The 112875-nt window shown below is 60.3% G+C and carries 113 protein-coding genes, 1 tRNA gene and 2 pseudogenes (2 of these 116 running past the window's edge); 60 read left to right on the top strand and 56 right to left on the bottom strand.

From position 1 onward, the window contains the following. The 3 genes in view from def (MHM97_RS12045) to def (MHM97_RS12035) are tightly spaced (each overlapping or abutting the next) and all read right to left on the bottom strand, a layout consistent with a single transcriptional unit that may run on beyond the window. A protein-coding gene (def, locus tag MHM97_RS12045; protein WP_239322599.1) for a peptide deformylase crosses the window boundary here: on the bottom strand, window positions 1-395 show its 5' portion. Its footprint begins 103 nt before the window's first position; 395 of the gene's 498 nt are visible here — the first part of the coding sequence; its start codon is at window positions 393-395; its stop codon lies beyond the left edge, outside the window. Then, window positions 392-901, bottom strand: a complete 510-nt coding sequence (gene def / locus MHM97_RS12040; RefSeq protein ID WP_239322598.1) for a peptide deformylase — start codon at window positions 899-901, stop codon at window positions 392-394. The genes def (MHM97_RS12045) and def (MHM97_RS12040) overlap by 4 nt, the downstream gene beginning before the upstream one ends. Then, a complete protein-coding gene (gene def, locus MHM97_RS12035) occupies window positions 898-1422 on the bottom strand; it encodes a peptide deformylase (RefSeq protein WP_239322597.1) in 525 nt (174 codons plus the stop codon). Before def (MHM97_RS12035) ends, def (MHM97_RS12040) begins: the two co-directional genes overlap by 4 nt. 162 nt (window positions 1423-1584) lie before the next feature. On the opposite strand from def (MHM97_RS12035), the gene MHM97_RS12030 reads away from it, so the two are divergent. Next, entirely contained in the window at window positions 1585-2757 is a 1173-nt protein-coding gene (locus tag MHM97_RS12030) for a MalY/PatB family protein (RefSeq protein ID WP_239322596.1), read from the top strand. Between the two features lie 459 nt (window positions 2758-3216). On the opposite strand, the gene MHM97_RS12025 is transcribed toward MHM97_RS12030, so the two are convergent. Then, window positions 3217-3582: a hypothetical protein gene (locus tag MHM97_RS12025; protein ID WP_239322595.1), complete on the bottom strand. Its 366-nt coding sequence runs from the start codon at window positions 3580-3582 to the stop codon at window positions 3217-3219. Window positions 3583-3846: 264 nt separating this feature from the next. On the opposite strand from MHM97_RS12025, the gene MHM97_RS12020 reads away from it, so the two are divergent. From MHM97_RS12020 to MHM97_RS12005, 4 genes are all read left to right on the top strand, one after another. Then, on the top strand, window positions 3847-4821 hold the full coding sequence (locus MHM97_RS12020; protein WP_239322594.1) for a glutathione S-transferase family protein: 975 nt from the start codon (window positions 3847-3849) through the stop codon (window positions 4819-4821). A gap of 104 nt (window positions 4822-4925) precedes the next feature. Next, complete coding sequence (locus MHM97_RS12015; RefSeq protein ID WP_239322593.1) at window positions 4926-5924, top strand: threonine-phosphate decarboxylase; 999 nt, start codon at window positions 4926-4928, stop codon at window positions 5922-5924. Continuing rightward, window positions 5921-6832 (top strand): adenosylcobinamide-phosphate synthase CbiB, encoded by a 912-nt coding sequence (cbiB, locus tag MHM97_RS12010; protein WP_239322592.1) that lies wholly within the window; start codon window positions 5921-5923, stop codon window positions 6830-6832. Before MHM97_RS12015 ends, cbiB begins: the two co-directional genes overlap by 4 nt. Before the next feature lie 43 nt (window positions 6833-6875). Next, the gene (locus MHM97_RS12005; RefSeq protein ID WP_239322591.1) at window positions 6876-8072 is read left to right on the top strand and encodes a lytic murein transglycosylase; all 1197 of its coding nucleotides are present in this window, start codon (window positions 6876-6878) and stop codon (window positions 8070-8072) included. Here the strand turns inward: MHM97_RS12005 and MHM97_RS12000 are convergent, their stop codons facing one another. Further along, the gene (locus MHM97_RS12000) at window positions 8073-11528 is read right to left on the bottom strand and encodes a chromosome segregation SMC family protein (RefSeq protein WP_239322590.1); all 3456 of its coding nucleotides are present in this window, start codon (window positions 11526-11528) and stop codon (window positions 8073-8075) included. A 129-nt stretch (window positions 11529-11657) separates the two neighbouring features. Then, window positions 11658-12872, bottom strand: coding sequence for an aminotransferase-like domain-containing protein (locus tag MHM97_RS11995; RefSeq protein WP_239322589.1), 1215 nt, complete (start codon window positions 12870-12872; stop codon window positions 11658-11660). 153 nt (window positions 12873-13025) lie between these two features. On the opposite strand from MHM97_RS11995, the gene MHM97_RS11990 reads away from it, so the two are divergent. After that, window positions 13026-13793: a FadR/GntR family transcriptional regulator gene (locus tag MHM97_RS11990; protein ID WP_239322588.1), complete on the top strand. Its 768-nt coding sequence runs from the start codon at window positions 13026-13028 to the stop codon at window positions 13791-13793. A 6-nt stretch (window positions 13794-13799) separates the two neighbouring features. On the opposite strand, the gene MHM97_RS11985 is transcribed toward MHM97_RS11990, so the two are convergent. The 7 genes from MHM97_RS11985 to MHM97_RS11955 all read right to left on the bottom strand — a co-directional run bounded on the left by MHM97_RS11985 (window position 13800) and on the right by MHM97_RS11955 (window position 18541). Then, on the bottom strand, window positions 13800-14624 hold the full coding sequence (locus tag MHM97_RS11985; RefSeq protein ID WP_239322587.1) for a phosphate ABC transporter ATP-binding protein: 825 nt from the start codon (window positions 14622-14624) through the stop codon (window positions 13800-13802). Window positions 14625-14784: 160 nt separating this feature from the next. Further along, window positions 14785-15342, bottom strand: coding sequence for a F0F1 ATP synthase subunit B (locus tag MHM97_RS11980; protein ID WP_239322586.1), 558 nt, complete (start codon window positions 15340-15342; stop codon window positions 14785-14787). A gap of 4 nt (window positions 15343-15346) precedes the next feature. Next, entirely contained in the window at window positions 15347-15892 is a 546-nt protein-coding gene (locus MHM97_RS11975; protein ID WP_239322585.1) for a F0F1 ATP synthase subunit B', read from the bottom strand. A gap of 86 nt (window positions 15893-15978) precedes the next feature. Then, window positions 15979-16203 carry a F0F1 ATP synthase subunit C gene (locus MHM97_RS11970; protein ID WP_005636439.1) on the bottom strand — a complete coding sequence of 75 codons (225 nt, stop codon included), beginning with the start codon at window positions 16201-16203 and terminating at the stop codon, window positions 15979-15981. Window positions 16204-16259: 56 nt separating this feature from the next. Further along, the gene (locus MHM97_RS11965) at window positions 16260-17063 is read right to left on the bottom strand and encodes a F0F1 ATP synthase subunit A (protein WP_239322584.1); all 804 of its coding nucleotides are present in this window, start codon (window positions 17061-17063) and stop codon (window positions 16260-16262) included. A 39-nt stretch (window positions 17064-17102) separates the two neighbouring features. Beyond that, window positions 17103-17444, bottom strand: coding sequence for an AtpZ/AtpI family protein (locus MHM97_RS11960; RefSeq protein ID WP_239322583.1), 342 nt, complete (start codon window positions 17442-17444; stop codon window positions 17103-17105). A gap of 209 nt (window positions 17445-17653) precedes the next feature. Further along, window positions 17654-18541 (bottom strand): DMT family transporter, encoded by an 888-nt coding sequence (locus MHM97_RS11955; RefSeq protein ID WP_239322582.1) that lies wholly within the window; start codon window positions 18539-18541, stop codon window positions 17654-17656. A gap of 87 nt (window positions 18542-18628) precedes the next feature. On the opposite strand from MHM97_RS11955, the gene MHM97_RS11950 reads away from it, so the two are divergent. Then, window positions 18629-18958, top strand: a complete 330-nt coding sequence (locus tag MHM97_RS11950) for an ArsR/SmtB family transcription factor (RefSeq protein ID WP_005636424.1) — start codon at window positions 18629-18631, stop codon at window positions 18956-18958. Between the two features lie 39 nt (window positions 18959-18997). Here the strand turns inward: MHM97_RS11950 and MHM97_RS11945 are convergent, their stop codons facing one another. Together MHM97_RS11945 and MHM97_RS11940 are read right to left on the bottom strand one after the other, a co-directional pair. Beyond that, a complete protein-coding gene (locus tag MHM97_RS11945) occupies window positions 18998-19918 on the bottom strand; it encodes a DMT family transporter (protein ID WP_239322581.1) in 921 nt (306 codons plus the stop codon). Further along, the gene (locus MHM97_RS11940) at window positions 19918-20796 is read right to left on the bottom strand and encodes a LysR family transcriptional regulator (RefSeq protein ID WP_239322580.1); all 879 of its coding nucleotides are present in this window, start codon (window positions 20794-20796) and stop codon (window positions 19918-19920) included. Before MHM97_RS11940 ends, MHM97_RS11945 begins: the two co-directional genes overlap by 1 nt. A 140-nt stretch (window positions 20797-20936) precedes the next feature. Here MHM97_RS11940 and MHM97_RS11935 point away from each other — a divergent pair, with 140 nt between their 5' ends. Next, a complete protein-coding gene (locus tag MHM97_RS11935) occupies window positions 20937-21518 on the top strand; it encodes an FMN-dependent NADH-azoreductase (RefSeq protein WP_239322579.1) in 582 nt (193 codons plus the stop codon). 162 nt (window positions 21519-21680) lie between these two features. On the opposite strand, the gene MHM97_RS11930 is transcribed toward MHM97_RS11935, so the two are convergent. Then, window positions 21681-22208, bottom strand: coding sequence for a prolyl-tRNA synthetase associated domain-containing protein (locus tag MHM97_RS11930; RefSeq protein WP_239322578.1), 528 nt, complete (start codon window positions 22206-22208; stop codon window positions 21681-21683). A 99-nt stretch (window positions 22209-22307) separates the two neighbouring features. Then, window positions 22308-23012 (bottom strand): hypothetical protein, encoded by a 705-nt coding sequence (locus MHM97_RS11925; RefSeq protein ID WP_239322577.1) that lies wholly within the window; start codon window positions 23010-23012, stop codon window positions 22308-22310. 458 nt (window positions 23013-23470) lie between these two features. Here MHM97_RS11925 and ffh point away from each other — a divergent pair, with 458 nt between their 5' ends. From ffh to rimM, 8 genes are read left to right on the top strand one after another with little or no spacing between them, the layout of a single operon-like run. After that, window positions 23471-25009 carry a signal recognition particle protein gene (ffh, locus tag MHM97_RS11920; protein ID WP_239322576.1) on the top strand — a complete coding sequence of 513 codons (1539 nt, stop codon included), beginning with the start codon at window positions 23471-23473 and terminating at the stop codon, window positions 25007-25009. Between the two features lie 9 nt (window positions 25010-25018). After that, window positions 25019-25549 (top strand): GNAT family N-acetyltransferase, encoded by a 531-nt coding sequence (locus tag MHM97_RS11915; protein ID WP_239322575.1) that lies wholly within the window; start codon window positions 25019-25021, stop codon window positions 25547-25549. Next, on the top strand, window positions 25546-26151 hold the full coding sequence (locus MHM97_RS11910) for a GNAT family N-acetyltransferase (RefSeq protein WP_239322574.1): 606 nt from the start codon (window positions 25546-25548) through the stop codon (window positions 26149-26151). The genes MHM97_RS11915 and MHM97_RS11910 overlap by 4 nt, the downstream gene beginning before the upstream one ends. Continuing rightward, window positions 26144-26452 carry a chorismate mutase gene (locus MHM97_RS11905; protein ID WP_239322573.1) on the top strand — a complete coding sequence of 103 codons (309 nt, stop codon included), beginning with the start codon at window positions 26144-26146 and terminating at the stop codon, window positions 26450-26452. The genes MHM97_RS11910 and MHM97_RS11905 overlap by 8 nt, the downstream gene beginning before the upstream one ends. 58 nt (window positions 26453-26510) lie before the next feature. Beyond that, window positions 26511-26879 (top strand): 30S ribosomal protein S16, encoded by a 369-nt coding sequence (gene rpsP / locus MHM97_RS11900; protein WP_239322572.1) that lies wholly within the window; start codon window positions 26511-26513, stop codon window positions 26877-26879. A 4-nt stretch (window positions 26880-26883) separates the two neighbouring features. Beyond that, window positions 26884-27537 carry a 5,6-dimethylbenzimidazole synthase gene (gene bluB, locus MHM97_RS11895; protein ID WP_239322571.1) on the top strand — a complete coding sequence of 218 codons (654 nt, stop codon included), beginning with the start codon at window positions 26884-26886 and terminating at the stop codon, window positions 27535-27537. Window positions 27538-27543: 6 nt separating this feature from the next. Next, a complete protein-coding gene (locus tag MHM97_RS11890; protein WP_239322570.1) occupies window positions 27544-27693 on the top strand; it encodes a hypothetical protein in 150 nt (49 codons plus the stop codon). A gap of 1 nt (window position 27694) precedes the next feature. Next, complete coding sequence (gene rimM / locus MHM97_RS11885) at window positions 27695-28210, top strand: ribosome maturation factor RimM (protein ID WP_239322569.1); 516 nt, start codon at window positions 27695-27697, stop codon at window positions 28208-28210. Window positions 28211-28242: 32 nt separating this feature from the next. Here rimM and MHM97_RS11880 read toward each other — a convergent pair whose 3' ends face one another. Further along, window positions 28243-29286, bottom strand: coding sequence for an aminoglycoside phosphotransferase family protein (locus tag MHM97_RS11880; protein ID WP_239322568.1), 1044 nt, complete (start codon window positions 29284-29286; stop codon window positions 28243-28245). A gap of 54 nt (window positions 29287-29340) precedes the next feature. Here MHM97_RS11880 and trmD point away from each other — a divergent pair, with 54 nt between their 5' ends. Then, on the top strand, window positions 29341-30144 hold the full coding sequence (trmD, locus tag MHM97_RS11875; RefSeq protein ID WP_239322567.1) for a tRNA (guanosine(37)-N1)-methyltransferase TrmD: 804 nt from the start codon (window positions 29341-29343) through the stop codon (window positions 30142-30144). Window positions 30145-30223: 79 nt separating this feature from the next. Next, entirely contained in the window at window positions 30224-30556 is a 333-nt protein-coding gene (locus MHM97_RS11870) for a YegP family protein (protein ID WP_239322566.1), read from the top strand. A 37-nt stretch (window positions 30557-30593) separates the two neighbouring features. Here MHM97_RS11870 and MHM97_RS11865 read toward each other — a convergent pair whose 3' ends face one another. Continuing rightward, window positions 30594-31037, bottom strand: a complete 444-nt coding sequence (locus MHM97_RS11865; protein ID WP_239322565.1) for a helix-turn-helix domain-containing protein — start codon at window positions 31035-31037, stop codon at window positions 30594-30596. Between the two features lie 67 nt (window positions 31038-31104). On the opposite strand from MHM97_RS11865, the gene MHM97_RS11860 reads away from it, so the two are divergent. From MHM97_RS11860 to MHM97_RS11845, 4 genes are all read left to right on the top strand, one after another. Continuing rightward, window positions 31105-32313: an MFS transporter gene (locus tag MHM97_RS11860; RefSeq protein ID WP_239322564.1), complete on the top strand. Its 1209-nt coding sequence runs from the start codon at window positions 31105-31107 to the stop codon at window positions 32311-32313. Window positions 32314-32615: 302 nt separating this feature from the next. Continuing rightward, entirely contained in the window at window positions 32616-32987 is a 372-nt protein-coding gene (gene rplS, locus MHM97_RS11855) for a 50S ribosomal protein L19 (protein WP_239322563.1), read from the top strand. A gap of 11 nt (window positions 32988-32998) precedes the next feature. Then, window positions 32999-33220: a 50S ribosomal protein L31 gene (rpmE, locus tag MHM97_RS11850; protein ID WP_239322562.1), complete on the top strand. Its 222-nt coding sequence runs from the start codon at window positions 32999-33001 to the stop codon at window positions 33218-33220. A gap of 242 nt (window positions 33221-33462) precedes the next feature. Then, complete coding sequence (locus MHM97_RS11845) at window positions 33463-34272, top strand: division plane positioning ATPase MipZ (protein WP_239322561.1); 810 nt, start codon at window positions 33463-33465, stop codon at window positions 34270-34272. A 199-nt stretch (window positions 34273-34471) separates the two neighbouring features. Here the strand turns inward: MHM97_RS11845 and MHM97_RS11840 are convergent, their stop codons facing one another. Both MHM97_RS11840 and MHM97_RS11835 read right to left on the bottom strand, forming a co-directional pair. Further along, a complete protein-coding gene (locus MHM97_RS11840) occupies window positions 34472-35719 on the bottom strand; it encodes an adenylate/guanylate cyclase domain-containing protein (RefSeq protein WP_239322560.1) in 1248 nt (415 codons plus the stop codon). Then, complete coding sequence (locus tag MHM97_RS11835) at window positions 35716-36174, bottom strand: MarR family winged helix-turn-helix transcriptional regulator (RefSeq protein ID WP_225263511.1); 459 nt, start codon at window positions 36172-36174, stop codon at window positions 35716-35718. The genes MHM97_RS11840 and MHM97_RS11835 overlap by 4 nt, the downstream gene beginning before the upstream one ends. A 76-nt stretch (window positions 36175-36250) precedes the next feature. Between MHM97_RS11835 and hmgA the strand changes: the two genes are divergently transcribed. The 6 genes from hmgA (at window position 36251) to maiA (ending at window position 42583) form a co-directional block, all read left to right on the top strand. Further along, entirely contained in the window at window positions 36251-37606 is a 1356-nt protein-coding gene (hmgA, locus tag MHM97_RS11830; RefSeq protein WP_110362748.1) for a homogentisate 1,2-dioxygenase, read from the top strand. Window positions 37607-37721: 115 nt separating this feature from the next. Then, complete coding sequence (gene fahA / locus MHM97_RS11825; protein WP_005634507.1) at window positions 37722-38978, top strand: fumarylacetoacetase; 1257 nt, start codon at window positions 37722-37724, stop codon at window positions 38976-38978. Window positions 38979-39060: 82 nt separating this feature from the next. After that, complete coding sequence (locus tag MHM97_RS11820; protein ID WP_065326306.1) at window positions 39061-40011, top strand: MBL fold metallo-hydrolase; 951 nt, start codon at window positions 39061-39063, stop codon at window positions 40009-40011. Window positions 40012-40135: 124 nt separating this feature from the next. Further along, window positions 40136-41743, top strand: a complete 1608-nt coding sequence (locus tag MHM97_RS11815) for an FAD-dependent oxidoreductase (protein ID WP_239322559.1) — start codon at window positions 40136-40138, stop codon at window positions 41741-41743. Between the two features lie 5 nt (window positions 41744-41748). Beyond that, window positions 41749-41955 (top strand): DUF2783 domain-containing protein, encoded by a 207-nt coding sequence (locus MHM97_RS11810; RefSeq protein WP_005631765.1) that lies wholly within the window; start codon window positions 41749-41751, stop codon window positions 41953-41955. Then, on the top strand, window positions 41948-42583 hold the full coding sequence (gene maiA, locus MHM97_RS11805) for a maleylacetoacetate isomerase (RefSeq protein WP_239322558.1): 636 nt from the start codon (window positions 41948-41950) through the stop codon (window positions 42581-42583). The genes MHM97_RS11810 and maiA overlap by 8 nt, the downstream gene beginning before the upstream one ends. Window positions 42584-42633: 50 nt before the next feature. Here the strand turns inward: maiA and MHM97_RS11800 are convergent, their stop codons facing one another. The 7 genes from MHM97_RS11800 to MHM97_RS11770 are packed head-to-tail and all read right to left on the bottom strand — an operon-like array spanning window position 42634 to window position 49065. After that, complete coding sequence (locus MHM97_RS11800) at window positions 42634-42927, bottom strand: amphi-Trp domain-containing protein (RefSeq protein ID WP_239322557.1); 294 nt, start codon at window positions 42925-42927, stop codon at window positions 42634-42636. A gap of 38 nt (window positions 42928-42965) precedes the next feature. Next, on the bottom strand, window positions 42966-44306 hold the full coding sequence (locus MHM97_RS11795) for a metallophosphoesterase (protein WP_239322556.1): 1341 nt from the start codon (window positions 44304-44306) through the stop codon (window positions 42966-42968). 11 nt (window positions 44307-44317) lie between these two features. Then, window positions 44318-45016 (bottom strand): histidine phosphatase family protein, encoded by a 699-nt coding sequence (locus tag MHM97_RS11790; RefSeq protein WP_239322555.1) that lies wholly within the window; start codon window positions 45014-45016, stop codon window positions 44318-44320. Continuing rightward, the gene (locus MHM97_RS11785; protein ID WP_239322554.1) at window positions 45009-46097 is read right to left on the bottom strand and encodes an HprK-related kinase B; all 1089 of its coding nucleotides are present in this window, start codon (window positions 46095-46097) and stop codon (window positions 45009-45011) included. Before MHM97_RS11785 ends, MHM97_RS11790 begins: the two co-directional genes overlap by 8 nt. After that, window positions 46094-46981 (bottom strand): GAK system ATP-grasp enzyme, encoded by an 888-nt coding sequence (locus tag MHM97_RS11780; protein ID WP_239322553.1) that lies wholly within the window; start codon window positions 46979-46981, stop codon window positions 46094-46096. The genes MHM97_RS11785 and MHM97_RS11780 overlap by 4 nt, the downstream gene beginning before the upstream one ends. After that, entirely contained in the window at window positions 46974-48608 is a 1635-nt protein-coding gene (locus tag MHM97_RS11775; protein WP_239322552.1) for an aminoglycoside phosphotransferase family protein, read from the bottom strand. Before MHM97_RS11775 ends, MHM97_RS11780 begins: the two co-directional genes overlap by 8 nt. Then, a complete protein-coding gene (locus MHM97_RS11770) occupies window positions 48595-49065 on the bottom strand; it encodes an NUDIX domain-containing protein (RefSeq protein WP_239322551.1) in 471 nt (156 codons plus the stop codon). The genes MHM97_RS11775 and MHM97_RS11770 overlap by 14 nt, the downstream gene beginning before the upstream one ends. Before the next feature lie 66 nt (window positions 49066-49131). On the opposite strand from MHM97_RS11770, the gene MHM97_RS11765 reads away from it, so the two are divergent. Continuing rightward, the gene (locus MHM97_RS11765; protein WP_239322550.1) at window positions 49132-50313 is read left to right on the top strand and encodes a GAK system CofD-like protein; all 1182 of its coding nucleotides are present in this window, start codon (window positions 49132-49134) and stop codon (window positions 50311-50313) included. 187 nt (window positions 50314-50500) lie between these two features. Further along, the gene (locus MHM97_RS11760) at window positions 50501-50923 is read left to right on the top strand and encodes a hypothetical protein (RefSeq protein ID WP_239322549.1); all 423 of its coding nucleotides are present in this window, start codon (window positions 50501-50503) and stop codon (window positions 50921-50923) included. Window positions 50924-50993: 70 nt separating this feature from the next. Here the strand turns inward: MHM97_RS11760 and MHM97_RS11755 are convergent, their stop codons facing one another. Further along, window positions 50994-53210, bottom strand: coding sequence for a transglycosylase domain-containing protein (locus MHM97_RS11755; RefSeq protein WP_239322548.1), 2217 nt, complete (start codon window positions 53208-53210; stop codon window positions 50994-50996). Window positions 53211-53498: 288 nt separating this feature from the next. Here MHM97_RS11755 and MHM97_RS11750 point away from each other — a divergent pair, with 288 nt between their 5' ends. Together MHM97_RS11750 and amt are read left to right on the top strand one after the other, a co-directional pair. After that, window positions 53499-53837 carry a P-II family nitrogen regulator gene (locus MHM97_RS11750; RefSeq protein WP_239322547.1) on the top strand — a complete coding sequence of 113 codons (339 nt, stop codon included), beginning with the start codon at window positions 53499-53501 and terminating at the stop codon, window positions 53835-53837. Window positions 53838-53867: 30 nt separating this feature from the next. After that, window positions 53868-55187, top strand: coding sequence for an ammonium transporter (gene amt, locus MHM97_RS11745; RefSeq protein WP_239322546.1), 1320 nt, complete (start codon window positions 53868-53870; stop codon window positions 55185-55187). Window positions 55188-55339: 152 nt separating this feature from the next. Here the strand turns inward: amt and MHM97_RS11740 are convergent, their stop codons facing one another. The 4 genes from MHM97_RS11740 to MHM97_RS11725 all read right to left on the bottom strand — a co-directional run bounded on the left by MHM97_RS11740 (window position 55340) and on the right by MHM97_RS11725 (window position 59028). Next, a complete protein-coding gene (locus tag MHM97_RS11740) occupies window positions 55340-56524 on the bottom strand; it encodes an amino acid aminotransferase (protein ID WP_239322545.1) in 1185 nt (394 codons plus the stop codon). Next, entirely contained in the window at window positions 56524-57375 is an 852-nt protein-coding gene (gene sseA, locus MHM97_RS11735; protein WP_239322544.1) for a 3-mercaptopyruvate sulfurtransferase, read from the bottom strand. Before sseA ends, MHM97_RS11740 begins: the two co-directional genes overlap by 1 nt. 131 nt (window positions 57376-57506) lie before the next feature. Further along, on the bottom strand, window positions 57507-58007 hold the full coding sequence (locus MHM97_RS11730; RefSeq protein WP_239322543.1) for a hypothetical protein: 501 nt from the start codon (window positions 58005-58007) through the stop codon (window positions 57507-57509). 253 nt (window positions 58008-58260) lie between these two features. Then, complete coding sequence (locus MHM97_RS11725) at window positions 58261-59028, bottom strand: DUF1013 domain-containing protein (RefSeq protein ID WP_239322542.1); 768 nt, start codon at window positions 59026-59028, stop codon at window positions 58261-58263. 174 nt (window positions 59029-59202) lie between these two features. Here MHM97_RS11725 and MHM97_RS11720 point away from each other — a divergent pair, with 174 nt between their 5' ends. Beyond that, window positions 59203-59847 (top strand): ribonuclease T2, encoded by a 645-nt coding sequence (locus MHM97_RS11720; RefSeq protein ID WP_239322541.1) that lies wholly within the window; start codon window positions 59203-59205, stop codon window positions 59845-59847. A 222-nt stretch (window positions 59848-60069) separates the two neighbouring features. After that, window positions 60070-60936 carry a DUF2189 domain-containing protein gene (locus tag MHM97_RS11715; protein ID WP_239322540.1) on the top strand — a complete coding sequence of 289 codons (867 nt, stop codon included), beginning with the start codon at window positions 60070-60072 and terminating at the stop codon, window positions 60934-60936. Between the two features lie 48 nt (window positions 60937-60984). Here MHM97_RS11715 and MHM97_RS11710 read toward each other — a convergent pair whose 3' ends face one another. Both MHM97_RS11710 and MHM97_RS11705 read right to left on the bottom strand, forming a co-directional pair. Further along, the gene (locus MHM97_RS11710; RefSeq protein ID WP_239322539.1) at window positions 60985-61989 is read right to left on the bottom strand and encodes an NAD(P)H-quinone oxidoreductase; all 1005 of its coding nucleotides are present in this window, start codon (window positions 61987-61989) and stop codon (window positions 60985-60987) included. 154 nt (window positions 61990-62143) lie between these two features. Next, on the bottom strand, window positions 62144-62848 hold the full coding sequence (locus tag MHM97_RS11705; RefSeq protein ID WP_239322538.1) for a COQ9 family protein: 705 nt from the start codon (window positions 62846-62848) through the stop codon (window positions 62144-62146). Between the two features lie 117 nt (window positions 62849-62965). Here MHM97_RS11705 and rpsU point away from each other — a divergent pair, with 117 nt between their 5' ends. After that, window positions 62966-63172, top strand: coding sequence for a 30S ribosomal protein S21 (rpsU, locus tag MHM97_RS11700; protein ID WP_005614280.1), 207 nt, complete (start codon window positions 62966-62968; stop codon window positions 63170-63172). A 177-nt stretch (window positions 63173-63349) separates the two neighbouring features. Here rpsU and ppk2 read toward each other — a convergent pair whose 3' ends face one another. Together ppk2 and MHM97_RS11690 are read right to left on the bottom strand one after the other, a co-directional pair. Continuing rightward, window positions 63350-64267, bottom strand: coding sequence for a polyphosphate kinase 2 (gene ppk2, locus MHM97_RS11695; RefSeq protein WP_239322537.1), 918 nt, complete (start codon window positions 64265-64267; stop codon window positions 63350-63352). 218 nt (window positions 64268-64485) lie between these two features. Next, complete coding sequence (locus tag MHM97_RS11690) at window positions 64486-64947, bottom strand: Lrp/AsnC family transcriptional regulator (protein ID WP_239322536.1); 462 nt, start codon at window positions 64945-64947, stop codon at window positions 64486-64488. 139 nt (window positions 64948-65086) lie between these two features. Between MHM97_RS11690 and ald the strand changes: the two genes are divergently transcribed. Both ald and MHM97_RS11680 read left to right on the top strand, forming a co-directional pair. Further along, entirely contained in the window at window positions 65087-66211 is a 1125-nt protein-coding gene (gene ald / locus MHM97_RS11685; protein ID WP_239322535.1) for an alanine dehydrogenase, read from the top strand. 252 nt (window positions 66212-66463) lie between these two features. Continuing rightward, on the top strand, window positions 66464-67270 hold the full coding sequence (locus MHM97_RS11680) for a mechanosensitive ion channel family protein (RefSeq protein WP_239322534.1): 807 nt from the start codon (window positions 66464-66466) through the stop codon (window positions 67268-67270). Window positions 67271-67298: 28 nt separating this feature from the next. Here the strand turns inward: MHM97_RS11680 and MHM97_RS11675 are convergent, their stop codons facing one another. The 5 genes from MHM97_RS11675 to MHM97_RS11655 all read right to left on the bottom strand — a co-directional run bounded on the left by MHM97_RS11675 (window position 67299) and on the right by MHM97_RS11655 (window position 70409). Then, window positions 67299-67868, bottom strand: coding sequence for a hypothetical protein (locus MHM97_RS11675; protein ID WP_239322533.1), 570 nt, complete (start codon window positions 67866-67868; stop codon window positions 67299-67301). 149 nt (window positions 67869-68017) lie between these two features. Continuing rightward, window positions 68018-68641 carry a hypothetical protein gene (locus tag MHM97_RS11670; RefSeq protein ID WP_239322532.1) on the bottom strand — a complete coding sequence of 208 codons (624 nt, stop codon included), beginning with the start codon at window positions 68639-68641 and terminating at the stop codon, window positions 68018-68020. A gap of 37 nt (window positions 68642-68678) precedes the next feature. Further along, window positions 68679-69242 (bottom strand): GNAT family N-acetyltransferase, encoded by a 564-nt coding sequence (locus MHM97_RS11665; RefSeq protein WP_239322531.1) that lies wholly within the window; start codon window positions 69240-69242, stop codon window positions 68679-68681. Next, complete coding sequence (locus tag MHM97_RS11660; protein ID WP_239322530.1) at window positions 69239-69688, bottom strand: YtoQ family protein; 450 nt, start codon at window positions 69686-69688, stop codon at window positions 69239-69241. The genes MHM97_RS11665 and MHM97_RS11660 overlap by 4 nt, the downstream gene beginning before the upstream one ends. An 82-nt stretch (window positions 69689-69770) precedes the next feature. After that, window positions 69771-70409: a class I SAM-dependent methyltransferase gene (locus MHM97_RS11655; protein ID WP_370645719.1), complete on the bottom strand. Its 639-nt coding sequence runs from the start codon at window positions 70407-70409 to the stop codon at window positions 69771-69773. A gap of 84 nt (window positions 70410-70493) precedes the next feature. Between MHM97_RS11655 and MHM97_RS11650 the strand changes: the two genes are divergently transcribed. Further along, window positions 70494-71384 carry a LysR family transcriptional regulator gene (locus MHM97_RS11650; protein WP_239322529.1) on the top strand — a complete coding sequence of 297 codons (891 nt, stop codon included), beginning with the start codon at window positions 70494-70496 and terminating at the stop codon, window positions 71382-71384. A gap of 82 nt (window positions 71385-71466) precedes the next feature. On the opposite strand, the gene pheT is transcribed toward MHM97_RS11650, so the two are convergent. The 3 genes from pheT to MHM97_RS11635 all read right to left on the bottom strand — a co-directional run bounded on the left by pheT (window position 71467) and on the right by MHM97_RS11635 (window position 75455). Beyond that, window positions 71467-73863, bottom strand: coding sequence for a phenylalanine--tRNA ligase subunit beta (pheT, locus tag MHM97_RS11645; RefSeq protein ID WP_239322528.1), 2397 nt, complete (start codon window positions 73861-73863; stop codon window positions 71467-71469). Between the two features lie 195 nt (window positions 73864-74058). Next, window positions 74059-74721 (bottom strand): GntR family transcriptional regulator, encoded by a 663-nt coding sequence (locus MHM97_RS11640; protein ID WP_305037469.1) that lies wholly within the window; start codon window positions 74719-74721, stop codon window positions 74059-74061. Between the two features lie 32 nt (window positions 74722-74753). After that, window positions 74754-75455, bottom strand: a complete 702-nt coding sequence (locus tag MHM97_RS11635; protein WP_239322527.1) for a M48 family metallopeptidase — start codon at window positions 75453-75455, stop codon at window positions 74754-74756. A 109-nt stretch (window positions 75456-75564) separates the two neighbouring features. On the opposite strand from MHM97_RS11635, the gene MHM97_RS11630 reads away from it, so the two are divergent. The 7 genes from MHM97_RS11630 (at window position 75565) to MHM97_RS11600 (ending at window position 83905) form a co-directional block, all read left to right on the top strand. Continuing rightward, complete coding sequence (locus MHM97_RS11630; protein ID WP_239322526.1) at window positions 75565-75891, top strand: TIGR02300 family protein; 327 nt, start codon at window positions 75565-75567, stop codon at window positions 75889-75891. Between the two features lie 544 nt (window positions 75892-76435). Continuing rightward, window positions 76436-76511: transfer RNA gene (locus MHM97_RS11625), tRNA-Ala, on the top strand. Between the two features lie 168 nt (window positions 76512-76679). Further along, a complete protein-coding gene (locus MHM97_RS11620) occupies window positions 76680-77381 on the top strand; it encodes an AAA family ATPase (RefSeq protein WP_239322525.1) in 702 nt (233 codons plus the stop codon). Window positions 77382-77691: 310 nt separating this feature from the next. Further along, window positions 77692-78759 (top strand): toprim domain-containing protein, encoded by a 1068-nt coding sequence (locus MHM97_RS11615; RefSeq protein WP_239322524.1) that lies wholly within the window; start codon window positions 77692-77694, stop codon window positions 78757-78759. Next, window positions 78756-82010 (top strand): RNA-directed DNA polymerase, encoded by a 3255-nt coding sequence (locus MHM97_RS11610; RefSeq protein WP_239322523.1) that lies wholly within the window; start codon window positions 78756-78758, stop codon window positions 82008-82010. Before MHM97_RS11615 ends, MHM97_RS11610 begins: the two co-directional genes overlap by 4 nt. Beyond that, a complete protein-coding gene (locus MHM97_RS11605; RefSeq protein WP_239322522.1) occupies window positions 82011-82922 on the top strand; it encodes a hypothetical protein in 912 nt (303 codons plus the stop codon). A gap of 89 nt (window positions 82923-83011) precedes the next feature. Continuing rightward, on the top strand, window positions 83012-83905 hold the full coding sequence (locus MHM97_RS11600; RefSeq protein WP_239322521.1) for a 3'-5' exonuclease: 894 nt from the start codon (window positions 83012-83014) through the stop codon (window positions 83903-83905). Between the two features lie 42 nt (window positions 83906-83947). Here MHM97_RS11600 and MHM97_RS11595 read toward each other — a convergent pair whose 3' ends face one another. Both MHM97_RS11595 and MHM97_RS22875 read right to left on the bottom strand, forming a co-directional pair. Next, complete coding sequence (locus MHM97_RS11595; RefSeq protein ID WP_239322520.1) at window positions 83948-84565, bottom strand: hypothetical protein; 618 nt, start codon at window positions 84563-84565, stop codon at window positions 83948-83950. Window positions 84566-84963: 398 nt separating this feature from the next. Next, window positions 84964-85482, bottom strand: a complete 519-nt coding sequence (locus tag MHM97_RS22875) for a tyrosine-type recombinase/integrase (protein ID WP_370645724.1) — start codon at window positions 85480-85482, stop codon at window positions 84964-84966. 591 nt (window positions 85483-86073) lie between these two features. Between MHM97_RS22875 and MHM97_RS11585 the strand changes: the two genes are divergently transcribed. The 4 genes from MHM97_RS11585 to MHM97_RS11570 all read left to right on the top strand — a co-directional run bounded on the left by MHM97_RS11585 (window position 86074) and on the right by MHM97_RS11570 (window position 91028). Further along, entirely contained in the window at window positions 86074-88293 is a 2220-nt protein-coding gene (locus MHM97_RS11585) for a DEAD/DEAH box helicase (RefSeq protein ID WP_239322518.1), read from the top strand. A gap of 66 nt (window positions 88294-88359) precedes the next feature. After that, entirely contained in the window at window positions 88360-89358 is a 999-nt protein-coding gene (locus MHM97_RS11580) for a hypothetical protein (RefSeq protein ID WP_239322517.1), read from the top strand. Window positions 89359-89408: 50 nt separating this feature from the next. Further along, window positions 89409-89669 carry a hypothetical protein gene (locus MHM97_RS11575; protein ID WP_239322516.1) on the top strand — a complete coding sequence of 87 codons (261 nt, stop codon included), beginning with the start codon at window positions 89409-89411 and terminating at the stop codon, window positions 89667-89669. A gap of 573 nt (window positions 89670-90242) precedes the next feature. Continuing rightward, a complete protein-coding gene (locus MHM97_RS11570) occupies window positions 90243-91028 on the top strand; it encodes a hypothetical protein (RefSeq protein ID WP_239322515.1) in 786 nt (261 codons plus the stop codon). A gap of 68 nt (window positions 91029-91096) precedes the next feature. On the opposite strand, the gene MHM97_RS11565 is transcribed toward MHM97_RS11570, so the two are convergent. Next, on the bottom strand, window positions 91097-91708 hold the full coding sequence (locus MHM97_RS11565) for a hypothetical protein (RefSeq protein WP_239322514.1): 612 nt from the start codon (window positions 91706-91708) through the stop codon (window positions 91097-91099). Window positions 91709-91914: 206 nt separating this feature from the next. Here MHM97_RS11565 and MHM97_RS11560 point away from each other — a divergent pair, with 206 nt between their 5' ends. The 9 genes and pseudogenes from MHM97_RS11560 to MHM97_RS11520 all read left to right on the top strand — a co-directional run. After that, window positions 91915-92121, top strand: coding sequence for a helix-turn-helix domain-containing protein (locus MHM97_RS11560; protein WP_239322513.1), 207 nt, complete (start codon window positions 91915-91917; stop codon window positions 92119-92121). Between the two features lie 311 nt (window positions 92122-92432). Next, complete coding sequence (locus MHM97_RS11555) at window positions 92433-92843, top strand: TnsA endonuclease N-terminal domain-containing protein (RefSeq protein WP_239322512.1); 411 nt, start codon at window positions 92433-92435, stop codon at window positions 92841-92843. Next, complete coding sequence (locus MHM97_RS11550) at window positions 92840-94984, top strand: hypothetical protein (RefSeq protein ID WP_239322511.1); 2145 nt, start codon at window positions 92840-92842, stop codon at window positions 94982-94984. The genes MHM97_RS11555 and MHM97_RS11550 overlap by 4 nt, the downstream gene beginning before the upstream one ends. Continuing rightward, entirely contained in the window at window positions 94974-95927 is a 954-nt protein-coding gene (locus MHM97_RS11545; protein ID WP_239322510.1) for an ATP-binding protein, read from the top strand. Before MHM97_RS11550 ends, MHM97_RS11545 begins: the two co-directional genes overlap by 11 nt. After that, window positions 95924-97033: a TniQ family protein gene (locus MHM97_RS11540; protein ID WP_239322509.1), complete on the top strand. Its 1110-nt coding sequence runs from the start codon at window positions 95924-95926 to the stop codon at window positions 97031-97033. The genes MHM97_RS11545 and MHM97_RS11540 overlap by 4 nt, the downstream gene beginning before the upstream one ends. Before the next feature lie 21 nt (window positions 97034-97054). Then, a complete protein-coding gene (locus MHM97_RS11535) occupies window positions 97055-97735 on the top strand; it encodes a hypothetical protein (RefSeq protein ID WP_239322508.1) in 681 nt (226 codons plus the stop codon). Between the two features lie 408 nt (window positions 97736-98143). Then, window positions 98144-98683, top strand: coding sequence for an AAA family ATPase (locus tag MHM97_RS11530; protein ID WP_239322507.1), 540 nt, complete (start codon window positions 98144-98146; stop codon window positions 98681-98683). Between the two features lie 528 nt (window positions 98684-99211). After that, window positions 99212-100178, top strand: a pseudogene (locus tag MHM97_RS11525) (IS5 family transposase). 65 nt (window positions 100179-100243) lie between these two features. Further along, window positions 100244-100478: pseudogene (locus tag MHM97_RS11520) on the top strand (IS5/IS1182 family transposase); the annotation flags it as partial. 2 nt (window positions 100479-100480) lie between these two features. On the opposite strand, the gene MHM97_RS11515 reads toward MHM97_RS11520, so the two are convergent. From MHM97_RS11515 to MHM97_RS11495, 5 genes are all read right to left on the bottom strand, one after another. After that, entirely contained in the window at window positions 100481-102082 is a 1602-nt protein-coding gene (locus MHM97_RS11515) for an ABC transporter ATP-binding protein (RefSeq protein ID WP_239322506.1), read from the bottom strand. A 58-nt stretch (window positions 102083-102140) separates the two neighbouring features. Then, entirely contained in the window at window positions 102141-103247 is a 1107-nt protein-coding gene (locus MHM97_RS11510) for an ABC transporter permease (RefSeq protein ID WP_239322505.1), read from the bottom strand. 4 nt (window positions 103248-103251) lie between these two features. Further along, entirely contained in the window at window positions 103252-104340 is a 1089-nt protein-coding gene (locus tag MHM97_RS11505; protein ID WP_239322504.1) for a microcin C ABC transporter permease YejB, read from the bottom strand. 7 nt (window positions 104341-104347) lie between these two features. Beyond that, complete coding sequence (locus tag MHM97_RS11500) at window positions 104348-106288, bottom strand: extracellular solute-binding protein (RefSeq protein ID WP_239322503.1); 1941 nt, start codon at window positions 106286-106288, stop codon at window positions 104348-104350. A 347-nt stretch (window positions 106289-106635) separates the two neighbouring features. Beyond that, window positions 106636-107136: a c-type cytochrome gene (locus MHM97_RS11495; protein ID WP_239322502.1), complete on the bottom strand. Its 501-nt coding sequence runs from the start codon at window positions 107134-107136 to the stop codon at window positions 106636-106638. Between the two features lie 120 nt (window positions 107137-107256). Here MHM97_RS11495 and MHM97_RS11490 point away from each other — a divergent pair, with 120 nt between their 5' ends. After that, window positions 107257-108087, top strand: coding sequence for a prephenate dehydratase (locus MHM97_RS11490; RefSeq protein ID WP_239322501.1), 831 nt, complete (start codon window positions 107257-107259; stop codon window positions 108085-108087). A gap of 62 nt (window positions 108088-108149) precedes the next feature. On the opposite strand, the gene MHM97_RS11485 is transcribed toward MHM97_RS11490, so the two are convergent. The 3 genes from MHM97_RS11485 to nudC all read right to left on the bottom strand — a co-directional run bounded on the left by MHM97_RS11485 (window position 108150) and on the right by nudC (window position 112089). Further along, on the bottom strand, window positions 108150-110216 hold the full coding sequence (locus MHM97_RS11485) for a putative bifunctional diguanylate cyclase/phosphodiesterase (protein WP_239322500.1): 2067 nt from the start codon (window positions 110214-110216) through the stop codon (window positions 108150-108152). Window positions 110217-110519: 303 nt separating this feature from the next. Next, on the bottom strand, window positions 110520-110987 hold the full coding sequence (locus tag MHM97_RS11480; RefSeq protein ID WP_239322499.1) for an SRPBCC family protein: 468 nt from the start codon (window positions 110985-110987) through the stop codon (window positions 110520-110522). An 82-nt stretch (window positions 110988-111069) separates the two neighbouring features. Further along, window positions 111070-112089, bottom strand: coding sequence for an NAD(+) diphosphatase (gene nudC, locus MHM97_RS11475; RefSeq protein WP_239322665.1), 1020 nt, complete (start codon window positions 112087-112089; stop codon window positions 111070-111072). A gap of 279 nt (window positions 112090-112368) precedes the next feature. Between nudC and MHM97_RS11470 the strand changes: the two genes are divergently transcribed. Continuing rightward, on the top strand, window positions 112369-112875 hold the 5' portion of the coding sequence (locus MHM97_RS11470) for a 5'-nucleotidase C-terminal domain-containing protein (RefSeq protein ID WP_239322498.1). 1383 nt of this gene lie beyond the right edge of the window; only the first 507 of its 1890 coding nucleotides appear in the window; the start codon lies at window positions 112369-112371; the stop codon falls past the right edge of the window.

Here is a 112875-nt window from a genome sequence, read left to right as displayed (position 1 = left end):
ACCGACGTGGCCTCGATCCCGACAAAATCGCGACGGTCCACCACCCCGTTTTCATTGAGAAACCGCACGGTGACCGCACGCGGGCGCGTGATCCGGGCTGACACGCCAGGCAGGTTGGGACTGGCTTCGTCATGCTCGCGCAGCTCGATCGACGCGTGCAATATCTCAGGATTGGCCAGCCGCACCGCGCGTCCCCGCTCGGAGGAGCCATCCACCACCGCCAGCCGCAACATCACCCCGATCTGGGGCGCGGCGAGCCCGACCCCGGGCATCGCCTCCATCGTGTCGATCATGTCGTCCCAGATGGCGCGGATCTCATCGGTGATCTCCGACACCTCTTCTGCGGCAGTGCGCAAGCGCTTGTCGGGCCAGGGCAGGCACGGGCGAATGGTCATGGCAAAACCTCCTTTTGCGCGCAATAGCGAGCTTCGACGGCGTCACGGTCCGCAGCCGACAAATGATCAAAGGTCACGCGACCGTCGAGGTGATCGTATTCGTGCTGGATGCAGCGCGCCGCAAACCCGTCGAAGTCACCTTCTAAGCTCTCGCCCTGGGCGTTCTGCCAGCGGACACGGATCTGCATGGGGCGAATCACCTCCGCCAGGACTCCGGGGATCGAGAGACACCCTTCCTCTCCCGGCGCGACGTCTTGCGAACGCCAGAGGATTTCCGGGTTCACCATTACAACCGGGTTGCACGCGCCCGTCTTCCAGTCCACATCCATCACGAACAGGCGCTTCAGGACGCCCACCTGCGGCGCGGCAAGGCCGCGCCCCGGCGCGTCATACATCGTCTCCAGCATGTCCGCGATCAATGTGGAGAGGTCCTCATCCGCCTGAACCGGGGCGCAGACTGTCGCCAGGCGCGGATCGGGCCACCGGACGATGGGCAGCAGGCTCATCCGTTGCCACGAGCGCGTTCGCGCTTCAGCTTCTGCATCTTGCGCGTGATCATCTGACGCTTCAGCGGCTTCAGATAATCGATGAACAGCTTACCATCGAGGTGATCGATCTCATGCTGCACGCAGGTGGCCCAAAGCCCGTCGAAAGTCTCGCTCCGGAGGTTGCCGTCGCGGTCGAGCCATTCCACATCCACCACCCGGGGCCGAGTGACTTCGGCGTATTGCTCGGGGATTGAGAGGCAGCCTTCCTCGTAGACATTGGTCTCGTCCGACGCAGCAATGACGCGCGGGTTGAACATCACAAGCGGGCGCGCATCGCCTTCGCCTTCCTTGACGCAATCCAGGACGATCAGGCGATCCAGCACGCCGATCTGCGGCGCGGCAAGACCGATTCCCGGCGCGGCATACATGGTTTCCAGCATGTCGTCCGCCAATTGGCGTAGATCGTCAGAGAGATCGGGCACTTCGGCGGCGGTCTTTTTCAGACGCGGGTCGGGATGGATCAGGATCGGGCGTTTCATGGCCCATCGCTTTAGGACAATCCCCGCAGCGCCGCAACGGCTCATGTCCGTTCCTGCGGTCGGCGGGGTGCTGCCCTGTGTTTGTACCAGCACATTGGAGGGGCTTTGCAGCGCTCGCGTGATCCCCTAGCCTCCCGCCAAACATGACGGAGACAGAGTTTCATGGATTTCGACAAGATCATTGACCGCCGCAACACCCATTCCATCAAATGGGACATGATGGAGCCCCTCTATGGTGTGTCCCCCGAGGACGGTCTGGCGATGTGGGTAGCGGATACCGATTTTGCGGTGCCGGATGTGGTGTCGGCGCGGATGCGGGCGATGGCCGATCACGGCATCTATGGCTACGTGAACTGCGAATCCGAGTACAAGGGGGCGATTCAGTGGTGGATGGAGAACCGCCACGGCTGGCACGTCGATGCCGATGCGATCTTTACCACCACCGGGCTGGTGAACGGTGTCGGCATGTGTCTGGACACCTTCACCAATGAAGGCGACGGCATCGTGCTGTTCACCCCGGTCTACCACGCCTTTGCCAAGGTGATCCGCCTTGCCGGGCGTGAGGTGGTGGAATGCCAGATGGTGCAGGAAGACGGCGCCTACAAGATGGACTTTGCCGCCTATGACGCGCAGATGACCGGCAAGGAAAGGATGGTGATCCTGTGTTCGCCACACAACCCAGGCGGGCGCGTCTGGACGCAGGAGGAATTGCAGGGTGTTGCCGACTTCTGCAAGCGCCACGACCTGATGCTGATCTCCGACGAAATCCACCACGACCTGGTGTTTGAGGGCCATACCCACATCCCGATGGCAGTGGCCGCCCCCGACATTGCAGATCGGCTGATCATGCTGACTGCGCCGTCGAAGACATTCAACTTTGCCGGCCTGCACACCGGCCAGGTGATCATCCAGGACGAGACCCTGCGCGAGCGTTTCCGTCGGCGCATGCTGGCAATCTACCTGCAAGGCAACACCGCTGGCGAATTTGCCACCATGGCCGCCTACTCGCCCGAGGGGGCGTCCTATGTCGCGGAGCTGGTGCCCTATTTGGCGGCCAACAAGGCCCTGTTTGACGAGGCGGTGAATGCGATCCCCGGCCTGAGTTCTATGGAACTGCAATCCACCTATCTGGCCTGGGTCGACTTCTCCGGCACCGGTATGGAGCGGGAGGAATTCACCCGCCGGGTGGAACAGGTGGCCAAGATTGCCGTCAACCACGGAACCACATTCGGCACCGGCGGCGAGAGTTTCCTGCGCTTCAACCTCGGCACCCAGCGTGTTCGGGTAGAAGAAGCGTGCGAGCGACTGGCAAAGGCCTTTGCCGATTTGCAGTGACGCTCACCGGGCGGGTGACCATCGGGAGAAACGGCTCCACGGCAGTCACCCGCTTTGGATGGATGCTGAGGCTGGGCGACAGTTCGACGGCGTTTATGCCATTGGGGCGATCACCCGAAAGACTGACCAGGGTCGCCGACGGGATTGCCGATCTTCAGTTACGGGCCCGTGGCAAAACACACAGCCTCCGGCGGGAATTCCCTCTGTCAGGGGCTACTTGTTTCGATACCTGAAAACGGACCGCCACGTTTTGCGCACTCCCAAGCCCACTGTATGCGCTAACGAAGATATCGAGGGGTTTCGCTTCGGGCTTTGCCCGAAGCGACTCGCGCGCTGCGCGCCCGTACCGGGCGCGCAGCGCGCGGGGCCCAACTATTGATGTCAGGTCCTGAAAGGACGTGGCGCCAATGGGCGGGAGCCTCCCCCCCTTGCATCCCACTTCCCCGGTGCGCTGAGGCGTCAGCTGTCTCCCAGGTGGTCGTGTCCCAACAATCCAACTGGCGCATCAGGTGCGCGATAGAAATCCAGCGGCGCCGTTTCCGCGGCGGCGGTTGCGCGCTTGAACTCATAGCGCATCTCGCCCGCCTCCGCTTCGGACGCGACGATCAGGCACTGTGACAGGTGACGAGTGCCATCGTAGAGATCCACAAGGCCGCGCAATTGCGGAACGGTCTCCTCTTCCACCGAAAACCCGCTCTCCCATTGACGCAGCACCGGATAGATCTCTTCGCCGGCGTGCACGCGAAGACGATTCTTCTTCTTCATGCCCTGGAGGCGCGCCTTGTCCAGCGCATCCTGCACGGATTTAGGTACATATGTGGTCATGGTCTCAACCTCCGGCTCACGAGGACCGATCTACAGGGTGACGTCAAATTGGCTAAAATCAAGTGAATACACCGCATGTTCCGTTGAGCCGATGTGACTGTTGTGGTCATGCCGCGCCCTGGCTTTGGACCTCCGCCCCCACGGGCTCTGCCCATCCCCTCGGCACCTGTGCGGCTGCGCAGGGACGCTGCGCAACGACACAGGTGGTCGAGCTTCGCCCGCGCCCCTATCCTTCTCAGCAACCGAGGAAAGAAAGGGCTGATCATGGGACTGCTGGTCGACGGCACGTGGCACGATGTCTGGTATGACACCAAATCGCATGGAGGCGCATTCAAGCGCTCCGAATCGCAATTTCGCAACTGGCTCAGCGCGGACGGAAGCCCCGGCCCGGCGGGTCAGACCGGGTTCAAGGCAGAGAGCGGGCGGTATCACCTCTATGTCTCCTACGCCTGTCCCTGGGCGCATCGCACGCTGATCTTTCGCAAGCTGAAAGCGTTGGAGGACCACATATCGCTATCTGTCGTCCATCCCGATATGCTCGACAAAGGCTGGGAGTTCAAAACCGACGAGGCGGGCGCAACCGGCGATACGCTTTTCGGGTTTGACTACATGCACCAGATCTACACCAAGGCGGACCCGGAGTACTCCGGCCGTGTGACGGTGCCAGTGCTGTGGGACAAGCAGGAAAACACCATCGTCTCGAACGAGAGCGCGGAGATCATCCGCATGCTCAACTCCGCCTTTGACGACATCACCGGTAACACCCGCGATTTCTGGCCCGAGGCGCTGCGTGAGCCGATCGAGGCGGTGAACGCGCGGGTCTATGACACCGTGAACAACGGCGTCTACAAGGCCGGGTTCGCCACCTCGCAAGAGGCCTATGACGCAGCTGTAGGACCGCTGTTTGACAGCCTCGACTGGCTGGAGGACATCCTGAGCCAGCACCGCTATCTGATGGGCGATACGCTGACCGAAGCCGACTGGCGCCTGTTTACCACGCTGGTGCGGTTCGATCCGGTCTACCACCTGCATTTCAAATGCAACCGGCGCCGGATCATCGACTACCCCAACCTCTGGGCCTATACCCGGGAACTCTACCAGATGCCGGGCGTGGCAGAGACGGTGGTGATGCCGCATATCGTGCGCCACTATCATTACAGCCACGACACCATCAATCCGCACCGGATCCTGCCGATCAACCCGGTGCTGGACTGGGACGCCCCGCACGGACGCGGCTAACGGCGGGGCCGAACAAGGCGCGGCGGAGGATCCCGCCGCGCTTGCTTTATGCAGGCGTCAGAGGCATATCGTCCCGAGACCCTGTGAATAGAGACCGCTCCGCCATGTCAGACAGCCCCCCCAGTGCCGAAGACAGCGTTCCGGCGACCGCCCTGCCGGAACAGGCTTCGGTGCGAGACCACGGCGGCAACCTGGCCGCCGCCATCGCGCGCTTTGGCGGGCAACGCGGAGACTGGACCGACCTCTCCACCGGCATCAACCCGTCGCCCTATCCGCTCCCGCCGCTACTGGCGGAGGACTGGACCGCCCTGCCCGACGCCGATGCACAACAGGCGCTGATTGCCGCGGCCCGCCGCTTCTGGCAGGTCCCGGACGAGGCGGATATTCTTGCGGCACCGGGGGCCTCCGCCCTGATCGCGCGGCTGCCCGCGCTCCGCCCGGCTCGCACCGTCAGCATCAGCACGCCGACCTACAATGAACACGCTGCCGCTTTTGACCACAACGGCTGGCAGATCCTCGACACCGGCCCGGCCGAGGCACAGGTGGTGGTTCATCCCAACAACCCGGATGGCCGTCTCTGGATGCCCGAAGAGGTCAACGCGCCCTTCTGCATCATCGACGAAAGCTTTTGTGACATCTGCCCGGATCAGAGCCTGATCGCCCGCGCCACCATCCCCGGCACGGTGATCCTGAAGAGCTTTGGCAAGTTCTGGGGACTGGCTGGCTTGCGGCTGGGATTTGCCATTGGTGATCCGGAACTGATCGCAGGTCTGCGCGCCGCCATGGGGCCATGGGCGGTCTCCGGCCCGGCCCTGCGCATTGCCACACACGCCTTGAACGATCCCGACTGGGCTGCCACCACCCGGCTGGAGCTGGCCGATGCCGCCGCGCGGCTGGACCAGCTGATGCAACAGGCCGGAGCTCAGACCGTTGGCGGCACCGACCTGTTCCGGCTTTATGACGTGGGGGATGCGCAGGCCTGGCAGGACCGCCTCGCCCGCGCCCGGATCTGGAGCCGCATCTTTCCCTATTCCACCCGCTTCCTGCGCCTTGGCCTGCCGCCGATGTCCCGCTGGAGCCAACTGGAGACCGCCCTGACATGAGCACCGCCGCGCTGCTGATCCCTGCCCTGCTTATCGATGCCGCCCTGGGAGAGCCGAAATGGCTGTGGTCCCGCATTCCGCATCCGGCAGTGCTGATGGGGCGGCTTGTGCAGGCGCTGGATGATGGGTTCAACGATGGAGAAGGCAAGCGTGGCAAGGGTGTCATGGCCGTGTGCGTGCTGGTCCTGACCGGGCTGCTCCTTGGCTGGATACTGTCCTGGCTCGGTGCGGTGGTCAGCGTCCTGATCGCTGCTATCCTGATCGCGCAGCGGTCGCTGACCGATCACGTCGGTGCGGTGGCCGCCGGCCTTCGGCACGGCCTGACCGACGGGCGCACGGCGGTTGCACAGATCGTCAGCCGCGACACGGCCAGCATGACGGGGCCGCAGGTGGCACGCGCCGCCATCGAAAGCGGTGCGGAGAACTTCTCCGACGGGGTTGTTGCGCCGGCCTTCTGGTTCCTGGTCGCCGGCCTGCCGGGGCTGTTGATCTATAAACTGGTCAACACCGCCGACAGCATGATCGGCTATCGCACCGAAGCGTATGAGGAATTCGGATGGGCGGCGGCGCGGCTGGACGATGTGCTGAACATCATCCCGGCCCGGCTGAGCGCCCTGTTGCTGGCCATCGTCACCCGCCGGACCGGGGATTGGGGCATGATCAGCAGCGATGCGCGCAAGCACCGCTCGCCCAACGCGGGCTGGCCCGAGGCGGCGATGGCACGCGCGCTTGGCGTGGCACTGGCGGGGCCGCGATCCTATGATGGCGCGGTGCGCGACTTTGCCTGGGTCAATGAAACCGGTTCCAAGAGCGCCGGCGCCCATGACATCACGCGCTGCTGCGAAATTCTTTGGAAATCCTGGGGGCTGACACTTGTTCTAGTGGTTGCATTGGGGCTGCTATTCTAGATACCGTTAGCGCGAAACCGATCCGACCAAAGGACATATGGCCATGCGCGTGCTGCCGAGCCCCAAAGCGGTCCTGCACCGCACCGCCCTGATCGCCCTGCTGAGCGTCCCGAGCCTTGTCGCGGCCCAATGCGGAGGCGGTTTCCAGAATTTCGTGCGCGGCCTCAAGGACGAGGCGGTCTCTGCCGGCTACGCGATCAATCTTGTCAACAACTTCTTCAAGGGCGTGTCCCAGGATCAGAGCGTGCTGCGCGCGGACCGCTCCCAGGGCGTCTTCCAGAAACCCTTCATTGAATTCTCGCGTCGGCTGATCTCCCAGGACCGGCAGATCCGCGGGCGTCGCAAGGGGGAGGAATTCGACAAGATCTTCGAACGCATCGAGACGACCTATGGCATCGACCGCGGCGTGCTCCTGGCCTTCTGGGCCTTCGAAACCGACTACGGTGCCGTGCAGGGGAATTTCAACACGCGCGACGCGCTGGTGACCCTCGCCCATGACTGCCGCCGCCCGGAGCTGTTCCGCCCGCAGATTTTCTCGGCTCTGGAGCTATATCGCAAAGGCGACTTTGATCCCGCGCGCACCACCGGTGCCTGGGCGGGCGAAATCGGCATGGTGCAGATGCTGCCCAGCGATATCCTCGAACACGGGGTGGATGCGGACGGGGACGGGCATGTCACGCTCAAGACCTCTGCCGCCGATGCGCTGATGTCGGCCGCGCGGATGCTGTCTCACCTGGGCTGGCGCGCGAATGAGCCCTGGCTGCAAGAGGTCACCATCCCCGCCGGCATGGATGTCTCCGCCTCCGGACCTGCGCATAAGAAAACCGTCTCCGAGTGGGATGCGATGGGCGTTGTGCCGCGGTCCGGTGGGTTTGCGATGAAAGAGGCCAAAGCCTCCTTGTTGCTGCCGCAAGGCCACAAGGGGCCGGCCTTTCTCGCCTATCCGAATTTCGACATCTATTTCGAGTGGAACCAGAGCTTTACCTATGTTCTGACCGCCGCCTATTTCGCCACACGGCTGGAAGGCGCGCAGGTCTACAATGCCGGAGATTCCGAGCAGGGCCTGTCAGGCGACCAGATGAAGGAACTCCAGCGCCGCCTGCAAGCCCGCGGGCATGATGTGGGGGATGTGGACGGTATTCTGGGCGCCAATACCCGGCTCGCCGTGCAAAGGGAACAACAGCGCCTGGGCCTGCCGGCGGATGCCTGGCCCACGCCGGATCTTCTGAACGCGCTTTAATCAGGCCACCAGCGCCTCTGCCTTTTTCAGATCCACGGACACCAGCTGGCTGACGCCTTTTTCCTGCATCGTCACGCCAAACAGGCGGTCCATGCGCGCCATGGTGACGGCGTGGTGGGTGATGATGAGGAACCGCGTATCGGTCTGGCGGCACATTTCATCGAGCAGATCGCAGAAGCGGGTAACGTTGGCATCGTCCAGCGGCGCGTCAACCTCGTCGAGCACGCAGATCGGCGCCGGGTTCGACAGGAACACCGCAAAGATCAGCGCCATCGCGGTCAGGGTCTGTTCCCCCCCCGACAACAGCGACAGGGTCGACAGTTTCTTGCCCGGCGGCTGGCACATGATTTCCAGACCGGCGTCCAGGGGATCGTCGCTTTCGACCATCAGCAGGTTCGCCTCGCCGCCGCCGAACAGATGCGTGAACAGCATCGCAAAGGAGCTGTTGACCTGTTCAAAGGCGGTCAGCAGGCGCTCCCGCCCTTCGCGGTTGAGCGAGGCAATGCCCGCGCGCAGGGTCTTTACCGCCTCTTCCAGATCGAGCTTTTCCGCCACCAGCGTATCATGCTCTTCCTGCACCTCGCGGGCGTCCTCTTCGGCCCGCAGGTTCACCGCGCCAAGCGCATCGCGTTGACGCTTGTGGCGCGCCACCTCGATTTCCAGCTCTTCGGCGTTGGGCATGTCTTCGGGGGCGACCTGTAGCTGCTCCAAAAGCTCCGCGGGCTCCATCTGCATGACCTCGTCGATACGCTCGGCGGTGGCCTCCACGGTTTCGCGGGCGGCCTCGGTGCGGGCTTCGGACCGGGCCCGCGCCTCCCGCGCCTCAGACGCCAGGCGTTCGCATTCGCGCTCGTTGTGGACCGCTTCACGCAGCACCGCTTCGGCGGCGACCAGCGCATCTGATGCCTCTGCCTTGCGCGCTTCCGCATCGGTGATCTGTTCGTTCAGCTCCTCGCGGGTCTCGGCGATCTCGCCGGGCACCGCCATCGCGTCCTCAAGCTCCTCCTGACTGGCCTCGCGGCGCTCTTCCAGCTCGGCAATCCGCTTGCCCGCAGAGTCCAGTCGGTGCCGCCAGCCGGAGATTTCCTTGGTCACAGTTTGCGCGCGTTTGGTCCGTGCCTCCCCCTCACGGCGCAATTCGTCCAGCGCCGAGCGATGGGTGAGCATGGTGATCCGCGCGGCTTCGACCCCGTGTTTGATCTCTTCGACCTTGGCGCGCGCCTCGGACAGATCCCCAAGGGCCGCCTGCGCCGCCTCGGCCTCCTTCAACTGCAGGGAGGCCGTCAGCGCATCCTCTTCATGGCGGGCCACCGCGATGCCAAAGTTTTCCAGCTTGCCTTCGGCGAGGTTCTTTTCCGCCTCCGCACGGCTGAGGGCGCGGGCACTGTCGGCCACCCGCTGATCGGCAGCGCGACGGGCCTGACGGGCGGCTTGGTCGGCGCGCGTGACCTCTTCGAGCTTGCGCACCAGCGCCTCATGCGCGGCCTGCGCGCCCTCGGTGCGGGCGGTGGCATGGGCCAGATCCTGCTTCAGCGCCTCCAGCCGGTTCATCTGCTCCAGCCGCATCGCCGCCGCCGAGGGCGCATCCTCGGCCCAGGAGCGGTACCCGTCCCAGCGCCAGAGATCGCCCTCCAGCGTCACCAATCGTTGCCCCGGCTGCAACAGCGGCTGCAAACGCGCCGCCTCGTCCGGGTCAACGACTCCGATCTGGCCAATCCGGCGCCAGAGCGCATCTGGGCCGTCCACATATTTGCCCAAGGGCTCCACCCCATCCGGCAGCGGCGCATCCCGCTCATAGGACGGCAGGGTCAGCCAGCCCGTCGGCCCATCGCTGCGCGCAAGCGGTGCGCGCAAGTCATCGGCCAAGGCGGCCCCGAGGGCCTTTTCATAGCCCGGCGTCACCCGCAGGTCATCCATGACCTGACCACCCTCGGCGGCGTCACGCTCGACCAGCTTTGCAAGCGCCGTGACCTCGGCCCGCAGCGCGCCCAATTCACCCTCGGCCTCAGAGCGTTTGGCGCGCGCTTCGGTTTCCTGCGCCTGGGTCTCGGTACGCAGCTCATCGGCTTCGGCCAGCGCGTCTTCTGCCATTTCGGCGGCTTCGCGGGCCTCTTCCTCAGCCTCGACGGCGGCCTCATAGCTGGCTTCGGAGGCCGTCAGGGCCTCGCGCGCCGCCTCCTGCGCAGCACGTGATTTCGCGCCCTCGCCTTCGGCCCGCTCCAGCGCGCGGCGGCAATCCTCGACCAGACGTTGCGCAGACTGATGGCGGGCGGCGAGACGTGCGACATCTTCCGTCACCTGCGACAGATGTTCTTCGCCGCTGTGCAAGATCGACGTGGATTCCTGAGCCACCTCGGCGGCCTCCGTCATACGCTCGTCATGTCCTTCCCCCGCCTTGGCCAGTTCGCGCTTTTCCCACTCCAGCCGCTCGATCGTTTCACCGGCGTCCTTGTTCAGCCCCGCTTCGCGCTCGATGTCGTTGCCAAGCTGCTGGATGCGGCTGTTCAGACGTTCGATATTCTGTCGTGCCTGTGCCTCCTGGTCCGACAGCGCATCACGCTGCACCACCAGCCGCTGCAACACGGCAGCCGCGATGGCGTCTTCTTCGCGCAGCGGGGGCAGACCTTCTTCGGCGCTGGCCCGTTTCTCGGCAGCAACGCGGGCCAGCGCCTCCGCCTTGGCGGCCTGGGTGACGCGGGTGCGCAGCTCGTCCTCTGCCGCAAGCCGCGCATCATCGGCCTCGCGCCAGCGGCGATAGAGCAGCATACCCTCGGCCAGCCGCAGCTTCTCGCCGATCTCGCGATAGCGCTGCGCCTGTTTGGCCTGGCGTCCGAGCTGTCCCAGCTGCGTCGCCAGCTGCTCGATCACGTCATCGACACGCAGCAGGTTCTGTTCGGTGTTCTTCAGCTTCAGCTCTGCCTCGTGCCGGCGCTGATACAGGCCCGAGATCCCGGCCGCCTCTTCGAGCACCCGCCGGCGCGCCTTTGGCTTGGCGTTGATCAGCTCAGAAATCTGCCCCTGCCGCACCAGTGCGGGCGAATGCGCCCCGGTGGAGGCATCGGCAAAGAGCATCTGCACGTCCTTGGCCCGCACATCCTTGGCGTTCGCCTTGTAGGCGGAGCCGACGTCGCGCGTGATCCGGCGCACAATATCGAGCTGGTCCGCGTCGTTGAAACCCGACGGCGCCAGCCGCTCCGAATTGTCGATCTGCAGGCTGACCTCGGCAAAGTTGCGCGCCGACCGCGAGGCCGTGCCTGCAAAGATCACGTCCTCCATGCCACCGCCGCGCATGGCTTTGGCGCGGGTTTCCCCCATCACCCAGCGCAACGCCTCCAGCAGGTTCGACTTGCCACAGCCATTCGGCCCCACAACGCCCGTCAGACCATCGGCGATGATCAGGTCGGTGGGATCGACAAAGCTCTTGAAGCCGTTGAGCCTGAGTTTGGAAAAACGCAAGATCGCCCTTTCTGGTGATTCCGTTGCCGGAAATCACATCAGGCTTGCAGGCCGAGTGTCAACGGCACGTGACGCAAAATCGGCACTTTGAAGCAGGTGCCCCCACCATATCTTGTGGATAACCAGGTTTTACCGCGCCGAGCGCAACACTCGGCCCAGACGCGCCATGCCCTCCGCGATCGTAGTCTCATTGCTATTGGAGAAACTCAGGCGCAAGCAATTCTGGCCCGAACCATCCGCAAAGAACGCCTGTCCGGGCACAAACGCAAGTTTCTCCTGCTCCAGCGCCTGCTCCAACAGGCGCGCCGCGTCCACGTCGGCCGGCAGGGTCACCCAGATGAACATCCCCCCCTCGGGTCGGGTCCAGGTCACGCCTTCTGGCATATGCTCCGCGAGCGCGGCCAACATGGCGTCGCGACGGCGCACATAGACCGCGCGCAGGTTGGCAACATGGGGCTCGAAATGCTGCTGGGCAACCTGATGTGTTGCGATCTGGTTGATGGTGGCCGAATGCAGGTCGGCGGCCTGTTTCATCAGCACCAACTGCTGGATCACCGGCGTTGCTGCGACAATCCAACCGACCCGCAGCCCGGGTGACAGGGTCTTGGAAAAGGTGCCGCAATAGATGGTGCGGCATGCCTCGAGGTCGCCACCGTTCTGCGCCAGTTCGAGCGCCAGGATCGGCGGGATCTCTTCACCGTCATAGCGCAGCGCCTGATACGCGGCATCCTCGATCAGAGCGGCGTCAAGCGATGTGGCCATGTCCAGCGCCGCAAGCCGCTCGGCCCGGGTCATGGTGACGCCCGTGGGATTTGCAAAATCGGGGCTGACATAGGCAAACTTCACCCGGCCGCCTGCGGCCTCGGCCGCTGCGGCATATGCGGCAGGGGATTGGTTCTCGCCCGCGCGCAGGGGGCTGTAGCGTGGCTCATAGGCGTTGAAGGCTGCCAACGCCCCGAGGTAGGTGGGCCACCCCACAAGCGCCGTGTCGCCGGGATCGAGGAACAATTTGCCAAGGTAGTCCAGCGCCTGCTGCGAACCGGAAGTGATGAGGACATTCTCGGGCGGGCAGGGAATCCCGCGCGCGGCCATATGCGCTGCAATCCACTGCCGCAGGGGCGGATACCCCTCTGACAAGGAATACTGAAGAGACTGGGCTTGATGCTCTGGCGAAAGCGCGTCTTGAAACGCGCCGGCGAAGGCCTCGGCAGGAAACAGCGCCGGATCCGGGATCCCTCCTGCAAAGGAAAGCATCCCCGGTTGATCCAACAGCTTGAGCAGCTCGCGAATTTCCGAAGCTTTCATGCGGTTCATTCGTTTCGCAAATTGCGCAGTTCCACTCATTTTGGTTACTTCCTTTCAATTCTTTGGTTGCACCTGATCGAAGAGGTCAAAACAAGTCAATACTACTGACCTATTATTTCAACCATCGTGATCTTGCAGACGGTCTCGGTTGGTGGTCATATGATTTGACCAATCGCTGCCCTTCGAGACCCCATGCCCTTTCAGAAAGTTCAGCCCGAAAAGCTCTCTGCCGCGGTTGTGCGCCAGATCGAGAAACTGATCCTGCGGGGCATCCTGTGCCCGGGGGAGCGTTTGCCGTCTGAACGGGAACTGGCGGAGCGACTGGGCGTGTCGCGCCCCTCGCTGCGCGATGCATTGGCAGAGCTTCAGGACCGCGGCCTATTGGCCAGCCGAGCGGGATCCGGCGTATATGTGGCCGATGTGCTGGGATCGGCGTTTTCGCCGGCGCTGATTCAGCTCTTTGCCAGCGATGATGAGGCCGTGTTTGACTACCTGTCGTTTCGTCGGGATCTGGAAGGCATGGCCGCAGAACGGGCGGCGCGGTTTGGCTCCGACGCCGATCTCGGCGTGATCCAGGAGATCTTCGACAAGATGGAGCTTGCGGGGGACCCGAGCATCTCCGAGGCTGCGGCGGAACTCGATGCGCAATTCCATTCCGCGATCCTCGAAGCGAGCCATAATGTGGTGCTCTTGCACATGATGCGCTCGATGTTCGACATGTTGCGAAAAGGTGTGTTCTACAACCGGCGGATCATGTTCGGTCAGCACACCACCTATGAGGCCCTGCTGGAGCAGCACAGGGCGATCAACGCGGCCCTGCAGAGCCGCGATGCCACCGCAGCCAAAGCCGCAGTCGAGGCGCATCTGGATTATGTCAAACAGGCGCTGGAGGAACAGATCCGCGCGGATCGCAATGCGGAAATCGCAGCGCAGCGGCTGGAGCACGAACGCAATCGCTAGGGGCGCTTACATCGCGGTGCTGTTGATGAAATCACGGGTCTGCTGCTGCAACGCGGCCGTAAACATCATCTCTGCGGTGTCGATCTCCACCAGCTGTCCCTCGTCAAGGAACGCCACCCGGTCGGCAACCTGTGCCGTTTCGGTGAGCGAGGCCGTCACGATCACGAGGGTGTAGTCCCGCTTCAGATCCATCACCAATCGGTTCAGCATCTCCAGCTCCATCCGGTCGATCGACCCGGTCGGACGGTCCAAAAGCAGCACCTGCGGCTGGATTGCGATGCTCCGGGCGAGACAGAGCTGGCGCTGTTGATGAATGGGCAGATCAGTGCCCCGCAGACTGTGCAGATGATCCTTGACCTGATCCCACAACAAGCAGCGGCGCAGCGCGCCCTCAACGACCTCGGAAATCGCAGGCGCGGTGGTGGCAACCCGGTTCAAGCGCACCCCATAGGCGATATTGTCCCAGATCGAGACCGGAAACGGATTTGCCTCCTGGGGCATATAGGCCAGACGCCGGCGCAATGTCGGCAGATCACACGACCGCCGATGAATATCTTCACCCTCGAACAGAATGCGTCCTGTGGTGACGATGCCGCGATCCTCGTCAAGCAGGCGGCACATGGCCCGCAAGAGCGCCGTCTTGCCCGCTCCGGCGCGACCGATGAGGCCAAGAACCTCTGAGCGCATCAGATCGAAAGTCAGGTCGCGCAGAACCGGCTTACCACCAACAGCTGCGCCAAATCCGCAGAAAGACACCAGGGCGCCGTCATCGCGATCACCATTCCCGGGTGGCCGTGTCTGCTTCAGATGCAGGGGGCGAGAGTGGAACATGGGCAAGCCTTGACGTCTATGTCTTCCATTTACCTGATGTCACACAAGAAGGTTAACCGGTCATCGCGAAAATCACGGTTTCATAAAAACTTCATACAGCACGAACGCAACAGGCCCCGGAGCATCCCCGGGGCCTGTTGCTTGTCACATGTACAGCTTCTTAGTGCAGTTTCGCGTCCACGTCCTGGATCGCTGCATCGATCAGCTTGTTTGCATCGGCGGCGGTCATCTGCTTCGAAATCACCTGATCGGCAACTTCGACGGCGATGGCGATCGCACGGTCGCGCACTTCTTTGACGGCCGAGGCTTCCGCAGATGCGATCTGCTCTTCCGCAGCAGCCAGACGACGTGCGATGGACGCCGCGAGGTCGGTCTTGGCCTGTTCCGCAGCTGCAGCGGCCTCGTCACGGGCGTTGGCGACGATGCGCTCCGCCTGTGCCTGGACGTCCTGCTGCTTGCGCTCGTAGGAGGCCAGAAGGGTCTGGGCCTCTTCGCGCAGCGCGCGGGCTTCTTCCAGTTCCGACTTGATGCTGTCCGCGCGATTGTCGAGCTGTTTGCCGATCAGGGACGGCACTTTGGCAGCGAGCAGGATGCCAATGAACAGCAGGAAGGCGAGAACAACAACAAAGTCGGTGTTGCCGAGGTTCCAGCCACCGCCAGCAGCGAGGGCCGGAGATGCGGTTGCGAGGGTCAGAGCAATTGCAAGAGTTGCACGCATGGTCTTAGCCCTCCGTCCGTTTGGCGACAGCCGCCGCAACAGCGTCAGCGTCGTCCTTGCCACCCAGAGCCGTGACCAGAGCGGATGCGGTATCGGTCGCAACAACTTTGACACTTTCCAGCGCGGTGGCGCGGATTTCGGCAATGGCTTTCTCGGATTCCGCTGCTTTCGCAGAGATTTCCTCATCCGCCTTTGCGATTGCCTCGTCGACCTCGGCCTGAATTTCGGCACGGGTCTCGGCGGCGATGCGCTGCGCTTCCGCGCGGGCGTCGGCCAGAGCCTTGTTATAAGCGTTTTCGGCCTCGACAGCTTTGGCCTTGAGGTCTTCAGCCGCGGCGAGGTCGTTGGTGATGGTGCCCTGACGCTCGTTCAGAATGGCTGCAATACGGGGCAGCGCGACGCGCGACAGGATCAGATAGATCACGACAAGCGTGACCAGAAGCCAGAAGATCTGGTTTCCGTAGGTCGAGAAGTCCAGCTGCGGCATGCCGGAAGATCCGTGCGCCGCTTCGGCAGCTCCATGACCTGCGTCATGCGTATTAGATGCCATGTCGTCCTCCTATGGAACTTGCCGTTACACCGGGCGGGGCGCGATTGGCACTCCGCCCGGCCGTAAGGAAAAAGTGTTCCGGAGTCTTAGACGGCGAACATCAGGAGCAGAGCAACCAGGAACGAGAAGATGCCCAGAGCTTCTGCAAATGCGATGCCGATGAAGAGGGTTGCGGTCTGGGAAGCAGCCGCGGAGGGGTTGCGCAGAGCGCCCGCCAGGAAGTTAGCAGCAACGTTGCCAACACCCAGAGCAGCAATACCAGTACCCATGCCAGCCAGGCCAGCGCCGATGTATGCGAGATCGCCTTCCATTTGATATCTCCTTACGATTGGAAGTTGAGGTAGTCGTTCAGACCAGCAGCCTGCCCTTAGTGGGACGGATGCAGCGCGTCCTTCAGATAGACGCAGGTCAGAATGGTGAACACGTAAGCCTGGATGAAGGCCACGAGAACTTCGAGTGCGTAGACCGCGGTGATAGCAAAGATCGGCAGGAAGGCACCGGCACCCAGCGCGCCAGCAAAACCTGCGAACACCTTCAGAACCGCGTGGCCGGCCATCACGTTACCTGCAAGACGGATGCAGTGGCTGACGGGGCGCACGAAGTAGGAAATCAGTTCGATGATGGCCAGGATCGGACGCAGCGCCAGCGGTGCGGAGCTGACCCAGAACAGGCCGAGGAATTTCGCACCATGCAGCACGAAGCCGGTGATGGTCACGGTCACGAAGACCAGCATCGCCAGGATCGCGGTCACGGCAAAATGCGAAGTGGTGGTGAAGGACATCGGGATCAGGCCAAGGAAGTTGGCGGTCACGATGAACATGAAGAGCGTCATGATATAGGGGAAGAACTTCACCGCGTCCTTGCCGGTGACGTCTTCGACCATCTTGTAGATGAACCCATAGGCCAGTTCCGCAACCGACTGCGCGCGCGAGGGCACGATGCCGCGGTTCGAAGAGCCCAGAACCAGCAGCCCGATGATCGCCACCACGGCAAACAGCATCCAGAGCGTCACGTTGGTGGGCGTGTACCAGGCGATGTGGTCACCGCCAAACAGCGGCTTCACGGTGAACTGGTCCATCGGGTGAATGGCAAGTCCGGCGTGCTCCGGTGCAAACACCAGACCCGATACGAGCACCAGAGCCAAAGCTACGTAAAAGAACAGTTTGCCCATCGTTCCGCTTCTCCTGTCGCTTAGGCCGTCGCCCAGCATTCATGCGTCTTTGTCAGCGTCGGCGTGTTTCTCCGCCTCGGCCATTTGTTTGTCCTGAATCTCGCGTGCGCTGCGGAGCATCACGTTCACTCCGGCGGCCAGACCCAGCAATATGAACAGCACCATGAAGATGGGGGTCGTTCCCAAGAGAACATCCAGCCCGTATCCGATGCCAAGGCCGATCACGAGACCGGCCACCAATTCCGTCACCATCCGCCAGGCCTGATTGGCCATGGAATAGTGTTCATCCGCGCGAGGTTCCGGCTCTTCATGCGCCTTCTTGGCGGCTGCCAGTTTCTCCTCCAGCTGCGCCATGCGCTGCTTTTGGTCGTCGTCGATCAAGGTGACGCTTCCTCTCGCGAAATCTGAAGGTGTGCTAAGCGGTCCCCCGCTCAGAGTCAATTGCGCATTGCGCGCAGCTTCTGTGAGCTGAAATCATTTAATATCAACACCTTAATTTGACAGAACAGGACAGACCCGACCTCCCTGCCCCGCTGGACTGCAGCAAAACGTGCCAGATCCCATATTCAACCAAACGGTTGATCTTGAAATTACGCGGCCGCAACCCGTCGACGGAACAGCCGGCCGTCGATCAGCAACAGACCAAATAGGATGGCAAACAGCCCCGTGAGGTGGCTGATCTCGAGCGGCTCTCCCAGAACCAAGACCCCCAAGGTCAGCGCTGAGGCGGGTGCGATTAGCGTCGGAAGGGTGACATTGGTCGGGCCAATCTTCGGAAGCACCCAGTACATGGCGATGAAGGCGGCAGAGGTCAGCGCAAACCCGATGATCAGCAACGCCCCCCATGCCTGTGCGGACAGCGCGCCCGGAACCCCATCGGACCAGAGGGCCAGTGGCAGGATAAAGGCTGTTGCCCCGGTCAAGGCCCAGGCCACCAGCACCACCGGCTCCATATCGCGAAACTGGCGCGCGACATTGACCGAAAAGGCATAACACAGTGGCGCGCCCAAGGTGACGAGGATCGCCCAGATGGCAGAGCTCTCCCCGCCCTGCAGGATCGGCAAAGACAGCAGAACGATCCCCGCCAGCCCGGACGCAACACCCAAGCTCTTGCGCCAATTGGCGCGCTCGCCATCCGGCCAGAAATGGGTCACCACCACTGCGAGCGCCGGGGTACAGGCATTGACGATCCCCGCAACACCGCTGGCGATATGCTGCTGCCCGAGCGCATAACAGGAAAACGGGATCGCATAACTCAGGGCTCCAAACCCCGCCAGCGCCAGCGCGCGCGATGGCGATATGCGCCAGTTGCGCCCGCGCGCCAGCAGAAAAACCCAGCACCCCAGGGCGCCAAGCCCGACACGCCCGACAGAGATCCACAAGGGTGCCAGCTCGCGCAGCAACACCGCGTTGAACATAAAGGACATCCCCCAGCCAATGCCGAGGATCACGATGATGGCCCAATACCGCAATGCCATGGTGGTCTCCCTCAATAGCGCCCGCGCCGTTTTGCGCATGCGCTTCGGGATTGTCGACCCGCTTCCTGCGCTTTAGGAGATATCCCCATGAGCGATACTCTTGATACCGTCTTTGCGGCCCTCGCAGACCCGACCCGTCGGGCGATCCTGTCGATGCTGCTCGAAGACGATATGGCCGTCACCGATGTGGCAGAGCCGTTTGAGATGTCGCTGGCGGCGATTTCCAAACATCTCACCATCCTCACCCGCGCCGGTCTGATCCAGCAGGAAAAGCGCGGGCGGGTGAAATGGTGCAAGCTGCAACCGGATGCTCTGCGCGCCGCCTCGGTCTGGATGCAGGGCTTTGGTCAGTTTGAGCCGGTGAATCTGGATGCCTTTGAACGGTTTCTGGAAGAAGAGCTCCGCGACGGCGAGTGAGGCACATCCCCGGCGCGGACCAAGTGAGACTTGGCGTCTTTAACCGTGTTCATCCTTCAACAGCAGCCAGAGCGCCACGATCGTCAGCGCGATCCCCACAAAGATCAGTGCCGGAGGCCAGCCTTTGCCCAGCGCGATCTCCCACAGGATCACCCACGACGGCACCAGATAGGTGTAGGCCATGACCTTTGCCGACGGCAGCCGCAGCGTTGCAAATTGCAGCAGGACAAAGGTACAGGCCGAGGCACAGACCGACACATAAAAAAGACCGATCCAGACGATGGGCTTCAGCCCTGCCCAATCCGTGGCGATCAGATCGCGCCACGCCAGCGCGATCAGCGCCACCGCCCCGGCGACCAGCACCCCAAAGGTGAAGACCAGCGCAGGCTCGCCCCGGTTCAGCTTGCGCACCATCGGCGTATAGAGCGCGTGGGCCACACAGCCGACGAAATAGATCACCTCGCCCTGGCCGATCTCAAAGCGGACCGCAGCCTCAAGATCTGCACGAAAGATCACCCAAAGCGCCCCCGCCCCGCCGATCATCAAGGCCAGCGCCATGCGCGGCGTTGTGATCTGGCGCAGCAAGAGCCAGCCAAAGACGCCGCTCATGGCCGGCGTCAGCGTAAAGACCGCCGCCGCGCTCACCGGATCTGCGGTTTTCAACCCGTAGAACATCAGTACGAAATAAGTCGCGAACACCCCGCCCAATAGCGCATAGCGCCAAGGTGCGCTGAAATGTTGAGACTTCAGGCCCGGCCCGATGGCCGCCGCCGCACCGATCAAAATCCCCGCCAGCACAAAGCGCACCGCATTCAGAGCCGCAGGCGTGACCTCATTCGCGATCAGCGCGCCGAGCGAAAACGACCCCGCCACCAGCGCCGAAAACGCCAGCATCGCCAGATGCCCCTTGTGGCTGTCGCTGAGACCGCCCCGCATGGGTGCCAGATCCAGATCGCTCATCACTGTGGCCAGGTTTTTGCGTGCTCTTTCAAAAAGCGCACGAAGCTCTGCACCTTATTGGTGCGATGCAGGTCCACATGGGTCACCAGCCAGATTTTGCCCGACCATTCGTCACGGGGGTCCATCATCATCACCAGATCCGGGCAGCTTGCTGCCTCCCACAAGGAGATAAACCCGATGCCCGCCCCAGCCCGGATGGCCTTATGTCCGGCCACCGCATCCGAACAGCGAAACACAATGTTCTCAGCCGGGATGGTCGCGCGCAGCCAGCGTTCGAACGGGGCGCGGGTGTTTTCATTGTCACTGGCAACGAACCGGTGGTTCACCATATCGTCTTGCCCTTTGAGCATGCCGTGGCGCGCGACGTAGTCTTCCGAGGCATAAAGCGCGAGGCGCTGCCCCACGAAGGGCTGAACCACATTGTCCGGCTGCTCCGGTGCCGCCCCCGCGCGCAAGGCCACATGCGCCTCGCCATATTCCAGTCGGAACAACCGATCCCCGGTCAGATAGCGGATCACCAGATCCGGGTGCATCTGCTGGAACTCCGTCAGCGCGGGCGCCAGCATCGGCGCCATGGAGGACAGGGATGTCACCACCAACTCGCCGGACACCTCATCGCCCTGCCCCTTGAGCCGCCCAACCAACTGGCTGAACTGATCGTCTGTCGCCTGCGCGACACGCAACAGATCCAGCCCGGCTTCAGTCGGCGTGTACCCCCGCGCATGGCGCTGGAACAGTTTCACACCAAGGCGCGCCTCGATCGCATCAATATGCCGGATGACCGTCGCATGATGCACGCCCAGCACTTCTGCCGCGCCGCTCACCGTGCCAAGCCGCACCACCTGATACGCGGTGCGCACTTCGTCCCAATTCTCCACCTGATCCCCCGTCGCGAAGATATCTGCAAGTATTTGCGCGGATGCGCACAGACTTTGTTCAATATCACAAATTGTGTTCGGATGTGCAAATCCCCATTCTGAGCCTCAGACGAATTTTCCTCCTCACAAGGACCAAGACGATGGCTCACACCGTACTCCATATCGACAGCTCCGCCCGCCAATCCGGCTCCACCTCCCGCGTGTTGACCGCGCAGGTCGTGGAACGGCTGAATGCCGAAGCCGTTATTCGACGCGATCTGTCGACGCCGCTGCCGCTGCTGGATGAGGCATGGATTGGTGCAAACTTCACCCCTGCCGATCAACGCAGCGATGAGCAAAAGGCGACGCTGGCCTTGTCGGACAGCTTGATTAATGAGCTTAAAGAGGCGGACACCGTGGTGATCGGTGTACCGATCTACAATTTCACCATCCCCACCACGCTCAAGGCCTGGATCGATCTGGTCGCCCGCGTTGGCGTGACGTTTCAATACACCGAGACTGGGCCCGAAGGTCTGCTGAAGGGCAAACGTGCCATTCTGGCGGTTGCGTCGGGCGGCACCGAAGCCGGATCAGACATCGACTACGCCAGTCGCTACCTGCGGCACATGCTGGGTTTCATCGGAATCACTGATATTGAAATCGTCGCAGCGGATCAGCAAGCCATTGACGCCGAAGGCTCCGTTCAAAAGGCCAAGGACGCCATCGCACAACTGGCCGCATAAGTGACAAGAACGCGGAGGGGGGGGGCGCTCCCGCCCGTCCGCCGATCAGCCACAGGCTGCTCGCGTCCCGTTGGGCCCGGCAGGCCGCGCCGCAGGCGCGGCCTGCCCCCCGGCGCTCCGCAACGCGGAGCGCAACACCTCAAACCACAGGTTTGAAACAGTTCAGATCCACTCGGGCGTGATGCCGATTTTCTCACAAAACGTCATAAAATCCGCACGCGGCATTGCAACGGTGCGGTCATTCACCAGCGGATGCATATATATGCGGTCCGCCGTCTGAGCCTCAGCGTCCATAAAGAACCTGACGCCCTTTGGCGCGCCATTGATCATCGCCAGCGGGGTGACGGCGCCGGGGCGAATGCCGAGATGCTCCATCAAGCGCTCTTCGGACCCAAATGACAGCCCTCCCACCCCCAATTGCGCGCCAAGCGCCTTCAGGTCGATCTCACGATCCTGCTGCAGGGAGACGAGGTAATTGCGCTTCTTGCGATCCCGCAGATAGAGGTTCTTGAGGCGGAGCGCCGCTTCACCGGGCACCAACAAATCGCCCTCCACCGCTTTGGACTCTTCGACAGTGCGCAGCGGTACGTGCTCATGCAGCGTATAAGACAGCCCCCAGGCGTCCAGCTGGGCCAGCAAAGCATCAGAAGACAGGGGCATACAATCCGGTGCGGCGGTCGGCGCGTCCATAATCGCTCCTTCAGGTCAGAGAATTCGGGCCGTAACAGGCATACACCCGCCCTTTTGGCAGATTGCCCGGTATCTGTGCAACGCGGTTGCGACCGAACCTCAGGCGACTGCGGCGACCCGTGGGGCGAAACATCTGATCCAAGCAGCATCGATGTCGGCCAGATCAGGGGCCGGCACAGCCGTGCCGACAGCCGCGGGCGCGTCCCAACGCCGCTCGCGTTGCCGCGCCGGTTCTGCATCCCGCGGAGACACAGATTCGGGGCGCAGGCGATCCAATCCCTCAAGCGTCACACGCTGGTAGGGAAGCGCACTGCGATACGGGCTGAGATTGCCGATGCCGCATCCTGCCTGAGCCGCAAAATACTCCAACCGCCGCGCCTTGGCGGTGAGGTTCTCGCCGCCCCGCTGCGCAGGGCGCATCTCACCCGGCCCGTCTTGGCCCTCATAAAGCCGCCCGCCGCCAAGCTCGACCATATCACACCCGAAGTAGTAGATCCGGGACGGGGCCAGGGACGCAAGGGCCCAATATCCCGCCACAAATGCCATGCCACCGCCCGTGAAAGGCGCGCCGCCATAAAGGGTCTGTACCGGCGAAAATTCTGCCTCGGTGACAACCCTCTGATCGCCCTCCAGCAGTACGGGCCTCCTGTCCACGGAAAAATCCCTTCTGTGGATCATATGTGTCCAGTCCTCACGGATGCTCCACGCATCATGGATTGCAACCACATGATCAAACAGTCCGAGCGGCCAGCCGGCGGCCTCGATCGCATAGGGCGCACAACCAAGTATGAGGACCTTTGTCATAACTTCTTTACAACTCCTTGCCGAACCCGGCTTTGAGCAAATGCGGCGGGGCAAGGTCAACGGCACGATCTGAAAATCTGCATGCCCGATGCACCTTTGGGTAACGATCCGCCAGAAATGGCGGGCACCGGTGAAAAACTGCCGACGCCCCACACCCCCCGCGCATTTGCACTTGCGCCCTTCTTCTTGACTCTCAGGTGCCCCCAGAGTAGGGCAGAGCCAATTCCGGGAGTCGTCGTGTCTTCCGGTCCTCGGCATGGGTCGGGGATCGCCCTCCACCAGCGCGTTGCGCCCGTGGGGGCAAACCTTGTTGGTTTGCACCCACATTTCTAGCACGGCGGGGGCAAACCTTATTGGTTTGTGCCTGTGGTTGCGATCTGGTGGCAGGTGATTGAGGTTCGTTCCACCGCTCCTTACATCAGGAGCACACATCGTAACCGGCAATGGAGGCCGAAGGCATGTTTGAAAATCTATCCGAACGCCTGTCTGGTGTCTTTGACCGGCTGACGAAACAGGGTGCGCTCTCTGAGGATGACGTTAAAACCGCCCTGCGCGAAGTGCGCGTGGCTCTGCTCGAAGCCGACGTTTCGCTGCCCGTCGCCCGTGATTTCGTCAAGAAGGTGCAGGAACAGGCCACGGGCCAAGCCGTCACCAAATCGGTGACACCGGGCCAGCAGGTCGTGAAGATCGTCCATGACGCGCTTGTCGAGACCCTGCGCGGCGAGGACGATCCCGGCGCGCTGAAGATCGACAGCCCGCCCGCACCGATCCTGATGGTTGGTCTGCAAGGCTCCGGTAAGACCACCACCACCGGTAAACTCGCCAAGCGGCTCAAGGAAAAAGAGGGCAAGAAAGTGCTTCTTGCCTCGCTCGACGTCTATCGCCCGGCGGCGATGGACCAGCTGGCGGTGCTCGGCACCCAAATCGGCGTCGACACCCTGCCGATCGTCAAAGGTCAGACGCCTGTAGATATCGCCAAACGCGCCAAACAGCAGGCTGCGCTGGGGGGCTATGACGTCTATATGCTCGACACCGCCGGTCGTTTGCAGATCGACGAAGTCCTGATGAAAGAGGTCGAAGACGTCCGCGACGTGGTCTCCCCGCGCGAGACCCTGCTGGTCGTCGATGGTCTGACCGGCCAGGTCGCCGTTGAGGTGGCCGAGGAGTTCGACAACAAGATCGGCATCTCCGGCGTGGTCCTGACCCGGATGGATGGTGACGGTCGCGGCGGCGCGGCGCTCTCAATGCGCGCGGTGACCGGCAAGCCGATCCGCTTTGTCGGCCTTGGCGAAAAGATGGACGCCATCGAGACCTTCGAGCCGGACCGGATCGCAGGCCGCATCCTCGGTATGGGCGATATCGTCGCCCTTGTTGAGAAGGCACAGGACACCATCGAGGCCGAACAGGCCGAACGCATGATGAAGCGCATGATGAAGGGTCAGTTCAACATGAACGACCTGCGCATGCAGCTGGAACAGATGCAGCAGATGGGTGGCATGCAGGGCATGATGCAGATGATGCCGGGCATGAACAAAATGGCCAAACAGGTCGAGGATTCGGGCTTTGACGACAAGATGGTCAAACGCCAGATCGCCATGATCCAATCCATGACCAAGAAGGAACGCGCAAACCCCGCGCTGTTGCAGGCCAGCCGCAAGAAACGCATTGCGGCCGGTTCCGGCATGGAAGTGGCTGACCTCAACAAGCTTCTGAAGATGCACCGTCAGATGGCCGACATGATGAAGAAAATGGGCAAGATGGGCAAAGGCAAGATGCTGAAACAGGCCATGAAAGGCATGTTCGGCAAAGGCGGCGGCATGCCCGACATGCCGGGTGGCATGCCCGGCGGCATGGATCCGTCGCAGATGGACCCCAAGGCCCTGGAAGCCGCGGCCAAGGCGATGGGCGGCAAGGGCGGACTGCCCGGTGGTCTTGGAGGCTTGGGCGGCGGCATGGGCCTGCCCGGCGGCCTCTCCGGTTTTGGCAAGAAGAAGTAACCGCAGCAGATGACCTCCGCGCCCACCATAGAAACCGACCGCCTGGTCCTGCGCCCGCATGAGGCCGCAGACCTGGATGCCTTCTGGGCATTCTATCAGAGCGACCGGTCGAAATACATGGACGCGCCCGACAGCCCCTCGCAGCTCTGGACGGGGCTTCTGGCCGAAGTGGGGTCGTGGGAGTTCTTCGGCTGGGGTGGCCTCGCGATCGAAACCAAGGACGGCCAGCTGGCGGGTCAGGTCTGCATCAGCCAGCCACCGCATTTTCCGGAGCTGGAACTGGGCTGGATCGTGTTTTCCGGTTTCGAGGGGGCAAGCTACGCCTTCGAGGCGGCCTCGGCGATGCGCGATTATGCCTTCGAGATCCTCGAGGTGCCGACCCTGGTCAGCTACATCGATCGCAAGAACCTGCGCTCGATCGCCCTGGCCGAACGCATGGGCGCCGTGCACGACCCGGATGCGCGCACCTATGATCCGATGGACCTGGTCTACCGCCACGCACCGGACAGTTCCGGCCCCGGACTGGAGGCCTATGCATGAGCACCTCCTCCATTCCGGTGATCGAAACCAGACGTCTGATCCTGCGCGGCCCCGAGGCCTCGGACTATCCGAATTTCAAGGCCACGTTTACCTCGTACCGCGCGCGGTTCATGGGCGGGCCGCTGAACACCTACGAGGCGTGGATGCTCTATGCCGCCGAGATCGGCCATTGGCAGGTGCGCGGCTTTGGCATGTGGATGATCCACGACAAGGTGACGGATGAGACCTATGGCATGGCCGGCGGCTGGCAGCCCGCAGGTTGGCCCGAGCGCGAGATCGCCTGGATCATCTGGCCGGAAAAATCCGGCAAGGGCTATGCCCTTGAAGCGACCCATGCGGCGCGGGATTACTTTTACACCCAAGCCGGATGGGACGGCGCGGTCAGCTATATTGACCCCAAGAACCTCGACTCGATCCGCCTGGCGGAACGTCTGGGTGCCAAAAAGGACCACGCCGCGCAGACTATCGACGGCAACGACGCGGTCTATCGCCACCCAGGCCCCGCGCAACTGCGCGACAGCCAGCTGGCACATGGCATCGAGATGGAGATCGGCCACTACGCCGACCCGCTGTTCAAACCGAAAGGATGGGCCATTGACTGAAACAACGACCGATCCTGTCGCCCGCGCCGCGGAGATCCTGAAAGGGCATCGCGAGAGCATTGATCGTCTTGATGCGATCCTTGTCTATACCCTGGGAGAACGCTTCAAGCACACCCAGGCGGTGGGCCAGCTCAAGGCGACACACGACCTTCCCCCGTCCGATCCCACGCGTGAAGCAACGCAGATCGCGCGGCTCGAAGACTTGGCGAAGGAGGCCGATCTGGACCCCGCATTCGCCAAGGCGTTCTTGAACTTCATCATCGATGAGGTCATCCGCCACCACAAGAAACACCAGGAATAAGCGGGGGCGACCTGAACACAGGACACCCCGTTCAACGCCATCAAAGGAGAATGAAACCATGGCAATGAAAATTCGTCTCGCCCGCGGCGGCTCCAAGAAGCGCCCCTTCTACCGCATCGTGGCTGCTGACAGCCGCATGCCGCGCGACGGCCGCTTCATCGAGAAGCTGGGCACCTACAACCCGCTCCTGCCGAAAGACAGCGAAGAGCGCGTGAAAATGGACATCGAGAAGGTCCAGGCCTGGCTCGACAAAGGCGCACAGCCGACCGACCGTGTTGCACGTATGCTCGAAGCAGCAGGCGTTCGGGAGAAAGCCACCCGCAACAACCCCAATAAAGGCACCCCGGGCAAGAAAGCTCAGGAGCGCGCTGAAGAAAAAGCCGCCAAGGCAGCTGAAGCAGCCGAAGCCGCAGCAGACGCGGAATAATCACATGACGGGCCCGGTGCAGGATGCAAAGGGATGTTTCCCGCAGGCGTTCCGCGCCGAGCTCGATCTGTTGATGAAGTTGCGCCGGGACGTCCGGCGCTTCCGTACCGATCCGGTAGACGAGGCAGTGCTGACGCGCTGCCTCTCTGCTGTTTCGCTGGCCCCCTCCGTGGGCCTCAGCGAACCCTGGCGCATCATCCGCGTCGAAAGTGAGGCCGCGCGTGCGGCAGCGCTGAAGAATTTCGAAGCCGCCAATGCGGAGGCGCTGGCGGATTACAGCGAGGACCGCGCCGCCACCTATGCGCGCCTCAAACTCTCCGGCATGCGCGAAGCCCCGGTTCAGATCGCGTTTTTCTGCGATGACGAGACCGAAAAAGGCCACGGCCTCGGCGCGCGCACCATGCCGGAAATGCGCCGCTATTCGGTGGTTACGGCCATCACCCTGTTCTGGCTGTCCTTGCGGGCAGAAGGGCTTGGCCTCGGCTGGGTCTCGGTCCTTGACCCCGACCAGATGGCGCGCGATCTGAATGTCCCTGCGGGCTGGAGTCTCATCGGATATTTCTGCATTGGCCATCCTGAACGCCTGTCCGACACGCCGGAACTGGAGCAGGAAGGCTGGGAAGACCGCTTCAACCTCCTGCCGATCGAGACGCGATAACGGACCATGGGACTGATCCGGATGCTGATCTTTACCATTGTCGCCTTTGGCGCCGGGGTCCTTTATGAACGCAGCGGCGCCCGCGAGCGCTGTGCCGCCGAGGGCGGTGACTGGGCAAGAACTGAAACGGGGACCGGCATGATTTGCCGGATGTGACATGAGCGACGACAGCAACGATCTGATCTGCGTAGGCGCGCTGGCTGGCTCTTTCGGCGTGCGTGGCGAAGTGCGGCTGAAGAGCTTTTGCGCCGATCCGCAAGAAATCGAGGACTACTCCCCCCTGCTGGGCGAGGACGGCCAGACCAGCTACAGCCTGGCCATCACCCGCGCCGTAAAGAACGGCTTTGCCGCCCGCATTGTGGGGGTGGACACCAAGGAGGAGGCGGATGCGCTCAAGGGGGTGCAGCTGTTCGCGCCCCGGACGCGGCTGCCCTCCCTTCCCAACGATGAATTCTACCACGCCGACCTGATCGGCCTCGAAGTTGTTGATACCGGGGGCGCTTCGCTGGGGCGCGTGAAGGCGGTGCAGAACTACGGTGCCGATGACCTCCTGGAAATCCACAGCCCGGGGCTCTCGGCAACGGTGCTCTTGCCCTTTACCAAGGCGGCGGTGCCCACGGTTGACCTGACACAGGGCCGCATCATCGCAGACCCGCCGGAAGGCGTGTTTTAAAGGGCAGCTCGGTCGGTATGGCAGTCAGGCGCTCAGCCCGGGTGATGCGCCTGAAACCATGAGAACACACGCTGAGTACCCACAAAGGCCTCCTGCTCCCACTGCGCCATCTCGCCTCCCGGCGGGGGCAGTTTTCTCCACACCTTGTAGAGCCGATACAGATAGATGAATTGAAAGACGGGATCCTCGGTCAGGGTCTGGCCATACCCGCTTTCAAAGGCCTGCCAGTCCGCAGCCGCGACGCAGCCGAAATCCCGCTCTCGATCATGCTCCGTCAGGCTCTCCGGCAACTTGACCTGCCAGAGATTGACGAGATCGATGTGATTGCAGCCAGTTCCCGCGGCGGAGAAATCGATAAAAGACACCAGATCCTGCGTCATCAGAATATTCCTGAAGTGAAGATCCCCGTGCAGCGCTACGGTGCGATAGGCCTCTCCGCGCGCGCGATTGGCGAACCGGTGCAGCATTGCGCAAAGCCCCAGAAACCGCTTGGGTTTGCGCAGTGCGATGTCCCCCGCACGCACGCGGGTTGCACTCGCCGCGACGCCCCGCAGATACTCCCTCGGCCAGAAGCGCCGGTCCCGCGGGGTGCCGATGTCATGCAACGCAGCCACCGCACCACCAATCCGGCGCAGCAAGGATGCGCGGTCAACAATGCCATAGCTCGCGAAGGTCAGCTCTCGATGGGCGGTTTCGCCGGGTGCGACCTCGAACAGCGCATAGGGGCGCGTCTCATCCTGCCACAACAGCGCCGGTACGTTCACTCCCGGGACATCGCGCAGCGCCTGTGCGGCCATCCGATGCCGTTCAAGGTGCTTCATATGCGCGGAGACGTTGTCCGTCGCAAACTCCGCCCGCAGAACAAATCGCTGCCCGGTTGTGGTTCTCACCCCCAAAACCGCGCGCTGGTCCCGGCCTGAGGAGTTCACCAGCATCATGCTGAAGGCGGCATCTTCGGCAGGCAGGCCCATTTCTTCGGCGATGCGCGGCCACAGGGCGACCGCACGGCGCTCCGCCTCCGCCACAGCGGCATCCCGATGGTAGAGCGGCAACCGGTTCGGGATTTCATTCGTCATCGGACATCGCAGCTTTCGGTTGCGGTTCGGGTTGTTTCAACTAAACAGCTTCTTATGAGCAAGCCAATCAAATCCCACGGGCGCCTCTCGATCGGCGCCAGTCTGAAACCGCGCGAGTTGATGAGCGACACGCCGGATCTCGCTGGTGTGTGGAAAGCCAAAATCCTGACGCTCTTTCCCGGCGCATTTCCCGGTGTCCTCGGTGAAAGCCTGACCGGCAAGGCGCTCCAGCAGGGATTGTGGCAACTGGAGACCATCGACCTGCGTCCGTTCGGGATCGGCAAGCACAAGAATGTCGACGACACCCCCGCAGGCGGCGGCGCGGGCATGGTGCTGCGCGCCGATGTGCTGGGCGAGGCGATCGATCACGCAATGCAGGGCACCCGGGGTAACTGGCCCCTGATCTACCTGTCGCCACGCGGTCGCCGGATGGACCAGCAGATGATGCAGAACCTCGCCCGTTGCGATGGTATGACGCTGCTCTGTGGCCGATTTGAAGGCGTCGACGAACGTGTGCTGGAACACTACGGCATCATGGAGGTTTCGCTGGGAGATTTCGTGATGACGGGCGGCGAGTTGGCCGCGCAGGCGCTGATCGATGCCACCGTCCGGCTGATCCCCGGCGTCCTGGGCAACCAGGCCTCCACCGAGGAAGAGAGCTTTTCCTCCGGTCTCCTCGAACACCCGCAGTACACCCGCCCCGCCGAATGGAACGGACGCGCCATTCCCGAGGTTCTGATGTCCGGTCATCACGGCAAGATCGCGCAATGGCGGCGAGAGATGAGCGAACAAATCACCCGCGAACGCCGCCCGGATCTGTGGGACGCCTATACCCGCAAGGCCGACCCGAAGGACTGAACCGCCGCCTGCAACGTTGCCGAACACCAAAAGCCGTGCTTTAGTCCCTTCTATTCACTCAGGAATAGGAGACCACAGGGTGGCTGGGAAATTTGAACTCTATACCGACAACGCCGGCGAATACCGCTTTCGCCTGAAGGCCGGCAATGGCGAGAACATTCTGGCAAGCGAAGGCTACAAGCAAAAGGCCAGCGCCGAGAACGGCATCGCATCCGTCAAGAGCAACGCCGGTGACGATGGCCGCTACGAGCGCAAGGAAACCGCTGCCGGCAAGCATATGTTCAACCTGAAGGCCAGCAACGGCCAGGTGATCGGCACCTCGCAAAGCTATGCCAGCGCCTCGGGTCGCGACAATGGCATCGAGTCGGTGAAGAACAATGCGCCTGACGCCCGGATCGAAGATCTGACCTGATCCCCTTATCTCTGGCGGGCCGCAGCCGGACTGCGGCTCAGCTGTCCTGCCGCATGCGCGCAGACCGCGACGCCCGGGCCTCGCGCTGTTGGGCGCGGATGGCCACCCGCAGCATCTGCTGGAACCGGGCACATTCCAGGTGGTTGGGCTCCGGGCATTCCGCGACATGGCGCATCATCTGCGCCAGCGCCTCCATCTGTTTTGCCTGTCGCAGCATATCATCGGCGCGGCTGTGCAGTTCATCCCGTGGCAGCTCCGGCTGGCCCTTTGCTCCGAACATCGCCGCAATCTCGTCGAGCGCAAACCCGCCCTGTTTCCCAAGCGCGATCAGCGCCAGCTGTTGCAGGACCTCTGGCCCATATTGGCGCCGCAACCCGTTGCGGGACAGCGACTGGATCAGGCCTTTTTCCTCATAATACCGCAGCGCCGAGGGCTTTACACCGCTGCGATCTGAAACCTCGCCAATATCGAGCAATTTCATCCTTGACCTCAAGTTGACTTGAATTCGTAGCCTGCATTCAATCCCGAACTTTGGCAAGGAGATCCTCGTGTCCCAATCTCTCTCTCCGCTCCCGTCCCTTGATCGCCGCGCCGTGGCGCTTTTGCTTGCGGCGACCCTTACCACCATGGCCAACGCCGCCATCAGCCCTGCCCTGCCGGGGCTGGAGGCCCGGTTTACCGACCATCCGCAGGCCGCACTTCTGACCCGGTTTCTGGTGCCCGCGCCGTCGGTTGCCGTGGTGCTGATTGCTGGCTGGACCGGCGTCCTCGCCGACCGTATCGGCAAACGGATCCTCCTGCTGGGCGGTGTATTTCTGTTCGCACTGGCCGGATGTCTGGGCATGTTCCTGAACAGCCTCGAAGCGATCCTTGCCAGCCGCCTAGCACTTGGCGTTGCGGTTGCCCTGATCATGACCGCTCAAACAGCGCTCATCGCGGATTATTTCGATGGCGCGGCCCGGAGCCGTTTGCTTGGCCTTCAGATCTCGGCGCGCAACATCGGTGGTCTGGTTTCGATCACCCTCGCTGGCGTTCTGGCGCTGATGTCGCCCATGCATGCCTTCGCCATTCACGGCATCGCGCTGCTGATCCTGCCGGTGCTGTGGGTCGCCATCACCGAACCAAAGCGCCCGACGTCCTCCCCTGCCGAAACACTCGCGAGTGCGTCGGCCAGTGGCGCGCCAGGGCTCGGCGCCGGGCTGTGGTCGATGGCCGCGCTGCAACTGCTGACGACCTTGTGCTTTTTCACCATGCCGACCCAGGTCCCGTTCTTCGTCGCCAGCCACGGCATCGACAACACCGCAGTCATGGGAGCCGTGATGGGGGCGCTGACGCTGGCCGGCGCATTCGCCGCGACGCGCTATTCTGCCCTCAAGCCCCGGCTTGGTCATGCACGGCTGTTCATGCTCGGCTACGGCCTGATGGGCAGCGGCATGGCGACGCTGGCGCTGGCGGGCGGGCTGCCCCTGATTTTTGTCGGCGCGACGCTTGTGGGCCTTGGTTTTGCAACCGTCTCCCCAAACTTCAATGAGATCGCACTGAAGTCCGCACCAGCCAGCCGCCGCGGGCGCGCTGCAGGTGTCATGACCACCTCGGTCTTTCTCGGCCAGATCATTTCGCCGTTCCTGACCCTGCCGCTGGTCCGTGCCAGCGGCTACCCCGGCACCTTCGCGGCCCTTGCCGTTGTGCTCCTGCTGGGCGCAGTCGGGGCGCTGGTTATCCACAGCCAGCAAAAACCGCTGACCAAACAGGTCTGATGCCTGCACCGCAGGGGGACACCCCTCTGCGGACGGCGTCGTATCGGGCTTGCAAACAGGCCCGAACTGGCCTATCAACCGCGCGTCCGGGGCTCATCATGAGTCGTCCGGACCTGTTCCGTTTTGCCTGTGCCACCCTTCTTCGGCGGCGATACAGCACGCGGATCGAGACGAAAAGCAACGAGACCGTATCTCTGGCGGGCGCAGCAGGTGAGAGCCGTTTGCGGACCCGGTGAAGACCAGGAGCTCTGGGGATCACAAGACCTTCGTGGATATAACCACGAGCAGCATAGGAGACGATCATGGATCTGATCGCACAACTCGAAGCGGAGCAGATTGCTGCGCTGGGGAAAACCATCCCCGACTTCAAGGCCGGTGACACCATCCGCGTCGGCTACAAGGTGACCGAAGGCACCCGCACCCGTGTGCAGGCCTATGAGGGCGTCTGCATCAGCCGCAAGAACGGCTCCGGTATCGCCGGCTCCTTCACCGTTCGCAAGATTTCCTTTGGCGAAGGTGTGGAACGTGTGTTCCCGCTGTTCTCCACCAATATCGAGTACATCGAAGTCGTGCGCCGCGGTCGCGTGCGTCGCGCCAAGCTGTACTACCTGCGCTCGCGTCGCGGCAAATCCGCCCGTATCGCAGAAGACGCAAACTACAAAGCCAAAGCGTAAGGAGTGGTCTCATGAAAAAAGACACCCATCCCGACTACCACTTCATCGACGTCAAGCTGACCGACGGCACCATCATCAAGATGCGTTCCACCTGGGGCAGCGAAGGCGATCAGCTGGCACTGGACATCGACCCCTCCGCGCACCCCGCGTGGACTGGCGGCTCCTCCCGCCTGATGGACACCGGCGGCCGCGTGTCCAAGTTCAAGAAGAAATACGAAGGTCTGGGCTTCTGAGCCAACCCTTCCACCGGTTTATCCACAAGGATACACCTGTCAAACGCCGTCCCTCCAGGGGCGGCGTTTTGTGTTTGGGCCGTCGGGATGCCAGCTGCTGCCGCTGCGGGCGTTACTTCAGGACAATAGGCTCTAACTTGGGTGTTTTGGCCGCTTCCCATTGATTCGCTTGGGTCTTATAGTCCCGGAAAAAGCAAAGGGCGCCGCCACGCAAGCGGCGCAGATTTGAAGGGATCCGTGAGATGGCGCATATCATTGTCGTCGGCAACGAAAAGGGCGGCGCAGGGAAATCCACCGTCTCCATGCATGTGGCCACCACACTGGCGCGCATGGGGTACAAGGTCGCGGGACTGGACCTCGACCTCAGGCAGCGTTCGCTCGGACGGTATCTGGAAAACCGTCTCGCCTTCATCGCCGCGTCCAATATGGATCTGCCGATGGTGGCCCTGCACGAACTGCCAGAGATCGATCCGGACACCTTGCAACCGGGCGAAAACATCTATGACCTGCGCCTGTCGGCAGCGGTTTCGGAGTTGGAGCCGGAGTATGACTTCATTCTCATTGACTGCCCCGGCTCCCACACCCGGCTGAGCCAGGTCGCGCATTCGCTGGCCGACACATTGATCACGCCGCTCAACGACAGTTTTGTGGATTTCGACCTGCTGGCGCATACCGATGAGAAGGGCGAGAAAATCAAAGGCCCCTCGGTCTATTCCGAAATGGTCTGGAACGCGCGCCAGCTGCGCGCGCAGGCAGGTTTGCCCCCCATCGACTGGATCGTGATCCGCAACCGGGTCGGCACACAGCGCATGGTCAACAAGGAAAAGATGGAGCGCGCGATCAATATGCTCTCCAAGCGGATCGGCTTTCGCGTCGCACCGGGCTTTTCCGAACGGGTGATCTTCCGCGAACTCTTCCCGCGCGGCCTGACCTTGCTGGACCTGAAGGATGTGGGCGTCAAACAGCTCAACATCTCGAATATCGCCGCACGTCAGGAGCTGCGCGATATGATGAAGGCGCTGGAGCTGCCCGAAGTCGAGATCGACATCTGACCTAACGGTCTGCGTAAGGTCGCTAAGGGGTTCCGCTCCCTGCCCTGACCCACCTTCGGTGTGCCAGATCGGGATCGGCGAAGGGCGCGCGCCGGGCCTTTGGCCCGGCGCGCGCGGGTCCACCCGGTCACGGGTGGAAACCTCTTCAAGCAACAGCGCTTAGGCCCCCACAGTAAGGTCCGGGGGCTTGTTTGGCGTCTCACACCTCGGGTTGATACAGCGTAAAAAGCTCCACCGGCTCTGCCACCCCACGCAACATGTAGCGTCCGACCGAGACCAGCCCCTCTCCGTCACGCCCTGCCGCATTGCGCACGTCTTCCGAGAGGATGATCGAGCGCTCCACCGTGCGATGCATGTCCGCGATCCGCGCCGTCAGGTTCACGGCCGGGCCGATCACGGTGAAATCCAGCCGATTGGGCGCGCCGATATTGCCATAGAGGATCTCACCCGCATGCAGGGCCATGGTATATTCGGCCAGCGGCAGGCCTGCTGCAGCGCGGGCGGCATTGACCGCTTTCATCCGTGGCCCCAGTTCCGCAACGGCGCGCAATGCGGCCTGCGCATCCTCCTGCAGCGTGCCAAGGTTGAACATCGCCATGACCGCATCGCCCATGAACTTCAGGATATTGCCGCCATGCGACTGGATCAGCTCCACCACATGGCCGAAATAGTCGTTCAGCAAATCGACCATCGCCTCGCCCGGCAGAGCCTCAGAGAGCGCCGTAAAGCCGCGCAGGTCGAACAGGCAGATCACTGCATCGATATGCTGAGACGACCCGCGCGCGATTTCCCCGGACAGCACGCGCGCGCCAGCATCCCGGCCCAGATAGACCTGCAACAGCGCGCGCCCCATTTCGCGGTTCCCCGCGCCTGCAAGCACAAGAGCCAGCGTGTCAAATACCCCCCGAATGATGTCCAAGTAGGGGACGGCGTCCTCGGGCGCGCCGTCAAAACTCCAGGACACCACGAGGCCCTCGGCATCCGGGCGCTCAGGCTCATAGGCGGTATCGCTTGCAGGTCCCAACGGCTGCCAATGGGCAAAGTAACTCGTTGCGCCCATCGCCTTGAGGCGGGCGAATATCGGAAAACGCGACACATCCTGCGCGCTGAAAACACTGTGCATCTCAGCCTCGCCCGAGGTGAGAAGCGCATGAAACGGGCTTTGCAGCCACTCATGATGCGGTTCTTTGTGATCGACGCGGCCAAAATACTCGGCGTTCATCCCGTCCTTGCGGGTCCAGGTAAAACCAATGCCGCCAAACTCAGGGTGCAGCGCGCGCTGCGCCAGCTGCATCCGCAACAGAGGCACTCCGTGGTTGACCAATCGTTCGCAAAAGGCGCGCAACAGCTCTTCGCGTCCACGGGATTTAAGCCCCTGACGGGTGAGCCAGTTCTTTAGATCTTCGGTGGCGGCGTGAATTGCCCCATCCTCCTCGTGGCGGGTCATGTCTCAAGATCGACCGGGCATTCCATGCTGGCCAACTGCCGTAACATACGGCGCAAGAGTGCCACATCGCCAGCCGAAAACCCCTTGGTCAGTTTCTGGTCATACGCCCGAGCCTGCTTGCGCAGATCGTCGTAGACGCCGCGCCCCGCCGCCGTCAACTCAAGGTGCTCTGCCCTGCGATCGGCCTCATCCCGGCTGCGACTGACCCAGCGGCGTTCCGCCAGTTTTGCGACGGCGCGGCTGATCTTTGTCTTGTGGATCTTGGCCCGCTGACTGATGTCCCGCGCGGTCATGCGATTGTACATGCCGAGATGGAACAGCACCCGCCATTCGGTTCGCAGCATGCCGTAGCGCCCCTTGTAGAGCTTTTGAAACTCCAGCGAGGAATCCTCTGCCGCCCGATTCAGGAGAAACGGCAGGAAATCCTGCACTATAAAATCATCATTTTTGTCCATACGCGCGCTCCGCATCCCTTGTTAGTTACAAAATCAACTATTACCGAGAGGGAAATGCAAGAGGAGGTTGGCTAAAATGACCCGTCACGCTTTGCCTGACCAGATGATTCAAGCCCCGTCCAATCAGGGCACCCATGAGGGTTACATGCCCGGATTTGGGAATGATTTTGAAACCGAAGCCCTGCCCGGCGCCCTGCCCCAAGGCATGAACAGCCCGCAGAAATGCGAATATGGGCTCTATGGCGAACAGCTCTCCGGCACCGCCTTTACTGCAGAACGCCCCGAACGTACCTGGTGCTATCGCATCCGCCCCAGCGTCAAACATTCGCACCGCTATGAGAAAATCGACCTGCCTTACTGGAAGAGCGCGCCGCATATTCCAGAGGATGTGATTTCGCTCGGCCAATACCGCTGGGACCCGGTGCCGCATTCGGATCAGGGGCTGACCTGGCTCACGGGGATGCGCACCATGACGACGGCGGGGGATGTGAACACTCAGGTCGGCATGGCGACCCATATCTACCTTGTGACGGAGTCGATGAAGGATGAATATTTCTTCTCCGCCGACTCGGAGCTTCTGGTGGTCCCGCAAGAAGGCCGCCTGCGCTTTGCCACCGAACTCGGTATCATCGACATCGAACCGAAAGAAATCGCCATCCTCCCGCGTGGTCTGGTGTACCGTGTCGAAGTGCTGGATGGCCCGGCGCGCGGCTTTGTCTGCGAAAACTACGGTCAGAAATTCGATCTGCCCGGCCGTGGTCCGATCGGTGCAAACTGCATGGCCAACCCGCGGGATTTCAAGGCACCGGTGGCCGCCTATGAGGACCGTGAAGTGCCCTCGACGCTGACCGTGAAATGGTGTGGCCAGTTCCATGAAACCAAGATCGGCCAGAGCCCGCTGGACGTGGTGGCCTGGCACGGCAACTACGCGCCCTATAAATACGATCTGCGCACCTATTGCCCGGTGGGCGCGATCCTATTTGACCACCCTGACCCGTCGATCTTTACCGTGCTGACCGCGCCCTCGGGCCAGCCGGGAACCGCCAATATCGATTTTGTGCTGTTCCGCGAACGCTGGATGGTGGCGGAAAACACCTTCCGCCCGCCGTGGTATCACAAGAACATCATGTCGGAGCTGATGGGCAACATCTACGGCCAGTATGATGCCAAGCCGCAGGGCTTTGTCCCCGGTGGCGTGAGCCTTCACAACATGATGCTGCCGCATGGTCCCGACCGGGAGGCCTTTGAGGGCGCGTCGAATTCCAACCTCGGGCCGGAGAAGCTGGAGAACACCATGTCCTTCATGTTTGAAACCCGCTTCCCTCAGCATCTGACGGAGTTTGCCGCCAATGAGGCCCCGCTTCAGGATGAATACATCGACTGCTGGAGCGATCTGGAAAAGAAATTCGACGGAACCCCCGGTAAGAAGTAAGGGGCGGGGGCGCTGCCCCCTCTGCGGCCCCCAATCGGGGCCGCATTCACCCCCGAGATATTTGTAAAAGCTGAAGGAGGGCCGACAGAGCCCTCACCACCAAAAAGGAACGCGCATGCCTTTGAAAAAATCCTGGGTGACGTCGGCCAATTCCGCTGACCACCCTTTTCCGCTGAATAACCTTCCCTATGGTGTGTTTTCGACCACCGACAGCGATCCGCGCTGTGGCGTGGCGATTGGTGACATGATCCTCGACCTGCAGGCGGCAGAAGCGGCTGGACTGGTTGATATGGGCGAGGAAGCGCTGTTCGAGTTGCCCTTCTGGAACGAGTTTATGGAAGAAGGTCCTGCGGTCTGGGCCACGCTTCGCAATCGCCTGATCGCGCTTTTGCAAGAGGGCGCAGAAGAGCAAAAGAAAGTCGAAGCCTGCCTTGTGCCGATGGCCGATGCCGAGATGCACATGCCCTTCATGGTGTCGGAATACACCGATTTCTATGCCGGGCGTCACCACGCCACCAATGTCGGCACCATGTTCCGCGGCGCGGAGAACGCGCTGCCACCAAACTGGCTGCATATCCCGATCGGGTACAACGGTCGTGCGTCCTCTGTCGTGGTGTCCGGCACCGATGTGCGGCGTCCTTGGGGCCAGCTCAAGGGGCCAAATGATGACGCACCCCGTTGGGCGCCCTGCGCACGATTTGATATCGAGCTGGAAATGGGCGCGATTGTTGGCACGCCTTCGGATGGGCCGATCACGGTGCAGGAAGCAGATGATCACATCTTTGGCTATGTGCTGCTGAACGACTGGTCCGCCCGCGATATCCAGGCTTGGGAATACCAGCCGCTCGGCCCCTTCCAGGCCAAAGCGACTGCCACCACCATCAGTCCGTGGATCGTCACCAAAGCCGCGTTAGAGCCTTTCCGCTGCGACACACCTGCACGCGAAGTAGAGCTTCTGGATCACCTGAAGGACTGCGGCCCGATGCTCTATGACATCGACCTTGCCGTGAGCCTGCGTCCTGAGGGTGGCGAAGAGGCCACCATCGCAAGCACCAACTACAAGGAAATGTATTATTCCGCCGCGCAGCAATTGGCGCATCACACCACCTCGGGCTGTCCGATGAACGCGGGCGATCTGCTGGGATCCGGCACCATATCAGGCCCTAACAAGGACGAACGTGGCTCGCTCCTTGAACTCAGCTGGGGCGGCAAGGAGCCACTCACGCTGCCCTCGGGCGACACCCGCAGCTTTATCGAGGATGGCGACACGCTCACGCTGAAGGGCGCCGCCAAAGGCGATGGCTATACCATCGGGTTTGGCGACTGCACCGGCACGGTCTTGCCCGCCCTCAGCGATCCTTTCGCACGCTGACGCCTTCATCTTTTCATAAATACCTCCGCCGGAGGCATCCCAACCTGACCTCCGGCGGAACAGACAAAAAGGATACGCAACCATGGCCAAGGCATTCGCATCCCAAGGCGACATGAGCGAAAAGAAGATCTCCTTCACCGAAGTGGGCGAGGGCCTTTATGCCTTCACCGCCGAAGGCGACCCGAATTCGGGCGTCATCATCGGGGATGACTCGGTGATGATTGTTGAGGCACAGGCAACCCCGCGTCTGGCCAACAAGGTGATCGAATGTGTGCGCTCCGTCACCGACAAACCGATCAGCCATGTGGTGCTCACCCACTACCACGCGGTGCGTGTTCTGGGGGCCTCGGCCTTTGGCGCCCAGAACATCATCATGTCCGACACCGCACGCGCCATGGTGGTGGAACGCGGCCAAGAGGACTGGGACAGCGAATTCCAGCGCTTCCCGCGCCTGTTTGAGGGCCATGAGAGCATCCCCGGCCTCACCTGGCCGACCACAACATTCTCGGACAGTATGACCGTCTACCTCGGCAATCGCCGCATCGACATCAAACATCTGGGCCGCGCCCATACCGCGGGGGATGCGGTGATCCATGTGCCAGACCAGAACGTCATGTTCACCGGTGATATCGTCGAATACCACTCCGCCTGCTACTGCGGCGACGGGCATTTTGGCGACTGGGGCAACACCCTCGACAATATCAAGGCCTATGATGTGGACGCCATCGCCCCCGGTCGTGGCGACGCGCTGGTCGGCAAGGACATGGTCAACGCCGCCATTGAAAACACCCGTGACTTTGTCGAGAGCACCTATCGCCCGGCAGCCAAGGTTGCCGCCCGTGGTGGGTCTCTCAAGGAAGCATGGGACGCGGTGCGCGAGGCCTGCGATCCCAAGTTCAAAGACTACGCGATCTACGAACACTGCCTGCCGTTCAACGTCGCCCGCGCCTATGACGAGGCCCGTGGCATCGACACCCCCCGCATCTGGACCGCCCAGCGTGATCTGGAGATGTGGGAGGCGCTGCAGTCCTGATTTTCGGCTCTAACGCCTGATATAGAGCCTATTTTGAACGCATCGGCGGCCTTGTCCGCCCCTGCACCGGTCCCCAAGTCGCGGGACCGGACCCGTGCCTGCTTGCCCGGAGGGAGGAAACCGGATGAACAAGATTTTCGAGGTGCCGCTATACCCATATACGCGCCATGCGGATCAGGACGCGCATCCGCCTGCGCGCCACAAGGTGGTTGTGGTGGGGGCAGGTCCCGTGGGCCTTGCCGCCGCCATTGACCTTGCACAATCCGGCGTTCCGGTCGTGGTACTGGACGACAATGACAAGGTGAGCTTTGGCTCTCGTGCGATCTGTTTTGCAAAACGCACGCTGGAAATCGCGGATCGCCTTGGTGTTGGCCATGCGATGGCGGGCAAGGGCGAGGAATGGAACGTCGGCAAGGTGTTTTTCGGCGATCGCAAGGTCTATGACTTCAACCTTCTGCCCGAGGATGGCCACCAGTTTCCGGCTTTTGTGAACCTGCAACAATACTACATCGAGGAATATCTGGTGGACCGCGTCCGCGCCCTGCAGGCTGAGGGCGCGCCGATTGAAATGCGCGGCAAGAACCGCGTCACGAATGTCTCGGACCACGGCGATTATGCCGCACTGACGGTGGAGACCCCGGACGGCGCCTATAGGCTGGAAACCGAGTGGCTCATCGCCTGTGACGGAGCGGGGTCGCCCATTCGCGCGCAGATGGGGCTCGACTTTGTGGGCCGCGTCTTTGAGGACAACTTCCTTATTGCCGATGTGGTCATGGACGCCGATTTCCCGACCGAACGCTGGTTCTGGTTCGATCCGCCCTTCAACAAAGGCCAGTCGGCGCTGTTGCACAAACAGCCCGATGGCGTCTGGCGCATCGACCTGCAATTGGGCTGGGACATCGACAAAGAGGCCGAGAAAAAGCCCGAAAACGTGATCCCGCGCCTCAAGGCGATGCTGGGTGACGACGTTCAGTTCGAGCTGGAGTGGGTCTCCATCTACACATTCCAGTGCCGCCGGATGGAGAAATTTCGCCACGGTCGGGTGATCTTTGCCGGAGATAGCGCGCATCAGGTTTCGCCCTTTGGCGCACGCGGGGCAAATTCCGGCCTGCAAGACACTGACAATCTGATCTGGAAGCTGAAACTGGTGCTGGACGGCGTCGCGGATCAGAGCCTTCTGGATACCTACGATGCCGAGCGGCTGGCGGCGGCGGATGAGAATATCCTCAACTCTTCCCGCTCAACCGACTTCATTACGCCCAAATCAGAGATGTCGCGCATCTTCCGCGATGCGGTGCTGGATCTTTCCGAACATCATAGCTTTGCCCGCCCGCTGGTGAACTCGGGCCGCCTCTCGGTGCCCTCTGTCTATGACGGCTCCCGGCTCAATTCTGCCGATCAGCTGCCCGGTGGCCCTGCCCGGACCCGTCCCGGTGCGCCCTGCCTCGATGTGCCGCTGGACGCGGGCTATCTGCTGGCGCAGCTCGGCGGCGGGTTTACCTTGCTGTCGATCAATGCAGAGGTGCCCGACGGGTTCGAGGAGGCTGGCGTGGCCGTCTCGACTTTGGCGCTCACCACCGAAACCCACACGGCATTGGCCGAGCGTTACCTGGGTGACGCCGCTTCCGCCGTTTATCTGATCCGCCCGGATCAGCATGTCGCCACCCGGATGGACCGCTTTGACGCGCCCCATTTCCGCGCCGCCCTGCGCCGCGCCATCGGTAAGGAGTGACCCATATGACCGATGCCCTGACCCTGACCCCAAACCTTGCGAAACCTGATGACAGTTACGCCCTGCTGCTGGCTGCGCATGAGGGACTGACCAAGGCCCAAAGTGATGCGCTGAATGCCCGCTTGATCCTGCTTCTGGCCAACCACATTGGCGACCCACAGGTTCTGAAACAGGCTCTAACAGAGGCCAAACGAGGGCTGCGCGATGACTGAGGCGGTGCTTTATGACTACTGGCGCTCCTCGGCCAGCTACCGTCTGCGCATTGCGCTGAACCTTGCAGGGATCGTTTACGAGAGCCGCGCCGTTGATCTGGTTGCAGGCGATCAGCGGTCGCCGGATCATCTGGCGCTTAATCCTCAGGGGTTTGTGCCGGTGCTGGAAATCGACGGGCATCGGTTTACGCAGTCGCTGGCCTGTCTCACCTACCTGAACACAACTCGCGATCTTGGCTTGTTGCCCAGCGCCCCGTCCGAGCGTGCCCATGTCGAGGCTCTGGCACAGTCAATCGCGGTCGATCTGCATCCGGTCTGCAACCTCTCTGTTGCCCGTTTCGGCGTTGCGCAAAGCGGCGGCAGTTTGCAGATGGGCGACTGGATGCGCCAGTTTATTGGTCCCGGGCTTGCCGCATTCGATGCGCTGCTCAATCGCTGGAATGAGGCCCCCTATTGCACCGGTGATCGCCCCGGGCTGGCTGACATCTGCCTGATGCCGCAGCTTTATAATGCGCGGCGCTGGGAGGTCGACCTCAGCCCCTTCCCTCGCCTGGAGCGGATCGAGGCCACCTGCGCGGATCATCCAGCCTTTGCCGCCGCGCATCCGGACCAGCAGTCGCACAACTGATCGTGCGCCGGACATCGGCCGGGCCGGTAATCAGGTCGACCGGGGGGCGCTTAGCCTCGGGACTTCACCTTGGGCGCGCTCTTTTCCTGCAGGTCGGCATCCCGCTCTGTCCAGCTGACGCGGAAATCAACCTTGCAGTGCCCGTCGTTACGCTCTGCCCGGATGCGCAGCGTCAACAGGCCTTCCGGCGTCAACACGATCTCGCCATCCTCGTCACTGAGGCTCAGCTCGCCTTTTGCCAACCCTTTGCTGATCGCGTCGATCAGGGTCTTGATCGTTTTGCGATCCTGCAGGGAATCATGGCGAAAGCGGGCGTCGTCGCGTGTCTTTTCGTCCTTGGCCATTGGTGCCTGCCCTGTTGTGTCCCGACGTCCGCGCAGCGCTAGCGCGAAAGAAACTGTCGCTCCGGTGCAAAATGCTTGGCGCGGGGATAGTCCCTACTGAGACCGATGACATCGCCACTGGGAAAGATCAAGGTCGCCCCGGCCCCGATCCCGGGCAAGCCCTCGGATCGTCGCGAGGCCCGATCAAGGGTCACGTCCCCTTCCAGATGCAACAGGCCCTGCTTGGTCAGAAGGCGCTGACCGCTCTGGTTGTTGACATGGCCCTGGACCACCATGTGGATACCAAGTTCATGCAGCATCGCCACCCCCCGGTCCGTCAGCGCGGCGTCGGAGCTGCGATATTTGGTCCGCACAAGGTTCGCGAGGGGACCGAAGTAAAACGCAAAAGGATGCGCCCCCTGTTCCGCGCGGTAGCGCGCGTTGACTGCGCCTGCTCCGCCCTCTGCCAGCAGCGCGCACATGCTGTCGTCCAACCCCGCGTGCACAAACAGCAGTGAGCCCAGTTGGCAGACGACATCCATCGACTCGTAGAACCACGCGTAGTCGCCATCTGGCGCAAAGAATACATCGTGACACTTGAGCGCAGCCGCCAGGACCATACGCGCGGTCATCCCCGCCTGTGCCACTTCGCGGTCGAATTGCGCGGCCTTCTTTTCAAGTTTCACCACTTCACGCGCGACGGCGGCGGAATTCAGATGCGCCACGGCCTCGATCGAGAAACGCTCCGCCCAGTCGGGGCGTGGATGCAACCGCGTGCGGCAAGCGGCTTCATCCGGTAGCGCGGCCAGATCGGCATCGGTCACGTATCGATCATGGATTTCACGCAGAAGCGGGATGATCTTGCGCCCCATCCGCACCAGGAGATGTTCCGTCAGGGCGGTCGGTGGCGTGCGCAAGGCCCCCACCGCGAGCCGGAGGCGCAGGTCATGGTTGCCGGCGAGAATGCGCAGATCGGGGCCCTTGGCCATCAGCCGCCCCAGCGCATCCAGCATATCCAGATCGCTCGGCCCTTTGTCGAGGCAATCCCCGCCGATCAAGATCGTGGCGCTCTGCCCGAACTCTGTCAGGCCGAAGCCCCCCGCTTCACGCCGGTCTCGCCGGATCAGCCCTGCGGCGGCAAGCGATCGCAGAAAGCCCTCGGCATCGGCATGGGTATCGGAGAGGAACACCACCGGTCTGGTCGGCCAGCGCCACCCGCCATGGGCCTGGGCACGGGCCAGGCAGGCGCGCAGATGCGCGGCGCTTTCGGGGGCGGCACTGCCGGAATGCTCTGCGGTGATGGCCCAGCGTTCCAGTTGGTGCGGCAGGTCTGACAAGTCGCCGATGGGGTCGTGAACAGGCGGCAGAAGCGGCGAACGGTCGGTGCGGCAGGTCTGCAAGTCGTAGATCCCTAGTCCAGATGGGTCTCCTGTCTTTGTCGCTGCTTCCAGGCACCGCCAAAGTGCGCCCATCTACCATGGCCCATGTAACAGAGCAGTAACGGCTGTGCATGAAACATCGACAGCTGCGGGATCTCGCTCAGTTGCAACAGCCCAAGGTGGTGCGCTGCGTGTCGAAAGGATGCCCCATGGCCGACACAGATCGTCAGGGTCCCGGCATCGGCTGCCCGGGCCACATCGGTGAGATGCGAGGCCACACGCGCACCCGCCTCCATCAGCGATTCCGCCCCCTGAAACGGCAGGCGATAGTGACTGTCAGATTTCCAGCCTGCGGGGGCAGATGCGTAGCGCGGGTCGACGTCCAGCAGGGTCTCGATCTCCGAAGTGGTCAAATTCGCCACGGCCCCGACGCTGCGTTCGGCCAGATCTGCCGTCTCGGAGATCTGTGCCACGTGATGTCCTGCGGCGCGGAGGGTTTGCGCAATCAGATCCGCCGTTTGCCATGCCCGCAACTGGTGCGAGGCATGAATGACCGGAGCAAGCGTCAGCGTTTCCGCGTTCAGGATTCGGTCCAGCGCCGAACCGCAGGCCTGCGCCTGTGCCTTGCCCACCTCGGTCAGCGGGAAGGGCTGCAACGCAGAGGGCGCAGCTGGTCGCTGCGCATAGGCCCCGTGGCGCACCAGTGCGATGACACGCCGTGGCTCAGGCATCGAACAACTCGCGCCCGAAATAGGCAATGGCATCAAAATTCACCTGCCCGGTGACCTCCTGCACGCGCACATTGCGCAACGCCGCAAGATAGCCCTGCGGATCGGGGGCTTCATTGTCATGCAGGAAGCGGCCATCGGGATATTGATAGAATGGCCCGGGGCTCTTCATGATCGCGCTCAGCAGATCCGGGCGCTGCGCAAGATCGACCTCTTCGATCATGGTCGCCTTGTCGGCGTCCCGCTGCCAGTTCAGCACCCAGAAATCCGTCAACGGGCCCGCATAGGCAATGCGGTTCTCGCCATAGATGTCCGGGATCATCAGGTCGTGTTTCTCTTCCAGCTCCCACAGGTCGCGTTCCGGCATGGCACGCAGTTCAGCGATGCGCGCCGTACTCAGCATGCCGTGCAAGCGGCCATTGCCAAGGATGGTACCGGGGTTAATGCGCGGATGTTTCGGGATGCCCAGCCCCCGGGCCCCGCTGTCGTCAGACGTTGCCAGCAACCTGTCATTGGTCATGAACGCTGTACCCGGAACATCCATCAGGCGCAGGATGGACGTGGACTTGCCGCCTCCTGAAAGACCGGCGATGGCAAGCGTGCGCGCGCCCCGGGTAACGGCCGCGGCATGACAGATCTGCCACCCCATGCGCTGGCCATGGTTCAGCACCTGCGTATTGATGAAATTCACCACCTGATTGGGATGTGCCGAGACCGGACCAAACGCCACCAGCAGGTCCGGCGATTGCAGGAACGTGACGCCGGTGCGCCATTTGTGAATCAACCGACCGTCTCTTAGGTCGAAGATTGCATCCTTGCGTCCGGTCTTGCCCGGCTCTCGCGCCCAGTCCTGCCAGACCGGGGCCGGCACCGGCAATTGCCCCTCGACCACATGGACAGTGATGTCGGGGGCCACGACCGTTGCAACGGCATCCTTGAAGTAGTCTGCAAGCGCCTCGCGCAGGGTCCCCTCGCAGAGGATGCGCAACGTCACCGGCCCGACCTGCAAATCCAGCGGCGCGGCGGCCATGGCGCGGGTCAGGTCGAAATGGGCGCGCATGTCAGCAACAGTCCGTGCCGTCATGCAGTGATCCCCGTCAGCACGTGATCAGCCACCAGCGCCGCCGCATCGATGCCGCAACCGTCCCGAACCCCGCGATAGCCCCCAAAGGCAGAGACTTCGAACACGATCGGACCGGTCTCGGTCAGGGCCACATCCACGGTGGTAAAGCTCAGGCCGAAGGGGGCCTGTGCGCGCTGCCCCAACGCGATCAGCGCCGCGTCCGGTTCAAACGCCTCGTATTTGCCGCCCGACAGGATGGTGGTGTTCCAACTGCTTTCGTCCTGTTTCACCCGCGCATAGGTGCACAGATAGCGACCGCCGAGAAACACCATGCCCAGGTCCTGACCGGAGAGTTCGCGTTTGGCCTGCACATACATCACCGGGTTATCCGCCTTGAAGGCCGCGACCCGGTCTGCCGCATCCGCATCGTCCGCTGAGATCACGCACATGCCGCGCGCCTTGGTCGAGAACAGCGGCTTGAACACCGCGCTGCCATAGGTTTCCACCGCCCGCAACGCCGCGCCTTCGTCTTCTGTGATCGTGGTTGGCGGCATCGGGATGTCGGCATTTGCCAGCGTCACCGTACAGGCCAGCCGGTCCATCAACCGCAAGATCGCCTCGGGGCGGCTGTAGATCTTCACGCCCTTGGCTTCGGCCACGCGCAGCATTTCCAGCCGGTCAAGCGCATGGACGCTGTAGTCTTCGGAAATCTTCTTGATCACCAGCCCATCAAGCTGGCACAGATCCTCGCCGCGATACAGCAGCGCGCCAGACGCAAGATCCAGCGAGACCTCCGCCATGTCGATCACCAGGCGAAATCCCGTCCGCGCCTCCAGCGCCTCTGCGATCGCTTCGGTCGACCACTTGCCCGGGATGCCGACGACCCCGATTTTCCGTTCAGTCACCAAACAGCTCCTTGATTGGCAATTTCAATCGGCCTTCGCGGCCTTCAGGCACGGCAAGGGCACTCTCCAGCAGGTAGCGCGCGCGCAGTAACATCCGCCGCGCGTGCTCCTTGTCAAAGACAAACCGCGTGGATGAGGCAAAGCTCCGCGCCAGTCCCAGCGCCAGCCGGTATTCGAATGTCGTGTCCTTTTCGGCACGGGCGAACTTTGCCGCCATCCGGTGCAGCCCCAACGCCGTGTCGGCAATCCGCGCCCGGACCGGGCCGTCCTGCACCTGCAACCGGTAGGTCGACACCATGAACACCGATACATCCTGCACGTAGTCCATATAGCGCGAGCGATGCAAATCGATAAACCGGACCTTCTTTTCACCGGGATCGTAGATCACATTGTCGAGGTTGAAGTCCCCGTGAATGTAAACCGAAAACGGTGCGGTCGCCTTTGCTTCGCGCTTCTCCGCCGCTTTAAGCAGATCTTCGAAAGCAGGGTGGCTTACGCCCTGGATGCACGCGGTGCCGGTGTCGAATTCGGGATGGACACGATAGACGTCCTGCATGCGGTCGGCCAGTTGCTTCATCGCGCGCATCTCGACCGGATCATCCGCGCGCGTGCGGGTCCAGATGTCTTGCAGGGTCTTGTACAAAGCCCGCTGAGCCGCGGACAACGCCGCCTCGCCCTCGTTCAGCAGGGCATGTTCGAAGGTGTAGCCCGGCAGGTGTTCAATCAGCAGCGCCGCAGACTGGCCGCGTTTTTCATACGACAGTATTCGCGGCGCCAGCCCGGGATAGATCGCATGCCAGCTCTTGACCCCTGCCCGCTCCTCCTTGACCTTGCGTTTCTCGCCGTCCTTGAACACCGCATCGATCAGATCTCCGCCCTTGTCACGGGTGCTGACAGCAGAAATCGCGCTACCGGAACGGGTTTCAGCCAGCGGTTTCAATACCAGGTCCTCATCAGCGACCTTGCTGCCCGACAGCACGCTGCGCAGGGTGAAATAGCGTTCGAACTGCACATTCTGCCCGATCGAAATCGACAGCAGCGCCTCGGAAATGCCTTGCAGGCTTTCGCCCATGCGGCGTACCTCGTTCAGGACCAAAAGCGCATTGGCGAGGTCTTCGGTGTGGCGGGTGTCGCGCATATCGCGCGTGTAGGTCCGGAACATCCGGTCGTAGAAGTCATCGACCTCGGCCTTGTGCTGCCCGATGGCGATCGCGCTCTTGCCATCGGTGGCCTCCAGCGCCGGCAACACCTCGTGCAGCGCGCCCGCCACCTGTTTCACGACTTTCCGATAAGCCTCGGGGCGCAACAGCTTCCCCCGCTCCACGTCTTCCGCATGCAGCAAGGCCATGCGGGACAGGCGAGACAGCTGATCGAGGTTGCGAGCAATTGTGTCCACATTCTGAAGCACCAGCCGCCGGGATTGCGACGGTTTGCCCCGGGTGGCAGCGCTGCGGCAGGCCGACTGCACCCGTGACCACAGGTTGTGGGCATAGCCTGCGCGCTGCACCACCTTCTGTGCCGCCTCCGGCGACGGAGCCTTGAAATAGGCCAGCAGGCCGGACATCTGCCCGTCCAGCTCCGCCAGCAGAAACGCCAGGTTTTCTTGTGCCGCCTCAGGCAGTTTCATCTTGTACTACCCCTCGGTAGATCTCGGCGATCTGATCCGTCAGCAACGCACCATAGGGTGGATCAAACAGGTCGGCCTCGGCAACGGGATCGGCCCAGCGCACCGCGATCTGCTTGGAATCCGGATGTTTCCCCATCTGCGGGACATATGTGTCATCCACATGACAGGTGAACAGATGTTCCACCTGATGGCGTATCCCCTCGGGGCGCTGGCGGTAGGTTTCCAGAACCTGGATCAGCGCACCGACCTGAACGTTGGCGCCGACTTCTTCTTCGGCTTCGCGCCGGGCGGCTTCGGCCAGTGTTTCTCCCGGCTCCAGCCGTCCGCCCGGAAGACCGAGGTATATGCGCCCGTCCGCGGCCTGCTTGACCTGAACAAGAACACATCCTTCACGCCAGATCACCGCCCGCGCCGCAATGCGGATGACATCAAGGAACTCTGGTGCAGGAGAGGGCATGGCAAGTCTGTGGTGTTTTGGCAAAAGGAGTGGCATGGTCGCCGCGAGCAGCACGAGTGGAGATCCATGACCGATTTCGCGATCCTACGCCAAGCCTCGGTTCCCGACAACCTGCGCATCGCACGCTCGCGGGCTGCGCCCAACCTCGGGCCGCGCCTGCTGTTCTTTTCCGGTGGCAGCGCGCTCAACGAGATTTCCCGCAAACTCAAATACCATACGCATAATTCGGTCCATCTCATCACCCCGTTCGACAGTGGCGGCTCTTCGCAGGTGCTGCGCGAAGCCTTCGCCATGCCTGCCGTGGGAGATTTGCGAAGCCGCCTGATGGCACTGGCTGATGAAACCGAACTGGGCCAGCCGGACATCTATCGACTGTTTTCCCACCGGCTGCCGAAAGCGGCCCGCGACAAGGATCTGGCCCGCGAAGTGGCCAGCCTGTTCGACGGATCGCATCCACTTTTGAAGGCCCTGTCCAAGCCGATGCGGCAGCTGATTGTCGGCTACCTGCGCCATTTCTCCGAGGCCGCGCCCGGTGATCTGGACTATCGCAACGCCAGCATCGGCAACCTGATCCTCGCCGGCGGCTACCTCGACAATGACAAGGGGCTCGAACCGGTGCTGTTCCTGATGTCGAAGATGGTCGATGTGCGTGGAACCGTGCGCCCCATTGCCGATGTGAACCTGCAGATCGGTGCCGAGCTGGAAGACGGGCGGCGCGTCATCGGACAACGCCAGATGACAGGGAAGGAGAGCGCGCCGCTCGGCACCCGCATCCTGCGCCTCTTCCTGTCGGATGGCACCGGAGAATTGCCTGCCGACTCGGTGCGCCTGCCGAAACGGAACCACAAGCTGATCGCGGCCAGCGATTTGATCTGCTACCCGCCCGGCAGCCTCTATTCCAGTGTGATCTCCAACCTGCTGCCCGCCGGTGTCGGACGCGCCATCGCGTCGCGCACCGTGCCGAAAATCTATGTGCCCAGCCTCGGTGACGACCCGGAGTGTCATGGCATGCGGCTGACCGATCAGGTCGCCGCCCTGCTGGACGCATTGCGCCGCGACGCAGGACTCGTCTCCACGTCCGCGCTTCTGACCCATGTGGTCTGTGACGAGCAAACCCCGGCCAAGGACCGCGACCAGGTCAGCCGCGACCATGGGATCCCCTGCATCGGCCAGCCGCTTGCACATGCACTCAAGCCGCACCGATACGATCCGGAAGCCTTGTGCGAACTCCTGATCTCACTCAGCTGAACGCCTCTCTGTCATCGGGGTCCACCGACACTCAACCAAGCATCAGGCTGACATCATTGGAACTTCGGGACAATTCTTACCAAACTGATAACAAGCTCCGCAATTTCGCCATAGGCTGATCCCAGCCCGTCCGCGCGCCGCACCTACTCCTGTCCCCAAGTTGAAACTCACTTGCGAGGACCGGACCATGTCACTTTCCAAAGCTCTCTCCCGCGTCGTCTCCGCCGCGCTGCAGTCCAATGACCAGACGCGGCCCCTCGCCGCCGGCCCTGCGATCTTTGCCATGGCGGCCTTGGTGACCCTGGGTGGCGCCCAGATGGTCGGGGCCACCACCAGCGGACCCCAATTCGCAGCCTATCTCGCACAGAATGAGCGTGGCGGTCCCCTCCATGACCGCCTTGTCCGGCTGAATACTCTGCGCGCCGACAACGCCGCTGTCGCGTTTCGCGATCGATTTTGCAACGCGGCCTGCACGATGTTTCGGGGCCTGCCGCAAACCTGCGGCACTCCCGAAACCGCGCTTGGATTGCAGGGGGTGTCCCGATCCCATCGCCTGATGGAGCCTGGCAAAACCGGGTCTGCAGCGCAGCGGCACCCGGGATTGTTTTGATCCCATCCGGGCGAAGCGCCCTCTTGCGACAGGCGCTCGGACAAACTCGGGTGGAGCCTGTGCCGCCGCGTCAGTTGCCGAAGATGTCGCGCAGCACGCCGTTCAGGGCCCGCTCGATCCCACGCCCGACGCCATCCCCTTGTCGACGCGGAGCCGGCTGTGGCTCCGGCACCGCGATCGGCTCCGGGGCCTTCATCGGCAGCGGCTGCGGCTCCAGACCAGCATGAACACGCACCATGGCCTCGCGCCAGATCTCGGCTGGCAGACCACCGCCGGTCACACCGGTCAGGGGCGTGTTGTCATCGTAGCCCATCCAGACCCCCGCCACGTATTCGGCGGTAAACCCGATGAACCAGGCATCCTTTGCCGCCGAGGTCGTGCCGGATTTACCCGCCGCCTGCCAGCCCGGGATCTGCGCGCGTCTTCCGGTGCCCTCGGCGATGACTTTTTCCATCATCCAGATCAATTCCTGCGCGGCGGCCGGGCGGATCACCCGCTCTCCCATGCCGCCGGACGCGCCCATCAAAGGCTCGGCATCACCGACCAGCGTCAGGGCCTCCACGCCATAGGGGGTCACAGACGATCCCCCATTCAGAATACCGGCATAGGCGCCGGTCATCTCGATCAGCGTGCTCTCCGAGGCGCCAAGCGCGAGCGACGGACCGTCCGCCAGGCTGCTCTCGATACCGAATTCACCCGCCACGTGGCGCACGTTGTCCCGCCCCACGGCTTCTGACACTTTGACCGCCGGCACGTTGAGCGAGTCGCGCAAGGCGCGGGTCAGGGTGATTTCGCCATAATGCTTGCGGGTATAGTTCTGCGGACACCACGGGCCGGATCCCGGAATGTCGATGCAATATTCCGCATCCAGCACCCGGTCGTAGGGCGAATAGCCAAGTTCAAGCGCCGCCGCATAAACGAAGGGTTTGAACGACGATCCTGTCTGCCGCTTGGCCTGCGTGGCCCGGTTGAACACGCCCGAGGCCCGGACCTTGCGCCCGCCGACCATCGCACGCACCGCCCCATCCGCACTCATAACCACCACTGCGGCCTGCGCCTTGGACCCCTCGCGCACCTTGTTTTCGAACACATAGGTGACCGCATCCTCGGCCGCCTGCTGCAAACGCTGGTCGAGCGTGGTGCGGATGACCACATCCTCGGTGGTCTGATCGCCCAGGAACCCCGGCACCGTGTCCATGATCCAATCCGCAAAATAGCCACCGGCCCGGGCTGCTGCCGCTTCGCTGAGCTCTGCGGGATTGGCAGCTGCCATCTGGCGTTCTTGTTCGCTCAGATAGCCTTGCTCCTCCATCAGACGCAGCACGGTGGCCGCGCGATTGCGCGAACGTTCGATGTTGTTGGTCGGCGCCAGCGTCGAGGGTGCCGTCAGCAAACCGGCCAGCATTGCGGCCTCGGGCGGGTTCACCTGATTGGCGGATTTTCCAAAGAACCGCTGCGATGCCGCTTCGGCGCCATAGGCCCCGCCGCCCATATAGGCGCGGTTCATGTAGATCGAGAGGATCTCGTTTTTCGAGTATTTAGCCTCCATCGCCATGGCAAAGATCGCTTCCTTTGCCTTGCGCCAGAGTGAGGACTGGCGACAGTCGCTTTCATAGGCGGCTTCGCTGTCCCAGATCTCAGGGTCGTATTCAACGCCGAGGCACATCAGCTTTGCGGTCTGCTGGGTGATGGTGGAGCCACCGTGCCCGGACAGCGGGCCGCGCCCCTCGCGCAGGTTGATCCGCACCGCACTGGCGATCCCGCGCGGCGAGACGCCGAAGTGGCGGTAGAACCGCTTGTCCTCCGTCGCAACGATCGCGTTTTTCAGGTGCGGAGAGACGGTTTCGGCCGTCACCACGCCACCAAACTGGTCACCGCGCCAGGCAAATGTCTTGCCCTCGCGATCCAGAAGCGTGACCGAGCCCTGATTTCGCCCGTCCAGCAGCGCCTGGTATTCCGGCAACTTCGAATAGTGATAGGCCACCGCCGCCACGAGAAACAGCCCGACCAGCACCCCCATGCGCCAGCTGACGGCCCAAATCGCACGCAAGACGATCTGGAACGGCATCAGCAGCCATCCCAGCAGGCCGCGCTTGCGCGGAGGCCGCCGCACCGCCTTGCGCCGCCCGAACAGGCGCCATCCGGATTTGGCCTTGGCTGAGGTTTTCCTGCGGGGCGCTTTCTTGGCGGGTTTGCGTGCACTCCCGCCAGGGTAACGCTTGTCCGCAACCAGCGGACCACGTCCACGTCCCGAAGTTCCGCGCCCGGAATTGCGCCCCTGCGTCATGCTGAAATCCTGTTCTGACTGCTCATCTTCGACGTCTGGGCGGGCTTAAGCCCTGCCTCTTTGGCACAGAATAGCGCCTCTTGCGCAGGATGTAGAGAGGCGGTTTTCCGCCACACCCCATCCAAAATGCGCCTAATTAACAAGCAGAGCCCCTTTTTTGAGCGAATTTATTGAGCCGACGCCCAGAAAGCAGGCGTCTTAACCCAGCTGTAACGTTCCCCCGACTCGAGCGGGACGATCTTCTGCACCTGCAAACATCGGGCGCAGGGCCCGGGAAAGGGTGACGAGATGAAATTGATCATTGCAGCCATCAAACCCTTCAAGCTGGAGGAGGTCCGCGAGGCGCTGACCGCGCTTGGGGTGTCAGGTTTGATGGTAACCGAAATCAAGGGCTTTGGCGCACAGGCGGGTCACACCGAGATCTACCGCGGCGCCGAATACGAAGTGAATTTCGTGCCGAAGGTGAAACTGGAAATCGTGGTGCCCTCCGACCTGGCCGACCAGGTGGTTGAAACCATCACCCAGACCGCCCGCACCGGCAAGATCGGCGACGGCAAGATCTTCGTGCTGGACGTGGCCCAGGCCGTGCGCGTGCGCACCGGCGAAACCAATCAGGACGCGCTCTAACGCGCCTTTCGCAAAGGAAAGCCAAAACCAATGAAAAAACTGACAGTGACACTCGCCGCCACGGCGCTGGCGGCCCTGCCGGGTCTGGCCTTCGCGCAGGAAGCTGCGGCGGAGACACCGGACATCAACCCCTACATCTTCACCACGCTCCTGTTCCTGATCGGCGGGTTCCTGGTGTTCTGGATGGCCGCCGGCTTTGCCATGCTCGAAGCGGGTCTGGTCCGGTCCAAGAACGTGACCATGCAGCTGACCAAGAACATCGCGCTGTTCTCCATCGCGGCCATCATGTACTGGCTGATCGGCTTCAACCTGATGTACCCGGGTGAGTGGATGATCGAAGGCGTGATGGGACCGTGGTTCTCCATCACATCGCTGGAAACCGTTGGTCTCGACGCGGCGGATGCCTCGTTGGATTATGCATCGGTCGGCTCCGACTTCTTCTTCCAGTTGATGTTCTGCGCCACCACCGCATCGATCGTGTCGGGCACTCTGGCTGAACGCATCAAACTCTGGCCCTTCCTGATCTTCGTCGCCATTCTGACGGGCGTGATCTACCCGATCGAGGCGTCCTGGCAGTGGGGCGGTGGGTTCCTCTCCGAAATGGGCTTCTCCGACTTCGCCGGTTCGACCCTGGTGCACGCCGCTGGTGGCTTTGCCGCGCTGGCCGGTGCCCTGATCCTGGGCCCGCGTATCGGCAAATACAAAGACGGCAAAACCATCCCGATGCCCGGCTCCAACCTGGCGCTGGCGACTCTCGGTACCTTCATCCTGTGGCTCGGCTGGTTCGGTTTCAACGGTGGTTCGCAGCTGGCGATGGGCACCGTGGGTGATGTGACCGATGTGTCACGTATCTTTGCCAACACCAACATGGCCGCTGCCGCTGGCGCTGTCGCCGCCCTGCTGCTGACCCAGGCTCTGTTCAAGAAGCCGGACCTGACCATGGTACTGAACGGTGCGCTGGCCGGCCTGGTGTCGATCACCGCAGGTCCGCTCGACCCCAGCCTGTTTGGCGCTCTGTGGATCGGTGCCATCGGCGGTGTGATCGTGGTCTTTGTGGTGCCGATGCTCGACAAGCTGCAGATTGATGACGTCGTCGGCGCGATCCCGGTTCACCTGGTTGCGGGCTTCTGGGGCACCTTCGCGGTTCCCTTCTACACCGAAGGCACCTCGTTTGTGACCCAGATCATCGGCTTCGTCGCCATCGGCGCCTTCACCTTCATCGTCTCGGGCATCGTCTGGTTCATCCTGAAGGCCACCATGGGCATCCGCGTGAGCGAAGAGGACGAAATCAACGGCCTCGACATGGCGGAACTGGGCATGGAAGCCTACCCGGAGTTCAAGGCCGGCTGACACAACGGTCCAACACCCAAACACCTCAAACGCGGCGCTCCGGCGCCGCGTTTTGCGTTTCCAGACCGGGCACTTTTGCACGTCGCCCAACAAAAAACGCGCCCCCCGCAGGACGGGGGCGCGTTGTCAATTCTGACCGAACTTGGAAAGGATCACACGCCCGCGTCGACGATCGCCTTGGCCAGGATCGGTACCGTCTGCGCATTGAGACCGGCGATGTTCAACCGGCTGTCACCCACCATGTAGATCCCCGCATCCACGCGCATCTTTTCCACCAGCTCCGGCGTGGTACCGAGCAGCGAGAACATGCCCCGGTGCTCGGCGATGAAGCCAAAGCGGTCAGATCCGGTCAGTCGCTGCAGCTCGTCTGCCAGCTGTTGACGCAGGGCCAGCATGCCGAGACGGGTCTCTTCCAGCTCTTTCTGCCAGTCGGCGCGCAGCTCAGGATCGTTCAGGATCGTGGTCACGACACGCGCGCCGTGATCCGGCGGGAACGAGTAGTTCTGGCGGTTGAGAAAGGCGAGCGTCTTCTGGTTGAGCCCCTCTGCGTCCCCTTGTTGGCTGATTGCCATCAACAGGCCGGTGCGTTCGCGGTAGATGCCGAAGTTCTTGGAACAGCTTGCCGCAATCAGGCATTCCGGCACCGAAGAGGCCACCAGACGGACGCCTGCGGCGTCCTCTTCCAGACCGTCGCCAAAGCCCTGATAGGCGATGTCGATCATCGGAATGAGACCGCGTTCATTCAGCAGCTCAACCACCGCTTTCCACTGGCTCTGATTGAGGTTGGCCCCGGTGGGGTTGTGGCAGCACCCATGCAGCAACACCACATCACCCTCTTTGGCGGTTTTCAGGTCCTCGATCATACCGTCGAAATTCACCGCACGGGTCTCGGCATCAAAATAGCGATAGACCACCGTTTCGATGCCAACGTATTTCAGGATCGACACGTGGTTCGGCCAGGTGGGGTCGGACACAAAGACGCGTGCGCCGGGGTTCGCCATCTTGATCAGCTCAAACGCCTGGCGCACCGCGCCGGTGCCGCCGGGGGTCGCGACGGCTGCAATCTTGCTGCGCTCGACGGCGTTGTCGAGGATCAAGCCGATCATCGCATCCGCATAGGCCGGATCACCCGCCAGCCCGGTGTAGGCCTTGGTGGTCTGCTCGTCGATGATGCGCTGTTCGGCGGCCTTAACCGCCCGCATGACCGGGGTCACGCCCTCGGCATTCTTGTAGACCCCCACACCCAGATCCACCTTCTGGTCCCGCGGGTCATCGCGGTACATCTGCATCAGCGCCAGGATCTTGTCGGCGGGCTGGGGTTTCAGGTTCTCGAACATCAGTCGTCTCCGGTTGCAACGGGAAGGGTCGGGAAAGCGCCCCATTCGGACCAGGATCCGTCATAGAGCGCGTGATCGTGCTTGCCCATGCGTTCCAACGCCAGGCTGAGCACGGCGGCGGTGACGCCCGACCCGCAAGAGGTAATGGCAGGTTTGCCAAGGTCGACACCGGCCGCCTCGAAGATCGCACGCAGATCGTCTGCCGCCTTCATGGTGCCATCGTCATTGAGAAGCGTGGTAAAAGGCACGTTCCTGGAGCCCGGAATGTGCCCCGCCCGCATGCCTGGGCGCGGCTCAGGCGCTTCTCCGCGAAACCGCTCCGCGGCGCGCGCATCGATGATTTCGTGATCGCCAAGCTTGGCGGCGGAGGAGACCTGGGTCACATCGCGCACCATATGGTTCTGTACACGAACGGTCATGTGGCGGTCGCGGATCACCGGCGGCAGATCCTCCAGCGGGCGGCCCTCGGTTTTCCACTTGGGCAGGCCGCCGTCCAACACCGCGACATTGGTCTGCCCCATCAGGCGGAACAGCCACCAGACTCGGGCCGCGGAAAACAGCCCCATCCCATCGTAGACAACCACCTGGTGGCCATCCCCAACGCCCATGGCGCGCAGCCGCGACATGAACTTTTCCACCGGCGGAGCCATATGCGGCAGATCCGAGCGGTGATCAGAGATCTCGTCGATATCAAAGAAGCGCGCGCCTGGAATATGACCGGCCTCATACTCGGCCTTCGCATCGCGTTCCATCTGCGGCAGATACCAGGACGCGTCGAGGACCCGCAAATCGGGGTCCCTCAGATGCGCCGCCAGCCAGTCGGTGGAAACCAGGGTTTTTGGATCGTCCATGCTCAACGCCTCCCGGGACTTGCGTTGGCGAAATGCCTACTACCCGCGCCCCGGTCGTGCAAGGCTGCTTGCTGTGCTTTCCCGCCGGCCGTTACGAAACTTCGGGAACGCGGCGTGGCGCGGCGCGGCGCTTAACGGACCACCCGAAGCGCCGGCGCGCCCCGCAGACGCTGACGCGCCCCGGATGGAAACCGATCCGAAAACGACAGCCCCGCCCGGATCAGCTCCGGGTCCATGCGCCCCAACGTCAGCGCATCAACGGCATCCCGGGCGCGGTTGGTCTCATCCCGCCGCATGTGATGCAGCATCGCCAGGAATTGTGCCTCATCCGCGGTCAGCAGATCCCGCGTGTCCAGATCCAGTGGATCGTTGCAGGCAAAATCATCGCCCCGCAGCGCCAGCACCTCACGCACCACCGGCCAGAGCGCATAGGCCACCGCCAGCCCCTGCGCTTCGCCCCAGGTTTCCGCCGCAATCACAAAGCCACGGTGCCAGGCCTGACTGTCCGGCGCGCGCGATGTCGTCACGAGATGCCGCGTCACCGCCAGCAGGCGGGTTTCAAACGGGTCAAACCCGAAGGCCGCCACAGGGGCCTGTCCCAGATCTGGCGCGATGGGAACCTGAAGTGTCATGGACGTTCACCCTCTTTACCTGCCGCGCCGGAACCTTCGGCGGGCGCTGCATTTGCTACGGTTTGGTCCGGGCAGGTTCGACGCGTCAGAGGCGGTCGTTAAGCTGGGCGTGCATTTCTTAGTTATTTACTCAGCTATTTGCAAGAGTGAAAAAACAAACGCCGCCCCTCGTCAAAAGGGCGGCGTTTGTTGTTTTTCGACAATGCTTTACCCGGCAACTTGGCATATTACCAAAGCGGGTGCGTCGCAGGACTTAGTACCGCGGATCGTCACTATCGTCGTCTTCATCCTCATCGTCAGACGCCGGCAGATTGAAGAAGCTGTCCGCATCGACGATTTCTTCTTCTTTCTTGTCATCCTCATCGGACGACCCGAGGGTAAAGGTTTCCAGACCTTCGATCGCGGTGGGGATTTTGGGCTCTGCATCCATCTCCAGCGACTGTTCGGTGGACACCAGTTTGCGACGCTCATCATCGCTCATGATCCCGCCCTCGGCGGCGCGCGCCTTGGCCGCTTTCTGCACGGCTGCGTCAAGTTCGGACTGTTTACACAGGCCCAGCGCCACCGGATCGATCGGCTCCATGTTGGAGATATTCCAATGGGTGCGTTCCCGGATCGACTGGATCGTCGGCTTGGTGGTGCCCACCAGCTTGGCGATCTGACCATCGGACAGCTCCGGATGGAATTTGACCAGCCACAGGATCGAGTTCGGACGATCCTGACGCTTGGACAGCGGGGTGTAGCGCGGACCACGGCGCTTTTCCTCGCCTGCGGCGGCGGCGTTGAACTTCAGCTTCAACTTGTGCAGCGGATTGTTCTCGGCGGCGTTGATTTCATCCTGGGTCAGCTGGTTGTTGGAAATCGGGTCGAACCCTTTCACGCCAGCCGCGACGTCGCCATCCGCGATGCCCTGGATCTCCAGTTCGTGCATGCCCACGAAATCTGCGATCTGCTTGAAGCTGATCGTGGTATTGTCCACCAGCCACACGGCGGTCGCCTTGGCCATCAACGGTTTTGCCATGTGCTTTACTCCTTCGAAACACGTCTGTCCCCGAATGTCACGCTGGACCGGACAACCTGCGGGTAAACCTCTCCCGTCGCCTTAAATCGGCTTCCCCGGTCTGCGGGGCGGGTTTCCGTTGTCGGGGAACTTCAGGTCTATATAGTCGCCTTGAAACCATAAGGAAAGAGGCGAATGCGGCGGTTGATCTTTACAATTCTGGCAAGTCTGGCCGGCTTCGCCCCTTCTGCGCAGGCCGAGGGCGACCCCGCGGGCCAGTTCGACTATTACGTTCTGGCGCTCAGCTGGTCCCCCAACTGGTGTGCGATCGAGGGGGACGCAAAAGGATCAGACCAATGCGATGACCGCCACGATCACGGCTGGACCCTGCATGGCCTGTGGCCGCAGTTTCACCAGGGCTGGCCAAGCTACTGCCGCACAACCAAAGCGCCCCCGAACCGCAGCATGACCGGCGAAATGGCCGATATCATGGGCACGTCCGGCCTTGCCTGGCATCAGTGGAAAAAACACGGGACCTGTTCCGGCCTGTCGCCCCGGACCTACTTCGACCTGTCCCGCCGGGCCTTCGACAGCGTCACGCGCCCCGTGGCCTTCCGCCGCCTCGACAAGCCGGTGACACTGCCCGCTGCCGTGGTCGAAGAGGCGTTTCTGAAGGAAAATCCCGCGCTTGATGAGGACAGCCTGACCATCACCTGCCGCGACGGATTTATCCAGGAAGCGCGAATCTGCCTGTCCCGCACGCTGGATCCGGTTCCCTGCGGACGTGACGTGATCCGGGACTGCGCCCTGACCGACGCGCGGTTCGAACCCGTGCGGTGATCCGGCCACGCGCCGGATCTGCTCCCGCGACTGTGACAGACAAAACCGCGCAGGCGTGTTAGGGTGGGGATCCGACATGCCGCGCGACGGCCCAATCGAGGGTTTCCCACCGGGACCATCCGAGACGCAGACGCGCATGATCGCATATCTTGGCCTGGTCCCGGCTTGGATCCCAGCTGTTCCGCGCGGCGCGCCCCGGCGAGCCACAGGAGGAGCCAAGCTATGTCAGAGACCGCCCCCAAGACCATCGGCAACCCCGCAAGCTGGGTGTTGCAATCACTGCGAAGCGCCAGTCACGGAACCACCGAAGCCATTGAAGAGCTGCGCAGCGACACCAACGCCCGCCCGCGCGTCCGGACGATGGATATAGATGACATCTCTCACGCGCTTCGCGCGGGCTGGGCGGATTTCAAGTCCGCACGGTCGGACGCCATGTTCCTGGTGTTTATCTATCCGCTGATCGGCCTCGCGCTGGTGATGAGTGGTTTTCACCTCGATGTGCTGCCACTGCTTGTCCCGATGGTCATGGGCTTTGCCATTGTCGGCCCCGCAGCCGCGATCGGGCTGTACGAAATGTCCCGCCGCCGCGAGGCCGGAGAATCGGCGGGCTGGATGTCGGCCTTTTCCGTGCTGCGCTCTCCTGCCTTTGCTTCGGTTCTGGCGTTGGCGTTTTACCTCGCGGCGCTTTTCGTGATCTGGATCATGGTGGCAGAGGCCATCTTCGGCGCGACACTAGGGCCCGACACGCCCGCTTCGCTGACGACCTTCGCCCGTGATGTGTTCACCACATCGTCCGGCTGGACCATGATCGTGGTTGGCACCCTCGTCGGCGCGGCCTTCGCCTATGCAGCGCTTGCAGTCAGCATCGTATCCTTCCCGCTCTTGCTGGACCGGCATGTGGGTTTGCCCATGGCTGTGGCGACATCCCTGCAGGTGATGCGTCAGAACCGCCTTGTCTGCCTGTTGTGGGGCGCTCTGGTCGGAGCCTTGCTGGTGCTTGGATCGGTGCCGCTTTTTGCGGGGCTGATATTTGTCGTCCCGCTGCTGGGGCACGCCACGTGGCATTTCTATCGCCGTGCCGTGATGTGATTCCGGGGCGCGGAATAGCCGCTCGGAGTGCCGCAGCGATCTTTTGGCTTAGGCGTCAGCCCCCACGTTCAGGACGATCTTTCCGATATGCGTGGAGGCTTCCATCCGCGCATGAGCCGCTGCCGCCTCTGCCAGGGGGTAGGTTGAATCCATGACCGGGCGCACCTTGCCCGCTGCAATCATCGGCCAGACCGCCTCGACCAGATCCCGCGCGATCCGCGCTTTTGCGAGGTCACTCTGCGGGCGCAGCGTAGAGCCTGTCACGGTCAGCCGGCGCGCCATGATCTGAGCAAAGTTCAACTCCGCCTTTGGCCCCTGCAGAAAGGCGATATGAACCAGCCGACCATCATCCGCCAGCGCCCGAATATTGCGGGGGATATAGTCCCCACCCACCATGTCGAGGATCAGATTCGCGCCACCATCTGCCTTCAGGATCTCCACAAAATCCTCGTCGCGGTAGTTGATCGCCACATCCGCGCCCAGGCCGACACAGGCGGCGCATTTGTCATCAGATCCGGCGGTTGTATAAACCCGCGCGCCGAGGGCCGACGCCAATTGGATCGCGGTTGTGCCGATCCCGGAGGACCCACCATGCACCAGGAACCGCTCTCCCGCCGTCAAACCGCCGCGCGTGACCACGTTTGACCAGACCGTGAAACAGGTCTCGGGCAGGCACGCCGCCTCTTTCAGGCTGAGGCCCTCCGGAATCGGCAGGCAATGGGCCGCAGGGGTCGCGACAAACTCGCCATATCCGCCCCCCGGCAACAGGGCGCATACCTGATCGCCCTGGGCCCAACCGGTCACCCCTGCGCCAAGCGCGACAATCTCCCCCGCGGCCTCAAGCCCCGGCAGGTCGCTTGCGCCCTTGGGCGGTGCATAGGCGCCCGCCCGTTGCAAGGCATCAGGACGGTTCACACCGGCATAGGCCACCCGGATCACGACCTGACCGTGGCCGGGCTGCGGCACCGGACGTTCCACCAGTTTCAGAACCTCCGGCGCACCGTGTTCTGAGATTTCAACCGCGCGCATCATGGCAGGCAGGGCATGTGTCATCGGCAGGGATCCTCTTTCGGGATGTCAGTCTCCGCTCAGAGCTAACACCCCTTCCGCCCCCGGCCAAGCCACCACCTGCGCCCGGCCCCGCGCGCGCAGGCCTGGCGCACAGGCGCACCGCCCGACGCGGGGCCACCGGGGATCACACCGGCGATCAGGAGTGCCAGCGCCCCGGCAGGTCCTCGCGACGCGCAGGAGCATGGATCCGGCTCATCACCCACGCCGGCCCCGCCAGCAGCGGTTTCAACAACGGGTTCTTGCCAACACTGGCCTTGAACTTCTCAAACTGCATCACGTCGTCGATACGCCGCTCCAGAAAGTCCCAGGTCGCCTGGTGCTCCGGGCTGTCATCGCCCAGCCAGAACAGGACGGACGAGGAATAGACCGCCGACAGTGTCGCCCGTTTTGTGTACCAGTTGGCATCCTCGGACGTATCACCAAGCGCGGTCCAGATCGCATCCGCCGTCTCCCAGATCAGCCGCGACCCGGTGGCCGCATGATGCGGCAGCGCAAACAGCGTGGCACCGCGGCGCACCGCTTCCTTGTCCTCGACCGCTTCGAGACGATATCGCACAGCTGCCGCGACCCGGTCCCGGAACCGCAAGGTGTCCAGCTCACCCTCCGCCAACCGCGCCAGCATCAGCGCATCACCGCGCTTGTGATAGGCGACCGCGAGATCGAGCGCCCGGCGCGGAAACAAGGCTTCAGCCACAGTCGGCTCCACGCCCGAATCAGCCACCGCGGCCGCCCAGGTGGGCGCGGTCCAACCGTCAAACGGGACATGCATCAGCGCCGCGTCCAGCAGCCTGTCCCGCAATTCAGCGCTCTGATCGCTGGAATTTCCGTTGTTTTCGACCATAATGGACATGCTCCTCTGTCTCGGCGGTTCCAGTACTAGACAATTTAGGTCCGCCTTGCTATACGGCCACCTCCTGCAAATCCTTGCAACTCAACTTAGAAAGGTGGTGAAAACCACATGCAGGTTAGTGTTCGCGACAACAACGTCGATCAGGCGCTCCGTGCCCTGAAGAAGAAGCTGCAGCGCGAAGGCGTCTTCCGCGAAATGAAGCTCAAGCAACATTTCGAGAAGCCCTCCGAGAAAAAAGCGCGCGAGAAAGCTGAAGCTATCCGCCGTGCCCGCAAGCTGGCACGCAAAAAAGCACAGCGCGAAGGTCTCCTCTAAGACCCCTCGCCCGTTTCCAGTCTCTTCTGGATACTGTTTAAGACTTAAACCCCCGAGGCATCCGCTCCGGGGGTTTCACTTTGCCAGCCTCGCAGTCTGCCTGCTCCCTCTGCCGACTGCCTGCCCGGCCCAATCGGTCGGAACAGGGGGGCGCTCCCCCCTGTCACAGCGTCGGGATCAGTAGATCTTTGGCACGTATAATTCGTCCGGCAGCACCCGGCGTTCGTAGCTCGGGTTGTATTCCCGATCCGGCAGCGTGACCTTCTCACTTGGAACATCGTGATACGGGATCTTGGTCAACAGGTGCTCGATGCAATTGAGGCGTTCACGCTTCTTGTCGTTGCCTTCGACGATATACCAGGGCGCTTCTTCGATATTGGTGCGGAAGAACATGTCTTCCTTGGCCTTGGTGTACTGCTCCCAGCGGATGCGGCTTTCCAGATCCATCGGAGACAGTTTCCACTGTTTCATCGGATCATGGATGCGCATGAGGAATCGCAACTGCTGTTCTTCGTCGGTGATCGAGAACCAGTATTTCAGCAGGATGATACCGGACCGGACCAGCATGCGTTCAAATTCCGGAACGTCCTGAAAGAACTGTTCCACCTGATCGTCATTGGCAAAGCCCATGACACGCTCGACCCCGGCCCGGTTGTACCAGGAGCGGTCGAACAGCACGATCTCGCCCGCGGCTGGCAGATGCGGCACATAGCGCTGGAAATACCACTGGCTCTGCTCGCGACGGCTGGGCGCGGGCAGCGCCACGACCCGGGCGACACGCGGGTTCAGGCGCTGGGTGATCCGCTTGATCACGCCCCCCTTGCCGGCGCTGTCGCGGCCCTCGAACAGGATGCAGACCTTGGCGCCGGTGTGCTGCACCCAGTCCTGCACCTTGATCAATTCCGCCTGCAACCGCAGCAGGTTGCGGAAATAAACCTTGCGGTCCAGCATTTCCGGATGCTGGGCGCGATAGATCTTGCGAAGCTCCATGGACAGCATGGGCTCGGCAAATTCGATTTCGAAATCCTCGTCCAGCGTGTCCTGCAGCTCGGCTTCCAGCCACTCGAAGGAGGTATTTTCCTGATCGCTGCTCACACTGTGTCTCCTTAGTCTTGCTATAGCGTTGTACCACCGCATAGCGGCGTCATGTGATCCTTTGGTGTCAAATGGCGGCACGTCGGTCGAAAATCGCCCGTCTCCGCCTGAATTTCCCGCCCGCGCGATCATTGTGCCTCAGGATCAGGCCACGTGGCAGATCCATGCAGGCCGGCACGATGATTTTACGCTCCCCGGCCGCCAATGCGCAGCTTGCGTCAATTGATCGGCAGCGCCGTGGTCTTGAACACCGTTCGCAGCGCAAAGCTCGATTGCATCTGCGCGACCCCGGGCAACCGGGTCAGATGTTGGCGGTGGATGCGGGCAAAGTCATCCGTGTTCTCCGCCACCACCTTGAGGATATAGTCTGCCGTCCCGGCCATCAGGTGACACTCCAGCACATCCGGAATGCGTGCCACCGCCTTCTCGAACGCCTCCAGCACCTCGTCAGCCTGGGTTTGCAGGGTAATCTCCACAAATACCGTGGTCGGCACCCCCAGCTTGCGTGCGTCCAGCAACGCTACATAATTGCGAATATAGCCGTCGCTCTCCAGACGCTGCACCCGCCGGTGACAGGCCGATGCCGAAAGGTTCACGGCCTCGCTCAACTCCGCGTTCGAGATCCGGCCCTGCTTTTGCAGCACCTCGAGGATTCGACGATCCACCTGATCTAACGCCAAATGACCCACCTATTCTTGCGTAGGATTGAGTTCTATTCGAAGATCCTTCGAAAGTCGAGTTTTCAAACTGCCGAAAAAAGCAGCACATTTGAAACCGGACCTGCGACACTCTGTCCCAAAGGGAACGGAGGAGAGACCCATGAAAATCGGATGCCCCACGGAAATCAAACCCCAGGAATTCCGCGTCGGCATGACACCCGACGCCGCGCGCGAGGCCGTCAGCCATGGCCATCAGGTCATGATCCAGTCCGGTGCGGGACTGGGGGCCGGCTTTCCGGATGCGGATTACACCGCCGCCGGTGCGACGATCATCGACAGCGCCGAAGAGATCTTTGCCAGTGCCGACATGATCGTCAAGGTAAAGGAGCCGCAGGCCGTCGAACGCAAGATGCTGCGCGAGGGGCAGCTTCTGTTCACCTATCTGCACCTGGCCCCGGACCCGGAGCAGACCCACGACCTGCTGGCCTCCGGCTGCACCGCCATCGCCTATGAGACCGTGACCGATGACCGTGGCGGCCTGCCGCTGCTGGCCCCGATGTCGGAGGTCGCCGGCCGGCTGGCGCCGCAGGTGGGCGCCTACACGCTGCAAAAGGCCAATGGCGGACGCGGTGTCCTGATGGGCGGCGTGCCAGGTGTCGCCCCGGCGAAGGTCGTCGTGGTGGGCGGGGGCGTTGTCGGCACCCATGCGGCCAAGATCGCCGCCGGCATGGGCGCCGACGTGACCGTTCTGGATCGCTCGCTGCCACGCCTGAAGTATCTCGATGATGTGTTCGGCGACACGTTCAAGAACCGCTATTCCACCGCTGGCGCCACAGCGGAGCTGATCCGGGATGCCGATATGGTCATCGGTGCGGTGCTGATCCCCGGCGCCGCAGCGCCCAAGCTGGTGTCGCGTGCGGATCTTTCCGACATGCAACCGGGTGCGGTTCTGGTCGATGTCGCCATCGATCAGGGCGGCTGCTTTGAGACGTCTCGCGCCACCACCCATGCCGACCCGATCTATGAGGTCGATGGCATCATGCACTATTGCGTCGCCAACATGCCCGGCGCGGTGGCCCGGACCTCGACCCAGGCGCTTGGCAACGCCACGCTCCCCTTCCTGCTGGCATTGGCCGACAAGGGGTGGAAACAGGCCTGCGCCGACGATCCGCATCTGCTGAACGGGTTGAACGTGCACGCGGGCAAGCTGACCTACTATGCCGTTGGCAAGGCGCTTGGCCTTGACGTTCTGTCGCCGACGCTCGCCTTGCGCGACGCCGCCTGACCCGGCCGAGTGACGCGGCGTCCTGACACCGGAGCCGCGTCGCCCCACCCGGAACCCGCGCGTTTTGTGTGACACGCGGCACAATTTCCCCGTGCCGCGTGTTAAAAACCTCTCGATTCTCCCCGCCCTCCTGACGCAAGAAGGACAGGAGCAGCGGCTGCGATCCGCGCCGCCGCACAGATGACGGCCCCGCACAGCCGCCGGATCCTTGTTCGGCCCATTGCGGGGTGAACACAAAACGTGGGGACTGACATGGAAGAATTCATCGAACAGGCTGGTGCGATGTGGCCGCTGGTGGTCAGTGGCATCAAGGCGCTGGTGGTGCTGGTACTCGGCTGGATTGCCGCAGGTCTGATTTCAAGCGCGGTACGCAGCCGCATCAACAAGACACCGCAAATTGACGAGACGCTGGGCAACTTCGTCGCCAGCATGGTGCGCTGGGTGCTGCTGGCAATCGTGCTGGTTGCCGTACTTGGCGTCTTTGGCATCGAGGCCACCAGCCTGGTGGCCATGCTCGGTGCAGCCACCCTCGCCATCGGCCTTGCGCTTCAGGGCACGCTGAGTGATCTGGCCGCCGGTTTCATGCTGATCCTGTTTCGGCCCTACAAGCTCGGCCAGTTTGTCGACATTGGCGGCACTGCCGGGACGGTGAAGGACCTGAACCTCTTTGTGACGGAGCTGGTCACCCCTGACAACGTGCAGATCATCGTTCCCAATGGCCAGGCCTGGGGCGCGATCATCACCAATTACTCCGCGCATGACACCCGCCGTCTCGATATTACCTATGGCATCGACTACGGCGACGACATCGAAAAGGCCAAGGGCATTATCCTGCGCCTAGCCGAGGCCGACGGGCGCGTGCTTGCAAACCCGGAGCCCTGGGTGCGCGTGACCAACCTTGGTGACAGCTCGGTCGACATTTCCACCCGCCTCTGGTGCACGGCGGGCGACTATTGGGAACTGAAGTGGGCGATGATCCAAGGCGTGAAAGAAGCCTTTGACGCAGAAGGCATCTCCATTCCCTATCCCCACAGCGTGGAAATCCAGAAAGAAGGCTGAAACCGGCCCCGGCCCTAGGGTCAGGACCCTAGCGGCTGAACGCGGCTCCCGGCCCTCGGGTCGGGGGCCAGGTACCCGCTCCAAACCCGGCCGTTTCCCCCTGATCCTTGGGGGCGGCCTTGGGGCGCTGCGCGATGAGGGGTGCAGTTCCGAACCGCAGGGTCTGCCCGTCATGCGCCTGAAAGGCCCAGCGCGCCAACATGAATTGCAGACTTCGACGTTCCTGCCCGTTTTCATCCACCAGCATCCGGGCCCGCCATGCCCCTTCGCATTGCACCTGCAACTGGATGTCATTCACATCGCGCATTTTGACACCACGAATGGCATCCATGTGATGCGCCTGAGCATACATATATCGAAGCTGGTTATAAATGGCCTCGAAGTGGGGCCGCCGCCGTCCGGCAAAGACAACTGACACCTCGCAGCCGTCAGCATTGAAGCCACGGGTTGTGCAATCGCCGCGCGATGTGGTGCCAAAAACCGGAACCAGCGCCAGTTGCACCTGAATCACACCGCCTTTGAACAGGCCGCTATCCTCGTATTCCGGGGAGACGGGAGTTTGCGCACGACGGTCGATTCTGGATGTGGGAGGCATCATGTTTTCAGCAGCAATTCCATTGTCATCACGAGAGACCCGCCGTGACGGTGCCCCTGCACATATAGTGGATTTCAAATCTTAAGAATCCATGGCGCTCACCGTGTTACAAAGGCGTAGAAACACGCTCGCCGCGGTATGCGATGCGCCGTTCAGATTGCGCCGGCATCGCTGCTGCGATTGCCATAAAGCGCCTGCTTGCCGCTGGTGATCGTCTCGCCGTTGCGGTCCAGAAACCCCCAGCGGGCCGCGAGAAACTGCAACACCCGAATGTCCTCTCCGGTATTGCTGCGTTCGAACCGCACCCGCCAGGCGCCTTCGATCTGTGCGGGCAGGCGAATGCTGTTGACCGGAGGCGGGTCCTTGCGGCGCCGTTGAGCCGAATAATTCGCCTCCGTCAGCAGGCGGCGCAGCTCTTCGTGCAGCGGCCCGAATTCCTTGATCCGCCGCCCAGCAAAAATGACAGAAATCTCTTCGCTTTCACTGACGTAGCCGCGCACCGAAATATCGCCGCGCGCCGTCTTGCCGATCACTGGAACCAAGGTCAGCGCAACCTGTGTCAAACCGCGCTTAAACAAACCGCGGTCTTCGGTTTCCGGTGTAACTTCGAACCGGGATCTACGGCGATCTGTTTTATTCTTGTCGGACATAGAACCACTTGAATTGTCTGAAATGGAATGCGCTCTCGCGGCGGCGTCACCTTCACTTAACAAGCCCACCGTTAAAAAACAGTTCAGGTGCATATTTTCAGCGCAAATCCAACGCGCGGCATTCAACCGGTGGATGTGCCTTTGAGATCAGACCCCTACCGGTTCACCGGGGGATATCACGCTGCATCACCAGGGTAGGTTTTTCGTTGTAGAGCGCCGAGTCCGACACCGTGTGATAGCCCAGTTTGACCGCGACCTTCTGCGACAGCTTATGGTCGGGATCGAAGATGCAGCAGGTGCGCGCCCATTTGGTCTGCGCCTCGGCCCAGTGATGGATACACCGCACCGCCTCTGTGGCGATACCACGCCCGTGTACCGCAGGTGACAAGACCCAACCGGCTTCTGGCACCGCGCCAAGGTCTGGCTCGATCATCCGTTTGTAGTCAGCAAACCCCACATCGCCCGCATAGGCCCCTGTGTCGCGCAGGATCACCGCCCAGTAGCCGAAACCCAATGCCTGCCAATGGCCGATGTAGCGCAGGAGCCGCGACCAGCTTGCCTCTGCGGTCGACGGCACGCCACTGATGTAGCGCACCACCTCCGGATCTGCCCACATCGCGGCGAGATCGTCAAAATCTTCAATGCCATGCGGACGCAGAATCAGCCGTTCCGTTTCCAGAATCGGCGGCCCGCCCGCGGCAAAATATGCCGCCGACTCGGCGCTCATTCGGGCAATGCCCCGGTCAGCACATAGGTGAGGATCTCGACCACCTGACGTGGTTCTTCGGCCACCGCAAGCGCCGCCGCATGAACTTCCTTCAGGGCGTGCTGATGCTCGGGCGGGTTCAGCACAATGATCGACTTGCCCAGCGCCGCTGCATAGCCCGCATCAAAGGCCGCATTCCATTGCTTGTACTTTTCACCAAAGCGGACCACGACGACGTCGGCCTCTTCAATGCCCTTGCGGGTGCGGATCGCATTCAGCTTCGCCCCCTTGTGGTCATGCCAGAACTTGCTGTCCTCGGCCCCGAGGATCGCCACACCGCAATCGTCGGACGCATCGTGATCTGTCACCGGGCTGTCGAAACGCAGGTTCAGATCCCGCGCACCTTCGATGATCTGCTCGCGCCAATCGGTGTGGATTTCGCCGGAAAGGTAAACGGATAGGGTCATGGTCGGTCCTCCTGCCGCGCCCCGGTCGGGGCCATGGGTTCGCGCCAAGACCTACCCGCTCCACCAGGAGAGGCCAACCCCGTCAGCGCTTGCGCGCCACCACAAAGTGATTGGGCGGATCCGCCGGGTAGTTGCCGGTTTCGATGATGTCGAAGCCCGCCGCTTCGATCCGTGCCTGCCAGTCGGCGACGGTCATGAAATGCACGACCTCAGGCGCCTTGCCCACCAGCTGCATCAGTGGGATTAATCCACGCATCAGGATGCGCTTGAACGCGCTGCGGGTGTCTTTCAGACAGATCGTCTTTGAAATGAACAACCCGCCCGGACGCAGACGCATCGCGGCCGCGTGCAAGCTGTCGTCCTGCGCAGCGAGCAAGTGGAAAAGGTTGAAGGCGAGCACCACATCAAACGGGCCCTCCGGCGCGGTCAAGGGCTCCGCCACCTGAAGCTGGAGGTTGGTGACACCCGCCTCCAACGCCCGCCGCGCGCCAATATCAATCATCGCCTGCGACAGATCGGTGGCAATGATCTGCGCCACATGCGGCGCCAGCGTTACGGCTGTAGAGCCGGTCCCGCAGCCGAGTTCCAGTGCCACCTGATCGCCATGCAGATACTGCGCCACGCGATCCAGCGTCACTTGATAGGCCGCAGCGTCGGCCACCGGGCGCGCGGCATAGGACTGTGCGATCCGGTTCCAGAACTGAGCATCCGCAGTCATCATTTTTCTCCACCATTTCCCGCATCATACTCATGCGTATAACCGGCAGGAATTGCGAAAATTCGCAGGAGATATATACGAATATGCATGAACGTGCCCCCACCGACTGACTGGAACCATATCCGTGCTTTCCTCACCACCGCAGAGACGGGGTCCCTGTCGGCCGCGGCGCGGCGTCTCGGCCTGACCCAGCCGACGCTCTCGCGCCAGGTTGCGATGCTGGAAAGCGAACTTGACCTGATGCTGTTCGAACGGGTCGGTCGCAGACTGGTCTTGACGCAAGCGGGGCAACAATTGCTCAACCACAGCCGCCGCATGGGAGAGGCCGCCGCCGCCATGAGCTTTGCCGCCAGCGGTCAGGCTCAGGCGATCGAGGGCACGGTGCGCATCACCGCCAGCGACATGCTATCGTCCTACCTGCTGCCGACAGTGTTGCAGAAACTGCGCCATCTGGCTCCGAACCTGCGCCTGGACCTGATTGCGACCAATGACATCCGCGACCTGATGAAACGGGAGGCGGACATAGCGATCCGCCACGTCCGACCGGAGCAACCGGATCTGATTGCGCAACATGTGCTTGAAGGCACAGCCCGTTTTTACGCTGCGACCCGGTATCTAGATCGGCGCGGCCGCCCCGACACCGCCGAAGATCTCGCGGCCCATGATTTTGTCGGTTTTGGCGATGTGGACCGCATGATCGAACATTTTCACGGCTTCGGCCTGCGGTTGCAGCCGGGACAATTCAAGGTCAACTCGCAGAACGGGCTTGTGGCCTGGGACCTGGTGCGCAGCGGGTTTGGCATCGCGCCGATGTATGACAAGATTGCCCAGCAAACGCCTGACATCGAACGGGTCATGCACTGGGTTGAGCCAGTGCGTTTTCCGTTCTGGCTCACCACCCATCGCGAGCTGCACACCAGCAAGAAGATCCGCCTGGTGTTCGACCTCCTCGCCGACACCCTGCGCATGGAGGGCTGACCGGCACCTGCCGGAGCAGAAAAAAACGCGCCCCATTTCCGGGGCGCGTCTGCATTACAAGCCGGCGCTGCAAGGGCTCGGCTCAGCCGCGCAGGGTACCGCCGGTGGCCTTGGTCACCTTGGCAATGATCTTTTCGCTCACGGCCTCGATGTCCTTCTCGGTCAATGTCTTGTCCATCGGCTGCAAGCGCACGGTTATGGCCAGGGATTTCTTGCCTTCCCCCAGCGCACCGCCGATGAACTCGTCAAAGACACGCACCTCTTCGATCAGCGCCTTGTCGGCCCCACCGGCCGCATTGACCAGCGACAACGCCTCGACCTCCGTATCAACCACAAAGGCAAAATCGCGCTCGACCGCCTGAAGATCGCTGATCGCGAGTGCGCTGCGGCTGGCCCCGGATTTGCGCGGCAGCGGGATTTCATCGGGATAGATCGTAAAGGCCACGGCGCTGCCCTTGACGCCCAGCGCCTCTAGCACCTTGGGGTGCAGTTCCCCGAATACACCCAGCGCCTTCTTCGGACCAAGACAGATCCGGCCATGACGGCCCGGATGCCACCAGCCATCCCCTTCGCGCAGGATCTGTACCTTTGCAGGGGCGCCGATGGCCGCTAGCACGCCTTCGGCATCTGCCTTGGCGTCATAGACATCCCAATTGCGGGAGGCGCCGTGTACATCTTTCGGCCCGTTGCGGTTGACCAGCAAACCCGAGACCTGAATACGCTCCTCGCCCGGCTCGCCGCCGGTGAACGCAGGCCCCACCTCGAACAGAGACACGTCGGCAAAGCCGCGCGCCTGATTGCGCGCCGCGGCCTGCAACAGCCCCGGCAGCAGGTCCGGACGCAGATGCGACATTTCCGAGGAAATCGGGTTGGCCAGCATGGTCGCGTCCGTTCCGCCGCCAAACAGCGCGGCTGCCGCCTTGTCGATAAAGGTGTAGCTTACCACCTCGTTATAACCGAGCGCGGCAGCGGTGCGGCGTGCCATTTGCAGGCGGCGCTGCTGCGGGGTCATCACCGGCGCCGGGATACCGGCGGTCAGGCGCGGCAGCGGCTTGCCCTCAAGCTTGGTCAGCGACGCGATACGCGCCACCTCTTCGACCAGATCGGCCTCGCCCTGCACGTCGGGGCGCCAGCTCGGCACATGCGCCAGATTGCCCTCGAGACGGAAGCCAAGGCGCGTCAGGGTCTGGCGCTGTTCGCTTTCGGGGATGTCCATGCCGACAAGGGACTGCACCCGCTCGGCGTTCAGACGGTAGGCGCGGGAATGGTCCGGCACATCCCCCGCAGAAACCACATGCGACGCCTCACCTCCACACAGATCCAGGATCATCTGGGTGGCACGCTCCAGACCTTCGTAGGTGTATTCCGGATCAACACCACGTTCGAAGCGGTAGCGGGCGTCGGAATTGATCTTCAGCGCACGTCCGGTGGTTGCGATCTGGACATGGTCCCAGAACGCGCTTTCCAGGAAGACATCCACTGTCTCTTCGGTGCAGCCGGTTTCCTCGCCGCCCATGATGCCCGCGATGCTCTCCGGGCCGTTGTCATCCGAGATCACCATCATCCCGGGCGCAAAGCGATAGGTCTTCTCGTCCAGCGCCAGCAGCTCCTCGCCGCCCGCCGCACGGTGAATGCGCAGATTGCCGGCGACCTTGGCCGCGTCAAAGACATGCAGGGGACGGTTCTGATCGAAGGTGAAGAAATTGGTGATGTCCACCAGCGCCGAAATGGGCCGCAGCCCGATGGCGTTCAGACGGTCCTGCAACCATTTCGGCGAGGGACCGTTCTTCACACCGCGGATCAGCCGGCCCGTGAACAGGGGGCAGCCATCCAGCGTGTCCTCGTCAATAGTGACCTTGATCGGGCTGTCGAACTGACCTTCGACCGGCGCATAGTCCCGGGTTTTCAGCGTCCCCAAACCGCGCGCGGCCAGATCGCGGGCAATCCCGTAGACGCCCAGCGCATCCGGGCGGTTGGGCGTGATCGCGATTTCGATCATGGGGTCCACCTTGGCGGGATCGTTCTGCGCCAGCCAGTCCACCAGCTTTTCGCCCACCTCGCCCGAGGGCAACTCGACAATGCCGTCGTGATCCTCGCCCAGCGTCAGCTCCTTCCAGGAGGCCATCATGCCATGGCTTTCGACGCCGCGGATCTTGCCCACTGAGAGGGTGAAATCCAGCCCGGGCACATAGTCACCCGGCTTGCAGAGCACCACGGTAATGCCTTCGCGCGCATTGGGCGCACCACAGACGATCTGCTTTTCGCCCTCATCGGTCATCACCCGGCAGACGCGCAGGCGGTCCGCATCCGGATGTTGTTCCGCGCCAACCACTTTGGCCAGCGTAAAGGCCCCAAGAGCGTCGGCAGGGTTCACGACCTCCTCGACCTCCAGCCCGAGGTCGGTCAGGGTCTCGGTGATCTCCTCGACGGTTGCATCCGTGTCGAGGTGGTCCTTGAGCCAGGAGAGAGTGAATTTCATCGGTCAGCGCCCTTTGGCAAAGTCATCAGGTTTGACCATGGCAATGACAAAGAATGCCCCGGGGTTCAAGCCTTGGCAGATCCAGACGCCCCCGGCGCGGCAAACTGCGGCGCGAATGCCGCCTTGGCCTCTCGTCACAAAGGCAGAATGACGGCCCACGACACGTGCACATGGCGCAACCCAGTCGCCTGCCCCTTAGCCGGCCAGCAGGCGCAGCCCCTGCGTCACATCGGTGCGCACCGCCAGACGTAGCCCCGGCTCATCGCCAGCCTTCAACGCCGCGATGATTAGCTTGTGATTATGCGGCGGCTCGGTTCGGCCCAGCCGACCATACAGCGCCCGCATGGTCGGACCCAGTTGCAGCCAGACCGTCTCTGCCATCGCCAGCATCGCAGGCGCCTGCGCCCGCAGGTAAAGTGTGCGGTGGAATTCAAGGTTGGTGCGAATATACCCCACCGCATCGCGCTTGGAGATCTTCTCGGCCACGGTGCCGTTGATGGCCTGCAACCGGTCGATCAGCGCCATATGGGCGCGCGGCAGGGCGCGAGAGGCAAGCTCCACCTCGATCAGGGCGCGCAGAGCTGCAAGTTCCTCAATCCGCTCGTTCGAGAGCTCCGGCGTCGAGACCCGCCCCGAGGACGACAGAAACAGCGCGCCTTCGGCGACCAACCGCCGCACCGACTCGCGCGCGGGCGTCATCGACACGTCGTAGTCCTTGCCAATCCCGCGCAGCGTCAGGGCTTCGCCCGGGCTTATTTCGCCGTGCATGATGCGGGTACGAAGCGCCCGATAAACGCGATCATGGGCCGAGCCTGTGTTCTCGGCAGTGGGTCGATTGCCCGTCAGCAGCTTGTCCATGGCGCGGTATGTGATCACAAAACCGGTGAAGATCAATCCTTTTCGGAGATATCTTCGAAACGATAGCGGTGCAGGGCATTGCCGTCGCTTTGCAACCAGCGGCGTGGCGCGGCGTAGTCACCATAAAGATCCTCGACCACCGACCAGAACGCGGGCGAGTGGTTCATCTCCTGCAAATGCGCCACCTCATGGGCCGCTACATAGGTCAGGACGTCCGGTGGCGCGAGGATCAGCCGCCAAGAGTACATCAGCCCTCCGGCCGCGGAACATGATCCCCAGCGTGACCGGGTATCGCGCAGGCTCAGGCTACAATAGGACCGCCCCAATCGGGCCGCGTATCTGTCGGATGCCGCCGCAAGTCGATCCCGGGCAAGTTCCTTCAGGTATCGCTCCAGCCGGCGCGCCGGTGCCGATCCAGGCACGATCAGGGCCTCGCCGCGCTGCTCGACCCTGCGACCGGCACCAATGCGGATATCCAATTCCCGCCCCTCTACCGGCAGTCGAATCCCCGCCCGCACCGCAACCGGCTTTGGCTGCCGGGCGAGATGGCTGCGGATCCAGTCTTCCTTCTCCAGCAGAAACGCGCGACCCTCCCGTTCGGACACCCGTTTGGGCAAGGTCAGCGTCACCCGCCCGTCGAGTGAGGAGATCCGCAGCGATAACCGCCGCGCCCGGGCCGAGCGGCGCAGTATGACCCGGACATCCGGATCGCCGGGCAGGCTCAGTTCTGGCATGACATCTCCCCGCGCAGGCATGGCTGCAAAGGCTTTGACAGGGTCTGTCGCTTATGGCAAGGCACCTGAATCGTCTTACCGACTCACGCTATTTTCATAGGGGACCCACATGCCCAAGGAAGAATGGGGTACTAAACGTGTCTGCCCGACCACTGGCAAACGCTTTTACGACCTGAACAAAAACCCGATCGTCAGCCCCTACACGGGCGAGGTCGTGGAGATCGACACCGCCAAGAGCCGCATGATCGAAGCAGACGCGGAAGATGCGGCAAGCCTGAAGGCAAAACAGAACACCGACGGCGACGAGGCCGTGCTGGACGATGACGACGACGCAGTCGACATGGACCTCGGTGACGATGTTCTGGAAGACGACGAAGAGGACAACGTGTCCCTCGATGAGATCGCGGATGTTGCCAACGAGGACGACGAGTCCTGAAGTGCCCGCACAGGGCCCCGCGCGACCGCTTGGCGGCGCGGGGCTGAAACCGGCTCCCGGTTGCCCCCTTTATACCGACTTTAAGCTGTTCTCCACTGTGTTGCCTGGACGCGCCAGCACTGCAGAGTGTACCGCTTGGCGCTGCGGGTCACACGCCACTGAGCCCTTGCCCTCCCCCAAAACACGAGGGCCATCGATACGGCCTGCCATCTCTGCGTCAGAGGTTGCGTCCTGCACAGGAGGCCACCGCGCACAAGGCTCCGCCACTAAAAAGATGCAGCATCGATTGAGGACGCACCCGCGCCCCTCCTGCCGATGCTCAGCAGCGCCTCGGACAGCAGCGATCAATCACAAGCACCCTGTTCCAATCTTTTGGTCCCCTTCACAGCCGCGTGCCTCGCTTTCCCGAAGCAAAGATTTCACGCTGATCTGACAGGGCAATTTAAAAAATCCGCGTCCGGTGACATTTTCCGCTTGCAGCCAAATCTCTCCTCCCTTAAACGACCTCTCACACCGCAGGGGCGATGCCCAAGCGGAGTTGGAAGGGGCCTTAGCTCAGCTGGGAGAGCGCCTGCATGGCATGCAGGAGGTCAGCGGTTCGATCCCGCTAGGCTCCACCAATCCTTTCTGAAAAGCACCAGATAGTTATGCCTTTCTCGTCAGAGGATTTGCCTCTGCCGCGCAGACCGGTGCTGTTTTTCCTTTGAAAATCCATGCTGCCTTGATCCGCGCCTTTCAGCGCGTCGATCGCTGCGCAGTCCTTCCCCTGTCAAACCCGAGGGTGGCCCATGAGCGACCATTTCTTCGTCGTGACGGACGGTCCCGGTGCGGGCAAGACTAGCCTCATAGCGGAGCTTGCCCGTCGCGACTTTCACACGATCCCCGAATCCGGCCGCGCGATCATTCGCGAGGGGATAGATAGCGGCGGGGACGCCCTCCCGTGGATGGATCGCATGGCCTATGCCGAACGGATGCTGGAACGCGACCTGCGCGCGCACAGCGCCGCACAGGCGCTCTCGGGCCCAGCAATCTTCGACCGAGGCACTCCTGACGTTATGGGTTACCTGACCCTCTGCGGCCTGCCTGTGCCGCCTCAAGCCGTGACAGTGGCCAAGACAGGCCGGCACAACGCCCGTATCTTCCTTGCGCCCCACTGGAATGAGATCTTCACGCAGGATGCCAAACGCAAGCAGACCCGCGCCGAGGCCGAAGCGACCTGCACCGTCATGCGCGAGACCTACACCGCTCTCGGATACAAGATCACGGCTCTGCTGTGCACCGACATCGCGTCACCCGCCGATTTTTGTCTCTGCGCAACTAGCGCTCTGACCGAATCCTCCAGATGGACGGAGAACCTACTGAAGCGGACAAACCGCGCAGCTCCCTCCTGCCTCCTACTACCTGAAGCCGACGGCCCTGAGGAGACCTTCGCGCAAGGCACGGCAGATGACCGGTGTCAGCCCGAAGCAAACCTCGCGCCTTCGAGATAGCACGGCGGGTTCGAATGCAGGTCGCGTGGAAATCGGTCTTTCAGTGCGTATTGCAAGAATGACCGAGAAGCCCATGTTGCGGACAGGATCGCGTCGCGGGCTAGTCACAAGGGAGGCTGCGACTGTTTCGGGCTATGCTTCACCTGCGTTTGAAGTCGCGGCGCGAAGCCAATGCGCTCTCATGGTATTGGAAGCCGCTGCCATGAACTGCGTTCACAGGTGGACGCTTAATCCAAGTCGACTTCAAGAGTAAGTAGATGCGTGCTACACCCTCCAGAGGGGAGCGCAGGGCGGGTTTTGAGGCTATCAAGTGACAATTAAAGAAGAAACCAAACTACTGAACAACACGCCCATACATAGAGTTGCCGCGCATCTCGGTTATAAATTGCCCAATATAGGTTCGGCCTCCTGCCCTTTCCCAGATCACCCTGATAGAAGTCCGTCATTTCAAATTTTCAAACCTGGAACGAAATGGCAATGCTTTGGGTGCAACAGATCGGGCGGAAGCATTGACTTAGTGAAAGAAACTCTGGCTCTCTCATTTTTCGAGGCCAAAAAATGGCTCGCCGAGCATGAAGGTATATCCATTTCTAGCGCCAAACGGCGCAGGCTGGTCGGCCCGTCATCGAAGCGAACTCCGCCGAAAGTCAAGAAGGCACCTCAACCACAGGACAATCAATTAGAGAGCGACGCGGACAGTGATTTGTACGAATCCTACCTATCGATATCTCCTATTCAAGAAAGTGGGGTCCAATATCTGGCGGGCCGTGCTATAGATCGAGAGTACATCAATAGATTCATGATTCACCAAGCACCCAAGAACTCGGCAATGATCGAGTTGGCTGAGGTGTACGGCTTTGACCGCCTCGAGAAATCCGGACTATTGACGGCGAAATCGACGCCAGGCGACATTAGAGGTGTTTTCTCCCCGGGCTCTCTAGTTTTCCCGTTCATGGAGGAAGGGAAGATTGTTTACCTTCAATCTCGAAAAATCAAGAACGAGGCCAACGGAATCCGATGGTGGAATTTACGGTCACGCCGAAAAAAGATATACAACGTCGACGTTCTCAGCTCCCCTAGCGCGAAAAAAATTGCCATCTGCGAAGGCATCTTGGATGCCATATCGGCAACTCATTTTGATTATGATGCAATTGCCTTAATGGGAGTAAGCTCTGAGATTCCAGAGGAAATGGTAAAGGCGATGCGGAATCGTCGCGTTGATATCCTTTTGGATTGGGATGATGCGGGAGAGAAGAGAGTAAAGTCCCTCAAGGAACGACTTGCAACCTACGGCGTCTCTGCAGTCAGGCTTAGTCGACCAGCGTCAGAAATAAAGGATGTTAACGAATATCTTGTCAGCATAAGAGCGCCACAATGACCGCATATGACAGACTTTCCCTTCCCGAAAATATGAACTTTGCCTGGAAAAAAGTTCGGAGAATGCATCAGGCTTCAGATGGCTATTTAGATCACGGTGAATTCTATGAATTCGAGCTAAATCTAGAAGACAACCTAAATAGGATTCGAGAGGAGATGGCTCTTGGCAAGTATAAGCTCGACAAGATCCGACCTCTACCTCGCCCTAAGAAATATCAAGAAGGCAAAACTGTCGATCGGCAGTATTACCACATTTCCACAAGAGATCAGGTCGCATGGATGGCATTTGTAAATGCTGTCGGCCCACTATTGGACGAAAAGATGGAGGCCTGGAGCTATGGGAATAGATTGTATCGAGCGGCTTGGTATGAGCGAAAACCCAACACCCAGTCAAAACTCGAATTCGGACCTTATCGTCATTCAAGCGGGAACTTATACAAGAAATTTCAGAACAGCTGGCCTCTGTTTAGAAGACACGTATCCCTTACCACCCGCATGATGGCTCTCCGGAGAAGGCTGCGTGATGACGAAATGGACGACGCGGAGCGACTTGCTGGATTAGCAGCCGACGAAAGCAATCTTATCTATTTTTCTCCGGATTTCTTTAATCACCCGTCGAAGAAGTCGCCCCCGTCGGGAGAGCTATATCATGCTTCAATCGACCTGAAGCAGTTTTACCCAAGTATCAACACTAATACGCTGAAGCGAATCTTGAAAAATGAAGGGGCAACGTCCGACCCACGAATGGAGCGTCTGCTTGATTCCCTTTTAGATTTCAAGATCGACATGTCAGACGTAACCACGAGCGCACTCGAAAACGTTGAACCAAGATTTTTGAAAACCAAAGTCAATGGGATCCCAACCGGGCTATATGTTTCTGGCTTTCTGTCTAACTGCGTTATGATCGAGGTCGACAGGGCGGTTCAAAAAAGCCTCAAAGAGAGAAGGAATATTGCGCATTTCAGGTTCGTAGATGATCATACGATTCTAAGCTACGACTTCGACATCTTATGCAATTGGATTGATTGGTACCAAAACTTGCTGGAGGAAGAGGCAGTCGGTGCAGTGGTGAACGAGAAGAAAGTTGATCCGCCTTCATTGAGCGATTGGTTAAAGCGGCGCTCGAGCGCCATGACCGATGGTGCTTTTTCTAATAGCAACGCAAGCGCTACACAGGTGAAATCGCGAAGCGCCGCTATTCGAGATACAAAGATTGACGGCCGAAATCCAACGAAGCTTATGACAAAGACGCTTACACAGGTTTCAGCGATCGCCGCAACAGACCTAGAAGTTTTGGACGACAGAGATCTTGAAGACCGCTTCAAGATGCTTGAGTGGCTGCTACTAGCTGACATTCCAGAAAGAGAAATTCGTCCAGATACACGCGCAGCATTTGCGGCGGGACAGATTGCAGCTTTGGCGCCAATCCTTATTCAAGAGACAGACGGCATAGTGACTGCTACGCGCAGAGAAATCGAACTAACACGTAAAGCAGCGCTTCATACGCAATCTGGAATAGTTGATAATGAGGTCGAGGAAGAGCTACAGATGCTCAAGGAAAGCATCAACGAAATGGCTCGAAACTTTAAGAAATCTGAGCACCAGCATCTAAAGAGGTGCTTCGACCTTTTGATGCAATCCTTCAGGGACCACCCCGGGAAAGCGCGGTTATTCTTTAAGATACAGAGGTATTTACAAGTCACTGGCTACGATGGCTTGAAAGACGTCGGCAGCTGGATAGCTGAAACGAGATCCAGTGGCAATTTTTCGTGGGCATCCTATTACTCAGGTCTTTCCTTCCAAATACTTGCCAGATTAAGCCTTTCATCAACCACCAAGCTGAAATCCGACGGATTGTTAAGGTCCGACACGAATGCCGCATTCGCGCATCTCACGACGATTTCGAAGATAGACCTGTCGGATTTCCTTGCTAAAGACACCAATGAAAGCTGGTTTCACCGCAAGGCACGCATCGAGTTTAGCGTCGCGCTACGACAGTGCGGCGCAGAGCTGCGAGACAGTTCGTATGGCACAAGCTTGCCAAAGAGGCTCGAGGAAGTTGCACTACGACTGTTGCCGCTCCCCTTGGAGGCATCTTCAGACGATTGGATCGCCGCCACCGGCAGATCCTCCGGAGTTTGGGCACACGCCGCTGAAGAGCTACTGCAGCTTGCTGGAGGACCAACTATCGCTTGGAGCAGCTTCGCCAAAGGATTTGATTTGTCCGCCAAAAACGATGCGCTGGCTGTGAGGCGCTACCCTCATTGCATTTCGGAAAATGAGCTTGTTGAGATGCTGAATTCTGGCGTTGGAAGCACGGAAAGTGACGCGGGATGGTTGCGAGACGTAGTTGATGGACGAGAGCAAGACAAGCACGAGATTTTGTCCGGTCTTTCCTCGAAGTACGAGAGCGCGCAAGGCGCGTGGAGCGCGCTGCAGGCGCGGCCGGATAACTATATTTCGGTTGAAGAGTGGACTAAATACGCATCTGAACTTGACTACTTTGACCCACGTCGAAGTGAATGGACTGCACTGGAGATCGCATGCCAGATGATCCAATCACGTCTTCAGTTCGGCGAGAATATTGACGATGCGGACCTGTTGTACATTCACCCCAAGAACGTCTTTCTGCCGATGAACTGGATTCTAAGATCAGATGCATCTGTCGACAAGCAAGTCATGAACTGGTCAACGTGGCAAGAAAAGATCAGATTGAATGAAAATGGTGTCAAAATAAACTCTGGGAATTTTGGAGTGAGCGACTACCGGTTCGCGAAGGGTGAGAAAGACCCCGTAGGTAATATTTCGGAACGTCAGCTTTCCGCAATTGGTCGCTTTATTTTGGGAATGGTGCGACTTAATCATTCTTCACCTTCGATTTGGAATATTAGGGGTAACGAAAGTGTTCACCCACTGACCAAGAGAGAATGGTTTGAGAGAGTTCCGATTTCTTCTCTCACTCTTCGTGTGATCGAGGCTTGTCTTGGGGGGCGTGCTGCTGAGACACGATTAATGAAGGAAAGACCAAGTTACTTCGGAAACAATGATGGAGAGGCTCCGAATGATACTGAATTTGATCCACCTGAGCTGAATGGACCTGAGGACTTGTTGAAGGAGATTGAGCATGCCAGAGATGTTCTAGAGGAAAATCAGATTTCAGTTACGCTAGGGCAACCACGGCAGTTAATTCCGTTCAAGCTGGCTGACTTCGCCTCTAAATTGGAGGAAGATTCTGATGGGGGAGGTCGATAATTGGCACTAAGAAAAGATATTAAGGTATGCATCGTCCAGACATCACTGAACGCTGACTGCGCTTGGCAAGATAGTGGTTCGTCGAGTTGGGAGGACTGCGTAAAAATATCGGAGATCGAGGAGCGAGCGGCTAAAAGGGAGATACGCCACTTCTTAGCATCCATTCGTTCTTCTGAAGTAGTTCCTGACTTCGTACTTTTCCCAGAGCTCTCCATTCCACTTGGCTTCGAGGGCAGATTTCGAAAAGCTTCGGAAAGTCTCGGCGCTATTTTTATTGGAGGATTGGACTACAAGATTAATAGGTCAACTGCGCAGCCATCAGTCTCAAATGAAGCTGTTGTTATTGTTCCGCATTCCCTCGGCGGCGTTCGACGCTCTCGTTCTACTGGTGTGCGATATGTCGGAAAAACTTACCCTGCCCCAGGTGAGCTGAAAAAACTTTCAGAGATCCAGTCAGGCCCAGTAAAGTTCTTAAATCAACCAACAGTCTGGCTCTTTGAAAGCCCTGAATTGGGTAAGTTCGGCGTTGCTGTATGCTATGACTTTCTTGACCTAGATCGTTTAGCTATGTACCGAGCGAAGGTACAAACGTTGTTCATCTTAGCGTACAATCGGGATACTACGTCTTTTGAACATGCCGCGGAGGCGCTATCACGCATGCTGTTCTGCAATGTTGTTGTTTGTAACTGTGGGCACTTCGGCGGTTCACTGGCTGTCAGCCCTTTTCGCGCTCCACACCTGAGGACAGTTTATAAGCATAGCGGACTAAAGCTTCCAAATTTTCAAATTGTTGAACTTCCGGTGTCGGAACTTGCCGCCCACCAGAGTGGAAGTAATAAACCAGAATTCAAGAGTCGACCTCCGGGCTTCGATTCCATTATCAGTCTAAACTCGAATACTGAAAGAGTTTGACGCTTTGACATCTCCACATACCACTGCGCCCTTATTTCACGTCGCACTCCCTTGCTCCGCTTTTGAAGAATGTATGGAGGTGAGCTTCTATGGCTTCGGGTGAGATAAGTGCGAACGATGCTGAAAGATGTATTGAGCGCCTAAATGCCAGCGATCAGTTTCGAGTTCTGAGACGGCTTAACGTTGAGGAAGGGGTTGAGGAATTGCGGCCGGTTGCTGATGATGAAAGAATCGCAGCAATTGTCGACACTGAAACGACTGGGTTGGACTTTGAAGCGTCAGAGTTAATTGAAATAGCAGTTCAGCGCGTTATATTTAATGCTGAGCGCAAGATCATTGAGGTTGAAAGACCGAAGTCGTGGCTGGAGGAACCAAGTTCCGAAATCCCACCGGCGATAGTCAAAATTACTGGAATCGACAGGTCACAGGTTTCTGGCAGGAGCTTTGCGGATGATGAGATCACCGCAGCTCTTGAAACTGCGGACGTGATCATAGCCCACAACGCACAATTTGATAGGCCGTTCGTAGACCGGAGATTTTCGCAGCTAGACTCAAAGATTTGGGCCTGCTCACTTACTCAGATTGATTGGCTGAATTTGGGATTCGATGGCCGCAATCTTGGCTACCTACTGATGCAATCCGGAATGTTTTTTGGCGGGCATAGAGCTGCCAACGACGTTGCGGCGGTTGTGGCGCTGCTGCGACAGGATGCGGGGGCGTCTGGTAGCATCCTGAACGTCCTGCTTACTCGCGTACTTGAGGCGAGCGTCCGTGTTGAGGCGGTTGGTGCTCCTTTTGAGAAAAAAGACGCGTTGAAATCGCATGGCTTCGCATGGAACACCAAGGAACGGTTTTGGGCGATGGAAGTGCCGGAAACAGAGCTTAACCATCTTCTCGAGTGGCTAGAAAATATGATTTATATGGGCCGGGGGGCCCCACGAGTTCAAAAAGTGAGTCCCAGGGACAGATTTCGAGTCTCGTAGCGTCGATCCAAAATAGATCGCTGGCCGATTCCGTATGCGATCTTATAGCGCACTGCGAGAATGCACACGTCCACCAGCGTCATTGGCATTGACAACATTTAGACCTCGAAAGCGCCCGTTTCTTATACTGAGCCTGTTGTACTCTTGCGATTTCATATGGCGCCTAGTTCCACTGAATGAGTCTGTGCAAAAAACGTGAATCTCAATGGTGGCATCGATGCCGAGGCACAGAATTTCCTCCAAATCACCACATCGCTCAACTTCATCACGCAACCCCTTTGATGGTGCATCCAAAAAGGAAAGCTCCTCTCGGTCGTCGAATATTCTGACGACACCGCGTCTATCTTTTTCCAACTCGGGTAGCCGGGCGGCATTTGTTCGGACAGAGAAATATGCCCAGCCTGCTGCGCCATTGTATTCCCTAACGCCAATCCTCGCGATCACTTCAATATCGACCATTCGACGCCTACCTGTGTTTTTGAAGGCGCTGAGGTAAATTGTCCCACCTCCGGGAACTTTGTATTTGGCAAGCTCTTGAGAGAAAGATGCATGAGGCGTTAGATAGTGTTGCAAGAGCCACCATGCGAAGAATGAAGAGCCAACACCCAGAAGCAATGAAGATACATGAGGAAACAGATTGGTGAGGAAGGTCAAGAACAAGGGATTCAGCCTGCTGCAGGTTTATTTTGGGTATTTGAGAATAGCTTTCTTTTACTTAGAAAACTCATTGCGCTGTCACAACCGAATTTGGCTCACACTATCCTAATGTTTCGCAGTGGCCCAGTCTCAAAACCGATGTATCGTGGATGCGTGTTCGCAGGTTCAAGACACGTAGGCGCTGGCTTCCCGTCGAGGCTAGCACTCACCGCGCTCACGGTTCCTAGGTTGGTCTCCATTTTCCGAACCGGTTTACCGCAACGCTAGGCTCGCCTTGTCTGACGCCAAGCATTCGTCCGCAAGCTAGTTGCTTTCAGTCCATAGTCGCGTAACGCAAATGTCGGTTCGAGGCCGCCTAGCACCACCCGAAGCGCCAAAGGAGCCCGAGCTTGTAATTGACGCTATTCGCGCACAGCTGCCATTCTCTGAGGGCGCAGTGAAGGTCCAGAATCTGCCCTTTCTCCACTTCGCAGCCACTGCAGCTGCCGATACCACAGATCATCGAACCGGTGCGCCGCCGTCCGCGTATAGTGCGCTGTGTGACGGGGATCTCGGTGGCCGAGGTAGTCCTGGATGACTCGCAAATCGCGGCCCTTGTTGGCCAGAGCGAAACCGCAGGAATGGCGAAGCATATGTGGGTAGACGCGCTCGAGTCCGGCACGAGTGCCGGCAGCTCCGACGATGTAGTTTACAGCCTGCCGCGTGAGCGGCAGCTTGCGCTCGGAGACGAAGAGCCAGGGCAGTGCATCATCCCGGCGCGCGAGCCAGCGCTTGATAGCCCGCAGCTCTTCGCCGGCGACCGGCTGCTCAACGCTGAGCCCGTTCTTCAGTCGTGCGACCCAGATCCGCGACTGCGCGAGATCCACGTCTTGCCGACGAAGCGCGATCACTTCGGAGGCGCGCAGTCCATGCCGAAACATCATCAGGATCAAAAGGTGGTCGCGAACCCCGTGGCGGCCTTTTTTTTGCCGGCAGCGAGAAGCCGGTCGATATTCGGTTGACCAAGGTAGTCCCGGCTCCGCGCGTGGGCGTCAGTCGGCCGGTCATCCACACTCTTAACACTTCGCCGATTGGGCATGGTTCGGTTGCCTCTCGCAAGTCTCTGCCTAGCAAAGCTTGGCCCTGAACAACTCTTTAAAAACACACGAAGTGTAAAGAGTCGCTTGAGCGTCGAGGAAGCTCGCGCATGTTCGTCGCCACGAGGTAAGCCTACCTCTTTGGAAGTGATCTTCAGACTCGCGATGCCACGACCCATTCGCGGCGAGGCTCGGCTAAGTCCTTTGGGGCCCCGCTGCGACGTCCATCCAAGATGCCAAGCGCCGACACAAGGGGTGGAAAGCAGACATTAGCTGCAGGCCAGCACAAAACGCTCACTTAATGGAAGCGGAAGTTGGATTTGGAAGATTCCGGACTGAGGTAGCTGAAGACGTTCCGGGATTGAAATTGAGAGGCGAAGTATACCTCAGACTGGTTATGCTTAAGCATGCATAGCTTTGGGCAAGGTAAGGTGAATGAATTTGTTTCCACTATGGCGCGGTACGATCCGTGTGCCCGCGCTCCCTATGAAGACCAAGAAGTACGGTGCTTCGACCCTTCGCCATACGCTCTTTGAGAGTTTTCAGACCAAGGCAGAAATTTATGATATCCCGCAAAGCAGCTACAAACGGATTGTTACCAATTGCAAGCCACCTTTCGACACGATGCTGCTTCGCCCGAAAGGGGTGAGAAGAATTGAGCAAGAAGAGTTGGTTCTTGCAACAGGTGGCATCGAAGACTGGCACAAGTTGCAAGTACTCGATGATCTACAGCTAGAAAACACCGGAGTACTAGAGCAAGATATATTTACTCCAGATAATATTTGCGCTTCGTGGGTAGCGGGTTTCAGTTTCAATGAATTTGCACCAGAACTGAATGTTGCCGGCCTTCGCCGCCCACAGATTGGATCTCTTCATGCAATCTCCGCACACTTCGCAGTAGGAGCGGAATTTGAGGCCGCAACGGTTGTTCTGCCGACTGGCAAGGGAAAAACCGAGACAATGCTGGCCTCTCTGGTGTATCGGAGAATTCCTAAACTTCTCGTACTTGTGCCTTCCGATGCGCTGAGGGACCAGATATCCAAGAAATTTGAAAATCTCGGAATCCTTAGAGAGATTGGATCTGTCGCTCCTGAGGCATTCAATCCAAGCGTCCTTAAACTTAAAGAAGGTATCAAAAGCCTAGATACTCTCGATGAAATTATTCAAAATACCAACGTCATAGTCACTCTCCCAAACACACTCGCGTCCTGCAGTGACGCTGTTTTTGAGAAGCTGTGTCAGAACTGTAGCGACCTGTATGTTGATGAGGCCCATCACGTCTCAGCGTCAAGTTGGCAGAGAGTAAAAGACAAGTTCGCAAGGCGGAAGATTGTTCAGTTTACTGCAACTCCGTTCCGACAAGATCGCAAGCATATTGGTGGCCGGATTATCTTTAATTATCGGCTTAGCGATGCCCAGAAGGATGGGTACTACAAGCCGATCCGACTTGAAACAGTGGAGGAGTTCGGAGAAACTGAAACCCGCGACTACGCCATAGCTGAACGGGCCTTAGAAATTTTTCGCTCGGACATTTCACGGGGTCATGAGCATTTCATGATGGCCCGAGTAACGGGCTGGGAGCGAGCTGAAGAGGTGCTTCAGATATACCAGAAACTTGCTCCCGAGTTTCATCCTGTAGCCGTATATACTGGTACTGGTCGTGCTTCTATCAATCGAAATGCACTCGATTCCCTCATGAGCCTCGAGGCAGGTACATCCAGGATAGTTGTGTGCGTAAACATGTTGGGCGAAGGTTTTGATCTTCCCAACCTGAAAGTTGCGGCAACTCATGAAAATCACAAGAGCTTGGCTGTGACACTTCAGTTTGTTGGGCGTTTTACACGAAAGGCCGACAACGTAGGTGATGCGGCGGTGGTAGTGAACATCGCCGACACAAACGCGGAGAGAAGCCTCAGTGACCTCTACGCTGAAGGAGCTGATTGGGATCGTGTGATTAGCCGTCTGAGCGAGAACAAAATTCAGGGAGAATTGCAGCTCCAAGATGTAATAGAAAGGCTCAAGAAGAGCGGCATGCTTCATGAAAAGCTCTCATTGTGGAATCTCACCCCCAATCTCTCAACGCAAGTCTATAGAACAAAGTGCGTGGATTGGAACCCGCTGACATATGCCGAAGTGCTGAAAGGTTCCGGAACGTACTGGCACGCGCTAAGCGAGAAAGACAATGTCCTCATTGTTGTTGGATATTTGGAAAGTCGAGTAAAATGGGGGCGTTATGAAAACTTGAAAGAGAGTTCCTATGAGCTCCTGGTCGCATTCTGGGATGAAGAGAACAAAACGCTCTTTATGAACTCGAGTTCTTATGACGCGATGCGTGTTGGCTCAATTGCGAAAGCGGTTTGTGGAGACGAAACGGAACTTCTCACCGGAGATCCAATTTTCCGGATTCTTAGCAACGCTCAACTTCCACTTGCAAAGAATCTCGACTCCTCTCGTTTGGGTGCTATCAGCTTTACGTCTTACTTTGGCCCTAATGTGACAGAAGGGCTGGCTAGTATCGAGAAGGCGGAGTCTGCACTAAACAACATTGCTTTCATGGGTTACGAAGACGGTGAAAAGGTTCTGTGGGGAGCCGCGCAGAAGAAGGGAAAAATCTGGCAGCAGAGCAGCGGATCAATTGATGATTGGATGAAATGATGTTCGCGAACACTCCAAAAGCTCGAAGACACACGTGAGGACTCGAGTAATATCACTATTGGCTTCTTGAGGCCGCAAACACTCAAAGCTCCCTATGATGAACACCCCATCTCCATCCAATGGGGAGAATACCTGCAGAGCTCATTTTCAAACTATCTTTCCATCTATTTCGGTGATGTAGCTGTTCCATTGTATATGGCCGATCTGCGCATCGATGGCGTAGAGACCGATGGGGCAATCCTCTACTCTATTTATAGCGAAAACCACGCTGCACAGTTTCGTTTCAAAATTGATGCGAAAGTAACTAACGGCTATTTTCATGAGCCTGTTGCAGGAGAGGATATCAAATTTCAAATCAGCAAAGAACGTCTTAGAGACTTTCAAGAGCAGATGGTGGTTGACTCGCTTTTGATCCGCTACGCCGACGGCACTTATTCTTACAATAAGTTCCACATCCCTTTCGACCTAAAAGCTGATGATTTTCCATATGAGCGCCTTGAGGTCGTCGATTGGAACGGCGTTGACTTAGGTCAGGAGTCAATGGGGAAAAGCAACAAGCGGGATACGGTGCAGTATCGTAGCTTTGAGCTTTTAGAAGCCGAGCACGACATGGTTTTCAACGACGACGGCGCTGGTGAGGCTGCAGATCTTGTTGGCCTCAAGGATGTAAGCGAAGACGAGATCCGTCTAACGTTGATACACTGCAAATATGCTAGCGAGGGAAAGGTGTCGGGGCTGATCGCCAACCTATATGAGGTTTGCGGGCAGGCCCAAAAGTCCATCGTCGTGAAGCACGAAGGTTTACCGAAGCTGGCAACATCACTTAGAAAGCGGCATGAAAAATGGGCTAAGCAAGGGGCCTCACGACTACTAAAGGGTGACCTCAAGAAGCTGTCTTACTTTGTCGACAAGTCGCGAAAGGCGAAGCTGAGTTTTTGTGTAGTTATCGTTCAGCCATCCGTCAGTGGAGCGACGTACTCTCCAGCTATGGCCAAGCTGCTCGCCAACACTGAACTCTTTTTGAAACGAACCACGGAGGCTGATTTTCGCTTCATCGGTTCTTAGAAAATTCTCAGCACACGGCAAGATTTCCCGCGTGAGCAAGCTTCGCCTGAATGGGCATTTTGAATGCCGACAAGAACGTAAATGTTGCGATCACAAACGGATTTATTCCGACCGAGCGCAGCGTGAAGGAGCAAGGCGAAAAGCAAAGAAACCTGTGGATTCAGATATGCAAATTGGTTACCTGGCTCAGCGCATTGATGCGGTATCTGATAGTGGAGATACCGCTACACTTGAAAGCTTGGACGCCGAATGCGCTGGCCTCCTCGGGCATGAAGGCCCTCCAGACGCGTTTCTCTATTACTTCCGCTTGAACACCCACGAAGGGTTGCCGTCTGCTCTGCCCCCCAAAGACTGGTGACCCGCCATCTGCTGCGTTCCAAAAACTTGGCAGGGACACTGTTACAGCGGCTGGTACCGTTCCACAGGGCCATCCCCTTACGGACGCAAGTAAGCCGATTGCCGGACACCAGCACGATCCATGCCGCGACAGCGAGACGTCTAGTAGAAGCGGGCGGAGCGCTGTCGCTCACTGCGCTGGCCACGGAGATTGAAGAGGGCGGAGAGCCGCCTGTCGCTACGGCCGCAAGAGCAACCCTGTCCTCTACTTCAAACAGACGTTTGTCATACCATCCAGAATGGCGTCCGTGATAGGTGCGACCGGCCTTCTCGCGAGCTTGATTAGGTGCAATAACACCGAGCAGCAACCTACCGCGATGCATAGGCGGTCCAAACGAGAGGGTTCCTAGATGCACATGCACAGGATAGAGACGCACAGACAACATTAGGATCGAATCGTGACATCTTAGCGCTCAGGCGCGTTGATAACGATCCAATAAATAAGAAGTTATTCTCGAACAGTGTTTCCCGACAATGGAGTTTCAGTAGTGGAAGCAAAAAAAGAACTCAGCTATGGGGATGACATTATTTCCCAAATGAAGAATTGGGGTGAGAAGACGTTGGCACCTGTCTCAATTCTTATGGGGAAGCACGCGGAGCAATGCGCTAAAAACCGAGAGGCGTTCAAAGAGAATGATATCATCCTGACACAGGCGCATGCGTCGGCTTGCAGTGCATTTCTAAACTTCATCTCACGTTGCTGCGGGCGGCAATTTGATGAAGTAACCGGCGCCCCGGCACAACAGATTGACCTTATAACGCACTTCATGCACGGTATGAATCTTTGTGAAATCGCGATTATTGAAGGACTATTCGCGCAGGCTGCGACCCTTCTGAGACAAGAGCATGAGTTGATCTCAGCGGTACAGGAACTCGGGGTTTCGAAACGAAAAGACGGCAAAACACCACACGCAACCATCGGCCGACTGAAAAACATGGGCAAGGTCTATGGTGAACTGAGCGGTGCGGCGCATGTTTCTCAATCCCGGCTCATGCACGACATAATCGCCACGGAGATGGGCGACAGGAAAGGGCCGTCTGTAGTCCCACTATTCCATCGTGAACTTGCGCGGAACCTATATGCTCTGCATGTGTCTTACATTTGCCAGATGACCTTCATCGCAGACGAAGTTCACGGCGCACTTGGAATTGGAAAACTTATTGATGATGAGAAATCCCTCCTCGTAGTCGCGACAAAAATTCTACATGATGAGGGATTGATTGAAATTGAGGCGGAAGAAGTTGGCGAGGCATTTCTGAAAGGGGTTTCCTGAGGATTGCGATAATTTTTTCAACCTTAATTCATCCATCTCAATACGGTACTGGCGACTGTATGCCGCGATTAACCCTCACCCCACTCGTCGTCGAAAAACTTCTTCAGCTCATCCCCAGAAGAATAAACCTTGGAGCCGACGCAGCGAGCTGCCGCTCGCGCCTTTGCGAGACGGTCATTCTCTAGATTCCGGTCCAAGGTGTCATCTTGCCCCAGTCCCATTTTCTCGGTCGCGTGGGCGTATAACTTTCTGAACGTTTGCCGATTGATACCCATCAACCTTGCGGCACCGGCGAAGCTGCCGGCGGCGTCATATGCTATTCTAACTTGTTCAGACGAGAACTCCACACGCGACCGTCCAGGCGTGTTCGGAAAGCCCAGTGCCTCCCGCTTACGAGCGATCCATTTCGGATCAACGCGATGTAGCTTCGCCAGGGTCGTGTCGCGATAACCCTCCCGAAACTGGGATTGGAGCAGCGCGTCGAAATCATAGCCGAAGTGCTCCAACGTCTCGATCAGATTGGTCCGACTGCCGACGAAACGTTTCCGAACCTCAGCCAGCGACCGGCTAAGCTTCATTAGTTCGATGAGTTCAGAGTGATGGACGCCTTGACCGTCGCCATCCGCAAAGATGATGACGAAATCGCCAGAAACCTCCAGATGGTGTTTTGCTTCGGCCATAGACCCTTCCTCTGACTAAAAACTCCGGTGAAATTCTACCGCCATCCATCATGAGAATTTTGCCGCAGATTTTAACCACATGATTCTAAACAGTTATCCTTGACTGATTCGTTGATAGCTGATTCCCTCCGGATCACGAAGTCCCAGCAATCATGGTTACAGCGTCAATGTCACACACAGTGAATCCAGCTCATGAACGCCTGAAAATGGAGCTACGTCTACGTGGCAAATCCATCGCCTCAGTCGCCCGCGAGCTGGAGGTTCTGCGTTCGACAGTTACGCTGGTCAGCCAAGGCCTGCGCAGGTCTTCGAAAATCGAGAGGGCCCTTGCCGATGCTGTCGAGAAGACCCCGGCTGAGCTTTTTCCCGACCGTTACCCAGCAGAGGAGGACAGCGCGGCAAACAACACCTGACATGGGGAAATAAAAAGACCCTCCTGCGCTAACAGGAAGGCCTTTTGAATAAGTGTCGTTGGTCGCGACCCCTTATTCATCCCCTGAGTCTCACGAAAAGTCAACCTGCCGAGGCGTCTCTCGGCAGGGCAGCTAAACTCATCTCAAACATAGGGGATGCCGCCCCGCACCTGTTCCGATCCACATAGGTCGGCGCCTAGGTGAGGTGCGCTCCAATCATCATGTACAACACCTTATTCTACCGCGGGCCGGAGCCGAGCCACGCGACCCGGGTGCCTGCGCGCCGTTCAAAAGGGAGCCTTCGCGGCTCGATGGTCGCACTGCTGCCCGGCTTCGAGCGCCCGCGCATCATCCACTTCGAGAGTGCGCTCGAATACGCTTTCCTCTGCCTGATGTTGGTACGCGACGACGTGCACCACATCCGCGAACAACCCCCGGCGATATCCTATGTCGGCACTGACGGCCGCCCCGCGCGACATGTCTTCGATTTCTTGGTCACGAAAACTGACGGGGAGCGCATCGCCGTGGCCATCAAACCCATGCCGCGTGTACTGAAGCTGAACTTTGCATCCGAGCTCGAAGCTGTCTCTGCGGCAGTATCCAAGTCATTTGCGGATCGCGTGCTGCTCGTTACGGACCAGCACATTGACCGACAGGCTGCCGCTGAAGCGGCGCGGACGCTCGCTTGGTCGCGCCCCTCTCTAGTGGAGGCCGCAGCATGATCCCTCACTTCCGCTTGTCGACCTCTGACATGATTATCACTGCGGGTGTCGCGATCTACCCGATTGAGACCAACGAGCACGGCGGTATCTATGGGCGTGTGGGCCAGCCCGGGGTCACAGAGGCTTTTTCTCACCGAGAACTTGCTGAGATGATGCGTCGCCCAGATACCAAATATTTTCCAGGATATTTTGACCGGGCTACGCAAGAGGCGCGTCGCAACAAGCCGGTAGAGGTCATCAGCGAACTGTCGGAAAAGACCGCACGGCTGGTGATCTGGCGGAAGGCCGTCTGTGACGCCTTCCTGGCTCTCGAAGCTGCGGGCCTCGTCAAACGCACGCAGCGGGCATATGAGCAGGCCAAAGCGCACCTCGCATCAGTGACGGCCAGGCTCGTTGGCGAAGGCGCAGCGGCCTTTGCCAAGATACGACCGGGCAAGGAAATAAGAGTTCGTAAGCTGCCGGGAAGCCGAACGGTCTTGCAGTGGGTCCGCTCCTATCAGGCTGCAGGCTACTCTGCACTTTCTCTCATTCCGGCCACTCACCTATCCGGCAATCGGAGCCGGCGCTGGTGTCCGAAGGCGGAAGCCCTGATGAACCAGGTCATCGAGATTTACGCCGACACGCAGCAACCAACCAAGGTCCAGTCTATTCAGGAGACTCGGGCGCTGTTCGCCGAAGAGAACGCGCGTAGAGCCAGCGCGGGAGCAACGCCGCTCGCGATCCCTTCTGCCTCCAGCGTTAAACGCCGATTGGACTCGGCAGACCCATTCTACGTCTGCACAAAACGATTTGGCGCATCTGCGGCCGCCAGGAAATTTGCCATGAGCAGCAACGGTCCTGATGTCGTGCGCCCCATGGAGCGGGTCGAGATGGATGAAAACAAGCTCGACGTCATGTCGTTACTGACGCTGACAGGCATCTGGGAACACCTGCCCCCAGATCGGCAGAAGAAATTCGAGACAGGGCGGCGCTGGATGTATCTTGCGATCGACTGCGCCACGAAATGTGTCGTTTCGATGCGACTGGCCGACAATCCAAACTCGGATGATGCGATCCGCGCGCTGCGGCAGATTTTCGAGGACAAGACCCCGCTGGCCCAGGCGGCCGAATGCGAGAGCACATGGCATCATCACGGTGGGATCGGAACCCTCGTGACCGACATGGGGCCTGCCTTCGTCTCGGATGCCTTCCAAGCAACGGTAGCGTCACTTGGGGTCACGTCGCACTTGCCGCCCGCTGGTATCCCCTGGATGCGGGGGCACATCGAGTCCTTCTTCCGCACTCTCGGGCATCAGCTCATGCCGCGGCTGGCAGGCCGGACCTTCTTCGACACTGTTAATCGCGGTGACTATCCTTCAGAAATGCTCGCCTGTCTGTGTGATGACGACCTGATCAAGGTCCTGCTGACCTATATCGTTGATATCTACCACAACCAACCGCATGGCTCTCTGAACGGGGAAACCCCGAATGCAGCCTGGAAGCGGCTGGCGGCTAAACACGGGACGCCTCCGGTGCCGGATGGTTTGACCCTCAGGAAGGCATTCGGCAGGCCGATGCCCCGGAAGCTCAATGACGAGGGCGTGCTGTTCTCGGGGCTCAGCTATAGCTGCGAGGCGCTGCGGGAAGCCTATCTGCACTCTCCCATACGGGAGGTGGAAATCAGGGTCGATCTGCAGGACATCGGGTGGATCGCCGTCAAGGTCGGCGCAACCTGGTATCCGGCGCTCGCCAATCAACCCGGCTTCGAGGGCGTGAGCTTCGACGAGCTGCGTGAAGGCGTTCGGGCCGTTCGTCACGCACATGCGCGTGCTGCGAAGTTGGACGCGCCCAAGGTCCAGCGGGCTATCGCGCGGATATCAGACGCGAACCGCCGCGCATTCTCGCTGCGCGCCCTGACACCTTTCCATGTGACCGACGTGGAAGTCGCCCGCGCTGATGCGGCGCTGCACTATCCGCTCCGCTCTGATGAGCAGCGGTTGGGATACATGCCGCCGAGCAACGACCTGCTCAGAGACGCGATCTCCATTACTCCGCCAAAGGGCACATCTCGGAAGCCGGGCAGCGACGATGACGGGCCGGTATCCGAGCGTCGAACGAGAAGCAAGAACCGCAGACGCTGGGGGTTCAACGATGGAAAATGATCTGATCATCCAAGCAGCCCAGCGGATCGCTGAACTGAAGGGGTACTTCGTCGATCACGAGCGCTTCGTTCCACTGGCAGAAGGGTTCTCCATCCTCGCCGAGAAAAGGCTCGTAGATATCCAAACCGGTCGTATCAACGAGGCACAAGGGCTTGCCCTGTCCGGGCATTCCGGGGCCGGAAAAAGCGCGGCAATCAACCATCTTCGTTCCCAGCAAAGCCAGAGACTGGCCGATCGAGGTTACGGAGATTCAACCATCATCAGCTTGCGGGTGCCATCACCCGCAACTCTGAAATTCGTCGGACAGATGCTCCTTCGGGCGCTAGGCTACCCTATCGGTGCCGATCGCCATGCTTGGTACATCTGGGACTTGGTCCAACATCACCTCAAGGAGCGGCGTGTCCTGTTCGTGCATCTCGACGAGGCGCAGGACCTGGCGTCGCGGGGCACCAAGCACGAGCTAGATTCGGTGACATCCATGCTGAAGACTCTGATGACGGACCCGGAATGGCCAGTTGGGATCATTCTGTCGGGCACAAACGAGCTGGAAGACATCCTCAACCACGACCACCAGCTCGCTCGGCGCATGAGGACCGTTCGGTTCGAGAGCCTATCCCCTGCCGCATATGGTGATGATATTCTCGACCTGCTCGAGAACTACTGCGAACGGGCGAAGCTCGAACCAGAGGATGACGTTCTGGAGTTAATCCACGGCGAACGCTTGGTCCATGCTGCGGCCAACCAGTTCGGCAACGCCATCTTCTTGATCCTGGACGCAATTGAGGATGCCTACCTGCAGGGGCAGGAAACGCTGAACCGGCACAATTTCATCAGGGCCTACCATCGGCGGAGCTCCTGCGATGCCGAGTTCAACCCGTTTCTCGTGCCGGACTTCATGCGCATCGACGCCCGCCAAGTGTTTTCTCGGGAGAACCGCACATGATGTTGTCCCCCCTCAAGCCGCTTCCACTCAACGTCACTCCGGTACCCGGTGAAAGCGCGACGTCGCTTGCATCCCGCATCGCGCGGAAGAATGGGACGGCAAGTCTTCAGTCCTTCTGCGCCGACATGAGCATTTCCTATCGCGCCTTGAAAGTCGGCGACCCGGTGGAGATCGAGCGGGTTGCCGCACTCGCCGGGTGCGCTCCCACCACACTCCGCACTTGGACACCCCACGCCCCGTCGAAGACGAATTATCAGCTGGGGGCAGAAGCGCCGAGGTTCACGGCCTACAGCCGAAGCACGATCAGAGGATGCCCGAAATGTGCCGCTGAAGCTCTTTCAGAGCAGGGTGCCCATGGCCCGTTTCATCTCGGGGCATGGCAACTCACTTCTATCCGAACCTGCGCCCACCATTCCTGCATGTTGATCGAGGTCCCGCCTCCCTCGCATCACAAGCACAGCTATGATTTCGCGCGGATGGTCGACAACATGGACATAGACGACATTCAGATCGTTGCCGAAGAAGCGCGATCTCTGGAGCGCTACCTCCTTGGCCGATTGGATGGCGCGTCTGCGGGCCGTTGGCTCGACACGCTGGAGTTCCATGTCGCGGCACAGCTTTGCGAAAATTTCGGCCTTTTGCTGACGCGAGGCCCCAAAGCCAGTCGAGCTGAAACGACCGAACGACAATGGCTTGAGGCCGGTGCAGCCGGATACGACGTCCTATGCAACGGACCTGATCAGATGGTCGCAGTGCTTGAAGAGCTTCGCTTAAAGGCAGGCCCTGGCTGTCACACCTACGGTGCGATTGCAGGTTCTTTCCTGACCTGGCTATCCCAGCGTGAGGATGATGCTGCCTTCGATGACATCCGTCAGATGGTCTTCGACTACATCCTGCGGACCTATCCCGTGCTCGTCGGTAGCACAGTCCTGCGGATACGTTGCGACAGGCAACAGGTGTATTCCCTTCGAAAAGGCGCGAAGGCCTACGGCATCGACGAACGGATGCTGCGCCATAAACTTCTGGAGCGTGGTGACATCTCGAAATCGGGAAAATCCGGTGCCATCACCTATCATCGCTACCCGTCACGGGAGACGCTGCAATAGCTCGCCAATGAAACCAACGGCGTGCTACGCGGGTTCGATGCGGCAGACTATCTCGGGCTGGACATCCACCTGCTGCGCACGTTCGTCGTGGAAGGGCTCATCAAGAAGGCAGGAGAGATGGCCCGAAACGCGCCGTATTTCCGAAGGGAAGATCTCGACGCCTTTATCGGTCGCTTATACCGCCAAACACGCCCTGATTTGGAACCGGCCAATGATGAGGTTTCCCTCGTTGCGGCCACGCCCGCGTGCCAATGCTCGACCCTCGAACTCCTGCATCTGATTTTCGAACACGACATTCCGCTACGCTGTGCTACGGGCGCAGACGCAAGGTTCAACGATTTCCTGATATCTGTCGAGCGGGCCAAAACGGCCATAGGCCAGAACTCAGCTGGTGCGATCAGCATGTCGGAGGCTGCCGGCAAGCTAGGAGTCGATACCGCTACAATCCGCAATTTGGTGAACGCAGCCTACTTGAGTGCTGCTCCAAAGAGCCAAAAGTCCTCAGAACGCTGGCGGGTGGTCGATGAGGCCTCCGTCACAATCTTCGCCGAGCACTACATCTCTGCTACCGATCTTGCCCGCGAGTTACGACGCGATCCCGCCAATCTCTGCCGCGAGCTTTACAAGAACGGCGTCGAACCACTCATCTTCAACGGCGAAAACCGGATCATCTTCCGCCGCCGCGATGTGAACGATAGATGAGGTCAGGAATGATGGTGGGATTTGCTGCCTGATGGGGCCGAAGCCTGTGCATTCCATCCCCAGAACCTTCTGACACGATAACCCTTGAGAAAGCCGACCACTGCGTCGGCTTTTTTCATATCTTCCGAGAGGCAACCTTATCTGACGAAAAAGGCAGCTTCAGTTCAGCATCGAGATTTCGGGGCACTGACTTCAAAAGGAAATTTTGGCGCTCAGAGGCAAAACTATGTGCCCCTTCCCACTTCCTTAAAAGCGCCAGATAGCTCTGCCTTTCTCGTCAAGGGATTTGCCTCTGTCGCGCAGACAGGTGCTGTTTTTCATACAAAAACCCGTGCTAATACGATCCGCGCCTTTTCGGCGTGTTGATCGCTTCGCAGCCCTCCCCTCTGTCAAAACCGAGGATGGCCCATGAGCGACCATTTCTTTGTCGTGACGGGCGGCCCCGGTACGGGCAAGACCAGCCTCATCACCGAGCTTGCCTGCCGCGGCTTCCACACTGTGCCCGAATCCGGCCGCACGATCATCCGAGAGGAGATGGCCAGCGGCGGAGACGCCCTCCCCTGGGCGGATCGCACGGCCTATGCCGAACGGCTGCTGGAGCGGGACCTGCGCACCTACAGCGCCGCACGGGCGCTCTCAGGCCCCACAATCTTCGACCGCGGCATTCCCGACACTCTTGGCTACCTTAAGCTCTGCGGCCTCCCCGTGCCGCCCCACGTCGCCGCAGCAGCCAAGGCAGCCCACTACAACCGTCGCGTCTTCCTGGCGCCGTTCTGGGATGAGATCTTCACGCAAGACAGCGAACGCAAGCAGACTCGCGCCGAAGCCGAAGCGACCTGTGCCGTCCTGCGCGAGACCTACACCGCCCTCGGATACAAAATCACGGAGCTGCCGTGCACCGACATTGTAACACGCGCCGACTTTGTCTGTAAGCAACTGGCAAATTGACGTCATCTCTAGTTGCCGTGGCGAAACTGCTGAAGCAGACAAACCGCATGGTCCCTCCGGCCTCCCGCTGCCCGACACTCACGGCTCCAATGCCGACATCCGCCTTGACATCCAGATGCCGCGGCGCCGCCCGTCGATCCGGGCATTCGCGGCAACCGCGAAGCGAACAAGCGAACGATTCTATAATTCGCAGCAAACGACGACTTTCACTGTTATTGCGCTTGCCTCAGCCCCTAGTTAACTCAAACATTTTGGTTGGTTTGTAGCTTCATGCGACCCTGGCTTTCAGTCTCGATGACCTAGGAGACGGTTCGGCTCCAATGGCGGCCAGTCAACCGACTCAAAGTTCTCAAATGCGCGCGCACCATAGTCCGGCTCGACGGTCTCCGCCCAAGCGATCAAACCTCCGACTTGGTGAACTATACCGGACACGGAAGTTTTCCTTGAAGCTGCGTGCACAGACGGGGTTTGTTGTACAGATCGTTCCCTGGGATTCATCTCATCAATCCAGCGTGATACCCGGTATGTATGAGCAGTTGGGCCCCTACGAAATACGAGACCACGAACTGGTCGTCCTACAATGATGCATTTAAGCAGCGCGGATCGCTATCGATCTGGTTTGATCCGGAGATGGTTTGGACGCCGCCGCCCAGCGGCAAGCGCGGTCGGCAGCGAAGCTTCAGCGATGCGGCGATCCAGACTTGCCTCACGATGAAGGTGCTGTTTGGTATGCCGTTGAGACAGAAGACGGGTTTCGGTCAGAGCCTCCTGCGGCTGGTTGGGCTGGATTGGGCTGTGCCAGATTACAGCACGTTTTGCCGCCGCCAGAAAACGCTGAATGTATGCCTGCCGTGTCGAGGCGGTACCGGCCCGTTCAATCTCCTGATCGATAGTACCGGCATCAAGGCCGAGGGTGAAGGCGAGTGGAGTGCGGAGGATCAGAAAACAGTCTGGGGGAGTGTTTCCCGACAAACGCGCAAGCATGGCGGTCCGAAACGCCGGATTTGGCGCAAGACACACATCGGTATTGATGAATGAACGCTGGAAGTGCGCGCCGTGGAGGTCACAAGCAGCAATGTCAGTGATGCGCCAATGCTGCCCGAACTGTTGGGTCACCCCCCCGGACAATCGGATCAGTGACTTCCAACGGAGCATACGACACACGCAAATGCCACGAGGCCGTTGCCGTCCGGGATGCACATGCTGTGACCCCGCCGCGCAGGAACGCCAAGCCCTGGAAGCCCACCAGTGCAGGCGCTATCACACGCAAAGAAGCAGTGCGTGCGTCTCGTTACCTGGGGTGTGCCTGTGGCGAAAGCGGTCAGGATACCACCGCCGAAGCCGCGTCGAGAGCAAAATGCACTGCGTGAAACTGATGGGTCAAAGGCTCATGGCGCGGGACTTCGATAGACAGGTCGCGGAAATCCAAATCCGCATCTCCGTGCTCAACCGCTACACAGCCCTCAGCATACCTGTCACCGGGCCCATAGGCTAAATCCGCCCGGGGAAAGGGGAAGCACGCCCATAAACCGGTTTGTGCAACAAAGCCACGCCGACTAGTTCCGCGAAGCCCTGCAAAATAGAGGGACACGCGCCTGCTCCCCCGGCCGGAAGGAGCGCAAAACATCGCTAAAGCATCACAAGCGTCGCTACAAACACCGCAAACACACCGGGATAATGCTTGACCGGCTCTAAGATCGACGACGTGTCGCAACCAGATACTACCGGTGCCCCAAAAACTCTCTCCTCCGCCATCGCACTCGTAGCGCTTGTTATTTTCTGCTTTGAGTCCTGAGCCTACGGGTGACCGTCCAATGTGACGGCGGAGAGTAGATGTCGCGTGTAGTCCTGTTTCGGCTTGGTAAACACCTCATCCGCGGCGCCATGTTCGACGATGTCGCCCGCCTTCATCACCAGGATCTCATGCGACATGGCGCGTACGACATTGAGATCGTGGCTGATGAAGAGATAGGCCAGCCCGTAGCGGGCCTGCAGGTCGCGCAGCAAATCAACGATCTGCACTTGAACCGTCATATCAAGCGCCGATGTGGGCTCGTCCAGCACCACCAGTTTCGGGCGCAGTACCATGGCGCGGGCAATCGCTATACGCTGGCGTTGTCCGCCGGAAAACTCATGCGGGTAGCGATCCATTGCGGCGGGGTCGAGGCCGACCTCCTCCATCACCTCCGCCACCAGTTCGCGTGGTTTGCGGTGCTGGTCGACCTCGTGGATGGCCAGGCCTTCGGCAATGATCTGCTGACAGGTCATCCGCGGCGACAGCGAGCCAAAGGGGTCCTGAAATACGATCTGCATGTCCTTGCGCAGGCGGCGCAACTCACGCGTCGACCACTTGCGCAGGTCCTGACCCTGAAAACGCACTTCGCCCTCGGAGGCGATCAGACGCATGATCGCCAGCGCCATCGTGGTTTTGCCAGAACCGGATTCCCCGACGATGCCGAGGGTTTCACCGGCGCGCACCGAAAGCGACATCGGGTTCACGGCCTTCACATGGCCAACCGTACGTTTGAGCAGGCCGCGCTGGATCGGGAACCACACCTTGAGGTCGTTTGCCGCGACAAGCTCCTCCGCATTCTCAGGGACCGGCCCTGGCCTGCCGGACGGCTCGGCGGCCAGCAGTTTCTGCGTATAGGGATGTTTAGGAGCAGAAAACAGCTCCGCCGTGGGGCCTTCTTCGACGATCTCACCGGATTTCATCACGCAGACCCGATCAGCGATGCGGCGCACGATCGACAGATCATGGGTGATAAACAAAAGCCCCATGCCTTCGCTTGATTTCAGATCCGCAAGAAGGTCGAGGATCTGCGCCTGAATGGTCACATCAAGCGCCGTGGTGGGCTCGTCCGCAATCAGCACGTCTGGTTTATTGGCAAGCGCCATCGCGATCATCACCCGCTGACGTTGCCCACCCGAGAGCTGATGTGGGTAGGCGCCAAGTCGGGTTTCGGCGTCGCGGATACCGACCTTGTTCAACAGGTCCAGAATGCGCCCGCGCGCGTCTTCGCCCATCACGCCCTGATGCAGCGCAAGCGCCTCGCCCAGCTGTTTTTCAATGGTGTGCAACGGGTTGAGCGAGGTCATCGGCTCTTGGAAGATGAAGGAGATATCATTGCCGCGCACCCGTCGCAGGGTGCGCTCATCCGCGCCGATCATTTCCTGCCCATCATAGGTGACGGAGCCGGAGACCTGTGCGCTGTCGCCGAGCAATTGAACCGTGGACAGTGCGGAGACTGATTTGCCGGACCCCGACTCGCCCACCAGTGCAACGGTTTCGCCGCGCGACACCGCGAAGGACACGCCCTTCACCGCCTCGGTGAGCTGACCGTCTTGGCGAAAGGCAACGCGAAGGTCCTTGACCTGAAGAATGGGGGCTTGCGTCATTGGTGCGACCCGCCCCGGCGAGAGGTCGCGCGTTTTTCAATCCTCATGTCTGCATGGCTCATGAAAAGGTCTTTCTCGGGTCAAACGCGTCCCGCACGCCTTCAAAGATGAAGACCAGAAGCGAGAGCATGATTGCAAAGGTAAAGAAGGCGGTGAAGGCAAGCCACGGTGCTTGCAGGTTCTGTTTGGCTTGCAGGGTCATCTCACCCAGCGATGGCGCTGAAGAGGGCAGGCCAAAGCCTAGGAAATCAAGGCTCGCCAAGGTGCCGATGGTGCCGGTCACGATGAACGGCAGCATGGTGAGTGTCGCCACCATCGCATTGGGCAGCATATGGCGGAACATGATTGTCAGGTTGCCCACGCCAAGCGCCTTGGCCGCGCGTACATATTCGAGGTTGCGCGCCCGTAGAAACTCTGCGCGCACCACGCCCACAAGCGCCGTCCAGCTGAACAGGATCATCAGAAACACCAGGAGCCAGAAACTGCGCCCCAGGATGGCAAACATGATGATGATGACATAAAGCGATGGCGTTGCGGACCAGATCTCGATCACGCGCTGGAAGATCAAGTCGATCCAGCCGCCAAAGAACCCCTGCACGGCGCCCGCGACAATCCCGATCAGGCTTGCGGCGATCGTAACCACGAGGGTGAAGACGATCGAAAGCCGGAAGCCATAGATGACCCGCGCCAGCACGTCGCGTTTGGTGTCATCGGTGCCCAACCAGTTCTGCCCGTTGGGCGGCAGCGGCGCGGCCCCGGAGCGATCCACTGGCGTGTCAAAACTGTAGGGGATCGGCGGCCAGAGCGACCAGCCTTCGACAAAATCCTCTCCCGCATAGGTGCCCGCGTCAATCTCGGCAATGATGCCATCCGGATCGTCGAAACAGTCCAGACTGCCGCCGGACGCGATCAGGCATTTCACTTCCGGGTCGCGATAGACGGCCTCGGTCTGGAAATCTCCCCCAAAGGCGGTCTCCGGATAGAAGTTCCAGATCGGAGTAAAATACTCGCCACGATAGTTCACGAGGATCGGTTTGTCGTTGGCCAGCACATCCGCAAACAGCGACAGGCCAAACAGAACCAAAAAGATCCTGAGCGACCAGAGGGCCCGGCGGTTGCGCTTAAAGTTATTCCAACGGCGTTGGTTTAGAGGAGACAGTGCCATCAGATCACCCCTCCCGCTTTTCAAAATCGATGCGCGGATCGACCAGCACATACATGATGTCAGACAAGATCCCCACCACTAGGCCCATCAGCCCGAAGATGAAAAGTGTTCCAAAAACAATAGGGTAGTCGCGTGCCACTGCGGCCTCAAACCCGAGCCGCCCCAGTCCATCCAGCGAGAAGATCGTCTCGATGATCAGGCTGCCGGTGAAGAAGATCGAGATAAACACACCCGGAAACCCTGCGATCACGATCAGCATCGCATTGCGGAACACATGCCCATAGAGCACCCGGTTCTCCGTGAGCCCCTTGGCGCGCGCGGTCATGACATACTGTTTCTTAATCTCATCCAGAAACGAGTTCTTGGTCAGCAGTGTGAGCGTTGCAAAGGCGGATATGGTCGAGGCCACAACCGGCAAAGTGATGTGCCAGAAATAGTCGCCGATTTTGCCCAGAAGGCTCAGCTCTTCCCAATTCTCGGATGTGAGACCCCGCAGCGGGAAAATCTGCCAGTATGAGCCCCCGGCCAAGAGCACCAGCAACAGGATCGCAAACAAGAAGCCCGGGATTGCATAGGCCGCGATGATCACGCCACTGGTCCAACTGTCAAAGCTGCTGCCATCGCGCAGCGCCTTCTTCACCCCAAGCGGGATCGAGATCATATAGGCGATCAGCGTTGACCACAGGCCAAGCGAGATTGACACCGGCATTTTCTCCAGCACCAGATCGATCACGCCTATGTTGCGGAAGTAGCTCTCGCCAAAATCGAGCCGCATATAGTTCCACATCATGTTGAGGAACCGCTCCAGCGGCGGTTTGTCAAAGCCGAACTCCCGCTCCAGCTCTTCGATGAACTCGGGCGGCAGGCCGCGCGCGCCGGCATACTGGCTCTCGGCTTGGCCCACGGTTTCAGCGCCGCCATCGTTTGTGGCACCGGCAAAGCCCCCAAAGACGTCGCCGCCGCCCTCAAGACGGGCGATCATCTGTTCGACCGGCCCACCGGGAACAAATTGCACCAGCGCGAAATTCACCACCATGATCCCGATCAGGGTCGGGATCACCAGCAAGAGGCGCCGTAGAATATAGTTGAGCATCGGGGATTTACCTCAGCGCGCCTGCATCGCGCAGCGCCTTGGCCTTGTCCTCGTTATACCACCAGAAGTCCAGATACCCGAGGCTGTAGGGTGGGATTTCCGCCGGATGTTCGTATTGGTCGTAATAGGCCGCCCAATGGTTCGGGTTGTACCACAGCGGGATCATGATGAACTCGTATCGCAACGCACGATCAAGCGCGGTCATAATCGCCGTTTCTTCCTCTCGTGTTTCCGCGCGCAGCGATTTTGTGATGATCGCATCAATCAGCGGCGAGGCCAGACCAGCGGGGTTAAACAGCGAATAGGTCGAGGCCTCAGACCCGAACCGCTGCTCCAGCCCCGTACCCGTCCCAAGGAAGGTCGTGTAGCTATCCACGACCAGATCATAGTCCCGTTCTCGCTCGCGGCTGGTGTATTGCGCAGTGTCGACCACCTCAAAATTAACCGCAATGCCGAGATTTTCGAGGTTATCAACGAAATTCTCCATCACGCCACGCGTGGTAGGTGACGAGGACGAGGAGAACAGGAAATTCAGTTCGAACGGTGCGCCCTCGGGCGTCACTCGCTTGCCGTTGTCGCCAACAACATAGCCTGCTTCTTCTAGCATTGCCGCAGCTTTGCGCGCGTTACGGCGATCAAACAGTCGGGCAGGATCAGATGTTGCCGGAACATAGACCTCTTCGCTCAGCATCTCTGGCGGGACCAGATCACCGAGACTTTCGAGGAATTCACGCTCCGCACCTTCGGGAGTGCCCGTCGCCATCAAGGGCGAGTTCTGGGTGAAGGACGCGCGACGTTCGAACAACCCATAGAGCAGGCTTTCATTGGACCACTCAAAATTGAACGCCAAGGCCAGCGCCTCACGGACACGGCGGTCCTGAAGCTTGGGGGATGCCAGATTGAACACAATACCGGAGGCCGCGGGCGGTGCACCATTGGGCAGTTCTTCGAGCTTTACAGCACCGCTATCAACCTTGGGGAAGTCATAGCCGCTGGCCCATTTCTTGCTGTCGCCCTCGGCACGGAACGTGTACTCGCCCGCCTTGAACGCCTCAAAGGCGGCGGTGTCATCGGCAAAGATCTCGACCCGCAACGCATCAAAGTTATGCCGCCCCTGATTAACGGGCAGGTCCTTGCCCCAGTAATCGGGATTGCGTTTCAGGACGATGCGGCGCGACAGATCAATTTCGTCGATCACATAGGGGCCAGAGCCCGGAGGCCCCTCGATCCAGTTCTCGTTGAGTTTCTGACCGGTCTCTTCGAACCATTTCTTCGACCAGGCAGGCACCCCGCCCACCTGTTCGACCAGGCTGCGGCGGGACACGCCGTCGGCAAAATAGAATTTGATGGTGTGGTCATCGATGACTTCGACCTTGGGGATCAGCTTGCGCACAAAATCGGCATAGGACTGCAACCCCTGGTCCAGCAGCAGATTGTGGCTGAACGCGATGTCATGCGCCGTAACCGGAGTGCCATCAGAGAACCGTGCTTCCGGCCGCATATGGAAAATGACCCAGCTCTTGTCTTCCGGATATTCCACGGTTTTGCACAGCAGGCAGTAGGACTGGCCATATTTGTCCGCAGGCGCGGCATCCGCAAGCAGGCTTTCGTAGGGGTAGACGGAAAAGGCATGTGCGCGCCCCTTGCCGGAGTAGGGGTTCATACTGTCCAGCGTGCCGATGAAGGGCACGGACAACTCCCCTCCCTTGGGCGCATCCGGGTTCACGTAATCGAAGTGCTCGAAATCAGCCGGGTAGTCCAGATTCCCATAGAAGGAATATCCGTGGCTCGTGGTCACATTACCGTCCTCTGCGCCCTGCGCAGCGAGAACCGAGGCCAGCAGAGCGGCGGAGGACAACAGCATGGCGCTGGCAAAGGATCTGGGCCTGGACACGATGGGGGAAATTGCAGCCACCTTTGCCATCACACGCGTGCGTCTGTTCGTCATCTGCCTAAACCCTTCTTATCCGACACAATCCCGAACCGCCGCGCCTCTGTCGGGCGGTCACCGGTGTCTTTTTCTGCTGCCTTCGAAGCTAAATGTCGGAGCCTGTTGTTTTCAAGCCGAGATTGCCGCCTCGCGCCGAATTGACAACCGATCCCCGCCGATCCGGGGGGCCGGAGCGCCCCACGCCGGGCAAAAGTACAAAATCAGGGCGCTGGATGCTGGATGCTGGATGCTGGATGATCGCAGGACAGCACCACATATGCCAAAGGGCCGCAGCGCAGGCTGCGGCCCTTTGTGAATGGTCCGGAAATGATCGGGGGACTGGGCCGATCAGTGGGCTGAGCCGATCAGTTGCCGAGGCTTTCCAGATAGGCAATCAGGTCCACGCGATCATCGACCTTTTTCAGACCCGCAAACGACATGGTGGTGCCGGAGGCATAGGCAGAGGGTTTGGTGAGGAATTCGTTCAACTCCTCCGGTGTCCACGCGCCTTCGAGCGCAGCCAGCGCGCCGGAGTAGCCGAAGCCACCCACCGACGCGATATCGCGACCAACCACGCCATCGAGATGGGGGCCGGTTGCATCGGTCCCATCAACCTTGTGGCAGGCGGTACACTTGCGGAAGACCTTGGCGCCTTTGTCCACGTCGGCCTCAGCCATCAACGTGGCAAAATCCACCTCGGGCTCATCGCTTGCGCCACCGGCGTCGGCCACTTCGATGACATAGGACGCTTCGCCGTGTGCATCGACATGGTAAAGTTCCTCAGCAACCCATTTGCCCAGAAGGAAAACAAGGAACGCACCGCAGAAACCTGCGGTCGCTTTGGTGAGTGTCATCGTGTCAAACATGATAGCGAGTCCATTTCAGCTGTCTTGCAGGCTGTCTAAGGCTTCCCCTATCAACTGGCAAGGTATAGACACCGCGACTAAACGACCATTTCCCCAAGTTTTTGCAAAGATGACGCAGCTATGACCCAAAAAATCGCAATCCAGGGCGAACTCGGCTCCTACAGCCATGAGGCGTGCCGCAACAAGCGCCCCGATATGGAGGTGCTGCCCTGCCGCGGTTTTGAGGATGCGATCGAGGCGGTCCGGTCCGGCGCAGCGGAGCTTGCGATGCTGCCGGTGGAGAACACGACCTATGGGCGGGTGGCCGATATTCACCGGCTGCTGCCCCATTCCGGGCTGAAGATTATCGACGAGGCCTTTGTCCGGGTGCATATCAACCTGCTGGCGGTGCCGGGCGCGACGCTTGCAGATGTGAAAGAGGCCCATTCGCATCTGGTGCTGCTGCCGCAATGCGCCAGCTTCCTGCGCACGCATGACATCCGGGGCCGCGTCAGCCCCGACAATGCCCGCGCTGCGCGCGAAGTCGCCGAACGCGGCGACATCACGCACGCGGCCCTGGCCTCGGAACTGGCAGGCGAGATCTACGGGCTGAACACGCTGGCGCGCCACATCGAGGATCAGGGCAACAACACCACCCGTTTTCTGACCATGGCACGCGAACCGGATCTGAGCAGACGCGGCGACAACGGCATGATCACCAGCTTTGTCTTTCAGGTGCGCAATATCCCCGCCGCGCTTTACAAGGCGATGGGGGGCTTTGCCACCAATGGCGTCAACATGACCAAGCTGGAGAGCTACATGGTCAACGGCTCTTTCACCGCGACGCAGTTCTATGCGGATATCGACGGCCACCCGGAAGATGACAATGTGCGTCTCGCGATGGATGAACTGGCCTATTTCACCACCAACGTCGAGATTCTCGGCGTATACCCTGCGGATCGCAAGCGCTGAGCACTGGCGCTGGCCAGTCGGGGCACCGCATCGCACTGTAGCGATGCCCCCCGATGGCCGGGTCAGGCCACGCTTGTGGCGCCGCTCTCCCCGTCGGCCTCGTCTGCGCACGCGATCAGACGCATGTTGTCCCGGTTCATCGGCATGCCGAAATAATACCCCTGGACCGACGCGCAGCTTTCACCGCGCAGGAATCGCAGCTCGTCCTCCACTTCGACCCCCTCGGCCAGCACGGGAATGTCCAGCGCCGCCCCCAGCAGCAGCGTCGAACGGACGATGGCGGCGCGTTGCGCATCCTTATGCACATCGCGCACGAAACTCCGGTCGATCTTGATCTTGTCGAAGGGAAAGGCCTGAAGCGTGGCAAGCGAGGAATAGCCGGTGCCAAAATCATCCATCGCAATGCGAATCCCGACCGACTTGAGCTTGTGCATCACCTTCAGCGTATGCGCCTGATCGTCGATAATACTGGCTTCGGTGATTTCCAGTTCCAGCCGGTCCGGTGAAAGCCCGGTCGCCATCAGGATATCCATGACATCCTCGACAAAGGACGGCTGGACCAGCTGCTGCGGCGCAACATTGACGGCAACGCTATAGGGGCGGTCCCATCCGGCAGCCTCGCGGCAGGCTTCCCGCAGCACCCATTGCCCGATTTCGCGAATGAGCCCCGTTTCCTCGGCCACCGGGATAAACTCAACCGGGGACACACGGCCCCGCGTCGGGTGGTTCCATCGCAACAGGACCTCGAACCCCACCGGCGCCAGCGTATCAAGCGCATTTTGCAACTGATAGACCAGTTCGAACTCGTCACGCTGAAGCGCCAGACGCAAGTCATGCACCATCTGCGTCCTGTCACGGCTGCGACGGTCCATCTCCTCGTTGAACAGGCAAATCGACGCGTCCGGTTCCGATTTCGCGCGGTACATCGCCACGTCTGACTTGTGCAGCAGTTCCGACGGATCGCGCCCATCCTCCAGCGTGGTTGCGACGCCGATGGCGGCGCCGACACGCAGAGACACTTCTTCGAGGTCAATGGGTTCGACAATCGCTGCGTGCAACCGCTCGGCAAAGCTCAGCACTTCCTCGATACGGCGAAATCCCTCCTTGATGGCGACAAACTCGTCGCCGCCGACGCGGGTGACATATTCATCCTCTCCCTGCTGCGAGATCAGACGCAGGGCCACGCGAGTCAGCACCGCATCGCCGACGGCATGGCCATAGACATCATTCACCTCCTTAAAGAGGTTGAGGTCCACGGTCAGGACCGCGACGCGGGTTGTTTCGTTCTCCTGCAGGCGGAGCTTCAGCGCATCCAGCCTGCGGGTCAGCCACATGCGATTGGGCATGCCGGTCAGCGGATCATGCTGCGCCGCATGATCGAGCTGGGTCCGTGTCTCCCCCTCCAGATTGACCTCGATACTGGCCGAGGCGATGGCAATCAGCAGGATGATGGCAGTCACCGCAAAGATCAGCATCGCCATGGCCGTGTCGGAAATCGTCTGTGGCGGCACCACGACCGCAGAGTCCAGCCGGACATCGATCGCGCTCATGCCGGTAAAATGCATCAGACAGATCGCCAGCACCATGACCAGCGCCGGCCACGCGCGGCCGCCAAGACCACCGCTACGACGTGCGATCAGGCCATAACTCAGCGCCCCGAGGCCCGCGCCGATGCCGACGGACGCGGTCACTGTCCCGATGTGCCAGATAATGTTTCCCGGCAGCAAATAGGCACTCATCCCGGTGTAGTGCATCGCAGATACCGTCATGCCAAAGATCGCCCCGGCCATGATCGGTGCGGAGGCCCCCCGGGCAAAGGCAAGCCCGGCGTTGGCGGCAAACGCGCCAAGCACGCCGACCACCAGCGACACCCCCGTCATCACAGGCTCGTATCCGTGATCATAGCCGGGTTCATAGGCCAGCATGGCAATGAAATGCGTGGACCAGATCGTGGCGCCGGTGATCAGCCCCGCCAGCGGCAACTGCACAAGCCGTCGCTTGCCCCGCCATTCGGTCAGCCGAGCGGACATATGCGTGGAAAGCACGGACCCGACAACGCAGATCAGGGCTGCAACGGCGACAAGACCATAGTTGTGTTCCTGCGTGATGCAGTCCAACAAGCGATACATTGAACAATCCTTGGCTCAGATAGGTCGTGACCCCACCCTCGCACAGGATTGTTAACAAGTGAGGCTGATGCCCCGCGCAAGCCTTTGAAAAAATAGATATAAGTCTAATAATTTTATGGAAGATTGACTATTGTCGAGGCGCGCGCCCCTCGACACTCCTGAATACCGCAGATCAGCGCAGCCCCTGCATACCCAAACAGAGATCGGGCCTGCGCGCCCCAACAGGATCAGCCTGGACTGTTTCCGGCCATCTGACAGCGCAGACAGCACCCGGTTTTGCGAATCCGCGATCAAGCCAAGCGCTCAGGCGGACTGTGCCAACCGTTCTTCGGTGGCTTTTGCGAACTCGGCCACGCGCTGGCGAAACTTCCGGTTCAGCTTGTTGCGGGCGAGCTTCAGAGACTGGATCAGCAAACGTGCCGCAAGTGTCTTGGGCGTCAGATCAACCCGCACGGTCATCCGCGTGCGGCGCGGCGACAGGGCCAGCAGCTCCACCCGCATGGTCCCGCTCATGCCATTCCCCTTGGCCAGCACGGCAATCGCATTTGGCCTGTCGTGTTCCTGCAGGGAAACCGTCATCTGGCGCTGGCTGCCGCGAAACACAAAGGCCACCTCCCAGGCAAGCCCGGGCGCAGGGGCGACCACCTCACCGATGCGCTGAACCTCGGCCCCACGCCGGATGGCGGATCGCTCGAACGCCTCGAAATCTGTAATGGCAGCAAAGGCCTGCTCGATCGAGCAATCGATGTCTTCCTTGGTTTCGAAATGCATGCTGCGCCTGCTCCGTCACAGTTTACTCATCACATCCGCGCTGCGGGCGGATCGCCGTCGGGGTCACAATAGATCATGTCCGTTACCCGAGTGTATCCGCAACCCAGTTTTCCAAGAGAAAACCGGCAATCGCCCCCTTGCGCGGTTTCTGCACCTTCGGGTGCTGCCCCGAGATCATATCCATGACCTCTTGCCGGGTCAGCCAAAGCGCATCTTCGATTTCGCTGGGGTCAATCACGATGTCGCTGCTCAGCGCCTCACCGTGGCAGCCCAACATCAGCGACATCGGAAAGGCCCAGGGCTGACTTGCCAGGTAGCTGACCGGACCCACCTCGATGCCGGATTCCTCGAACACCTCGCGGCGCACGGCGGCCTCAAGTGTCTCTCCTGGCTCAACAAAGCCTGCCAGCAGCGAATACATGCCGTCTGGCCAGCCCGGAGACCGCCCCAGCAAAACGCGATCCCCACGTGTGATCAGCATGATGACCACCGGATCGGTACGCGGGAAATGCGGCGCGCCGCACTCCGGGCATCGCCGCTGCCAGCCGGCCTGCTCGATCCGGCTCGGCGCACCGCAGCAGGCACAGAAACCATGGGTGGCGTGCCAGCCCAGCAACGCCTTTGCGGTCGCGGCCAGCTCCGCCTCCCGCGGGGTCAGCTGCGTCATCACCGCGCGCAATTCCGCAAAGACATGGTTCTGCGGCAACTCCGGGTGATGCTGGAGACTGGGATCAAGGAATGTGCCAAGGGTGGTCGCTTCGGTTTCGTCCGGTGACCAGTCCTGCACATCGACGGCGAAATATCCCGCGTCTGAGCCCTCCGCTGCCCCGACCGCATCGCAGCTTGACGCGTCGGCGCACCCCAGAAACAGCGCGGTCTCGCGACGAGAGGCCACCAGCGGATGGCTGGTCGACACAAGCGCCAGCCCTTCGGGGGCGGAGTCCGGCGTATTCTGCAGGCAAAGTGGCTTGCCCTGCCACAGCAGAAGCACCCGACTTGCGGGCGCGGACCACAGGCGTTCCAGCGCCTGAGCATCACCGCGGACATGCGCCGCGCGATCCAGTCCACTGCCACCAAATGTGACCTGCTCCGCCCGCTTCATCATCGTCCTGCCCCGTTGTTGAGTATCCGCCTGCGCCCTGTTCGGCACGGGATGACCGACGTTGAACCATCGGTATGCAGACAGGCGATGCCGCATTCCCGACGGCGACTCAAGCAAAAATGCCACGGTTCACATTTTCTCGCAAAAAGCTGAACTGGAGGGTTCCGCCTGTTGCACAAGCCTGTTTTTCTCGGCGTTAACGAATTCGCACCCACCTGCGGACACACCGGTCGAGCAGCCGGAGCAGCGGGGGAAGCGATGGGCGAAGAACGGCACGTGATGACAGGTTCAGACAAAGGCATGGATGCAATGCACCATGCCAGCCATGGCACGGATCAGGTGGCAGGCCGGTTGCGGGTACTGGCCACAACCGATGTGCACAGCAACCTGCTCAGCCATGATTATTACGCGGATTCGTCCAACCCAGCCTTTGGCCTGAGCCGCACCGCAAGCCTGATTGCCCGCGCCCGCAGCGAAACCGACGCGATGGGCGGCGCCACACTGTTGCTGGACAATGGCGACTGGTTGCAAGGCACCCCCCTGGCGGAGACCGCCGCCGGGCAGGCCGGCATAGTGCCTCCGGCCATTCTTGCCTTTGCCGAATTGCGATATGATGCGGTGGGACTGGGCAATCACGAGTTCAACTTCGGCCTTGATGCGCTGTCACATGCGCTGGATGCCCTCCCCTGCCCGGCTCTGTGCTCCAACCTGCGCGCGCTGGATCCATCGTTGGAGTTGCCAATCAAGCGCAGCCTGGTGCTGACCTGCCAGATTGCCGGCGCCGAT

The organism is Epibacterium sp. Ofav1-8 (assembly GCF_022348185.1).
GTDB lineage: Bacteria > Pseudomonadota > Alphaproteobacteria > Rhodobacterales > Rhodobacteraceae > Epibacterium.
This window is presented reverse-complemented; position numbering and strand designations above follow the sequence as displayed.

What these genes read in the sequence shown, in the direction of transcription:
- def (WP_239322598.1), bottom strand. Translation starts at nt 901, where the DNA reads ATGAGCCTGCTGCCCATCGTCCGGTGGCCCGATCCGCGCCTGGCGACA.
- def (WP_239322597.1), bottom strand. Translation starts at nt 1,422, where the DNA reads ATGAAACGCCCGATCCTGATCCATCCCGACCCGCGTCTGAAAAAGACC.
- MHM97_RS12030 (WP_239322596.1), top strand. Translation starts at nt 1,585, where the DNA reads ATGGATTTCGACAAGATCATTGACCGCCGCAACACCCATTCCATCAAA.
- MHM97_RS12025 (WP_239322595.1), bottom strand. Translation starts at nt 3,582, where the DNA reads ATGACCACATATGTACCTAAATCCGTGCAGGATGCGCTGGACAAGGCG.
- MHM97_RS12020 (WP_239322594.1), top strand. Translation starts at nt 3,847, where the DNA reads ATGGGACTGCTGGTCGACGGCACGTGGCACGATGTCTGGTATGACACC.
- MHM97_RS12015 (WP_239322593.1), top strand. Translation starts at nt 4,926, where the DNA reads ATGTCAGACAGCCCCCCCAGTGCCGAAGACAGCGTTCCGGCGACCGCC.
- cbiB (WP_239322592.1), top strand. Translation starts at nt 5,921, where the DNA reads ATGAGCACCGCCGCGCTGCTGATCCCTGCCCTGCTTATCGATGCCGCC.
- MHM97_RS12005 (WP_239322591.1), top strand. Translation starts at nt 6,876, where the DNA reads ATGCGCGTGCTGCCGAGCCCCAAAGCGGTCCTGCACCGCACCGCCCTG.
- MHM97_RS11995 (WP_239322589.1), bottom strand. Translation starts at nt 12,872, where the DNA reads ATGAGTGGAACTGCGCAATTTGCGAAACGAATGAACCGCATGAAAGCT.
- MHM97_RS11990 (WP_239322588.1), top strand. Translation starts at nt 13,026, where the DNA reads ATGCCCTTTCAGAAAGTTCAGCCCGAAAAGCTCTCTGCCGCGGTTGTG.
- MHM97_RS11985 (WP_239322587.1), bottom strand. Translation starts at nt 14,624, where the DNA reads ATGTTCCACTCTCGCCCCCTGCATCTGAAGCAGACACGGCCACCCGGG.
- MHM97_RS11980 (WP_239322586.1), bottom strand. Translation starts at nt 15,342, where the DNA reads ATGCGTGCAACTCTTGCAATTGCTCTGACCCTCGCAACCGCATCTCCG.
- MHM97_RS11975 (WP_239322585.1), bottom strand. Translation starts at nt 15,892, where the DNA reads ATGGCATCTAATACGCATGACGCAGGTCATGGAGCTGCCGAAGCGGCG.
- MHM97_RS11970 (WP_005636439.1), bottom strand. Translation starts at nt 16,203, where the DNA reads ATGGAAGGCGATCTCGCATACATCGGCGCTGGCCTGGCTGGCATGGGT.
- MHM97_RS11965 (WP_239322584.1), bottom strand. Translation starts at nt 17,063, where the DNA reads ATGGGCAAACTGTTCTTTTACGTAGCTTTGGCTCTGGTGCTCGTATCG.
- MHM97_RS11955 (WP_239322582.1), bottom strand. Translation starts at nt 18,541, where the DNA reads ATGGCATTGCGGTATTGGGCCATCATCGTGATCCTCGGCATTGGCTGG.
- MHM97_RS11950 (WP_005636424.1), top strand. Translation starts at nt 18,629, where the DNA reads ATGAGCGATACTCTTGATACCGTCTTTGCGGCCCTCGCAGACCCGACC.
- MHM97_RS11945 (WP_239322581.1), bottom strand. Translation starts at nt 19,918, where the DNA reads ATGAGCGATCTGGATCTGGCACCCATGCGGGGCGGTCTCAGCGACAGC.
- MHM97_RS11935 (WP_239322579.1), top strand. Translation starts at nt 20,937, where the DNA reads ATGGCTCACACCGTACTCCATATCGACAGCTCCGCCCGCCAATCCGGC.
- MHM97_RS11930 (WP_239322578.1), bottom strand. Translation starts at nt 22,208, where the DNA reads ATGGACGCGCCGACCGCCGCACCGGATTGTATGCCCCTGTCTTCTGAT.
- MHM97_RS11925 (WP_239322577.1), bottom strand. Translation starts at nt 23,012, where the DNA reads ATGACAAAGGTCCTCATACTTGGTTGTGCGCCCTATGCGATCGAGGCC.
- ffh (WP_239322576.1), top strand. Translation starts at nt 23,471, where the DNA reads ATGTTTGAAAATCTATCCGAACGCCTGTCTGGTGTCTTTGACCGGCTG.
- MHM97_RS11915 (WP_239322575.1), top strand. Translation starts at nt 25,019, where the DNA reads ATGACCTCCGCGCCCACCATAGAAACCGACCGCCTGGTCCTGCGCCCG.
- MHM97_RS11910 (WP_239322574.1), top strand. Translation starts at nt 25,546, where the DNA reads ATGAGCACCTCCTCCATTCCGGTGATCGAAACCAGACGTCTGATCCTG.
- rpsP (WP_239322572.1), top strand. Translation starts at nt 26,511, where the DNA reads ATGGCAATGAAAATTCGTCTCGCCCGCGGCGGCTCCAAGAAGCGCCCC.
- bluB (WP_239322571.1), top strand. Translation starts at nt 26,884, where the DNA reads ATGACGGGCCCGGTGCAGGATGCAAAGGGATGTTTCCCGCAGGCGTTC.
- MHM97_RS11890 (WP_239322570.1), top strand. Translation starts at nt 27,544, where the DNA reads ATGGGACTGATCCGGATGCTGATCTTTACCATTGTCGCCTTTGGCGCC.
- rimM (WP_239322569.1), top strand. Translation starts at nt 27,695, where the DNA reads ATGAGCGACGACAGCAACGATCTGATCTGCGTAGGCGCGCTGGCTGGC.
- MHM97_RS11880 (WP_239322568.1), bottom strand. Translation starts at nt 29,286, where the DNA reads ATGACGAATGAAATCCCGAACCGGTTGCCGCTCTACCATCGGGATGCC.
- trmD (WP_239322567.1), top strand. Translation starts at nt 29,341, where the DNA reads ATGAGCAAGCCAATCAAATCCCACGGGCGCCTCTCGATCGGCGCCAGT.
- MHM97_RS11865 (WP_239322565.1), bottom strand. Translation starts at nt 31,037, where the DNA reads ATGAAATTGCTCGATATTGGCGAGGTTTCAGATCGCAGCGGTGTAAAG.
- rplS (WP_239322563.1), top strand. Translation starts at nt 32,616, where the DNA reads ATGGATCTGATCGCACAACTCGAAGCGGAGCAGATTGCTGCGCTGGGG.
- rpmE (WP_239322562.1), top strand. Translation starts at nt 32,999, where the DNA reads ATGAAAAAAGACACCCATCCCGACTACCACTTCATCGACGTCAAGCTG.
- MHM97_RS11845 (WP_239322561.1), top strand. Translation starts at nt 33,463, where the DNA reads ATGGCGCATATCATTGTCGTCGGCAACGAAAAGGGCGGCGCAGGGAAA.
- MHM97_RS11840 (WP_239322560.1), bottom strand. Translation starts at nt 35,719, where the DNA reads ATGACCCGCCACGAGGAGGATGGGGCAATTCACGCCGCCACCGAAGAT.
- MHM97_RS11835 (WP_225263511.1), bottom strand. Translation starts at nt 36,174, where the DNA reads ATGGACAAAAATGATGATTTTATAGTGCAGGATTTCCTGCCGTTTCTC.
- hmgA (WP_110362748.1), top strand. Translation starts at nt 36,251, where the DNA reads ATGACCCGTCACGCTTTGCCTGACCAGATGATTCAAGCCCCGTCCAAT.
- fahA (WP_005634507.1), top strand. Translation starts at nt 37,722, where the DNA reads ATGCCTTTGAAAAAATCCTGGGTGACGTCGGCCAATTCCGCTGACCAC.
- MHM97_RS11820 (WP_065326306.1), top strand. Translation starts at nt 39,061, where the DNA reads ATGGCCAAGGCATTCGCATCCCAAGGCGACATGAGCGAAAAGAAGATC.
- MHM97_RS11815 (WP_239322559.1), top strand. Translation starts at nt 40,136, where the DNA reads ATGAACAAGATTTTCGAGGTGCCGCTATACCCATATACGCGCCATGCG.
- MHM97_RS11810 (WP_005631765.1), top strand. Translation starts at nt 41,749, where the DNA reads ATGACCGATGCCCTGACCCTGACCCCAAACCTTGCGAAACCTGATGAC.
- maiA (WP_239322558.1), top strand. Translation starts at nt 41,948, where the DNA reads ATGACTGAGGCGGTGCTTTATGACTACTGGCGCTCCTCGGCCAGCTAC.
- MHM97_RS11800 (WP_239322557.1), bottom strand. Translation starts at nt 42,927, where the DNA reads ATGGCCAAGGACGAAAAGACACGCGACGACGCCCGCTTTCGCCATGAT.
- MHM97_RS11790 (WP_239322555.1), bottom strand. Translation starts at nt 45,016, where the DNA reads ATGCCTGAGCCACGGCGTGTCATCGCACTGGTGCGCCACGGGGCCTAT.
- MHM97_RS11785 (WP_239322554.1), bottom strand. Translation starts at nt 46,097, where the DNA reads ATGACGGCACGGACTGTTGCTGACATGCGCGCCCATTTCGACCTGACC.
- MHM97_RS11775 (WP_239322552.1), bottom strand. Translation starts at nt 48,608, where the DNA reads ATGAAACTGCCTGAGGCGGCACAAGAAAACCTGGCGTTTCTGCTGGCG.
- MHM97_RS11770 (WP_239322551.1), bottom strand. Translation starts at nt 49,065, where the DNA reads ATGCCCTCTCCTGCACCAGAGTTCCTTGATGTCATCCGCATTGCGGCG.
- MHM97_RS11765 (WP_239322550.1), top strand. Translation starts at nt 49,132, where the DNA reads ATGACCGATTTCGCGATCCTACGCCAAGCCTCGGTTCCCGACAACCTG.
- MHM97_RS11760 (WP_239322549.1), top strand. Translation starts at nt 50,501, where the DNA reads ATGTCACTTTCCAAAGCTCTCTCCCGCGTCGTCTCCGCCGCGCTGCAG.
- MHM97_RS11755 (WP_239322548.1), bottom strand. Translation starts at nt 53,210, where the DNA reads ATGACGCAGGGGCGCAATTCCGGGCGCGGAACTTCGGGACGTGGACGT.
- MHM97_RS11750 (WP_239322547.1), top strand. Translation starts at nt 53,499, where the DNA reads ATGAAATTGATCATTGCAGCCATCAAACCCTTCAAGCTGGAGGAGGTC.
- amt (WP_239322546.1), top strand. Translation starts at nt 53,868, where the DNA reads ATGAAAAAACTGACAGTGACACTCGCCGCCACGGCGCTGGCGGCCCTG.
- MHM97_RS11740 (WP_239322545.1), bottom strand. Translation starts at nt 56,524, where the DNA reads ATGTTCGAGAACCTGAAACCCCAGCCCGCCGACAAGATCCTGGCGCTG.
- sseA (WP_239322544.1), bottom strand. Translation starts at nt 57,375, where the DNA reads ATGGACGATCCAAAAACCCTGGTTTCCACCGACTGGCTGGCGGCGCAT.
- MHM97_RS11730 (WP_239322543.1), bottom strand. Translation starts at nt 58,007, where the DNA reads ATGACACTTCAGGTTCCCATCGCGCCAGATCTGGGACAGGCCCCTGTG.
- MHM97_RS11725 (WP_239322542.1), bottom strand. Translation starts at nt 59,028, where the DNA reads ATGGCAAAACCGTTGATGGCCAAGGCGACCGCCGTGTGGCTGGTGGAC.
- MHM97_RS11720 (WP_239322541.1), top strand. Translation starts at nt 59,203, where the DNA reads ATGCGGCGGTTGATCTTTACAATTCTGGCAAGTCTGGCCGGCTTCGCC.
- MHM97_RS11715 (WP_239322540.1), top strand. Translation starts at nt 60,070, where the DNA reads ATGTCAGAGACCGCCCCCAAGACCATCGGCAACCCCGCAAGCTGGGTG.
- MHM97_RS11710 (WP_239322539.1), bottom strand. Translation starts at nt 61,989, where the DNA reads ATGACACATGCCCTGCCTGCCATGATGCGCGCGGTTGAAATCTCAGAA.
- MHM97_RS11705 (WP_239322538.1), bottom strand. Translation starts at nt 62,848, where the DNA reads ATGGTCGAAAACAACGGAAATTCCAGCGATCAGAGCGCTGAATTGCGG.
- rpsU (WP_005614280.1), top strand. Translation starts at nt 62,966, where the DNA reads ATGCAGGTTAGTGTTCGCGACAACAACGTCGATCAGGCGCTCCGTGCC.
- ald (WP_239322535.1), top strand. Translation starts at nt 65,087, where the DNA reads ATGAAAATCGGATGCCCCACGGAAATCAAACCCCAGGAATTCCGCGTC.
- MHM97_RS11680 (WP_239322534.1), top strand. Translation starts at nt 66,464, where the DNA reads ATGGAAGAATTCATCGAACAGGCTGGTGCGATGTGGCCGCTGGTGGTC.
- MHM97_RS11675 (WP_239322533.1), bottom strand. Translation starts at nt 67,868, where the DNA reads ATGATGCCTCCCACATCCAGAATCGACCGTCGTGCGCAAACTCCCGTC.
- MHM97_RS11665 (WP_239322531.1), bottom strand. Translation starts at nt 69,242, where the DNA reads ATGAGCGCCGAGTCGGCGGCATATTTTGCCGCGGGCGGGCCGCCGATT.
- MHM97_RS11660 (WP_239322530.1), bottom strand. Translation starts at nt 69,688, where the DNA reads ATGACCCTATCCGTTTACCTTTCCGGCGAAATCCACACCGATTGGCGC.
- MHM97_RS11655 (WP_370645719.1), bottom strand. Translation starts at nt 70,409, where the DNA reads ATGATGACTGCGGATGCTCAGTTCTGGAACCGGATCGCACAGTCCTAT.
- MHM97_RS11650 (WP_239322529.1), top strand. Translation starts at nt 70,494, where the DNA reads ATGAACGTGCCCCCACCGACTGACTGGAACCATATCCGTGCTTTCCTC.
- pheT (WP_239322528.1), bottom strand. Translation starts at nt 73,863, where the DNA reads ATGAAATTCACTCTCTCCTGGCTCAAGGACCACCTCGACACGGATGCA.
- MHM97_RS11640 (WP_305037469.1), bottom strand. Translation starts at nt 74,721, where the DNA reads ATGGACAAGCTGCTGACGGGCAATCGACCCACTGCCGAGAACACAGGC.
- MHM97_RS11635 (WP_239322527.1), bottom strand. Translation starts at nt 75,455, where the DNA reads ATGCCAGAACTGAGCCTGCCCGGCGATCCGGATGTCCGGGTCATACTG.
- MHM97_RS11630 (WP_239322526.1), top strand. Translation starts at nt 75,565, where the DNA reads ATGCCCAAGGAAGAATGGGGTACTAAACGTGTCTGCCCGACCACTGGC.
- MHM97_RS11620 (WP_239322525.1), top strand. Translation starts at nt 76,680, where the DNA reads ATGAGCGACCATTTCTTCGTCGTGACGGACGGTCCCGGTGCGGGCAAG.
- MHM97_RS11610 (WP_239322523.1), top strand. Translation starts at nt 78,756, where the DNA reads ATGACCGCATATGACAGACTTTCCCTTCCCGAAAATATGAACTTTGCC.
- MHM97_RS11600 (WP_239322521.1), top strand. Translation starts at nt 83,012, where the DNA reads ATGGCTTCGGGTGAGATAAGTGCGAACGATGCTGAAAGATGTATTGAG.
- MHM97_RS22875 (WP_370645724.1), bottom strand. Translation starts at nt 85,482, where the DNA reads ATGTTTCGGCATGGACTGCGCGCCTCCGAAGTGATCGCGCTTCGTCGG.
- MHM97_RS11585 (WP_239322518.1), top strand. Translation starts at nt 86,074, where the DNA reads ATGAATTTGTTTCCACTATGGCGCGGTACGATCCGTGTGCCCGCGCTC.
- MHM97_RS11575 (WP_239322516.1), top strand. Translation starts at nt 89,409, where the DNA reads ATGGGCATTTTGAATGCCGACAAGAACGTAAATGTTGCGATCACAAAC.
- MHM97_RS11565 (WP_239322514.1), bottom strand. Translation starts at nt 91,708, where the DNA reads ATGGCCGAAGCAAAACACCATCTGGAGGTTTCTGGCGATTTCGTCATC.
- MHM97_RS11560 (WP_239322513.1), top strand. Translation starts at nt 91,915, where the DNA reads ATGGAGCTACGTCTACGTGGCAAATCCATCGCCTCAGTCGCCCGCGAG.
- MHM97_RS11555 (WP_239322512.1), top strand. Translation starts at nt 92,433, where the DNA reads ATGGTCGCACTGCTGCCCGGCTTCGAGCGCCCGCGCATCATCCACTTC.
- MHM97_RS11550 (WP_239322511.1), top strand. Translation starts at nt 92,840, where the DNA reads ATGATCCCTCACTTCCGCTTGTCGACCTCTGACATGATTATCACTGCG.
- MHM97_RS11545 (WP_239322510.1), top strand. Translation starts at nt 94,974, where the DNA reads ATGGAAAATGATCTGATCATCCAAGCAGCCCAGCGGATCGCTGAACTG.
- MHM97_RS11540 (WP_239322509.1), top strand. Translation starts at nt 95,924, where the DNA reads ATGATGTTGTCCCCCCTCAAGCCGCTTCCACTCAACGTCACTCCGGTA.
- MHM97_RS11530 (WP_239322507.1), top strand. Translation starts at nt 98,144, where the DNA reads ATGAGCGACCATTTCTTTGTCGTGACGGGCGGCCCCGGTACGGGCAAG.
- MHM97_RS11515 (WP_239322506.1), bottom strand. Translation starts at nt 102,082, where the DNA reads ATGACGCAAGCCCCCATTCTTCAGGTCAAGGACCTTCGCGTTGCCTTT.
- MHM97_RS11510 (WP_239322505.1), bottom strand. Translation starts at nt 103,247, where the DNA reads ATGGCACTGTCTCCTCTAAACCAACGCCGTTGGAATAACTTTAAGCGC.
- MHM97_RS11505 (WP_239322504.1), bottom strand. Translation starts at nt 104,340, where the DNA reads ATGCTCAACTATATTCTACGGCGCCTCTTGCTGGTGATCCCGACCCTG.
- MHM97_RS11500 (WP_239322503.1), bottom strand. Translation starts at nt 106,288, where the DNA reads ATGACGAACAGACGCACGCGTGTGATGGCAAAGGTGGCTGCAATTTCC.
- MHM97_RS11495 (WP_239322502.1), bottom strand. Translation starts at nt 107,136, where the DNA reads ATGTTTGACACGATGACACTCACCAAAGCGACCGCAGGTTTCTGCGGT.
- MHM97_RS11490 (WP_239322501.1), top strand. Translation starts at nt 107,257, where the DNA reads ATGACCCAAAAAATCGCAATCCAGGGCGAACTCGGCTCCTACAGCCAT.
- MHM97_RS11485 (WP_239322500.1), bottom strand. Translation starts at nt 110,216, where the DNA reads ATGTATCGCTTGTTGGACTGCATCACGCAGGAACACAACTATGGTCTT.
- MHM97_RS11480 (WP_239322499.1), bottom strand. Translation starts at nt 110,987, where the DNA reads ATGCATTTCGAAACCAAGGAAGACATCGATTGCTCGATCGAGCAGGCC.
- nudC (WP_239322665.1), bottom strand. Translation starts at nt 112,089, where the DNA reads ATGAAGCGGGCGGAGCAGGTCACATTTGGTGGCAGTGGACTGGATCGC.